The 112,518-nt window shown below is 73.4% G+C and carries 103 protein-coding genes (2 of these 103 running past the window's edge); 46 read left to right on the top strand and 57 right to left on the bottom strand.

What is annotated here, in order from left to right:
- Nucleotides 1–133: the end of a thioesterase II family protein gene (locus ACZ6WH_RS13635; RefSeq protein WP_469728244.1), read on the top strand. The gene continues 650 nt to the left of window position 1, outside the view; only the last 133 of its 783 coding nucleotides appear in the window; its start codon lies beyond the left edge, outside the window; it ends in the stop codon at nt 131–133.
- Nucleotides 134–156: 23 nt separating this feature from the next.
- Nucleotides 157–966, top strand: a complete 810-nt coding sequence (locus tag ACZ6WH_RS13630) for an AfsR/SARP family transcriptional regulator (RefSeq protein ID WP_469728243.1) — start codon at nt 157–159, stop codon at nt 964–966.
- Nucleotides 967–1,042: 76 nt separating this feature from the next.
- On the opposite strand, the gene ACZ6WH_RS13625 is transcribed toward ACZ6WH_RS13630, so the two are convergent.
- Both ACZ6WH_RS13625 and ACZ6WH_RS13620 read right to left on the bottom strand, forming a co-directional pair.
- On the bottom strand, nt 1,043–2,107 hold the full coding sequence (locus ACZ6WH_RS13625; RefSeq protein WP_469728241.1) for a fatty acid desaturase family protein: 1,065 nt from the start codon (nt 2,105–2,107) through the stop codon (nt 1,043–1,045).
- 38 nt (nt 2,108–2,145) lie between these two features.
- Nucleotides 2,146–3,144: a bifunctional lysylphosphatidylglycerol flippase/synthetase MprF gene (locus ACZ6WH_RS13620; RefSeq protein ID WP_469728239.1), complete on the bottom strand. Its 999-nt coding sequence runs from the start codon at nt 3,142–3,144 to the stop codon at nt 2,146–2,148.
- Nucleotides 3,145–3,337: 193 nt separating this feature from the next.
- Here ACZ6WH_RS13620 and ACZ6WH_RS13615 point away from each other — a divergent pair, with 193 nt between their 5' ends.
- The 9 genes from ACZ6WH_RS13615 to ACZ6WH_RS13575 all read left to right on the top strand — a co-directional run bounded on the left by ACZ6WH_RS13615 (nt 3,338) and on the right by ACZ6WH_RS13575 (nt 11,948).
- Entirely contained in the window at nt 3,338–4,384 is a 1,047-nt protein-coding gene (locus tag ACZ6WH_RS13615) for a diacylglycerol/lipid kinase family protein (RefSeq protein ID WP_469728237.1), read from the top strand.
- An 8-nt stretch (nt 4,385–4,392) separates the two neighbouring features.
- On the top strand, nt 4,393–6,063 hold the full coding sequence (locus ACZ6WH_RS13610; RefSeq protein ID WP_469728235.1) for an MmgE/PrpD family protein: 1,671 nt from the start codon (nt 4,393–4,395) through the stop codon (nt 6,061–6,063).
- On the top strand, nt 6,060–7,343 hold the full coding sequence (locus ACZ6WH_RS13605) for an aspartate aminotransferase family protein (RefSeq protein WP_469728233.1): 1,284 nt from the start codon (nt 6,060–6,062) through the stop codon (nt 7,341–7,343). The genes ACZ6WH_RS13610 and ACZ6WH_RS13605 overlap by 4 nt, the downstream gene beginning before the upstream one ends.
- Nucleotide 7,344: 1 nt before the next feature.
- Complete coding sequence (locus ACZ6WH_RS13600; RefSeq protein ID WP_469728231.1) at nt 7,345–7,845, top strand: type II toxin-antitoxin system RatA family toxin; 501 nt, start codon at nt 7,345–7,347, stop codon at nt 7,843–7,845.
- A 3-nt stretch (nt 7,846–7,848) separates the two neighbouring features.
- The gene (locus ACZ6WH_RS13595; protein WP_469728229.1) at nt 7,849–8,385 is read left to right on the top strand and encodes a hypothetical protein; all 537 of its coding nucleotides are present in this window, start codon (nt 7,849–7,851) and stop codon (nt 8,383–8,385) included.
- Nucleotides 8,378–9,376: a ferritin family protein gene (locus ACZ6WH_RS13590; RefSeq protein ID WP_469728228.1), complete on the top strand. Its 999-nt coding sequence runs from the start codon at nt 8,378–8,380 to the stop codon at nt 9,374–9,376. The genes ACZ6WH_RS13595 and ACZ6WH_RS13590 overlap by 8 nt, the downstream gene beginning before the upstream one ends.
- Nucleotides 9,366–10,403: a beta-ketoacyl-ACP synthase III gene (locus ACZ6WH_RS13585; protein WP_469728226.1), complete on the top strand. Its 1,038-nt coding sequence runs from the start codon at nt 9,366–9,368 to the stop codon at nt 10,401–10,403. Before ACZ6WH_RS13590 ends, ACZ6WH_RS13585 begins: the two co-directional genes overlap by 11 nt.
- A 94-nt stretch (nt 10,404–10,497) precedes the next feature.
- Complete coding sequence (locus ACZ6WH_RS13580) at nt 10,498–10,728, top strand: acyl carrier protein (RefSeq protein ID WP_432861894.1); 231 nt, start codon at nt 10,498–10,500, stop codon at nt 10,726–10,728.
- Nucleotides 10,728–11,948, top strand: a complete 1,221-nt coding sequence (locus ACZ6WH_RS13575; RefSeq protein ID WP_469728224.1) for a beta-ketoacyl-[acyl-carrier-protein] synthase family protein — start codon at nt 10,728–10,730, stop codon at nt 11,946–11,948. Before ACZ6WH_RS13580 ends, ACZ6WH_RS13575 begins: the two co-directional genes overlap by 1 nt.
- 39 nt (nt 11,949–11,987) lie before the next feature.
- Here ACZ6WH_RS13575 and ACZ6WH_RS13570 read toward each other — a convergent pair whose 3' ends face one another.
- Nucleotides 11,988–12,782 carry an AfsR/SARP family transcriptional regulator gene (locus tag ACZ6WH_RS13570; RefSeq protein WP_469728222.1) on the bottom strand — a complete coding sequence of 265 codons (795 nt, stop codon included), beginning with the start codon at nt 12,780–12,782 and terminating at the stop codon, nt 11,988–11,990.
- A gap of 272 nt (nt 12,783–13,054) precedes the next feature.
- Here ACZ6WH_RS13570 and ACZ6WH_RS13565 point away from each other — a divergent pair, with 272 nt between their 5' ends.
- Together ACZ6WH_RS13565 and ACZ6WH_RS13560 are read left to right on the top strand one after the other, a co-directional pair.
- A complete protein-coding gene (locus ACZ6WH_RS13565) occupies nt 13,055–13,639 on the top strand; it encodes a maleylpyruvate isomerase family mycothiol-dependent enzyme (RefSeq protein ID WP_469728220.1) in 585 nt (194 codons plus the stop codon).
- 142 nt (nt 13,640–13,781) lie between these two features.
- Nucleotides 13,782–14,204, top strand: a complete 423-nt coding sequence (locus ACZ6WH_RS13560) for a PaaI family thioesterase (protein WP_469728218.1) — start codon at nt 13,782–13,784, stop codon at nt 14,202–14,204.
- 30 nt (nt 14,205–14,234) lie between these two features.
- Here ACZ6WH_RS13560 and ACZ6WH_RS13555 read toward each other — a convergent pair whose 3' ends face one another.
- Both ACZ6WH_RS13555 and ACZ6WH_RS13550 read right to left on the bottom strand, forming a co-directional pair.
- Entirely contained in the window at nt 14,235–15,161 is a 927-nt protein-coding gene (locus tag ACZ6WH_RS13555; protein WP_469728216.1) for a fumarylacetoacetate hydrolase family protein, read from the bottom strand.
- Complete coding sequence (locus ACZ6WH_RS13550; protein ID WP_469728214.1) at nt 15,136–16,467, bottom strand: MFS transporter; 1,332 nt, start codon at nt 16,465–16,467, stop codon at nt 15,136–15,138. The genes ACZ6WH_RS13555 and ACZ6WH_RS13550 overlap by 26 nt, the downstream gene beginning before the upstream one ends.
- A gap of 184 nt (nt 16,468–16,651) precedes the next feature.
- Here ACZ6WH_RS13550 and ACZ6WH_RS13545 point away from each other — a divergent pair, with 184 nt between their 5' ends.
- Both ACZ6WH_RS13545 and ACZ6WH_RS13540 read left to right on the top strand, forming a co-directional pair.
- Nucleotides 16,652–17,971 carry an enolase C-terminal domain-like protein gene (locus ACZ6WH_RS13545; protein WP_469728213.1) on the top strand — a complete coding sequence of 440 codons (1,320 nt, stop codon included), beginning with the start codon at nt 16,652–16,654 and terminating at the stop codon, nt 17,969–17,971.
- A gap of 5 nt (nt 17,972–17,976) precedes the next feature.
- On the top strand, nt 17,977–18,738 hold the full coding sequence (locus tag ACZ6WH_RS13540; RefSeq protein ID WP_432861917.1) for a FadR/GntR family transcriptional regulator: 762 nt from the start codon (nt 17,977–17,979) through the stop codon (nt 18,736–18,738).
- Nucleotides 18,739–18,787: 49 nt separating this feature from the next.
- On the opposite strand, the gene ACZ6WH_RS13535 is transcribed toward ACZ6WH_RS13540, so the two are convergent.
- Nucleotides 18,788–19,006: a hypothetical protein gene (locus ACZ6WH_RS13535; RefSeq protein WP_361561581.1), complete on the bottom strand. Its 219-nt coding sequence runs from the start codon at nt 19,004–19,006 to the stop codon at nt 18,788–18,790.
- Between the two features lie 179 nt (nt 19,007–19,185).
- On the opposite strand from ACZ6WH_RS13535, the gene ACZ6WH_RS13530 reads away from it, so the two are divergent.
- Nucleotides 19,186–20,133, top strand: a complete 948-nt coding sequence (locus ACZ6WH_RS13530) for a DUF1444 domain-containing protein (protein WP_469728211.1) — start codon at nt 19,186–19,188, stop codon at nt 20,131–20,133.
- 232 nt (nt 20,134–20,365) lie between these two features.
- Nucleotides 20,366–20,971: a response regulator transcription factor gene (locus ACZ6WH_RS13525; protein ID WP_469728209.1), complete on the top strand. Its 606-nt coding sequence runs from the start codon at nt 20,366–20,368 to the stop codon at nt 20,969–20,971.
- Here ACZ6WH_RS13525 and ACZ6WH_RS13520 read toward each other — a convergent pair.
- The 7 genes from ACZ6WH_RS13520 to ACZ6WH_RS13490 form a co-directional block, all read right to left on the bottom strand.
- Complete coding sequence (locus ACZ6WH_RS13520; protein ID WP_469728208.1) at nt 20,901–22,691, bottom strand: ATP-binding cassette domain-containing protein; 1,791 nt, start codon at nt 22,689–22,691, stop codon at nt 20,901–20,903. The two genes, ACZ6WH_RS13525 and ACZ6WH_RS13520, sit on opposite strands and share 71 nt — an antisense overlap.
- Entirely contained in the window at nt 22,688–24,469 is a 1,782-nt protein-coding gene (locus ACZ6WH_RS13515) for an ABC transporter ATP-binding protein (protein WP_469728206.1), read from the bottom strand. Before ACZ6WH_RS13515 ends, ACZ6WH_RS13520 begins: the two co-directional genes overlap by 4 nt.
- Nucleotides 24,470–24,538: 69 nt before the next feature.
- Entirely contained in the window at nt 24,539–24,655 is a 117-nt protein-coding gene (locus tag ACZ6WH_RS13510; RefSeq protein ID WP_432861929.1) for a SapB/AmfS family lanthipeptide, read from the bottom strand.
- Nucleotides 24,652–27,297, bottom strand: a complete 2,646-nt coding sequence (gene lanKC, locus ACZ6WH_RS13505; RefSeq protein WP_469728204.1) for a class III lanthionine synthetase LanKC — start codon at nt 27,295–27,297, stop codon at nt 24,652–24,654. The genes ACZ6WH_RS13510 and lanKC overlap by 4 nt, the downstream gene beginning before the upstream one ends.
- Nucleotides 27,298–27,515: 218 nt before the next feature.
- Complete coding sequence (locus ACZ6WH_RS13500) at nt 27,516–28,526, bottom strand: DUF6114 domain-containing protein (RefSeq protein ID WP_469728202.1); 1,011 nt, start codon at nt 28,524–28,526, stop codon at nt 27,516–27,518.
- Entirely contained in the window at nt 28,517–29,026 is a 510-nt protein-coding gene (locus tag ACZ6WH_RS13495; protein WP_469728944.1) for a DUF6230 family protein, read from the bottom strand. Before ACZ6WH_RS13495 ends, ACZ6WH_RS13500 begins: the two co-directional genes overlap by 10 nt.
- A gap of 297 nt (nt 29,027–29,323) precedes the next feature.
- A complete protein-coding gene (locus ACZ6WH_RS13490) occupies nt 29,324–30,619 on the bottom strand; it encodes a glycoside hydrolase family 18 protein (RefSeq protein ID WP_469728200.1) in 1,296 nt (431 codons plus the stop codon).
- A 348-nt stretch (nt 30,620–30,967) separates the two neighbouring features.
- Here ACZ6WH_RS13490 and ACZ6WH_RS13485 point away from each other — a divergent pair, with 348 nt between their 5' ends.
- Nucleotides 30,968–32,140 carry an acyl-CoA dehydrogenase family protein gene (locus ACZ6WH_RS13485; RefSeq protein ID WP_469728199.1) on the top strand — a complete coding sequence of 391 codons (1,173 nt, stop codon included), beginning with the start codon at nt 30,968–30,970 and terminating at the stop codon, nt 32,138–32,140.
- A 106-nt stretch (nt 32,141–32,246) separates the two neighbouring features.
- On the opposite strand, the gene ACZ6WH_RS13480 is transcribed toward ACZ6WH_RS13485, so the two are convergent.
- Complete coding sequence (locus ACZ6WH_RS13480) at nt 32,247–32,663, bottom strand: hypothetical protein (protein WP_469728198.1); 417 nt, start codon at nt 32,661–32,663, stop codon at nt 32,247–32,249.
- Between the two features lie 208 nt (nt 32,664–32,871).
- Between ACZ6WH_RS13480 and ACZ6WH_RS13475 the strand changes: the two genes are divergently transcribed.
- The 5 genes from ACZ6WH_RS13475 to fxsA all read left to right on the top strand — a co-directional run bounded on the left by ACZ6WH_RS13475 (nt 32,872) and on the right by fxsA (nt 39,032).
- Nucleotides 32,872–33,312 carry an Lrp/AsnC family transcriptional regulator gene (locus ACZ6WH_RS13475; protein ID WP_030261445.1) on the top strand — a complete coding sequence of 147 codons (441 nt, stop codon included), beginning with the start codon at nt 32,872–32,874 and terminating at the stop codon, nt 33,310–33,312.
- Nucleotides 33,313–33,423: 111 nt separating this feature from the next.
- Complete coding sequence (locus ACZ6WH_RS13470) at nt 33,424–35,064, top strand: amidohydrolase (RefSeq protein ID WP_469728196.1); 1,641 nt, start codon at nt 33,424–33,426, stop codon at nt 35,062–35,064.
- A 584-nt stretch (nt 35,065–35,648) separates the two neighbouring features.
- A complete protein-coding gene (gene lnt / locus ACZ6WH_RS13465) occupies nt 35,649–37,352 on the top strand; it encodes an apolipoprotein N-acyltransferase (RefSeq protein ID WP_469728194.1) in 1,704 nt (567 codons plus the stop codon).
- Nucleotides 37,349–38,128, top strand: a complete 780-nt coding sequence (locus ACZ6WH_RS13460) for a polyprenol monophosphomannose synthase (RefSeq protein WP_361561567.1) — start codon at nt 37,349–37,351, stop codon at nt 38,126–38,128. Before lnt ends, ACZ6WH_RS13460 begins: the two co-directional genes overlap by 4 nt.
- A 337-nt stretch (nt 38,129–38,465) precedes the next feature.
- A complete protein-coding gene (gene fxsA, locus ACZ6WH_RS13455; protein WP_469728191.1) occupies nt 38,466–39,032 on the top strand; it encodes an FxsA family membrane protein in 567 nt (188 codons plus the stop codon).
- 150 nt (nt 39,033–39,182) lie between these two features.
- Here the strand turns inward: fxsA and ACZ6WH_RS13450 are convergent, their stop codons facing one another.
- The 4 genes from ACZ6WH_RS13450 to yczE form a co-directional block, all read right to left on the bottom strand.
- Nucleotides 39,183–39,560 carry an RNA polymerase-binding protein RbpA gene (locus ACZ6WH_RS13450; protein ID WP_103835566.1) on the bottom strand — a complete coding sequence of 126 codons (378 nt, stop codon included), beginning with the start codon at nt 39,558–39,560 and terminating at the stop codon, nt 39,183–39,185.
- 256 nt (nt 39,561–39,816) lie between these two features.
- Nucleotides 39,817–41,175, bottom strand: a complete 1,359-nt coding sequence (locus ACZ6WH_RS13445) for an MFS transporter (protein ID WP_469728189.1) — start codon at nt 41,173–41,175, stop codon at nt 39,817–39,819.
- Between the two features lie 68 nt (nt 41,176–41,243).
- Nucleotides 41,244–42,044: a glycerophosphodiester phosphodiesterase family protein gene (locus ACZ6WH_RS13440; RefSeq protein WP_469728187.1), complete on the bottom strand. Its 801-nt coding sequence runs from the start codon at nt 42,042–42,044 to the stop codon at nt 41,244–41,246.
- A gap of 160 nt (nt 42,045–42,204) precedes the next feature.
- Nucleotides 42,205–42,960 carry a membrane protein YczE gene (yczE, locus tag ACZ6WH_RS13435; protein ID WP_469728185.1) on the bottom strand — a complete coding sequence of 252 codons (756 nt, stop codon included), beginning with the start codon at nt 42,958–42,960 and terminating at the stop codon, nt 42,205–42,207.
- Nucleotides 42,961–43,060: 100 nt separating this feature from the next.
- Here yczE and ACZ6WH_RS13430 point away from each other — a divergent pair, with 100 nt between their 5' ends.
- Complete coding sequence (locus ACZ6WH_RS13430) at nt 43,061–44,566, top strand: SCO1417 family PLP biosynthesis transcription factor (RefSeq protein ID WP_469728183.1); 1,506 nt, start codon at nt 43,061–43,063, stop codon at nt 44,564–44,566.
- Nucleotides 44,567–44,695: 129 nt separating this feature from the next.
- On the opposite strand, the gene ACZ6WH_RS13425 is transcribed toward ACZ6WH_RS13430, so the two are convergent.
- Both ACZ6WH_RS13425 and ACZ6WH_RS13420 read right to left on the bottom strand, forming a co-directional pair.
- A complete protein-coding gene (locus ACZ6WH_RS13425; RefSeq protein WP_469728181.1) occupies nt 44,696–46,300 on the bottom strand; it encodes a hypothetical protein in 1,605 nt (534 codons plus the stop codon).
- 49 nt (nt 46,301–46,349) lie between these two features.
- A complete protein-coding gene (locus tag ACZ6WH_RS13420) occupies nt 46,350–46,544 on the bottom strand; it encodes a hypothetical protein (protein ID WP_103835563.1) in 195 nt (64 codons plus the stop codon).
- 218 nt (nt 46,545–46,762) lie between these two features.
- Here ACZ6WH_RS13420 and ACZ6WH_RS13415 point away from each other — a divergent pair, with 218 nt between their 5' ends.
- On the top strand, nt 46,763–46,936 hold the full coding sequence (locus tag ACZ6WH_RS13415) for a hypothetical protein (RefSeq protein ID WP_361561562.1): 174 nt from the start codon (nt 46,763–46,765) through the stop codon (nt 46,934–46,936).
- A gap of 18 nt (nt 46,937–46,954) precedes the next feature.
- On the opposite strand, the gene ACZ6WH_RS13410 is transcribed toward ACZ6WH_RS13415, so the two are convergent.
- Together ACZ6WH_RS13410 and ACZ6WH_RS13405 are read right to left on the bottom strand one after the other, a co-directional pair.
- Nucleotides 46,955–47,584, bottom strand: coding sequence for a histidine phosphatase family protein (locus tag ACZ6WH_RS13410; protein WP_469728178.1), 630 nt, complete (start codon nt 47,582–47,584; stop codon nt 46,955–46,957).
- A 146-nt stretch (nt 47,585–47,730) separates the two neighbouring features.
- The gene (locus tag ACZ6WH_RS13405) at nt 47,731–48,252 is read right to left on the bottom strand and encodes a DinB family protein (RefSeq protein WP_469728177.1); all 522 of its coding nucleotides are present in this window, start codon (nt 48,250–48,252) and stop codon (nt 47,731–47,733) included.
- A 212-nt stretch (nt 48,253–48,464) separates the two neighbouring features.
- Between ACZ6WH_RS13405 and ACZ6WH_RS13400 the strand changes: the two genes are divergently transcribed.
- The 4 genes from ACZ6WH_RS13400 (at nt 48,465) to ACZ6WH_RS13385 (ending at nt 52,775) form a co-directional block, all read left to right on the top strand.
- A complete protein-coding gene (locus tag ACZ6WH_RS13400; RefSeq protein ID WP_469728175.1) occupies nt 48,465–49,766 on the top strand; it encodes an MFS transporter in 1,302 nt (433 codons plus the stop codon).
- 124 nt (nt 49,767–49,890) lie between these two features.
- Complete coding sequence (locus tag ACZ6WH_RS13395) at nt 49,891–50,586, top strand: type 1 glutamine amidotransferase domain-containing protein (protein ID WP_432861975.1); 696 nt, start codon at nt 49,891–49,893, stop codon at nt 50,584–50,586.
- Nucleotides 50,587–50,734: 148 nt separating this feature from the next.
- Entirely contained in the window at nt 50,735–52,102 is a 1,368-nt protein-coding gene (locus ACZ6WH_RS13390) for an aldehyde dehydrogenase family protein (RefSeq protein WP_469728173.1), read from the top strand.
- Nucleotides 52,103–52,211: 109 nt separating this feature from the next.
- Entirely contained in the window at nt 52,212–52,775 is a 564-nt protein-coding gene (locus ACZ6WH_RS13385; protein ID WP_469728172.1) for a GNAT family N-acetyltransferase, read from the top strand.
- Between the two features lie 16 nt (nt 52,776–52,791).
- Here the strand turns inward: ACZ6WH_RS13385 and ACZ6WH_RS13380 are convergent, their stop codons facing one another.
- From ACZ6WH_RS13380 to ACZ6WH_RS13365, 4 genes are all read right to left on the bottom strand, one after another.
- A complete protein-coding gene (locus ACZ6WH_RS13380) occupies nt 52,792–53,532 on the bottom strand; it encodes a GntR family transcriptional regulator (protein ID WP_432861984.1) in 741 nt (246 codons plus the stop codon).
- Between the two features lie 138 nt (nt 53,533–53,670).
- A complete protein-coding gene (locus ACZ6WH_RS13375; protein WP_469728171.1) occupies nt 53,671–54,498 on the bottom strand; it encodes an HpcH/HpaI aldolase/citrate lyase family protein in 828 nt (275 codons plus the stop codon).
- Nucleotides 54,495–55,403: an HTD2 family dehydratase gene (locus ACZ6WH_RS13370; RefSeq protein WP_469728169.1), complete on the bottom strand. Its 909-nt coding sequence runs from the start codon at nt 55,401–55,403 to the stop codon at nt 54,495–54,497. The genes ACZ6WH_RS13375 and ACZ6WH_RS13370 overlap by 4 nt, the downstream gene beginning before the upstream one ends.
- Nucleotides 55,404–55,434: 31 nt before the next feature.
- Complete coding sequence (locus tag ACZ6WH_RS13365; RefSeq protein WP_469728168.1) at nt 55,435–56,829, bottom strand: MFS transporter; 1,395 nt, start codon at nt 56,827–56,829, stop codon at nt 55,435–55,437.
- Between the two features lie 257 nt (nt 56,830–57,086).
- Here ACZ6WH_RS13365 and ACZ6WH_RS13360 point away from each other — a divergent pair, with 257 nt between their 5' ends.
- The 3 genes from ACZ6WH_RS13360 to ACZ6WH_RS13350 are packed head-to-tail and all read left to right on the top strand — an operon-like array spanning nt 57,087 to nt 60,690.
- Nucleotides 57,087–58,304, top strand: coding sequence for an MmgE/PrpD family protein (locus tag ACZ6WH_RS13360; protein ID WP_469728166.1), 1,218 nt, complete (start codon nt 57,087–57,089; stop codon nt 58,302–58,304).
- Nucleotides 58,304–59,494, top strand: coding sequence for a CaiB/BaiF CoA transferase family protein (locus tag ACZ6WH_RS13355; protein WP_469728164.1), 1,191 nt, complete (start codon nt 58,304–58,306; stop codon nt 59,492–59,494). Before ACZ6WH_RS13360 ends, ACZ6WH_RS13355 begins: the two co-directional genes overlap by 1 nt.
- Before the next feature lie 32 nt (nt 59,495–59,526).
- On the top strand, nt 59,527–60,690 hold the full coding sequence (locus tag ACZ6WH_RS13350) for an acyl-CoA dehydrogenase family protein (protein WP_469728162.1): 1,164 nt from the start codon (nt 59,527–59,529) through the stop codon (nt 60,688–60,690).
- 44 nt (nt 60,691–60,734) lie between these two features.
- Here the strand turns inward: ACZ6WH_RS13350 and ACZ6WH_RS13345 are convergent, their stop codons facing one another.
- Both ACZ6WH_RS13345 and ACZ6WH_RS13340 read right to left on the bottom strand, forming a co-directional pair.
- The gene (locus ACZ6WH_RS13345) at nt 60,735–61,304 is read right to left on the bottom strand and encodes a PadR family transcriptional regulator (RefSeq protein WP_469728160.1); all 570 of its coding nucleotides are present in this window, start codon (nt 61,302–61,304) and stop codon (nt 60,735–60,737) included.
- An 86-nt stretch (nt 61,305–61,390) separates the two neighbouring features.
- Complete coding sequence (locus tag ACZ6WH_RS13340) at nt 61,391–63,412, bottom strand: oxidoreductase (RefSeq protein WP_469728159.1); 2,022 nt, start codon at nt 63,410–63,412, stop codon at nt 61,391–61,393.
- A 292-nt stretch (nt 63,413–63,704) separates the two neighbouring features.
- Between ACZ6WH_RS13340 and otr(A) the strand changes: the two genes are divergently transcribed.
- Nucleotides 63,705–65,654 (top strand): tetracycline resistance ribosomal protection protein Otr(A), encoded by a 1,950-nt coding sequence (gene otr(A) / locus ACZ6WH_RS13335; RefSeq protein WP_469728158.1) that lies wholly within the window; start codon nt 63,705–63,707, stop codon nt 65,652–65,654.
- A gap of 38 nt (nt 65,655–65,692) precedes the next feature.
- Here the strand turns inward: otr(A) and ACZ6WH_RS13330 are convergent, their stop codons facing one another.
- Entirely contained in the window at nt 65,693–66,691 is a 999-nt protein-coding gene (locus ACZ6WH_RS13330) for a zinc-dependent alcohol dehydrogenase family protein (protein ID WP_469728156.1), read from the bottom strand.
- 40 nt (nt 66,692–66,731) lie between these two features.
- Nucleotides 66,732–67,568: a DeoR/GlpR family DNA-binding transcription regulator gene (locus tag ACZ6WH_RS13325; protein ID WP_469728155.1), complete on the bottom strand. Its 837-nt coding sequence runs from the start codon at nt 67,566–67,568 to the stop codon at nt 66,732–66,734.
- A 145-nt stretch (nt 67,569–67,713) separates the two neighbouring features.
- On the opposite strand from ACZ6WH_RS13325, the gene ACZ6WH_RS13320 reads away from it, so the two are divergent.
- Together ACZ6WH_RS13320 and ACZ6WH_RS13315 are read left to right on the top strand one after the other, a co-directional pair.
- On the top strand, nt 67,714–68,157 hold the full coding sequence (locus ACZ6WH_RS13320; RefSeq protein WP_432862013.1) for a hypothetical protein: 444 nt from the start codon (nt 67,714–67,716) through the stop codon (nt 68,155–68,157).
- Nucleotides 68,158–68,358: 201 nt separating this feature from the next.
- A complete protein-coding gene (locus ACZ6WH_RS13315) occupies nt 68,359–68,721 on the top strand; it encodes an STAS domain-containing protein (protein WP_432862016.1) in 363 nt (120 codons plus the stop codon).
- Nucleotides 68,722–68,778: 57 nt separating this feature from the next.
- On the opposite strand, the gene ACZ6WH_RS13310 is transcribed toward ACZ6WH_RS13315, so the two are convergent.
- Nucleotides 68,779–69,276: an Lrp/AsnC family transcriptional regulator gene (locus tag ACZ6WH_RS13310; RefSeq protein WP_361561539.1), complete on the bottom strand. Its 498-nt coding sequence runs from the start codon at nt 69,274–69,276 to the stop codon at nt 68,779–68,781.
- Between the two features lie 59 nt (nt 69,277–69,335).
- Here ACZ6WH_RS13310 and ACZ6WH_RS13305 point away from each other — a divergent pair, with 59 nt between their 5' ends.
- Nucleotides 69,336–70,592, top strand: coding sequence for a trans-sulfuration enzyme family protein (locus ACZ6WH_RS13305; protein WP_469728152.1), 1,257 nt, complete (start codon nt 69,336–69,338; stop codon nt 70,590–70,592).
- On the opposite strand, the gene ACZ6WH_RS13300 is transcribed toward ACZ6WH_RS13305, so the two are convergent.
- The 3 genes from ACZ6WH_RS13300 to ACZ6WH_RS13290 form a co-directional block, all read right to left on the bottom strand.
- Nucleotides 70,519–71,760, bottom strand: coding sequence for a GNAT family N-acetyltransferase (locus ACZ6WH_RS13300; protein ID WP_469728942.1), 1,242 nt, complete (start codon nt 71,758–71,760; stop codon nt 70,519–70,521). The genes ACZ6WH_RS13305 and ACZ6WH_RS13300 overlap by 74 nt on opposite strands.
- 141 nt (nt 71,761–71,901) lie before the next feature.
- Nucleotides 71,902–73,482, bottom strand: coding sequence for an alkaline phosphatase D family protein (locus ACZ6WH_RS13295; protein WP_469728150.1), 1,581 nt, complete (start codon nt 73,480–73,482; stop codon nt 71,902–71,904).
- A gap of 341 nt (nt 73,483–73,823) precedes the next feature.
- Entirely contained in the window at nt 73,824–74,675 is an 852-nt protein-coding gene (locus tag ACZ6WH_RS13290; protein ID WP_469728148.1) for an alpha/beta fold hydrolase, read from the bottom strand.
- A gap of 178 nt (nt 74,676–74,853) precedes the next feature.
- Between ACZ6WH_RS13290 and ACZ6WH_RS13285 the strand changes: the two genes are divergently transcribed.
- Nucleotides 74,854–75,750 carry an RNA polymerase sigma-70 factor gene (locus tag ACZ6WH_RS13285; RefSeq protein ID WP_469728146.1) on the top strand — a complete coding sequence of 299 codons (897 nt, stop codon included), beginning with the start codon at nt 74,854–74,856 and terminating at the stop codon, nt 75,748–75,750.
- Nucleotides 75,751–75,763: 13 nt separating this feature from the next.
- Here the strand turns inward: ACZ6WH_RS13285 and ACZ6WH_RS13280 are convergent, their stop codons facing one another.
- Nucleotides 75,764–76,474: an arylsulfatase gene (locus tag ACZ6WH_RS13280; protein WP_432862028.1), complete on the bottom strand. Its 711-nt coding sequence runs from the start codon at nt 76,472–76,474 to the stop codon at nt 75,764–75,766.
- 249 nt (nt 76,475–76,723) lie between these two features.
- Between ACZ6WH_RS13280 and ACZ6WH_RS13275 the strand changes: the two genes are divergently transcribed.
- A complete protein-coding gene (locus tag ACZ6WH_RS13275) occupies nt 76,724–77,476 on the top strand; it encodes a GntR family transcriptional regulator (protein WP_432862031.1) in 753 nt (250 codons plus the stop codon).
- A gap of 69 nt (nt 77,477–77,545) precedes the next feature.
- Here ACZ6WH_RS13275 and ACZ6WH_RS13270 read toward each other — a convergent pair whose 3' ends face one another.
- Complete coding sequence (locus tag ACZ6WH_RS13270) at nt 77,546–78,703, bottom strand: ROK family transcriptional regulator (RefSeq protein ID WP_469728144.1); 1,158 nt, start codon at nt 78,701–78,703, stop codon at nt 77,546–77,548.
- A 126-nt stretch (nt 78,704–78,829) separates the two neighbouring features.
- Here ACZ6WH_RS13270 and ACZ6WH_RS13265 point away from each other — a divergent pair, with 126 nt between their 5' ends.
- Nucleotides 78,830–79,330 carry a hypothetical protein gene (locus tag ACZ6WH_RS13265; protein ID WP_469728142.1) on the top strand — a complete coding sequence of 167 codons (501 nt, stop codon included), beginning with the start codon at nt 78,830–78,832 and terminating at the stop codon, nt 79,328–79,330.
- Here ACZ6WH_RS13265 and mug read toward each other — a convergent pair.
- From mug to ACZ6WH_RS13215, 10 genes are all read right to left on the bottom strand, one after another.
- Complete coding sequence (gene mug / locus ACZ6WH_RS13260) at nt 79,261–79,812, bottom strand: G/U mismatch-specific DNA glycosylase (protein WP_469728140.1); 552 nt, start codon at nt 79,810–79,812, stop codon at nt 79,261–79,263. The two genes, ACZ6WH_RS13265 and mug, sit on opposite strands and share 70 nt — an antisense overlap.
- Before the next feature lie 22 nt (nt 79,813–79,834).
- Nucleotides 79,835–81,268, bottom strand: a complete 1,434-nt coding sequence (gene purB, locus ACZ6WH_RS13255; RefSeq protein ID WP_469728138.1) for an adenylosuccinate lyase — start codon at nt 81,266–81,268, stop codon at nt 79,835–79,837.
- 59 nt (nt 81,269–81,327) lie between these two features.
- Complete coding sequence (locus tag ACZ6WH_RS13250) at nt 81,328–82,125, bottom strand: DeoR/GlpR family DNA-binding transcription regulator (protein WP_469728136.1); 798 nt, start codon at nt 82,123–82,125, stop codon at nt 81,328–81,330.
- Nucleotides 82,126–82,159: 34 nt separating this feature from the next.
- On the bottom strand, nt 82,160–83,212 hold the full coding sequence (locus ACZ6WH_RS13245) for an NAD(P)-dependent alcohol dehydrogenase (RefSeq protein ID WP_469728134.1): 1,053 nt from the start codon (nt 83,210–83,212) through the stop codon (nt 82,160–82,162).
- An 89-nt stretch (nt 83,213–83,301) separates the two neighbouring features.
- The gene (locus ACZ6WH_RS13240) at nt 83,302–84,078 is read right to left on the bottom strand and encodes an SGNH/GDSL hydrolase family protein (protein ID WP_469728132.1); all 777 of its coding nucleotides are present in this window, start codon (nt 84,076–84,078) and stop codon (nt 83,302–83,304) included.
- An 87-nt stretch (nt 84,079–84,165) separates the two neighbouring features.
- Entirely contained in the window at nt 84,166–85,188 is a 1,023-nt protein-coding gene (locus ACZ6WH_RS13235; RefSeq protein WP_432862054.1) for a hemolysin family protein, read from the bottom strand.
- Complete coding sequence (locus ACZ6WH_RS13230) at nt 85,185–86,534, bottom strand: hemolysin family protein (RefSeq protein ID WP_432862057.1); 1,350 nt, start codon at nt 86,532–86,534, stop codon at nt 85,185–85,187. The genes ACZ6WH_RS13235 and ACZ6WH_RS13230 overlap by 4 nt, the downstream gene beginning before the upstream one ends.
- Nucleotides 86,535–86,714: 180 nt before the next feature.
- Nucleotides 86,715–87,656 (bottom strand): phenylalanine 4-monooxygenase, encoded by a 942-nt coding sequence (locus tag ACZ6WH_RS13225; RefSeq protein ID WP_469728129.1) that lies wholly within the window; start codon nt 87,654–87,656, stop codon nt 86,715–86,717.
- Nucleotides 87,657–87,724: 68 nt separating this feature from the next.
- Nucleotides 87,725–88,204: a GNAT family N-acetyltransferase gene (locus ACZ6WH_RS13220; protein WP_432862062.1), complete on the bottom strand. Its 480-nt coding sequence runs from the start codon at nt 88,202–88,204 to the stop codon at nt 87,725–87,727.
- 84 nt (nt 88,205–88,288) lie between these two features.
- Entirely contained in the window at nt 88,289–88,768 is a 480-nt protein-coding gene (locus tag ACZ6WH_RS13215; RefSeq protein ID WP_432862065.1) for a MarR family winged helix-turn-helix transcriptional regulator, read from the bottom strand.
- Between the two features lie 88 nt (nt 88,769–88,856).
- On the opposite strand from ACZ6WH_RS13215, the gene ACZ6WH_RS13210 reads away from it, so the two are divergent.
- Entirely contained in the window at nt 88,857–90,944 is a 2,088-nt protein-coding gene (locus tag ACZ6WH_RS13210; protein WP_469728127.1) for an MMPL family transporter, read from the top strand.
- 15 nt (nt 90,945–90,959) lie between these two features.
- Here the strand turns inward: ACZ6WH_RS13210 and ACZ6WH_RS13205 are convergent, their stop codons facing one another.
- Nucleotides 90,960–91,850 carry an LLM class F420-dependent oxidoreductase gene (locus ACZ6WH_RS13205; protein WP_469728126.1) on the bottom strand — a complete coding sequence of 297 codons (891 nt, stop codon included), beginning with the start codon at nt 91,848–91,850 and terminating at the stop codon, nt 90,960–90,962.
- Nucleotides 91,851–92,096: 246 nt separating this feature from the next.
- Here ACZ6WH_RS13205 and ACZ6WH_RS13200 point away from each other — a divergent pair, with 246 nt between their 5' ends.
- On the top strand, nt 92,097–93,575 hold the full coding sequence (locus ACZ6WH_RS13200) for an aldehyde dehydrogenase family protein (protein WP_469728124.1): 1,479 nt from the start codon (nt 92,097–92,099) through the stop codon (nt 93,573–93,575).
- A gap of 351 nt (nt 93,576–93,926) precedes the next feature.
- On the opposite strand, the gene ACZ6WH_RS13195 is transcribed toward ACZ6WH_RS13200, so the two are convergent.
- The 3 genes from ACZ6WH_RS13195 to phnA all read right to left on the bottom strand — a co-directional run bounded on the left by ACZ6WH_RS13195 (nt 93,927) and on the right by phnA (nt 97,861).
- Nucleotides 93,927–95,084 carry a TIGR03364 family FAD-dependent oxidoreductase gene (locus ACZ6WH_RS13195; RefSeq protein WP_469728122.1) on the bottom strand — a complete coding sequence of 386 codons (1,158 nt, stop codon included), beginning with the start codon at nt 95,082–95,084 and terminating at the stop codon, nt 93,927–93,929.
- A 67-nt stretch (nt 95,085–95,151) separates the two neighbouring features.
- On the bottom strand, nt 95,152–96,489 hold the full coding sequence (locus tag ACZ6WH_RS13190) for an MFS transporter (protein WP_469728120.1): 1,338 nt from the start codon (nt 96,487–96,489) through the stop codon (nt 95,152–95,154).
- Between the two features lie 115 nt (nt 96,490–96,604).
- Complete coding sequence (gene phnA, locus ACZ6WH_RS13185; protein WP_469728118.1) at nt 96,605–97,861, bottom strand: phosphonoacetate hydrolase; 1,257 nt, start codon at nt 97,859–97,861, stop codon at nt 96,605–96,607.
- Nucleotides 97,862–98,063: 202 nt separating this feature from the next.
- On the opposite strand from phnA, the gene ACZ6WH_RS13180 reads away from it, so the two are divergent.
- Nucleotides 98,064–99,287: a patatin-like phospholipase family protein gene (locus tag ACZ6WH_RS13180; RefSeq protein WP_469728116.1), complete on the top strand. Its 1,224-nt coding sequence runs from the start codon at nt 98,064–98,066 to the stop codon at nt 99,285–99,287.
- Here the strand turns inward: ACZ6WH_RS13180 and ACZ6WH_RS13175 are convergent.
- The 5 genes from ACZ6WH_RS13175 to ACZ6WH_RS13155 form a co-directional block, all read right to left on the bottom strand.
- On the bottom strand, nt 99,284–100,768 hold the full coding sequence (locus ACZ6WH_RS13175; protein ID WP_469728114.1) for an APC family permease: 1,485 nt from the start codon (nt 100,766–100,768) through the stop codon (nt 99,284–99,286). The genes ACZ6WH_RS13180 and ACZ6WH_RS13175 overlap by 4 nt on opposite strands.
- A gap of 43 nt (nt 100,769–100,811) precedes the next feature.
- Nucleotides 100,812–102,155 carry an aminotransferase family protein gene (locus ACZ6WH_RS13170; protein ID WP_469728113.1) on the bottom strand — a complete coding sequence of 448 codons (1,344 nt, stop codon included), beginning with the start codon at nt 102,153–102,155 and terminating at the stop codon, nt 100,812–100,814.
- Nucleotides 102,156–102,165: 10 nt separating this feature from the next.
- The gene (locus ACZ6WH_RS13165) at nt 102,166–103,491 is read right to left on the bottom strand and encodes an ArgE/DapE family deacylase (RefSeq protein ID WP_469728111.1); all 1,326 of its coding nucleotides are present in this window, start codon (nt 103,489–103,491) and stop codon (nt 102,166–102,168) included.
- The gene (locus ACZ6WH_RS13160; protein WP_469728109.1) at nt 103,488–104,975 is read right to left on the bottom strand and encodes an aldehyde dehydrogenase; all 1,488 of its coding nucleotides are present in this window, start codon (nt 104,973–104,975) and stop codon (nt 103,488–103,490) included. Before ACZ6WH_RS13160 ends, ACZ6WH_RS13165 begins: the two co-directional genes overlap by 4 nt.
- Nucleotides 104,976–105,044: 69 nt before the next feature.
- Complete coding sequence (locus ACZ6WH_RS13155) at nt 105,045–106,475, bottom strand: purine-cytosine permease family protein (RefSeq protein ID WP_469728107.1); 1,431 nt, start codon at nt 106,473–106,475, stop codon at nt 105,045–105,047.
- Between the two features lie 127 nt (nt 106,476–106,602).
- On the opposite strand from ACZ6WH_RS13155, the gene ACZ6WH_RS13150 reads away from it, so the two are divergent.
- Nucleotides 106,603–107,205 carry a TetR/AcrR family transcriptional regulator gene (locus ACZ6WH_RS13150; protein WP_469728105.1) on the top strand — a complete coding sequence of 201 codons (603 nt, stop codon included), beginning with the start codon at nt 106,603–106,605 and terminating at the stop codon, nt 107,203–107,205.
- A gap of 24 nt (nt 107,206–107,229) precedes the next feature.
- Here ACZ6WH_RS13150 and ACZ6WH_RS13145 read toward each other — a convergent pair whose 3' ends face one another.
- Nucleotides 107,230–108,138, bottom strand: coding sequence for a LysR family transcriptional regulator (locus tag ACZ6WH_RS13145; protein WP_432862112.1), 909 nt, complete (start codon nt 108,136–108,138; stop codon nt 107,230–107,232).
- 158 nt (nt 108,139–108,296) lie between these two features.
- Between ACZ6WH_RS13145 and ACZ6WH_RS13140 the strand changes: the two genes are divergently transcribed.
- Entirely contained in the window at nt 108,297–109,232 is a 936-nt protein-coding gene (locus ACZ6WH_RS13140) for a LysR family transcriptional regulator (RefSeq protein WP_469728102.1), read from the top strand.
- A gap of 695 nt (nt 109,233–109,927) precedes the next feature.
- The gene (locus ACZ6WH_RS13135; RefSeq protein WP_432862117.1) at nt 109,928–110,086 is read left to right on the top strand and encodes a hypothetical protein; all 159 of its coding nucleotides are present in this window, start codon (nt 109,928–109,930) and stop codon (nt 110,084–110,086) included.
- A 36-nt stretch (nt 110,087–110,122) separates the two neighbouring features.
- Here ACZ6WH_RS13135 and ACZ6WH_RS13130 read toward each other — a convergent pair whose 3' ends face one another.
- Nucleotides 110,123–110,797 carry a class I SAM-dependent methyltransferase gene (locus ACZ6WH_RS13130; protein WP_469728099.1) on the bottom strand — a complete coding sequence of 225 codons (675 nt, stop codon included), beginning with the start codon at nt 110,795–110,797 and terminating at the stop codon, nt 110,123–110,125.
- A gap of 480 nt (nt 110,798–111,277) precedes the next feature.
- Here ACZ6WH_RS13130 and ACZ6WH_RS13125 point away from each other — a divergent pair, with 480 nt between their 5' ends.
- Nucleotides 111,278–112,518, top strand: partial view of an MFS transporter gene (locus ACZ6WH_RS13125; protein WP_469728097.1) — the 5' portion only. 10 nt of this gene lie beyond the right edge of the window; 1,241 of the gene's 1,251 nt are visible here — the first part of the coding sequence; its start codon is at nt 111,278–111,280; its stop codon lies beyond the right edge, outside the window.

Below are 112,518 nucleotides of genomic sequence, written 5' to 3'. Positions count from 1 at the left end.
GGTCAGTGAATTCCCGGGAGGCCATTTCTACCTCACCGAACACGCCCTTGCGGTCGCGACGGATTTCGCCCGGCATATGCAGCGGGTTTCACGGCAGGGGAAACTCGATACCGACCGGAAAGCCGGACGATAGCGGCTCGGGATAGCGTCTGAGTCATGGTCGAGTTCAGGATTCTCGGTGGCTTGGAAATGCTCTCGGCGGACGGCTGGATAACGGTGTCCGGAGGTTTTCAGCGCATGCTGCTGCAGGCCCTTCTGGTGAGCGAGGGGAAGGCCGTTTCCAGTGGGACGCTGATGGCCGAACTGTGGGCGGAATCGGCACCGTCGGGCGCGGCCAACGCCCTGCAGGCCCACGCCAGCCGCATCCGCAAGAAGCTGAGGGCGGTCGAGCCGGGCCGGGACCGGCCACGCCTGGTCTGTCTGCCGTACGGCTATCAACTCCTGATGGACGGTGCCCGACTGGACGCCACGGCCTTCATGGAGAGCGCCGCGCGCGCCGAACGGCTGCGCGCGGACGCGCCCGAGGAGGCCGTCGCCCTGCTGCGCGGTGCGCTGCGGCTGTGGCGCGGGGCCGTCTGCGGCGGCAGCCTCGGCGGACCGTTGGGCAAGGCCGCCGCGGCACGCTACGAGGAGCACCGGCTGCGGGCCCTGGAGACGCTGTTCGACAGCGAACTGCTGCTGGGCCGGGGGACCACGGTCCTCGCGGAACTGCGCGAGGCCCACCTGGCCAACCCGTTGCGCGAGCGCTTCTGCGAACAGCTCATGGTCGCGCTCTACCGCGCGGGCCGGCAGGCCGAGGCGCTGGACACCTGCCGGCAGACCTGGCAGTGCCTTGTCGAGCAGCTCGGCGTCGACCCCTCGCCGTCCCTGCGCCGCGTCGAGCACGCCATCCTGGTCCAGGACCCGGTGCTGGACCGCGGCCCGGTGTCCGCCGTGCACACGGCGCGGGGTGCGGTCCGCGGCTGATACCGGGGACCGCCGTACACGCGCGCAGCCGGCCGCCCTCCGTCCGGACGGAGGGCGGCCGGCGTTCAGGCGGCTTTCAGGCGGCGCGCCGGTGGCGCCCTGCCCGGCCGCCGTCCGCCCGCATCGGGGCGCTGACCTCGTGGAGGAAGACCGCGACCTCGCGGTAGGAAGCGGCGAACCCCAGCTCCCGGTACGGCAGTCCGTGCGCCGCGCAGTACCTCCGTACGATCTTCCGGCACCGGCCGAGGTTGCCCTGCGGCATCGCGGGGAACAGGTGGTGTTCGATCTGGTAGTTCAGGCCGCCGTAGAGGAAGTCGGTCAGGGGCGAGGGACGGACGTTGCGGGACGTCAGCACCTGCCGCTCCAGCCAGTCCAGCGTCTCCTCCTCGCCCTCACGCACCGCCATGCCCTTGTGGTTGGGCGCGAAGACCAGGCCGAGGTACACGCCCGTCAGGGCCTGGTGCACCAGCAGGAACGCCACGGCCGTCAGCGGCGGCAGCACGAGGAACAGCGCGCCCAGGAAGATGACGGCGCGCGCCAGCAGCAGCGAGCCCTCCAGGAGAGGGCGGCGCACCACCCCGCGGACGACCGCCAGCACCGCGGTCTTCTGGATCTTGTACGACTCCAGGACCAGCAGCACGAAGAAGAGCACCGACTGATGGCGCACGATGAACCGCTGCCGCGCGTTCCGGGCCGCGTACTGCTTCTCGTGGAAGACGGCCGTGCGGCGGGCGATGTCGGGGTCGCGGTCGATGTGGTTGGGGTGGCTGTGGTGGCGGTTGTGGTGCCCCACCCACCAGCCGTAACTGATGCCGCTGACGAGGTTCAGATGGATCAGCCCCACGGCCGTGGCCGCGCGCTTGTCCCGGAACATCGCCTTGTGGCCCGCGTCGTGGCCCATGAAGGCGCACTGCACCGTGCACAGCGCCAGGTACGCGGCGACCGCCAGCTGCCACCAGGAGTCGCCGAGGAGGAGGAACGCCGCCAGCCCGGCGCCGCACAGGGCGACGTTCAGCGCCAGCCGCCAGGCGTAGTAGCCGGGCCGCAGCGCGAGCAGTCCCGCGTCCTTGACCTCGTGGAAGAGCGCGGTGAACGGTGCGCCGGAGAGCGCGTCGGAACGGTACGGGGTTGCGTGGGTCATGCCGGATGGCCTCCTGGGAAGTCGGTGGCGGCGTGCGGCTACAGCGCGTTGGCCGCCCGGAAGACATGGGTCAGCGACCTGAGGGAGGCCCGCCCGCGGAAGGCGATGTACTCCGGAATCACCGTGTCCGGCGCCCACTTCTCCTTGTAGGCGAGCTGGCTGCGCGCGGGATAGACGGCCTCGCCGCGCTCCCACAGCTTCCCGACCAGCCACCGGAACGCCGGGCTGTGACCGGGCACCTCGTACGAGGGGTCGAGCCCGGTGAACGGGGTGAAGCCGAAGTGCAGCCATCGGGAGCCCTCGCCGCGGAACACCTCGATCGCATGGCTGTTGAGGGCCTCCGCCACCCCCGGCGGCGCGTCGGGGCGGCGCCGGCTCAGGTCGTGCAGCCAGCCGGACCGGCTGCCGTAGACGGGCGAGTACGAGATGTACCCGGCCAGTTCGCCGCCGATCAGCCCGATGAACAGCCGGCGGTGCCGCTGGGCCGTGCCTCCGTGCTGTCCCACCAGGAACTCCAGCGGCTTGGCGTGCTTCCCCTTGCCCGCGAGCCAGCGCGCGTCCAGCTCCCGCAGCGCGTCGGCCCACTTCTCCGCCGGGGCCTCCTCCACGGTCAGGCCGCTGCGCAGCGACCGCGAGATCTTGTTGCGCAGGCTGACGAAGCGGGAACCGCGCAGGCCGAAATCGGCGAGGTCCACCGCGTAGGACGCGCCGATCTGGTTGACGGTGAACCCCAGTTCCGCGTAGCGCACGGCGTCGGCCGGCTGGAGCTGGATGCCGACCAGCCGCAGCCGGTGCTGCCGCGCGTGGGCGACGAAGGCGCCGAGCAGCCGCGCGTAGTCCTCGGCGGGCGCGAAAGGCCCGCCGAACTGGACCAGGCAGCGCCCCGAACGCCGGTAGACGATCACGCCTTCCGTATCCGGCGAAGTGAAGTGGCTGTTTCCCTCGTTGAGTGCGAGAAATGCGCTCGGATTGGCGGATTGCGTATAGGTACTGATGGCCTGGTGAGCGAGCGTGTCCGAGGCCGGTTCGGTGGTCATGCGTCCATTCCTCCGAGCATGCGCAGTGGACGGGCCGACGTCCGAGTAGAGCAGTGCGGACTCCACCGGGACAAGTAATTCCCGGGACGGAGAACGGAAATTGAGCTGCCGTCAGTGCGGTGTCAGGGGAATATCAGGAATCGGTCAGAGAGCGGTCAGGAATCGGTCAGTGCGCTGCGTCAGGCTCCTTTCCGTGAATCCCTCTCCCTGCCCGTCCCGCGCCCTCGTCGTGGCCAATCCGGCGGCCGGCGGCTACTCCGCAGAGCTGGCCGGGCGGGTCGCCGCCCGCTGCCGAGAACGGCTCGGCTCGGTGACGGTGCACCGCACCACCGGACGGGGCGACGCCACCGCCGCCGTCCGCCGTGAGCTGGGTGACGGGCCCGCCGCGGGCAGTCCGTACCTGGTGGTGGCGGTGGGCGGCGACGGCACCGTGCACGAGACGGCCGAGGGTCTGCGCGGTCTCGGCGGCGGAACCGAGGCCGCGCTGCTCATGATCCCCGGCGGCAGTGCCAACTCCGGCTACCGCATGTTCTGGGACGACCGCCCCTGGGAGGACGCGCTGTCCATGGTGCTCGGCGGTCGTGCGACGGTACGCCGCGTCGACCTCGCGCGGCTCGCCGAGGCCGCGGCCCACGTCCTGCTCGGCTCCTGCACGGGGCTGGGCGCCCAGATCCTGGCGGCGCTCCGCACGGCACGGCACGACGGTACGGCGAGCGACACCACGGCAGGGGGCGCAGCGGCCGGGACGACCGGCACCGCGACCGGCAGGACGGCCGGTACGACGCCCGACGCGGGCCGCGCCCGCTACGCGCGCCTGCTCACCGAGGCCGCCGCCGGCTACCGCCCCTACCCGGGCCGGGTCACCGTCGACGGCACCGTACTGGCCGAGGGCCCCACCGTCCTGGCGGCCGTCGGCGGCGGGCGCTACCGCGCCGGGCAGTACCTCCTGCTGCCCCGCTCCGAAGTGGACGACGGACTCCTGGACGTCTGCGTCGTCGGCGGCCGGACCGACCCGGCCCTGCTGCCCGTACTCGCCCGCGACGCCCGCCACCTGGACCTGCCGGACACGGCGTACGGCCGCGGGCGGCGCATCGTCCTGGAACGGCTGGACGGCGAGGACCTCGTCCTGGAACACGACGGCGAGCTGTTGGACGGGACCGGCACCACCGCCACCTTCGACGTGCTGCCGGGAGCCCTGCCGGTGTGGGCCGCGCCCCACGGACAGCGGGGGAACAGGTGAACCCGGAAATGGCCGGTAAGAGCATGCCGGCAGACGCCGCCGAAGGGTGCGCGCCCCTCTTCGAAGAGCTCGGCGGCTGGGCCGCGCGGCTGACCCCCGACGCGGTACCCGTACGGGTGCTGCGCCGCGCCGCCAGCCAGGTGCTGTCCCAGCTCGGCGCCGTCCGCGCGGGCGCGGCGGATCCGCTCGGCCGGCGGCTCACCGCCGCCTTCGGCCCACCGCGGCAGAGCGATCCGCGGCAGGCGGCGAGCGTCCTCGCCGGTCTCGGCTCGTTCCTGAACCTCGACGACACCGCCTACGCCGGGCACCTGTCCAACTCCACCGTCGCGGTGCCTCTCGCCTTCGCCCGCGCCTTGGAGCTGGACGGGCCCGCGCTGCTCACCGCGGTGGTCGCGGCCAACGAATGCGCGGCCCGGATCACCGCCGCCGCGACGCTCGGCCCGCTGCGCGGCCAGACCGCGCTGCACGCGCACCTCGCGGGCGCGGTCGCCGGACGGCTGCACTGCGAGCGCGCCCCGGCCGCACGGTGGACGGCCGCGCTCGGCCTCGCGTACGCACAGCCGCCCTGGCCGCTGCTGCGCGCCTTCCTCGCCAGCGACGCGCGCATCCTGAACGCCTTCGGGCCGGTGCGCACCGCCATGGACGCCTGCGACGCGGCCGCCGCCGGGCTCACCGGCGCCTCCGACCTGCTGGAGCACCCGGACGGGTTCCTGCGCCGGTTCGCGACCGTGCCGCTGCCCGAGGCGGTCACGGCGGGGCTGGGCACGCGCTGGCACACCGAGACGTTCTCATACAAGCTGCACCCGGGCGGGCCCGGCATCGACGCGGCCGTGGACTGCGCCCTGGACCTCCACCGTGACCTGGGCGCCCCGGACTCGGCGGACCTCGCTGCCGTCCTCGACGACGTCCTCGTCGAGGCCTCGCTCTACACGGTCCTCGCCGCCGAGCGGGCCCGCCGCTATCTCGACGGACCCGAACGCCCCCTCGGCGCCCTGGTCCTGGACATCGGCCACCCCGTGGCCACCGCGCTGCTCACCGGACGGCTCACCGTCGCCGACCTCGGCCCGCGGGCCGCCGACGACCCGGTACGCCGCGCGGTGGCCGCGAAGGTACGGCTGCGCCACGACCCCGCCCTCACACGCGAACTCCTCGCATCCGAAGCACCGTTCGGCGAAGCACTGCGTCAGGCGGGCCCGGCGGCGGCGCCCTGGCTGCGGGAGTTCGGCGGCGCCGACCTCGTCCGGCTGGCCGGCGAACAGACCCCGCCCGCCGCCGACTTCACCGAGTCCGCCAAGGCCACCGGCGCCCGGGTGACCGTCCGCCTCACCGACGGCCGCACCGCCGTCCGCGAACTGCTGATCCCGTACGGCGCCGCGGGCCCGCACACCCGCGCGCACCACGCCGAGCTGGTACGCGCCAAGTTCCGTGCGCTCGGCGGACCGGCCGGCGTCGCCGACGCACTGGACCGGCTGCCGGCGATGGACGCGGCCGAACTCCGCGCATGGACCGAGGCGGCGCTGCGCCCCGCGGCGGATCAGGCAGCCGTCAGCGATCCGTCAGGAGCCCGTGCCACTGTGACAGCGCATTCCCACCGGCAGCCGGACGGGCACCGCACGCGGGCCTGCGGGCCCGTCCGGCGCACCGGTCCGGCCGACGACATCGAGGAGCAACGCCCGTGAGCGCTCCGGCGGAACCCGGCACCGGTACGGACGCGGAGATCCTCCGCCTGTACCGGAACCACCTGAGCAAGGGCCGCGCGACCGTGGCCGAGCTGTTCGGCGGCCGGATGGAGGTCGCCTCCTCCGGCGCCTGGCTGACGACCAGCGACGGCGAACGCCATCTCAACTGCGGCGGCTACGGCGTGTTCCTGATGGGCGCCCGGCACCCCGCCGTCATGGCGGAGGTACGCCGCCAGCTGGAGGTGCACCCGGTCGCCACCCGCATCCTTCTGGAACCGGCCGTGGCCCGCGCCGCCGAGGCGCTGACCGCGGTCACCCCGCCGGGCCTGGACCGCGTGCACTTCTCGCTCTCCGGCACCGAGGCGGTCGAGACCGCGCTGAAACTGGCCCGCGCCAACGGCAGGCGGAAGGTGGTCGCCACGCACCTGGGCTACCACGGCAAGACCCTCGGCGCCCTGTCGGTCTCCGGCAAGGACGTCTACCAGCGGCCGTTCCGGCCCCTGCTGGACGGCGTCACCCACATCCCGTACGGGGACGCCGAGCTGCTGGAGAAGGAGCTGGCCGCGAGCCCCGGCGAGGTCTGCGTGATCGTCGAGCCGGTACAGGGCGAAGGCGGCGTGATCATCCCGCCGGACGACTACCTGCGGCGGGTGGCCGGACTCTGCGAGGAGCACGGCGGGTTCTTCGTCCTGGACGAGGTGCAGACCGGCATGGGCCGGCTCGGCACGTGGTGGGGCGCCGACGCCGCAGGGGTGGTGCCGGACGTGCTGGTCGCCGGCAAGGCGCTGGGCGGCGGCGTCGTCCCGGTCTCCGCGGCGATCGCCACCCGCGAGGCATTCCGGCCCTTCGACAAGGACCCCTACCTCCACACCGGCACCTTCTCCGGAGCCCCGCTCCTCATGGCCGCCGTCCAGGGCGCGATCCGCGCCGTGCGGGAGGACGACCTCGTCCCGCGCGCCGCCGAGCTGGGCGCCAGGCTGCTGCCGGGGATCGCCGAGATCGCCGCACGCACCATCCCCGACCTGGTCACCGAGGTACGTGGCCGCGGGCTGCTCATCGGCGTGGAGCTGGTGGAGGAGGGTCTCGCCGGCGAGCTGCTGATCGAACTCTTCAACCACGGGGTGGTGGCCAACCACTCGATGAACGGCGGCAACGTGGTGCGGTTCACCCCGCCCGCCGTGCTCACCGACGCGGACGTGGAGCATCTGCTGACCGCCTTCGAAGCGGCCACCCGCGACCTGGTCGAGCACGCCGCCCGGATGCCGGAAGGCGGTAGCTGACATGCGGCACGTGACGGTGGACGCGCTGATCCCCGACGTCCCTGCGGAGGCCGTCTTCGACGCGGTACTCCACTTCGAACGCTACCCGGACCTGACCCCGCACGTGCGCGCGGCCGTGGTGCACGAAGGGCCACCGCAGCCACGGGGCAGCTCCAGTTGGGAGCTGTACTTCCGCAGCGGCCTGCTGCGCTGGACGGAGTGCGAGACCTACGACCGGGAGCGGCTGCACATCGCCTTCCGGCAGACCGACGGCGACTTCGACGCGCTGTCCGGCACCTGGCTGCTGCGCCAGGAGGGCCCGGACTGCGTCCTGCGCTTCGACGCCGACTTCTGCTTCGGCATCCCCAGCATGGCGGGCATCCTCGACCCGATCGCCGCGCGTGTCATCGAGGAGACCATCGCCTGGGCCGTCACCGGCATGTTCGCCGGCGTCCGGCTCGGCACGGCGCCCCCGAAGGACGCCGCGCACGACGGCGCCCAGCGGCTCGGCGCGGGGGAGTGAGCGGTGGACGCGGCCAACCCCTTCGAGACCCGGACCACCTTCCGGCTGCACCGCGCCGAGTACCTGGCCGGGCTCGCCGTGACGATCGTCCTGATCGTGCTGCACTTCGACGAGATCCGCTGGCTCCCGGCACTCCTGCTGTTCGCCTACATCGACGTCATCGGCTATCTGCCCGGCGCCCTCGCCTACCGCCGCAGCCCCGACAAACGCATCCCCAAGGTCTACTACGTCCTCTACAACACCATGCACAGCCTGATCACGGCGGGCGCCGTCGCCGCGCTGTGGTGCTGGCTGGTGCGCCCCGAGTGGGCCCTGCTGGCGCTGCCGCTCCACCTGTGCGGCGACCGCGGCCTGTTCGGCAACTTCCTCAAGCCCTTCTCCCTGCACTTCGAACCCGAGCCCGAGCCGCTCTACCGACGGCTGGCCGACGCCCTGCGGCCCCGCGGCACGGGCGCCAGGGTGCCGACGCCCCTCGCCGTGCGGGCCCCGTCCGGCGGGCCGGTCCGCACCCACCACAGGAGGACACCCAGCGATGACTGACGCCACACCCGCAGCGGACTGGGACGCGGCGCCCGGGCTCCTCGACGGGGCCAAGACCCTCGACCTGACCGCGGAACAGTGCGACCTCGCCTACTGGCTCTCCCACGTCGCCCAGGGCACCCTGCGCGGCCGCGCGGTCACCGGGCACGCCGACGAAGCACCGGTACCCGCGTACATGAAGGAGCCCGGCCCGCTGCGCGAGGCCCTGATCCTCGAACTCGGCTTCCGCTCGGTGGCCGAGGAGATGGCCACCCGGGCGCTGGGGTACTACGTCGCGCACGCCCCCGGCATCGCGGAGCTGGAGTTCTACGCCACGCAGCTGCTGGACGAGGCCCGGCACGCCCGGGTGTTCCGCGAACACCTCGTGGAACTGGGCCTGCCCGCGCGGACGTTGGTACAGGACATCCACGAGAGGGCCGCCGACTACCGCAGCCGGGTGCTGCGGCCCATCGAGGAGTACTGCCTGGAGATCGTCCGAGACCGGGCCGACTTCGTGGGCGGCGTGGCCGTGTTCACCATCATCGTCGAAGGCGTCCTCGCGCCCGCCGCCGAGCTGAGCGAACGCAAGTGGGACCCGCTGGACCCGGCCGCCGGGGAGATCTCCCGCGGCGCGGCGATCGACGAGATCCGCCACCTGACCGTCGGCAGCTCGATCCTCCGCGACCATCTCGTGGCCCACCCCGAATACCGGCCGCGGCTGCTGGACATCCTGCGCGACGGCCGGAAGCTCTGGGACGAGCTGCCCGACAGCGAGTACGTCCTCGCCCGCGAGGAGCTGTTCCAGGAAGGCATGCGGCAACACGCCGACGTGGTGGGGGAGTACGAGATCTGGCCCGGCCGCCGGATGCTCGACACCACGCCCGAGGAGCGGTACGCCATGGCCGGGCAGTGGACGGACGAGATGGCCGGAGTGCGCCTGGTCCACATGGGACTGCCGGAGGCCGTCGCCGTGCTCGGCGGGGAGGACCGCGGGGGCCGCGATGAGGGATGACCGGCGGCGCCACCGGCCGGGCGCGGCCCCGGCGGCCGTCGTGGCCGGAGTGGGCGGCCACCTGCCGCCCGACGTGGTGACCAACGACGACCTGAGCGCCCGGCTGGACACCTCCGACGACTGGATCCGCGCCCGGACCGGCATCTCGGTACGTCATGTCGCGTCGCCCGGCACGGCGACGTCGGACCTGGCGGTGGCGGCGGGGCGCCGTGCGTTGCGCTCGGCCGGCTCGCCCAGGGTGGACGCGGTACTGGTGGCGACCATGACCCCGGACCACCCGTCGCCGGCCACCGCGCCGGAGGTCGCCACGCGCCTGGGCCTCGGGGACGTCGCGGCGTTCGACCTCGGCGCGATGTGCGCCGGCTTCGTCTACGGGCTCGGCGTCGCCTCCGGACTGATAGCGGGGCGGGCCGCCGAACGGGTCCTGCTGATCGGCGCCGAGGTGATGACCAGCGTCGTCGACCCGCAGGACCGCTCCGTGGCGGTGCTCTTCGCCGACGGCGCCGGCGCGGTCGTGCTGCGCGCGGGCACGCCGGACGAGCCGGGCGCGATCGGCCGCGTCGTCCTCGGCAGCGACGGTGCCCGCGGCGAACTGCTGAAGATCTCCGGCGGTGGCTCCAGGGAGCGGCGGAGCGGCCGGCCGCCCGTACCGGGCGGGGAGTATCTGCGGATGCGCGGCCGGGAGATCTTCCGGCAGGCGGTGGAGCGGATGACGGACTCCTCGCGCGCCGCGCTGGAGGACGCGGGCTGGAAGAGCGGCGACGTCGACGGGCTCGTGGCGCACCAGGCCAACGCCCGCATCCTGGCCGCGCTCGGCGCCGAACTCGACATCCCCGCCGAGCGGCAGCTCTCCAACATCGCCCACACCGGCAACACCGGCGCCGCGTCCATCCCGCTGCTGCTCGCCGAGGCCGCCGGGACCGGCCGGCTCGCGCCCGGCCACCGGCTGCTGCTGACCAGCTTCGGCGGCGGCCTCGCCTGGGGCGCGACGACCTTGGTGTGGCCGGACGTGACACCCGGGCACTGACGCCGCCGTACGTACCGACGGCTCCCCGCGCACCGATGCCGGGCCAGCACCGTCCCCCGCCCCGCCACCCGCCCACGACCGTCGAGGAGCGACCATGTTCGAGCAGCTCAAGGAGATCCTGGCCGGCAAGCTCCAGGTGCCGGCCGACCTCATCACCATGGAGGCCACGCCCGAAGCCATCGAGCTGGACTCCCTGGCCGCCGTCGAGCTCTCCCTCGTCCTGGACAAGGAGTTCGGCATCAAGATCAGCGACGATGCGCTGTCCGAGGCGGCCACCGTCGGCGACATCGTCCGGCTCATGGAGGAGCGGGGGGCGACGCTCTGATGCCCGGCGCCGAAGCGGCCGTCACCGGCATCGGACTCGTCTCCCCGGCGGGCATCGGCACCGAAGCGAACTGGGAGACGGTGTGCGCCCCGAAGCCCGCCGCCGCCCTGGACCCGGAGCTGGACGGCGTACCGGTACGGCTCTCCTGCCGCGTCCCCGGCTTCGACGCGGCCGCGCTCCTCGGGGCGCGCCGTGCGCACCGCCTGGACCGTTGCGTGCAGTTCGCGCTGGTGGCGGCGCGCGAAGCCCTCGCCGACGCCGGCCTGGACCCGGCGGCCTGGAGCGGTGCCCGGGTCGGCGTGGTGCTCGGTTGCGGCCTCGGCGGAGCCGGCACCGCCGAGCGCGAGCACCAGGTGCTGCGGGCGGAGGGCGCGCAGTGGGTCTCGCCCCTGCTGCTGGCCATGCAGCCGGCCGGCATGCTCGCCGGACAGGTGGCCATCGAGTGCGGCGCCCGCGGCCCCAACCTCGTGGTCAGCACCGCCTGCACCTCCGGCGCGGCGGCGATCGGCGTGGCCAGGGACCTGCTGGCGCTCGGCCGCTGCGACATCGTGGTGACCGGTGGTGCCGAGGCGCCGGTCACTCCGCTCACCGTCGCCGGGTTCGCGCAGATGGGAGCCCTCTCGCAGCGTCATGACGATCCCGCGGCGGCCTCCCGCCCCTTCGACGCCGACCGGGACGGCTTCGTGGCGGGGGAGGGCGCGGGGGTGCTGGTCCTGGAGCGCCCCGAGCACGCGCGGGCCCGCGGGGCACGCGTCCGCGCCCGCGTCGTCGGACACGGCGGTTCCGCCGACGCCCACCACATCACGGCCCCGCACCCCGAAGGGCGTGGGACCGAGGCGGCGATGCGGGCGGCGCTCGCCGATGCCGGCGCGTCCCCGGAGGACGTGGCACACGTCAACGCCCATGGCACCTCGACCCCGTTGAACGACCTGGCGGAGGCCGGCGTGATCCGCCGCGTCCTGCCCGGCGGCCCGCTGGTCACCTCGACCAAGGGGGTCACGGGGCATCTGATCGGCGCGGCCGGCGCGGTGGAGGCCGCGTACACCGTGCTGGCGGTGGAGCGCGGCCTGGTACCGCCGACCGCCAACCTCGACCGGCCGGAACCCGGCGTGGACCTCGACCTGGCCACCGCCCCCGTCCACCGCCGTATCGGCCTCGCCCTCAGCCATTCCATCGGCTTCGGCGGCCAGAACGCCGTACTGGCGGTGGCTCCCGCCTAGGCGAGGGGGCGGTCCGGGTGCCGTCCGGACCGCCGCGCCCTACAACGCGGGCACGTCCTCCTGACGCAGGATCGCCCGTTCCAGCGCGCGCAGCTCCCGGCCCGGTTCGAGGCCCAGCTCCGCGGCGAGGTGGCGACGGGCCCGCCGGTACGAGGCCAGCGCCTCCGCCTGCCGTCCGGACCGGTACAGCGCCGTCATCAGGTAGCCGCTCAGCCGCTCGTTCAGCGGATGCTCGCCCACCAGGCCGGTCAGCTCGTGCACCAGCGCCCGGTGCCGGCCCAGCCGCAGTTCCAGCTCGATCCGCTTCTCGGCGGCCGCGATCCGCTCCTCCGCCAGCTGGGTGGCCGCCCTGCCCATCGCGTCTCCCGCGAGGCCGGACAGCGCGGGCCCGCGCCACAGGCCCAGCGCGTCCCGGTACAGCCCGGCGGCCTGCTCCGGCCGGTCCTGCGCGGCGGCCAGGTCGGCGGCCGTGACCTGCTCCCGGAAGAGCGTCACGTCCAGGTCACCGGGCTCGGTGCGCAGCACGTAGCCGTACGTCCGGGTCTCGATCCCGCGGTCGTCGTCCACCGCGTCGGCGAGCCTGTGCCGCAGCTGCGAGATGCAGATGTGGACCTGGCTGCGGGCGGTGGGCGGCGGCTGCTCGCCCCACACGGCCTCGATCAGAGCCGCCACCGGTACCACCCGGTCGGCACTGAGCAGCAGCGTGGCCAGGATCAGCTTCTGCCGGGTCGCCCGCAGTGGCAGTGGGCATGGCCCCCGGCCCACCTCCAGTGGCCCGAGAAGGCGGAAGAGCGGCTGGGCGTCGGGGCGGGGACGAGGGTCGGAACGGGGCATGAACCTTCTCCGTGCAAGAGAGTGTGGGGGCGCCGTGCTTCCGGACCGTGCGCACACTAGGCGCATCGCCGATTCCTGCTCAAGCCGGGTGATTCGGTGCGGGGGAACATGAGCCAACCTCGGTACCAAGGATCGCGTGCGGCGCGCGCGGCCCCGTGCCGACGGGTGCCGGACCGTAGGGCCGGGCGCGCGTCAGGCGGCTGTCAGCGCACCGTCAGCGGCCGCCCGCACAATGGCGCGGACCACGGGACGACCAGGGAAGCGAGGCCGCGGTGCGACTGCCCGCCGAGGACGAACTCCGCCGGGAGCGTGCCGGCTTCCTCCACACGCTCCAGAGCCTGACCGACGCCGAGTTCGAAGGCGCCAGGACCCTGTGCCACGGCTGGGCGCCGCGGGACGTACTGGCCCATGTGACCGGCACGGACCGGCTCGGCGACTACCTCGCCAAGGGGATGTGGATCGACCGGGCCAACTCCGCGCAGGTGCGCAGGGGCCGGACCATGAGCCGCGCGGAGCTGATGGCGGCCGGGCGGCGCTGGGCCGACCGCCCCTCGCTCTTCGGGCGCTGTGCCGCCGCGTTCCTCATCGGCGACACGGCCGTCCACCACCAGGACGTGCTGCGCGGGCTGGGCCGTAGCCGCCGCCTGCCGCGCGCCGTCGAACGCGCCGTCTTCCAGGAAGGCGTCCTGCTCAGCTTCGAACACAGTCGCCGCCTGCTGCGGTACCGCGTGGTGCCCACCACCGCCGGCCTGCCGGCACTCGGCCGCGGAACGGAGGTGCGGGGTACGGCGGAAGCGCTCGGCATGTGGCTGGGCGGGCGGGACGAGGTGGCCGTCGAGCTTCGATTCGCGTCCTGATAAGACGCGTTCACGAAGGGGCGAGGCTGTTTCCGACCGCCGGACGTTACGATCTGACCGTCCCGTGCCCCTTCGTCGGCCGTCCGACGCGGACGGCCGCCCGGTGACGAAGCCCTGGAACCTGGAGTCTGGAGCCCGAGCCATGACCACCCGGCCCGCGTACACCACCGACCAGCTGCTGGAATCCATGCCGCTCGCCGTCACCCTGGGCGTCCGCATCGACACGGCCGAACCCGCCGCCGTCGAAGGGCACCTGGACCACTCGGCCGCGCTGACGACGCTCGGCGGCGCCCTGCACGGCGGCGCGCTGATGGCCCTGGCCGACTCCGTCGGCGCGGTCTGCGCCTTCCTCAACCTGCCGCCGGACACCATCACCACGACGCTGGAGTCCAAGACCAACTTCCTGCGCGCCGTGCGCGACGGCTCGGTCCGGGCGACGGCGCGCCCGCTGCACACCGGCCGGACCAGCATCGTCGTGGAGACCGATCTGCACGACGACCGCGGCCGGCACATCGCCCGGACCACTCAGACGCAGGCGGTGCTCCCGGCCCGGCCCACCGCCTGACCCGGCGTCACGCCCGGCACCGGGCCCGGATCACGGTCGCCGGTACGTCAGCCGTACCCACGGATCGTCGAGGGCCTCGGTCAGCCAGTCCAGCGGGTCCCGGCCGGTGCGGACCGGATTGACCAGCCGGCCCACGCCGTCGACGGCGATGTCCACCAGGTCGCCGGCGCGCAGGGTGAAGTCCAGCTCCGGCACGATGCCCGTACCGGTGGAGAGCACCGCGCCGTCGGGGAACGGCTGGCCGTGGAAGAGATGGCGTACGAGGCCCTGCGGGTCGCGGTGGAAGGCGGCGGTGGAGGTGGTGGCCTCGTAGGCGGCGCCGCCGTCCCGGGACACGGTCATCGTGATCTTCAGGGCCGACGGGTCGCCGATCTCCCAGGCCGGCACGATGCCCGCCGAGAGCGCCGTACTGCCGGCATAGACCTTGGCCTGGGGGAGGTAGAGCGGGTTCTCGCCCTCGATCGAGCGGGAGCTGACGTCGTCGGCGACCAGGTAACCCACCGTCTCGGCATACCGGTTGAGGACGAGCGCCAGCTCCGGCTCGGGAACGTTCAGCGCCGAGTCGTCCCGCACCGCGATCGGTTCGCTGTCGGTCACCACGCGCCACGGCACGGACTTGAAGAACAGCTCGGGGCGCTCGGCGTCGTAGATCCGCTCGTACACCGACTGCTCGGTGCTCTCCGCGATCCGTGCCTCCCGCGACCGCTCGTACGTCACACCGGCCGCCCACACCTCCGTCAGCCCATCGACCGGCGGCAGGAGCAGGACCTCCGTCTCGGTGGTGTCCGGCTCGCGCGCCGCCGTCTCCTCGGCCAGCGCCCTCAGTTCGGCGGTGGTACGGCGCAGCAGCCGGGCGATCTGCGGCGTACCGGGGAAGACGCGGATCGCGCCGCCGTCGTCCGCGAGTCCGGTGCGGACCACGCCAGTGGTGTCAGCGAAGCGCACGATGCGGGTCATCGGTGATCTCCTCCTTCTCGGTCTGCGGGTGTGTGGCGGGGGAGGCGCGGAGGCCGGCCCAGCGGAAGCCGGTGACGACCACCGCGCCGGCGGCGACGATCAGGGTGATGGCGTAGAGGCCGTTGGTGCCGGAGCCGGTGGCCGACTCGGTGACGCCCATGACGTACGGGCCGAGGAAGCCGCCGAGGTTGCCGAAGCCGGAGATCAGCGCGATCGTGCCGGCCATCTGTACGCCGGTGAGGATCGTCGGCGGCACGGTCCAGAACACCGGCTGGGCGCCGAGGAAGCCGAACGCGGCCACGCACAGGGCCAGCACCGCCGGGACCGGCGGCAGCAGCGCCCCGCCGACGAGGCCCACCGCGGTGAGCAGCAGGGCGAGGCGGAGCGGGCCGCGCCGGTTGCCGCTGCGGTCCGAGAGCCAGGGCAGGACCAGCACGCCCAGCAGCGCGCACACCCAGGGCAGGGCCGAGACGAAGCCGATGCCGACGTCGTCCAGGCCGTGGATCCGGCCGACCAGCGCGGGCAGCCAGAAGGTGACCCCGTAGACGCCGATCTGGATCGCGAAGTACACGAACATCAGGCGCAGTACGCGGCTGTCGCCGACGATCTCGCGGATCCGGCGGGGCGGGCGCGCGTCCTCGGCCGGGCGGTCCGCCTCGATCCGCGCGGCCAGCAGCGCCTTCTCCTCGTCGGTCAGCCAGCGCGCGTCCTCGGGGCGGTCGGTGAGCAGCCACGGCACGGCGAGCGCCAGCAGCACGGTCGGCGCGCCCTCCAGCAGGAACATCCACTGCCAGCCGTCCAGTCCCGCCAGGCCGTGCAGCCCGATGAGGTAACCGCCCACCGGATTGCCGATGATGCTGGAGACGGCCACGGCGGACTGGAACATGCCGGTCGCCTTCCCCCGGTCGGCCGCCGGGAACCAGTACGTGAGATAGAGGATCACGCCGGGGAAGAAGCCGGCCTCGGCGGCGCCGAGCAGGAAGCGCAGCACGTAGAAGCCGGTCGGGCTGCTGGTCAGTGCCATCGCGCAGGAGAGCAGTCCCCAGACGAACATCAGCGCGGCGAGCCAGCGGCGGGCGCCCCAGCGGTGCAGCACCAGGTTCGAGGGCACACCGAGGAGGGCGTAGCCGACGAAGAAGACGCCGGCGCCGAAGCCGTACGCGGCCGCGTCGATCCCGGCGTCGGTGGCCAGGTGCGTCTTGACGAGCGCGACGTTCGTGCGGTCGAGGAAGCTGAGCACGAACATCAGGAAGAGGGGTGGGAGCAGGCGCCTGGACACTTTCCGGCGCACGGTGTCCGCGTTCATCTGACCTCCTGCGGGAGACATCTGACCGCTGGACCGTACGAGTCGTGTGCTCGTCCGGCAATACTCCGTGCACGGGCAATTTTTCTCGATGGAATGTCTGGCCGACGATGCAGACATCTGACATCTTGGTCGCGCTGCGCCGCAGCGCCCCTCACCCGACGCACCCGTACAGGAGTGAGCGCCGATGACCGCCCGTATCGTCGACGTCGAGACGATCGACGTCCGTTTCCCCACCTCGCGGCAGCTCGACGGCTCGGACGCCATGAACGAGGCCCCCGACTACTCGGCTGCGTACGTCGTCCTGAAGACCGAGGGGGCCGACGCCCCCGAGGGCCACGGCTTCACCTTCACCATCGGCCGCGGCAACGACCTCGCCGTCCACGCCGCCCGCGCGATCGGCGAGCGGGCCGTCGGCCTGACGGTCCAGGAGATCACCGGCGACCTCGGCGGCTTCTCCCGCCACCTGCTCGGCGACAGCCAACTGCGCTGGCTCGGACCCGACAAGGGCGCCATCCACCTCGGCGCCGCCGCCGTCGTCAACGCCGGCTGGGACCTGGCCGCGAAGCGGGCCGGCAAGCCCGTCTGGAAACTGCTCGCCGACATGACGCCCCGGCAGATCGTCGACCTGGTGGACTGGCGGTACCTCAAGGACGCGCTCACCCCCGAGGACGCGCTGGCCATGCTGGAGGAGAAGGCCGCCGGGCGGGCCGCACGCGAGCGGTACGTCCGGGAGCACGGCTACCCCGCCTACACCACCAGCGCCGGCTGGCTCGGCTACGACGACGCCAAGCTCGCCCGGCTCTGCCAGGAGGCCGTCGACGCGGGCTGGGACTCCGTCAAGCTCAAGGTCGGCGCCGACCTCCGGGACGACATCCGGCGCTGCCGCATCGCCCGCGACATCATCGGGCCCGACCGCCGCCTGATGATCGACGCCAACCAGACCCTCGGCGTCGACGAGGCGATCGCCTGGGCCAAGGCCCTCGCCGAGTTCGACATCTGGTGGTTCGAGGAGCCCACCAGCCCCGACGACGTCCTCGGCCACGCCGCCATCGCCCGGCAGATCGGCCCCACCCACGTCGCCACCGGCGAACACGCCCACAACGCCGTGATGTTCAAGCAGTTCCTCCAGGCCGACGCCATCGGCATCTGCCAGATCGACGCCTGCCGGCTCGGCGGCGTCAACGAGGCGGTCGCAGCGCTGCTGCTGGCCGCGGCGCACGGCGTACCGGTCTGCCCGCACGCCGGCGGCGTCGGCCTGTGCGAACTGGTCCAGCACCTCTCGGTCTTCGACTACATCGCGGTCAGCGGCTCCATGGAGAACCGCGTCATCGAGTACGTCGACCACCTCCACGAGCACTTCCACGACCCGGTACGCATCCGCGGCTCGCGCTACCTCGTCCCCGAAGCGCCCGGCTACAGCGCACGGATCCGGCGCGAGACGCTGGACGCCCACCGCTACCCGGACGGCCCGGTCTGGCACGGCGGCGGCCGGGTGGCATCCTGACGTCCATGCCCACCAAGAAAGAGCGGCCGGGCCGCGCCGACGGGGCCGGCGGCGGCAGCGTCGTCGACGAGGCGATCGGCCGGCTGCGCAAGCGCATCGAGAGCGGCGAGTTCGCGCCCGGCCACCGCCTCCCCCCGGAGGCGGTGCTCGCCGCCGAGCTGGAGCTGTCCCGCCCCTCGCTCCGCGAGGCGGTCCGGGCACTGGCCATGGCGGGGGTGCTGGACGTACGGCGCGGGGACGGCACCTTCGTCACCGACCTGCACCCCGAGCGGCTGCTCAGCGCGCTCGGCAGCTTCCTGGACCTGGCCCAGGACACCGGGCTGGAAGAGATGCTGGAGTGCCGCAAGGTCCTGGAGCCCGGCGCCACCGCGCTGGCCGCCACCCGCATCGACGACGCCGCGCTGGACGGGCTGCTGGAGCGCATCGAACGGATGCGGACGCTGCAGGACCCGGAGGAACTGGTCCGCGAGGACCTCGCCTTCCACGCGGACATCGTCGCCGCGACCGGCAACCGCACGCTGACGTCGCTGGTCTCCTCCGTCACCCAGCGCACCGCCAGGGCCCGCATCTGGCGTGCCCTGGTCAAGTCGGACGTCCTCTCCTGGACCCATCAGCAGCACATGGACATCTACGCCGCGCTGCGCTCCCGCGACAGCCTGGCCGCCTTCACCGCGGCCGGCCGCCACGTGGGCGACGTGGAACGGTGGGTCCGCGCACGCCTGGACCCGCTCCGCGGACGCACGGAGCGGGCCGAGGAGGGCCGCTGACGGACGTACCGGCCTCCGGCAGGCGCACGGAGGCCGGTACGCGCGCCACTCACTCGCCCCGCGGCCAGTAGTCCAGGTCGCCGCCCCGCCACTCGATGAGCGCGGGATCGGCCAGCGGGATCTCCTCGGCATCGGACACCCCGGCCCGGCGCAGGAACTCCGCGACGTCCCCGCGGCCGTGGGCGAGCCCCACGATCTGGCCGTGAATGGTCACCCGCCGCCCACCGGCGGCGGGCGGATACACGATCACCGGTGGATGTGTGGTCATACCCCCAGGCTGTCCTCCCGCCGCCCGCCGCGCATCCCGAAGCCCCGAATCCGCTCGTGACGATGGCGGCAGGCGGATTCCGGTACGTGCTCCGGACGGCGTCACGCGCGGTCGAGGCCGGACCGGCGGGCGGCTACCATCGGCGCATTCGTGGCTGTCGCCGGGAGGAAGAGGAAGAGATGGGCCTGTTCCGCCGCGGACCGAAGAGGGATCCGCGCGACACCCCGCGCGACGCGGAGTTCGGATTCTTCTCCGAGCGGGAGGGCGGGATCTTCCGCGGCCAGGTGCGGACGGCCTTCGCCGAGCAGGGCCTGGAAGTGACCGTGTACGCCGGTATGGTCGCCGACTCGTCCGGCCGGCAGTTCGGCCTGGGCAACCTCGCCGCCGTCTGCCACCGCGACCGGCGCGGCGAGCGCGCCTGGCCCGCACTCGTCCGGGACCACGTCGGCAAGGTCCTCCGTACGATGGACGGCCCCCAGCCGCTGGAGACGCTGCCCGAGGACGAGATCCGGGCCCGGCTCTACCCGCGCGTCGTCGCCGAGGACTCCCTGCCCGCCTCCGAATCCTTCCGGTACGCCCGGCCGCTCGCCCCCGGCCTGCGCGAGGTGCTCGCGCTCGACCTCCCCGAAGCGGTGCAGATGCTCGGCGAGGACTCGCTGCTGGACATCGGGGACCTCGCCGAGCTGCGTATCCGCGCGCTGAACAACCTGCGGGCGCTGCCCGTCGAGGGGCACGAGACGGTCCGCCGGGGCGACGGCTCGAACTTCGAAGTGGTGCTCGGCGACTCCTTCTTCACCGCCAGCCGGGTGCTGGTCCTCGACGAGCTGGCGGAGCGGCTGACCGGCGCGCCGCTGACCCCGGACGGCGCGCTGGTGGCGCTGCCCTTCCGGCACCAGCTGGCCTTCCACCGGATCCACGACGCCCAGGTCATCCCGGCGCTCCAGGCGATGGCGCAGTTCGCGGCGGCCGGGCACGAGGACTCGGCGGGCGCGATCACCCCGAATGTGTTCTGGTGGCGGCGGGGCACGATGACCCGGCTGAGTGAACCGGACGGGGACGGGCTGCGGGTCATCGTCGACGAGGATTTCCAGACCATGCTGGACCGTCTGGTCCAGGACGAGGCGTAGAAGTCGCGACCGGCTTCCGGCCCGGGGCCGCGGGCATTGGTGAGGCCCCGCACACGGGGGATGATGCGGGGCCTCACTCGGTACAACGGGCGGGCCCATCAAGAGGTTCCGCCTTTCCCGAAGTTTTCGCGAATAAATCCACGGGGTGCCCGGCAGGGCGGGCGGAAGCGTGCATACCCGGAGATAATTCCTCGGGGGGATGCGGGGACAGGTCCGATCCCAGGGAGCGACAGTGATCCGTGTTCTTCTCGTCGAGGAAAACGGGCTCATGCGCGGAGCGCTCGCCGCACTCCTGACCCGCGAAGCGGACATCGAGGTCGTCGCGCAGGCCGACGGCGACGGCCAGGTCCTGGCCCGGGCCCTGACCTACCGCCCCGACGTGGTCGTCATCGACGTCGACGGCCACCAGGACGAGGTGCTCGCCGCCGCCGGCACGCTGTGCGAGCGGCTCCCCGAATGCCGGACGCTGCTGGTCGCCGGGACGCCGACGCTGGAGCGGCTGCGCAGCGTACTGGCCCTGCGGCCGCCGGGTCTCGTCTGCAAGGACGCGCCCTCGGACCGGCTCGTCGAGGGCATCCGCAAGGTGGTCGGCGGCCACCGCTACATTGACCCCGAGCTGGCGCTGCTGGTGCTCGACGCGGCGCAGGACCCGCTGACGCCGCGGGAGCGGGAGGTCCTGCGGCTCGCCGCGGCCGGCACCCCCGGGCGGGAGATCGCGGACCTGCTGTCGCTGTCCGTCGGCACGATCCGCAACCACCTCTCGGCGATCACTCGCAAGGTCGGGGCGCGGAACCGGATCGACGCGATCCGGATCGCCCGGGAGTCGGGCTGGCTCTGAGCCCCGGGCCCCCGCCCCCGTCCTCCCAGTGCCCCACCAGGTCCCGGTAGAGCGCCGACCCCGCCATCAGCTCCTCGTGCGTGCCGAGCGCGGCCCGCTTCCCGTCCAGCACCATCACCCGGTCGGCCCGCAGCGCCGAACTGATCCGGTGCGCGCACACGATCAGCGTCCCCGGGCGGCGGGCGAACGCCTCCTCCGCACGCGCCTCGGCTGCCGGGTCGAGATGGCAGGTCGCCTCGTCCAGCAGGACCAGCTCCGCAGGCGGCAGATAGGAGCGCACGAGAGCCACCAGCTGGCGTTCCCCCGCCGACAGCCGCTGCCCGTCCACGGCCGTTTCGTAGCCGCCCAGCCGGTCCACCAGCGGCCGGGCGCCGACCTCGGCCACCGCCTCGTCCACCGCCGCCACCGGGACGTCCGGCGCCAGGTAGGTGAGGTTCTCCCAGAGCGTCCCCGCGAACACGTACGCCTCCTGCGGGATCAGCACCCGGTGCCGGGCCGTCCCCCCGTCCAGGGACCCGACCGGTACGCCGCCCAACCGGACACCGCCGGACCGGGGCGTGAGCACCCCGGCCACCAGCGCGGTGAACGTCGACTTCCCCGCCCCGCTCGGCCCCACGACGGCCAGATGCTCGCCCGGCCGCAGCGCGAGATCGAGCCCGTCGATCACCGGTTCGGCGGACCGCGCGTAGCCGAACGTGACGCCGCGCAGCTCCACCCCCGCGTCCCGCGGGTGTCCGGGCACCCGGCCGGCACCGGACCCGGCCCGCTGCCCCTCGGCCACCTCCGCGACCCGGCCGAGCGTCACCAGCAGCCACAACCCACTGTCGCCGACCCCCGAGACGAGCTCCTGCAACGAGGGCTGGAGCCCCTGCGACACGTACGTCACCGCACCCAGCACCGCACCCGCCGTCACCCCCCGCTGCACCAGCCACGGCGCGCCCGCCAGCACGAGGACGAGCGGCAGCCAGCCGCCGACCGCCAGCGAAGCGGTCCGCACCGCCGTCATCCGGGCCAGCGCCCGGGTGGCCCGCGCCGAGGCGTCGATGTCCCGTCCCGCGCGCTCCCGTACGACGTCCTCGGCGCCGCACGCCACCACGTCCCGCAGCCCGCCGGTCACCTCGCTCGCGGTCCCGGCGACGCGCTCGTCCGCCAGCGCCACGTCCCGCTGGCGCGCGGCCATCGCCCGCAGCGCCCCCGCGAACAGCCCGAGCCCCACGAGGAGCGGCGGCAGCACGAACAGCAGAAGCGCGGGGTCCAGGGTGGCCAGGCCCAGCAGCGCCCCCACCGCGGAGGCGGCGAACCCCTGCACGAACATCACCACCGCCGCGTACGCCTCACGGGCGATCTCCACCTGCTCGGTCAGCCGTGCCACGCCGCCGGTGTCGGCCGGCCGGTCGGCCCGCCGCGCCGACCGGCGCAGCGTGCCGGACGCGACCATCGTGACCAGCTCGTCCCGGAGCGGCTCGACGACCGCCGCGAGCCCGAGCGTCGCGTGCCGCGTCGCCCACGCGCCGATCCCGGCCGCCACCGCCAGCACCCCCAGCCAGGCGAAGCCCGTTCCGGCCCGGCCGGCGAGGAAGCCGTCGTCCACCGCGTGGGCGACGACCCACCCCGAGAGGAACGCCGGCACGGCCTGGATCAGCGACCACCCGGCGAGCCGTACGAACTCCCGGCGCCGGCGTCGCAGCGACGACCGCAGCAGCCCGGCCGCGCCCGTCACGCCGCGCCCCCGGTCTGCCTGCCTCCGGTCCTCGTGCCCCCGGATTTCGCTGCCACCTCGGGGCCCACGGGCGGGTCAGGGCGGAACGCCGCCCGGTACTCCGGCCGCGACCACAGCTCGCGGTGGGTGCCCTGCCCGCGTACGCCGCCGCCGTCCAGCCACACCACCCGGTCGGCCCGGGCGGCGGTGGACGCGCGGTGGGTCACGACGAGCCGGGTGCGGCCCGCCAGGGCGCCGGTGAGGACCTGGCTGACGTGGTGCTCGGTCACGGTGTCCAGGCTGGCGGCCACATCGTCCAGTACCAGCACCCGACCGGCCTGCACGAATGCCCGGGCCAGCCCGACGCGCTGCACCTCGCCGCCGGAGAGCGGGGCGTCCGCCGGACAGGTCCGGTACCCCTGGGGCAGCCGGCGGATGAAGGCATCGGCCCGCGCCGCCGCGGCCTGCCGCGCCACCTCCTCGGCACAGGCCGGCCGCGGCCCCATGCCGATGGCGTCGGCGAACGTCTCGCCGAGCAGCACCGGACGCTCGAAGCCGTACGCCACGGCGCCGCGCAGCGCGGGCCTGCCGAGGTGGGGCAGCGGCACGCCGTCCAGCAGCACCTCGCCCTCGTCCGGGTCGGTGAGCCGCCCGGCCAGCGCCGCGAGCAGGGACTTCCCCGACCCGGAGCGGCCCACGACCGCGACCAGGGTCCCGCCGGGGACGGTCAGCCACACGTCCTCCAGGACGGTGCCGCCGGGGCCGCGCCCGTCGCCGCCCGGTCCCCGCACGGTGACGCCACGGAACTCCAGCGTCCCGGGCCCGTCGGGCAGACGCGTGCCGCCGTACGGCACCGGGGGCTCGGCGAGCACCTCGGCGACCCGGCCCGCGGTGGCGCGGGCCATCGCCAGCCGGCTCGCCGACGACACCAGCGCGCTGATCCCGGTGGCCAGCACCACGTACTCGCCCGCCGCGAGCACCTGACCGGGCGTGATGCGGCCGCGGGCCAGCTCCAGGCCGGCGACCGCGAGCACGGCGACCTCCAGCAGCGGGATGACCAGGGCCTCCCGCGCCGAGACCCGCGCGAGGGCCCGCCACATCCCGGCGCCGTGCCGGCGCAGCTCCGGCAGCGGCCCGAGGACCCGGCCCACCTCGCGGTCCACGGTCCCGGCCGCGGTGATCGTGCGGATCCCGGTCAGGGCATCGACGAGCCGGGCGGCCACCCGGCCCTGGGCGGCGTAGTAGCGCTCGTTGATGTCGGAGGCGTCGCGCACGAACGTCCGCACCAGGGACAGCACGACGGGCAGCCCCACGAGGAAGGTGAGGCACAGCCAGGGGTCGATGAGGGCCAGCGCGACGACCGCGCCGACCGGCGGCACCAGGTCCAGCACGGCCCACACCAGCGTCGACGCCACCTGACCGGTCCGCGCGGAGTTGCCCACCAGCCGGCTGACCAGGTCCCCGGCCGTGAAGCGGCGGGTGGCGCGGGTGCCCAGGTCCAGGACGTGCTGGAGGAGGGTGTGCCGGAGCCAGGCCGTGGCACGCGCCTCGGCCAGCTTGCCCACGAGGTCGTCCAGCAGGTCGCACACCATGAGGACGGCGATCGCCGCGATGCTGAGGGTGAGCCAGCCGGTGGCGTGGCCGCCGGCGAGCACGGCGTCGACGGTGCGGCCCATGAGGGCGGGCAGCACGGTGTACACACCGGCGAGCAGCAGGGAGGTGGCCAGCATGGCGGGCACCCAGGGCCCGCCCCGCCGCGCTGCCGCCAGCAGCAGGCGGTCCGCGGCGTGTCGGTCCATGGCCCACTCCCGGTTCCGGATACGCGAAGGGGCGGGGACGTGTTGGCACGTCCTCGCCCCGCCGGTCTTTCAGCAGAGGAGCAGACTCAGCCGGCTGGTGCCTCCGCAGTACTTGCTGGCGCCGCTCCTTCTCGGCCTGCCGCCGTGGTGAGCGGTCTCCATGCTCTGCAGGTCCAGGATCGTCATGGTGTTTCACCTCCGTACTTCTCCATGGGGACGGGGACGGAATGGCTCGGGGGCCCGGCGTGCCGGGCGGGCGGCGGCGCGAGGAACGGCAGCCGCACGGGGGAGTCGTGGAGGGCGGCACCGAGCGCCAGCAGCACTCCGGCGCTGCCGGTGGCCAGGTCCAGGGAGAGGCGCAGCAACTCCTCGCCGGGGAAGGCGAGACGGCCTTCGTGGACCACGGCGTACCGGGCCAGCCGGCGGATCTGGTCAGCGACGCCCGTATCCCGCTCGGCCGCGGTGCCGGCGGGGTGCGCGCGGCTGAGGTGCAGGATCATCCCGGCCAGGCCGTCGAAGAGGCCCGGTTCGACGTAGAAGCGCCCCTCGGCGGCGCGGCGGATCGCCTCGGCGGCCGCGATGAAGCCCTCGTTCTCCCGGTGCGCCAGGTAGTCGTCCAGGGCGAGGCCGATGCCGACGCTGCCGTCCGCGAGGTACGGCATCGTCCGCCAGCCCTCGTCGACCTCCATGACGCCGTCCTCGTCCCGTAGGAGACAGCGGCGCAGGTCCTGCCGGAGTGCCGTCGCGGCGAGGTCGAGGAATTCCGGGTCGCCGGTGTGCTCGTACCACCGGAGGAACAGCAGCGCGGGGCCGGACGAGCCGCGCAGCAGGCCCGCGTACGGGTGTCCGCCGCCGCTCACCTCCGGCACGGCGTCGGCCGGGCCCAGCCGGGCGGCCACGGCGTCCACCGCCTCGCGGGCCGCGTCCTGGAGGGCCGGCTCGCCGGTGGCCGTGGCGAAGTGGAGGAGGTTCAGGCCGATGCCGGACAGCCCGCCGTGCAGGTCGAGGCCGAGCCGCTGCCAGTGCTCGCCCGCCACCTGGTCGAGGATCTTCAGCGCCTCGTGTCGGTGTCCGAGGTGGTCCAGGACGTACGCGATGCCGTGCAGCCCGTCATAGAAGCCGAGCAGCGTGCCCGGCTGCGGGCGCAGGGCGCGCCGGATCAGCCACTCCTCGTGCCCCGGGTGGCGCCCGGCGCCCGTCACGTCCAGCGCGTACAGGACGCCGGCCGCGCCGTACGCCACGCCCAGGCCGCCGCCCGGCGAGGCGAACTGCTCGATGTCGCCGGGGAAGAGCCGGTCGTCGCGCCCGGGCGTGGCCGCCGCGAGGACGGCACCGGCCAGCGCGTCGCGGGCCTCCGCCCAGCCCGCGCGGTCCGGCCGCAGCCGCGGCTCGGCCGCCGCTCCGCCGGCGGTCCCGCCGGCGCCGGTGAGGAGGCGTACCGCGGCGTCGAAGTAGCCGTCGGGCAGGGGGAAGGTGCGGGCCGCCTCCCGGGCGAACTGCCCCGCCTTGCCGGGCGCGAGGGCGAGCAGGCCGGTCAGCGGCAGGAAGAGGAAGAGCTGCAGGCAGGCCAGGGCGTAGTCGTCGACGGCGGTGCCGCGCATGCTCCGCGGTGCCGTGAACCCCTGGGCGCCGAGGGCCTGCCGCCGCCCCTCGGCCTCGTCCGCCGCTCCTTCGAGGTCGATGAGGACCACGCCGCCGTCGGGGCGGACGATGATGTTCGACGGCTGGAGGTCGCCGAGGACCACCCCGCGTGCGTGGACCTCGCCGACGGCGCGCGCCACGCGGTCGTACACGTCGAGGGCCCAGGAGGTGTAGTCGGCGGTCGCGGCCTCGTCCGGGCGCGCGAGGGTGAGCGGGTACCGGTCGACGAACAGGTCGTTGAGCTCGGTCCCCTCGATGAACTCCTCGACCAGGAAGTGGTGGCCGCCCTGCTCGAAGTGGCCGTGCAGCGCGGGAACGCAGTCCAGTCCCCGCAGCCGCGCCAGCATCTCCCGCTCGCGCCGCTGCCGGGCGACCGCGTCCCGCCCGTCCGGCGTCAGCCCCGCGTACGGCCGGGCCTCCTTGAGCACCACCCGCTCACCGGTGCGCGTGTCGGTGCCCGCGTAGATGCCGCCGCCGTTGGAGAAGTGCAGTGCGCTGTCGAACCGGTAGGGCAGGTCGGCGAGGGCGGCGCCGTCGCCGCGCCGCGCGAGGTGCGGGGCGAGAAAGTCCGGCAGTTCCACCCAGTCGGGCACCTGGAAGGCGGGCCCGCGGACGTCCGGCACCAGCCGCCCGTCGCCGTCCGCCACCGCCGGTTCGACCTCGCCGTCCGCGGAGACGCAGTACCGCTCGGCGAAGGCTCCGTACCGGACGTAGAGCGGACCGTCGCCCCATCGCAGGTCGCTGAGGATGTACGGGCCGGCCCGGCCGTCGAGCAGCCGGCCCAGCTCGGTGAGCACGCGCTCCAGCTCCGCCTCGTCCGCCGGGTAGACCGTCACGAACTTGCCGCTCGAACCGCGGTGCGCGTACTTGGCGTTGGCGAGCAGCAGGGTGTCCCGGTCGGGCAGGAACTTGAAGGCGATCCGGCGCGGTACGCAGTACTCCCAGACCGTGGTGAGGATGTCCGCCGCGTTGTCGAGACACGCCGATACGTGGATCTTCCAGCCCTGTGCGGGGAGCGTGCCACCGCCGGGGCGCAGTGCGATCCAGTCGTCCACCGCCGCGCGGCGCCAGCCGTCCGGCACCGGCCCCAGGGCTTGCGGGAAGGCGGTTTCCCCGCCCTCGGCACGGGCCGGTGCGTCGTAGAAATGGGGGTCCATGAGGCAGTAGACCTCGTACCGTTTGTCCACTGAACCCTCCGGTCCCGGAGCGTCGGCCCCTGAAGCGTTCGCCGCGCGCGTGGCACCGGGCGAGGATCCGTCCCGCGGATGTCGCTGCGGCACCACCTATCTGCGACCATCGCAGAGTTGCCCGGCGCGCAACAGCGCCGTCCGTCACGTGCTGACCGGGAAAGACGCACGGCCCACCCGTGACAAACGCACGGTGGGCCGGGTGCGGGCGCGCCGGGTCAGCCGGCCGGTGGCACCGGCGCGTCGGCGCGCAGCCGCAGGCCGTCGGCGGTGATCACGTCCGAGGTGACCAGGGCCTGCTCCGCCGAGACGTCCGTCAGGTACACGAAGGGCGGCACGAGTGGGGGCACGGGCAGCCGGTCGGGCGTGAAGGTCAGGCAGAGCACCCCTTCCACACAGCCGCTGAACTTGGTGAGGTAGAGCGTGACGTCCCCGCTGAGCTGCAGCTCCTTCGCTCCCAGCCCCAGTTCGTCGCGGCCGTCACGGGTCAGCAGCCGGTAGTCGCTGAGCGACGCGGCTTTCATCCGCAGCACCATCGCCCGGACCGGCCCGCGTGCGGTGGGCACGTCTTCCACCCCGGCCACGGTGAAGCCCTTCGGCGCGAAACGGCTGGTGGTGACGGTGGGGACGGCGGCGGGCGCGGGGATGCCCGGGCCGGCGGCGCGCGCCTCGGTGGCGGGCGCGCCGAGCGTGACCAGCAGGGTCACCGGGAGGGCCACGGCGAGCGCGGTGCGCGGGCCCGTACGGCCCGGCGGGCGAGCGGCGTCCTCCTCCGCAACGCTCTCCTCCGCCGCGGGGTCCGGTTCCGCGGGCAGCGGCGTCCAGCCGAAGCCCATCGCCGCGCCGGCGATGCCCAGCCCCATGCCGACCAGGAAGCCGCCGAGATTGGTGGCCGCGAAGGAGATCACGGACAGGATGAGCGCGTTGACGCTGACGTAGCGCCGCGCGCCGGGGGTGCACCACAGGAACAGCCCGGCCACGATCAGCGCCAGCCCGATGCCGAGCGCGGCGAGTCCGCCGATGCCCAGGCTGACCAGTACGCCGAGCGGGGAGAGCGGTACGAGCAGCAGTTCGGCGCCGCCGAGGATCAGCAGCAGCCCGGCCCAGAACGGCCGGGTCCGCCACCACCTGCCGAACCGCGCCCGTGCTTCGGGCCAGGGAAGGCGCGCGTCCCACCGGGCCCGGAGCCCTGTCGGCCGGGCCGGCGGGCGCGGGCGCCTCAGAAGCACTTCTTGCCGCCCAGGCTGACGCCCAGCTTCAGCCCCTTGAGGCGGAAGTTCCCGCCGGTGGCCGACCAGGCGTGCGACTTCACGCCCGCGACCTCGATGTCCCCGGCCTGCAGCCCGAACTTGCCCCTGGGGCCGCGGATGCCCGGTACCTCGTCGAGCGTCGAGGCGTCCCGGCCGATCTGGGCCGTACCGAACCGTGCGTCGCCGACCAGGTCCTCGCCGTCGATGACGAGGCTGTCCGCGGTGACGGGGCCCGCGGCGCCGCCCGCGGTGAGCTTGAAGACCACCGGTCCCACCGGCGTTTCGACCTGTGCCGACTGGCAGATGTCGGAGAGCGAGGCCTTGCCGATGCCGAGCAGCGCGACGGGGTGGCCGGTGCCGTCGGCGGCGCGGTCGGTGTGTACGTACGAGGACAACCCGTCGCTGGTCAACTTTCCGGAGGCGACCTGGAAGTTGGTGCCGGAGACGGCGAAGGACGCGGCGAGTACGCCCTGTGCCATCACGGTCGCCAGCGCTCCGACGGCCAGTACGGCGGGGACGGCCACGGCCGCGCTCTTCTTCCAGGACGTGCGGCCTTCCGGTACGGCCCGCTGATCACTGCCCACTGCTTCCTCCCGGGGGAGCGCTCGGTCATGGCGTATGGCGTGCGGTCACAGCGCTGACGTGCGGTTACTTGCGGTAACGAAGGTAGCTGTCGAGAGATTAGAGCCGTTGTTGACGGCGCGTCAACAGTGCTGCAACGACGAAGGGCGGGAGGCCCACGGCCTCCCGCCCGACGTGTGGTTGGTGCGATGCGGTTACTTGATCGCCTTGATCAGCTCACCGTTCGCGGTGTCCCCGCTCAGCTCCCAGAAGAACGTGCCGCCCATTCCCTGCGCGTCCTTGTAGGCCATCTTGGTGCCGATGGTCTCCGGGGTGTCGTAGCTCCACCACTGGTCACCGCACTTGGCATACGCGGTGCCGCCGACCTTGCCGGTCGCCGGGCAGCGGCCCTTGAGGTCCTTGTAGTCCTCGATGCCCGCCTCGTACTTGCCCGGTGCCGCGCCGGTCGCGGTGCCGCCCGGCGCCGCCTGCGTGACGCCGGACCAGCCGCGCCCGTAGAAGCCGATGCCCAGCAGCAGCTTGTTCGCCGGGATGCCGAGGCCCTTGAGCTTCTTGGTGGTGTCGTCGCTGTTGAAGCCGGCCTTCGGAATGCCGCTGTACGAGGTCAGCGGGGAGTGCGGGGCCGTCGGGCCCTTCGCGTCCCAGGCGCCGAAGTAGTCGTACGTCATGGGGTTGTACCAGTCGACGTACTGTGCCGCGCCCGCGTAGTCGGCCGCGTCGATCTTGCCGCCGGAGGAGGCGTCGGCGGTGATCGCCGCGGTCACCAGGTTGGAGCCGCCGAACTTCGCCCGCAGCGCCTTCATGACGTTGGTGAAGGCGGTACGGCCGCTGGTGTCGCAGGTCAGGCCGCAGGCGTTGGGGTACTCCCAGTCGATGTCGATGCCGTCGAAGACGTCCGCCCAGCGCTTGTCCTCGACCAGGTCGTAGCAGGACTGCGCGAACGCCGCCGGGTTCTTGGCGGCCTCGGCGAACCCGCCGGACCAGGTCCAGCCGCCGAAGGACCAGATCACCTTGAGGTTCGGGTGCAGCGCCTTCAGCTTGCGCAGCTGGTTGAAGTTGCCGCGCAGCGCGCCGTTCTCCCAGGTGTCGGCCTTGCCGTCCACGCTCTGGTCGGCGGTGTAGGCCTTGTCGTAGTCGGCGTAGGAGTCGCCGATCGCGCACTTGCCGCCGGTGACGTTGCCGAAGGCGTAGTTGATGTGCGTCAGCTTGGCCGCCGAGCCGGAGGTCTCAATGTTCTTGACGTGGTAATTGCGCTGGTAGACACCCCAGTTGGTGAAGTAGCCGACCACCTTGTTGCCGGCCGCCGCGGTTCCTGCGCCCGCCGGGGCGGGCTGCGCGGCCTTCGTGGTGGTGGCGGGCTTCGCGGCGGTGTCGGCGGGCGCGGCCGCGGCGGTTCCGGCGAGCCCGCCGGCGGCCAGCGCCGCCGTACAGAGACCGGCGGCGACCGCTGCGAGTCTGTGCGTGAGGCGCTTCTTGTGCGGTCTGAGCATGGTTGCTCCTCGGAGTGGGAGTCCATCGAGGGGAGAGTGCTGTGACCTGCGTCCGCAGTGGCGCCGAACGCGTGGAGCGTCGGAGGAGAAGGTAGAAGGACTAGACCAACTCGGTCAATGGTTTGGACCAATTTGCTGAACTCCCGACGGCTCCCGGGCGACCTCCGGAAGAAGTCGATCAACCGGTGACGGACACCGCCGTACCGGGCATACTCCCTGCGCCACCGCCGCAGGTCGTCGCCTTCCGCGATCCGGAGAGGGATCATCGCCGCGGCAGTGGCAACCGGCCGCGCCGCACCACCCGGGCGGCGTGCTGCCGTATCGCCCGACAGGGAGGAGAGCGCCGCCATGACCGAGTACGGCCCCGGACCCGTGGACCGCAGGCTGCCCACCGACGAAGCCCGCCAGCTGATGACGCTCGTACGCGACCTGGCCGCGCGGGAGATCGCGCCCCGGGCGGCAGCGGAGGAGGAGGCGGGGCGCTTCCCCCGCGAACTGTTCACCCTGCTCTCCGAGTCCGGCCTCCTCGGCCTGGCGTACGCGGAGGAGTTCGGCGGGGGCGGCCAGCCCTACGAGGTCTACCTCCAGGTCCTGGAGGAACTGGCCGCCGCCCGGCTCACCGTCGGCCTCGGCGTCAGCGTGCACACCCTGGCCTGCCACGCCCTCGCCGCCTTCGGCACCAAGGAGCAGCGCGCCGAGCACCTGCCCGCGATGCTCGGCGGCGGGCTGCTCGGTGCCTACTGCCTCTCCGAGCCCGCCGCCGGATCGGACGCGGCCTCCCTCACCACCCGCGCCACGCGCGACGGAGACACCTGGGTCCTCGACGGCACCAAGGCCTGGACCACCCACGGCGGCCTCGCCGACTTCTACACCGTCCTCGCCCGCACCGGGGGAGCGGGCGCGCACGGCATCACGGCGTTCCTGGTGCCGGGCGACGCCGCAGGGCTGAGCGCCGCGCCGCCCGAGCGCAAGATGGGCATGAAGGGATCCCCCACCGCACAGATGCACTTCGACGGCGTACGGATCGGGGACGCGCGCCGCATCGGCGAGGAGGGCCAGGGTTTCGCCATCGCGCTCGCCGCACTGGACTCCGGCCGGCTCGGGATCGCCGCGTGCGCCGTCGGCGTGGCGCAGGCGGCGCTGGACGAGGCCCTGGGATATCTGGCGACACGCCGTCAGTTCGGCCGGCGGCTCGCCGACTTCCAGGGCCTGCGCTTCATGCTCGCCGACATCGCCACCCAGCTGGAGGCCGGCCGCTCGCTGTATCTGACCGCCGCCCGGCTGCGGGACGAGGGCCGCCCCTTCACCAAGGAGGCGGCCATGGCCAAGCTCTTCTGCACGGACATGGCGATGCGCGTCACCACCGACGCGGTCCAGCTCCTCGGCGGGTACGGCTACACCGCCGACTTCCCGGCCGAGCGCTACATGCGCGAGGCGAAGGTCCTGCAGATCGTGGAGGGCACCAACCAGATCCAGCGCATGGTGATCGCGCGGCAGCTGACGGGGCCGGAGAGCCGCTGACGGTACGTCACGCGCGGGCCGGATCGGGCGGCCGGGGCGTACCGGTGGCAAAGGCGTGCGAGTGAGTCCAACGGCTCACTCGCACGGTTCTGCTCGCGCCGGGGCTTCAGAGACGCCGGCGCATCATGGGCACCCGCACCGGCCGGGAGCCGGGACCGCCCACGTGGGAGAACGGCTGCGTACGCCAGTTCAGGCCCTCCGGGAGGGTCAGGAGCATGCCGAAGTCCTGCTCCTGGGGCTCCAGCGCGTCGTCCGGCGAGTCCGTCTCGGACACCGCCCGCCCGGACCCCTGGCAGACCGTCAGGCCGAAGGGGTTCCACGGCGAGGAGCAGACCGCGTGCTCGGGCAGCGCGTCCTCCTCGGCGAGCAGCGCGATCGGCTGTGCGCAGTCCGGGCAGCTGACCCGGTAGAGCTCGACGGTGTCAAAGGCGTCGTGGAAGTCATCGTCGCGGAAACTGTCGCCCTCCTGGGCGGCGGTGTGCTCCAGCGTGGATTCCTGCTTCGGGCGTCGCATGATGTCCATCCCCCTCGGGTGGGCTGCGAGATACCGCCATCTTCCGGTGTCGGGCGGCCTCGACCATCACGAGCATTTCCCTGCCTCTCCTGTGCATAATCTCGGCTGCGCTCCGGACACGGAGTGATGGGTGTGGTGTTCGTCACACAGGGGGCGTGCGATGTCCACGATCCGGCGCGAGCTGCGCCGCAGCGCCCCGGCACAGTAAGTTGATCGTGTGGAGGAGCTGGACCGACAAATCGTGGATCTGCTCGTCAAGGACGGGCGGATGAGCTACACCGACCTGGGCAAGGCCACCGGCCTGTCCACCTCGGCGGTGCATCAGCGCGTGCGCAGACTGGAGCAGCGCGGCGTGATTCGCGGCTATGCCGCCATCGTCGACCCCGAGGCGGTGGGGCTGCCGCTGACCGCCTTCATCTCGGTCAAACCCTTCGACCCCAGCGCCCCGGACGACATCGCCGAGCGGCTGGCCGAGGTACCCGAACTGGAGGCCTGTCACAGCGTCGCGGGAGACGAGAACTACATCCTCAAGGTCCGGGTCGCGGCACCGCTGGAGCTGGAACACCTGCTCACCCGCATCCGCACCCTGGCCGGCGTCTCGACCCGTACGACCGTGGTCCTGTCCACGCCGTACGAAGCCCGGCCGCCCCGCATCTGACCCGCCGGGACACCCGGGGGAGGGACGCGGACGGCCGGCCCGTACGGATCGGGCCGCGCCGTGGCGACCCCGCGCGACCGCCGCGCACGCGCAGGGGCGAAACTGTCCGGTATGAGTGAACGCACCCCCGTACCGGCCCCCGACCGCACCGTCCTGCTGCGCGGCGGCGAGGTCCACAGCCCGGCCGACCCCTTCGCCACCGCCATGGTCGTCGAAGGCGGCTCGGTCGCCTGGGTCGGCTCCGAGGGCGCCGCCGACTCCTTCGCCGACGGGGTCGACGAGGTCATCGACCTCGACGGCGCGCTCGTGACCCCCGCGTTCGCTGACGCACATGTGCACACCACCGCCACCGGCCTCGCGCTGACCGGCCTGGACCTCAGCGACACCCACTCCCTCTCCCACGCCCTGGAGCGCATCCGCTCCTTCGCCGCCGCCCGCCCCGCCGACCGCGTACTCCTCGGCCACGGCTGGGACGCCACCGCCTGGCCCGAGGGCCGCCCGCCGTCCCGGGCCGAGCTGGACGAGGCCACCGGCGGCCGCCCGCTCTACCTCAGCCGCATCGACGTGCACTCCGCCGTGGTCACCACCGCACTCCAGGACCTCGTCCCCGGCCTGCGGGAACGCGCCGGCTTCCACCCCGGGGCGCCCCTCACGGGCGACGCCCACCACGCCGTGCGCGAAGCCGCGTACGCCACCGTCACCCCCGCCCAGCGGGCCGCCGCACAGGCAGCGGCGCTCGCGCACGCCGTGTCCCTCGGCATCGGCACCGTCCACGAATGCGCCGGCCCCGAGATCTCCGGCGAGGACGACCTCGTCGCGCTGCTCGCCCGCGCCGCCGAGGGCGACGGGCCGCGCGTCGTCGGATACTGGGGCGAACTCATCACAAACGCAAAGGAAGCGGAGCGGATCAGGGAACTGGGCGCCGCCGGCGCCGCGGGCGACCTCTTCGCCGACGGATCCCTCGGCTCGCAGACCGCGCACCTCTGCACCCCGTACACCGACGCCGCACACAGCGGCAACGCCCTGCTCGACGCCGACACCGTCGCGGCCCACGTCGCCGCCTGCACCGAAGCCGGCCTCCAGGCCGGCTTCCACGCCATCGGGGACGCCGGCATCACCGCCGTGACCGACGGCGTACGGGCGGCCGCCGGACGCGTCGGCCTCGACCGCGTGCGCGCCGCCCGGCACCGCGTCGAACACTGCGAAATGCTCACCACCGACACCATCGCCGGCTTCGCCGAGCTCGCCCTCACCGCCTCCGTACAGCCCGCCTTCGACGCACTCTGGGGCGGCGCCGACGGCATGTACGCCACCCGGCTCGGCACCGAACGGGCCCGCACCCTCAACCCGTACGCCGCCCTCCTCAAGGCCGGCGTACCGCTCGCACTCGGCTCCGACAGCCCCGTCACCCCCCTCGACCCCTGGGGCACCATCCGCGCCGCCGTCTTCCACCGCACCCCCGAGCACGGCATCTCCGCGCGCGCCGCGTTCACCGCACACACCCGCGGCGGCTGGCGTGCCGTCGGCCGCGACGACGCGGGCGTGCTGGTACCGGGCGCACCCGCCGACTACGCGATCTGGCGTACCGGCGAACTCCTCGTCCAGGCCCCCGACGAGCGCGTGCAACGCTGGTCGACCGACCCCCGCTCCGGCACCCCGGGCCTTCCCGACCTCACCCCCGGCCGGGCACTGCCGCAGTGCCTGCGGACGGTCGTGGGCGGCCGGACGGTCTTCCAGCGGCCGAACGAGTGAACCTCCCGTGGCGGGTGCCGCCGGGCGCCGTGCCCGGCGAGTACTCGCCCTACCTGCGGCAGTTCGGCACTGACCTGGTTGAACGCAAAAACGACGCAGGTAGAACAGCTGTTGACAGCAGGCCGCCGTCGGCCGGTAGGTTCGGCCGAGTCCACCACAAGGACGTCCGACCGGCAGACCTCCGCGCAGCCGTCGAACGCAGCTGGGCCATGGGGTGGTGCACCGCGCAGGCGCACCACAACTGGGAGCCAGGTCCACCCCTGCGGCACGGAAGCGACGGACAGGCTTCAGTCGGCCGGCGGGTGCGACCCGGGTGGGGCCCGGACGCTCAGTAGACAACGGCTCTCGGTCGACCCGCAGCCAGCGGGTCCCAGGTCGGCCCGAAGGGCTCCGGGCCCCTATCCGCACCGCGGATCCGCCCCACCCCGCACCCCGCCGCACATACCCCCCGCCCCGTACGGCCCGCGCCGCGCCCCTCACCGAGAGCGACCGCGCGCCCCCGTACCCGCCACCGGCGTCCCGCAGGCCCGCGCCCCGTTGTACCGTCGGCTCACCACCGCACGACCTGCAGGAAGGCCGCGACCGTGCCATCGGGCTCCGAAACCACCGCCGAAGCCGTGCCAGGCCCTGCCCAGGGACCCGGCGCGCACGGCCCCGCCACCGACGGCGGCACGGCGGCCACCGGGGCGCCCGACGCCACGGGCCGCAAAACGGGACGCCTGCGCCGCCTCGGCGCCCTCGTACGCCGCGAAACGCCCCGTACCGTGCTCGCGGTCCTCGCCGGACTCGCCCTCGGACTGGCCTTCCCGCCGTACGACCTGTGGCCGCTCTCGCTCCTCGCCGTGGCGGCATTCAGCCTCCTCACCCGCGGCCGCACGGCCCGTCAGGCGGCCTGGACCGGCCTCGTGTTCGGCTGGCCGTTCTTCTTCCTGCTGCTGAAGTGGCTGCACGTGATCGGCTGGGACGCCGTGCTCGGCCTGTCCTTCGCCGAGGCCGTCTTCGTGGCGCTGCTCGGCGCCGGCCTCGCCGTCACCTCCCGCCTCAAGGCCTGGCCCCTGTGGGCCGCCTGCCTCTGGGTCGCGCAGGAATGGGCCCGCGACCGCGTGCCCTTCGGCGGCTTCCCCTGGGGACGCCTCGCCTTCGCCCACACCGGCACCCCCTTCACCCCGCTCGCCGCGCTCGGCGGCGCACCGCTGGTCACCTTCGCCGTCGCCCTCACCGGCACGCTGGCCGCCGCGATCGTCGTCACCCTGTGGGGGCAGGCCGACGGCGGCGGCACGCGACTGCGCCGGGCGCTGCCGGCCCTGGAAGCGTTCGGGCTGGCCGCGGCCCTCACCGTCGCCGGGTACGCCGTCCCCGTACCGACCAAGGCCACCGACCACCTGAACATCGCCGTCGTCCAGGGCAACGTCCAGCAGCCCGGCATGGACTTCCTCGGCCGCCCCATGCAGATCCTGGACAACCACGCCACGGCCACCGAGAAGCTGGCCGCCGACGTGAAGGCGGGCCGCGCCAAGAAGCCCGACCTGGTCATCTGGCCGGAGAACTCCTCCGACCTGGACCCCTTCCAGTACCCGGAGGCGAAGGCCCGCATCGACGAGGCGGTACGGGCGATCGGCGTGCCGGTCCTCGTCGGCGCCCTCGTGGACCACCCCAGCAAGCCCGGCTACGTCTTCAACGAGGGCATCGTCTGGGACCCGAAGACCGGGCCCGGCGCCTCGTACACCAAGCAGCACCCGGTCCCCTTCGGCGAGTACGTGCCCTTCCGGGACCAGCTGAGCAAGGTCATCACCCGCCTCCAGCGGGTGCCGCGCGACTTCTACCCGGGCGACCACACCGGCGTGCTGGACATGGCGGGCGCCAAGCTCGGTGACGTCATCTGCTTCGAGGTGGCGTACGACGAGATCGTCCACGACACCGTGAACGCCGGCGCCCGTGCCCTCATCGTGCAGACCAACAACGCCACCTACGGGCGCACCGGACAGCCCGAGCAGCAGCTCGCGATGTCCCGGCTGCGCGCCGTCGAGCACGGCCGCGCCGTGGTGACCGCGGCCACCAGCGGCATCAGCGCCGTCGTCGCCCCGGACGGCGAAGTCACCCACCGCATCCCCGAATTCACCCGGGGCGTGGTCAGCGCGAGCCTTCCGCTTCGGGAAGAAAAGACGGTCGCCGACCGCGTCGGCGCGTCTCCGGAATGGGTGATCGCTATGGTGGGCCTTCTGTCCTGCGCTGCCGCCTTCGTGCTCGGCCGGCGCGGGCGTACGAAGGACGAGAAGGGGCAGCAGTGACAGACGGCCGACAGGACGGCGGGCAGCGGCAGTACGGACCGCTGGGCGACACCTTGGTGATCATTCCGACGTACAACGAGGCGGAGAACATCAAGCCGGTCGTCGAGCGGGTGCGCGCGGGTGCGCCCGACGCGCACGTACTGGTCGCGGACGACAACAGCCCGGACGGTACGGGCAAGCTCGCCGACGAACTGGCCGCCGACGACGACCACGTGCACGTCCTGCACCGCAAGGGCAAGGAGGGGCTGGGCGCCGCCTACCTGGCCGGCTTCCAGTGGGGCATCGAGCACGGCTACGACGTCCTGGTGGAGATGGACGCGGACGGCTCCCACCAGCCCGAGGAGCTGCCCCGGCTGCTGACCGCGCTCAAGGGCGCCGACCTCGTACTGGGATCCCGCTGGCTGCCGGGCGGCCGGGTCGTCAACTGGCCCAAGTACCGAGAGGTCCTCTCCCGCGGCGGCAGCACGTACTCGCGGCTGCTGCTCGACGTGCCGATCCGGGACGTCACCGGCGGCTTCCGGGCCTTCCGCAGGCAGACCCTGGAGGGGCTGGGCCTGGACGAGGTCGCCTCGCAGGGCTACTGCTTCCAGGTCGACCTGGCCCGCCGCGCCGTCGAGGCCGGGTACCACGTCGTCGAGGTGCCCATCACGTTCGTCGAACGGGAACGGGGCGACAGCAAGATGAGCCGCGACATCGTCGTGGAGGCCCTCTGGCGGGTCACGGCCTGGGGCGTCGGCTCCCGCCTGGACAAGCTGCGGGGGAAGAAGAGCGGCTGACGACAGCCGTTGAGAGCCGCTGACGAAGGCCTGTCGAGAGCGGCCGACGCAAGCCTGTGGATATCTCGGGGGAGAGGGCCTGTGGACAACTCGGGGGCGGGCTGCGGCCGGGGCTAGGTTGGGGGTGTGCGGTGGTGGCGGGGGAGGGGGTCCCACCCACGGTCCGGGGAGAGGGAGGGGCCCTGCCCACGGCTGGCCGGGACGAGAGAGAATTCCCCGCCCAGGCCCGCCCGGGAAGCCCGGTGGACGGAGCCCCCAGCGGGAGGCCGGCAAGGGAACGTCCCGCCCACCGCCAGGCCCCCGTCGCGTACGCCGCCGGGCCAGGCACACTTGAGTCATGACGTCCGCCACCACGCCACCGCATTCCCGTCCGCCGCAGCGCTCCCGCGCCCGCCGTCTGGTGCCGATCGGCATCGCCGGATGGGCCGTCCTGGAGATCTGGCTGCTCTCCCTGGTCGGTGGGGCCGCGGGCGGACTGACGGTCTTTCTCCTGCTGGTGGCCGGGGTGGTGATCGGCGGCTACGTCATCAAGCGGGCCGGCCGGCGCGCCTGGAAGAACCTGACCGAAGCGTTCCAGCAGTCCGGCGCCGACCCGGAGAAGGCCGCGCCCGAGCGGAGCGGCGGCAACGTCCTGCCGATGCTCGGCGGCCTGCTGCTGATGTGCCCGGGGCTGATCTCGGACGTCGCGGGGCTGCTGTGCCTCTTCCCGCCCACCCGCAAGCTGCTTCAGCGACGCGTGGAGCGGCTGCTGGAGCGGCAGACCCGCCACACCCCGGGCTCGTTCGGCGACGCCTTCCAGCAGGCGCGCATGCACGCTCCGGACGGCAAGGTCGTCCAGGGCGAGGTGATCCGCGACGACGAGCCGCCGGCAGCGCCGCGTCAGGACCCGCCGCTGCCCCGCTGAGGCACGGGGCATCACCGGCTGTGAGCCGGGGCGAGCCCGCAGGGGCTCGCCCCGGCTCACAGCCGGCGGGGACGGCCCCGGGGCGGAAACGACATGAGGGCCGGGACCCCTGCCGAAGCAGGGGCCCCGGCCCTCATGCGCCGTCCGCCGTCAGGCGGACTTCTTGTTGGTGTCGCGCGGATGCACGGCGATGTTCATGGTGCCGGAGCGCAGGACGGCCAGCCGTTCGGCCAGCACCTCCTCCAGCTCCTCGCGGGTACGCCGCTCCATGAGCATGTCCCAGTGCGTACGCGCGGGCTTGCCCTTCTTCTCCTCAGGGCCATCGCCATCCACCAGGAGTGCTTGAGCGCCGCAAACCTTGCACTCCCACTCCGACGGAATCTCGGCCTCTACCGAGAAGGGCATCTCAAAACGATGGCCCTTCTCGCATGCGTACTCCACCGCCTGGCGCGGTGCCAGGTCGATGCCGCGGTCGGTCTCGTAGCTGGTCACCACGAGTCGCGTGCCGCGAAGAGCTCGCTCACTCATGAATCGTGCCTCCCGGGCTTGTCGCCCACAGGACAGGTGTCGCTGTCGTCGTCATCCGGTCAACGTCCGGTCGGCGGTGAAGATTCCCGTAACCCGCACATGCGTCGCCCGTCGTGCCGCCCCTTCTTGTACCCACCAACGCCCGGTTTGTCACATCTGGCAGCAGATGTCACCCGCCGCTGTCCGAGGTTCAGCGCGCAGTAACGGTCCGCCTGGTGAGCCAAAGGCGTACACTACCGCCCCACGCCCCGCTTGCCTAAATCAGGTCCGGTGCGCGATTCCCCGCGGCGATCACGGCCCGCCGCACCGGCACGCGGCTGAGCAGGACAAATCCGATCACAAAGAACGCCGCCAGCGAGACGATGGCGTCCCGGTAGCTGCCCGTCACTTGGTAGGCGACCCCGAAGACCAGCGGCCCCAGCCAGCTCACGCCCCGGTCGCTGATCTCGTAAGCGGCGAAGTATTCGGCCTCTTTTCCGCGCGGTATCAGGTGCGAGTACAGCGACCGCGAGAGCGCCTGGCTGCCGCCCAGCACCAGTCCGATGGCCACGGCCAGGCAGAAGAACCACACCGGCGCGTGCGCGGGCAGGAAGTACCCCGCCACGATCACGGCCGTCCATGCCACCAGCGAGCCGAGAATCGTCCGTTTGGCGCCGTACCGCCGGGCCAGTCGGCCCATCAGTACCGCGCCGGCCGCCGCCAGCGCCTGTACCAGCAGGACCGCCACGATCAGCGTCGTCTGGTCCAGGCCCAGCTCCTCCGAGCCGAAGACCGACGCCTGGGTGATCACCGTCTGCACGCCGTCGTTGTACACCAGGTACGCCAGCAGGAAACCCAGCGTCAGCGGATGCCGTCGCAGGTCGCGCAGCGTCTCCCGCAGCTGCCGCAGACCGCCGCCCGGGGCCGGGGCCGGGGCCGTCGCGGCGCGGACCGGGAACCGGTCCCGGAGCCGCCGCAGCGGCACGACCGTGAAGACCGCCCACCACAGCCCCGCCGAGGCCAGGCAGATCCGTACGGCGCTCCCCTCGGAGAGCCCGAAGGAGGCGTGGCCCGCGTACAGCACGAGGTTGGCCACGAGGACCAGCGCGCCCGCCGCGTACCCGAAGGCCCAGCCCCGGGACGACACCGCGTCCCGCTCCTCCGGCGCCGCGATCTGGGGGAGGTAGGAGTTGTAGAGCATCATCGACACCACGAACGAGACGTTCGCGATGATCAGCAGCGCCCCGCCGAGCAGGTAGCGGTCGCCGGCCAGGAAGAACATCCCCGTCGTCGCCGCGGCGCCCACGTACGCGCAGCAGCCCAGCAGCGGCTTCTTGCGCCCGCTGCGGTCCGCCGCGGCAGCGGCCAGCGGCATCGCCAGCACGGAGAGCAGCAGGGACGCGGACACCGAGTACGCGTAGAACGATCCGGCCCGTACCGGGATGCCCAGCGGGTGCACGAAGCCGTGCGCGTCCGCCGCGGCCTTGGCCACGGACGTCAGGTACGGCCCGAGGAAGACCGTCAGGACGGTCGTCGAGTAGACGCTGTTCGCCCAGTCGTACCAGTACCAGCCGCGCTGCTCGCGCCGGCGGGCCGCGCCGTCCGTCGGCCCGTCCGGTTCCACGGCGATGTCCACACCCACCCGTTCCCCCTCGCGTTCCCGCCACGGCGGGTGGAAACGGTCGCGGTGCGGCATCCCGTAGGTCAGGTCCAGGCGCCCCGCGCGGCCAGTACATCCCGCAGCGTGTCTATGTGATCGGTCATGATGCCATCCACGCCGAGGTCCAGAAGATCCGCCATCCGCCGCGCATCGTTGACCGTCCACACGTGCACCTGGAGGCCGAGCCGGCGCGCTGCCTGGAGGAACAGCCGGTCCACCACCCGGAGGCCCGCGTGCCGCTCCGGTACCTGGACACACACCGCACTGCGCCGTACCGCCGCTCCCAGCAGCCGGTCCAGTGGCAGGCTCCGCCCGTAGGAGCGCAGTCGCAGCCCCGCCACGCCGCGGGTGCCCAGCGAGGTGGCGAGCCGTCCGCCCGCCAGCCGCTGCGCCCGCTCCACCCGTCCCTCCGAGAACGAGCCGACGCACACCCGGTCCCACGCCCCCGTACGGCGCAGCAGTGCCAGCAGCGGGCGCAGCGCGGGCTCCGCCTTCACGTCCACGTTCCAGCGCGCCTCGGGGAACTCCTCCAGCAGCTCCTCGAAGAGCGGCAGTGGTTCCCGGCCCGCCACCCTGGCCCGCCGTACCGCGTGCCAGGGCAGTGCGCCGATCCGGCCGCGGGCATCGGTCACCCGGTCCAGGGTGGCGTCGTGGAACGCCACGAGGCGGCCGTCCGACGTGGTGTGCACGTCGGTCTCCAGGTAGCGGTAGCCGCCCGCCACGGCGCGGCGGAAGGCGAGTGCGGTGTTCTCCAGGCCGTCCGCGGCGCCGCCCCGGTGGGCGAAGGCGAGTGGCGCCGGGTGATCGAGGTACGGGTGGCGGGGGCGCGGGAGCAGTGCGGTCACGCGGGCAGTATGGCGGGCGGCCCGTGGGGCGGGGGAGCGGGGTCCGGCCACGAAGGCCGCTACGGGAGGCACTCCTGGAGGCGCGGCCCTTCTGGAATGCGGCGTCCGCCCCGAAGGCGCGCCCCTTCCCGAAGGCCCGGCCCCCTGCGAAGCGCCGCGCTCAGCAACCAGTCCCCGTGGCCGTCTCCGGTGCAGCCGGCTGCACCTCCGGTGCCGCCGGCCGCTCGTGCGGTGCCGCGCTTCCCGCGGCGACCACTCGGGACCGTTCCTCCTCCAGCCCCCTGATCGCGAAGATCCGCAGGAAGAGCTGCGCCATCGGGCCGATCGCCAGAGCGTACACGACGGTTCCCACGCCGACCGAACCGCCCAGCACGAAGCCCACCACGAGAACGGTGACCTCGATGCAGGTACGGACGAGGCGGATCGGGCGCCCGGTACGCAGGTGCAGGCCGGTCATCAGGCCGTCCCGGGGCCCCGGCCCGAAGCGCGCGGAGAGGTACAGGCCGGTCGCCGCGCCGTTCAGCGCGACCGCGAGCGCCAGCATCGGGACGCGGACGGCCCACGAGGAGTGCGCGGGCACCAGGGCGATCGTGGCGTCCATGACCACGCCGAGTACGACGACGTTCGAGACCGTGCCCAGCCCGACGCGCTGCCGCAGCGGGATCCAGAGCAGCAGGATCAGCGCACCGCCGATGATCGTGACGGTGCCGATGCTCACGCCCGTGCGCTCGGAGATGCCCTGGTTCAGCACGCTCCACGGCTCCAGGCCCAGCCCCGCGCGCACCATCAGGCCCATGCTGACGCCGTAGGCCGTGAGGCCGACGTACAGCTGGAGCAGCCGCCGCGGCAGATGGCGCCTGCCCGGCCCGGCTTCCGGCCCTTTCGCGGACCCCTTCGCGGACCCCTTCGCAGACAACGGGCTCCCCCTCCTGGCAGAATTGGACTGTAGGAGGTCAGCCTGTGGCGGGCCGATGAGCCGGTACCAGGGCCAATTCGGGAAAGGTGGACTGGTCGAGATGGCGCAGTGGACTTCAGCGGTGGGCGCGAGCCAACTCGCCCGCCTGGTGCGGTCGCAGGACGACCGCGCCGCCGCGGCGGCGGTCGGCGGCCGCCGCATTCCCGCCTACCGGACCCTCGCCGACGGCGTTCGCCTTCTGGTGCTGGAGGGCCGCGTCCCGGTGGCCGCCAGGCTGCCCGCCGAGCGCGAGCTGGCCGCCGCGCTGTCGGTCAGCCGGACCACCGTCGCCGCCGCCTACGAAGCGCTGCGCGCGGAGGGCTTCCTGGAGTCCCGGCGCGGCTCGGGCAGCTGGACCGCCGTCCCGGCCGGCAATCCGCTGCCCACCCGGGGCCTCGAACCGCTGCCCCCGGAGGCCGCGGGTTCGATGATCGACCTGGGCTGCGCCGCGCTGCCCGCGCCCGAGCCGTGGCTCACCCGCGCCGTGCAGGGCGCCATGGCGGAGCTGCCGCTCTACGCCCACACGCACGGCGACTACCCGGCCGGGCTGCCCGCGCTGCGCCAGGCCCTCGCCGACCGCTACACCGCCCGCGGCATCCCGACCATGCCCGAGCAGATCATGGTCACCACCGGCGCGATGGGCGCCGTGGCCGCGATCTGCCGCCTGATCACCCGCCCCGGGGAGCGGGTGGCCGTCGACTCGCCGTCGTACGCCAACATCCTCCAGCTGATGCGGGACGCCGGGGCCCGGCTGGTCCCGGTCGCGCTGGCCGAGGGGCTGGGCGGCTGGGACATTCCGGCCTGGCGCCAGGTGCTGCGGGACGCCGCGCCCCGTATGGCATACGTCGTCGCCGACTTCCACAACCCGACGGGGTCGCTCGCCACGGAGGAGCAGCGGCGCGGGCTGGTCGGCGCGGCCCGCTCGGCCGGCACGGTCCTGGTCGTCGACGAGACGATGACCGAGCTGTGCCTCGACCCCGATGTCGAAGTGCCGTCCGCGCTCTGTTCGTTCGACCCGTCCGGCAGCTCGGTGATCACGGTCGGCTCGGCGAGCAAGGCGTTCTGGGCCGGCATGCGCATCGGATGGGTGCGTGCCGCGCCCGACATCATCCGCAGCCTGGTGGCCGCCCGTGCCTACGCGGACCTCGGCTCGCCGGTCCTCGAACAGCTCGCGATCGTCTCGCTGCTGGAGGGCGGCGGCTGGGAGGAGGCGGTCGAGATCCGCCGGGAGCAGGCGCGCGAGAACCGTGGCGCGATCGTCGAGGCGGTCCGTCGCCACCTGCCCGACTGGGAGTTCAGCGTCCCCCACGGCGGCCTGACCCTCTGGGCGCGTACCGGCGGCCTGTCCGGCTCGCGCATCGCGGAGGCGGGGGAGCGGCTGGGCGTACGTGTCCCGTCGGGGCCGCGCTTCGGCGTGGACGGCGCCTTCGAGGGCTTCGTGCGGCTGCCGTTCACGGTCAGTGGCGCGGTGGCCGATCAGGCCGCCGCCCGGCTGGCCGGCGCCGCCCATCTCGTGGCCACGGGCCAGTCCCTCGATGCCGAGCCGGTGCACTCCTTCGTGGCCTGAGGCTGTCGGCCCCCGACCGGTGCACTCCTCGTGGCCCGAGGCTCGCGGCCCCCGAAAGGGTCCGGGCGGCCACCGGTGGAGCGCGTCACCGGTGGCCGCCCGGAGGCGGGGTGCCCCTGGGGGCAGTGGCTACACCGCCTCCGAGGCGGTGGTGCTCCGGTACCCGAATCCGAAGTCCGGGTCGGCGAACGGGTCGGCGGCCGCGGGGACGGAGCCGAGCTGCGCCGAGCGCTCCGGCAGCAGCGCCAGCACCGCCTGCCGGTGGTATTCACTCGTCGCGTCGTCGAACGGGTCCGGCGTGGCGGGCACTTGGAGGCGGAGCACCGGGCCCGACCCGAGGCGGGCGTAGCCGCGCCCCGGCGGTACCTGGTCGGCGGGCGTGGTCTCCGGGGCCGCGCCGAGGACGGCGCGTACGTCCTCCGGTGAGGTGGGTCCGAGCACGACCCGGGCGCGGGTGTGGGCCCGTACCGGCTCGCTCAGCAGCTCAGCGCCCTCGAACTGTTCGGCGAGGGCCACCGTGACGCTCGCCGCGCGTCCGTGGCGCAACGGGACCTGGAGGAGCCGCTGCGGGTCCTCGCGGCCCTCGGCGGCGGCGAGGTGGGTCAGCGTGGCCGGCCGGTCGACGATGATCCACAGTGGCTGGCGGATGTCGTCGGGGACGGGGAGCCCGGCCTGCCGCGCGCGGTTGGCGGCGATCAGCCGCCGCTCTGTCTCGCGGGCCGCCCACTCCAGCGTGGCGAGCGTGCCGCTGAGCCCGCACTCCACCCCGAGTACGCCGGGCCGCCCGAGCAGGAAGGCGTACTCGCCGGTGCCGCTGCCGTCGACGACCAGCACGTCGCCGTGGGCGAGCGCCTGCAGTGCGACGGAGCGCAGCAGGGTCGTGGTGCCGCTGCCGGGGCGGCCCAGGGCCAGCAGGTGGGATTCGGTGGAGCGCGGTCCGGTGCGCCAGACCACCGGCGGCACGTCCCTGGGCTCCGCCTCCTCGGCGGCGCCCGCCACGGGAACGGTGCGCTGGACGGCGTCCGCGTCGGTGAAGCCGAGGACGGTCTCGCCCGGCGCGGTCACGAACCGCTGCGCGGCGATGTCGGTCGGCAGCGCGGGAAGCACGCTCAGGACGAGCCGGTTGGCCTCCTGGTCCCACGCGAAGTGGTACTCCCGGCCCCGCCCGGACTTGGCGAGCAGGACCTGTTCGATGCGTGCCCGGGACGGGGCCTCGGCATCGGTGAAGTACACCGGGTACTTCAGGAGGAGCCGGGACAGCCGCCCGTCCTCGTCGAACTCGTACTCGGGGAAGGCGGCGGTCCAGTCGCCGTCGTGCACGTAGAGCGGGTTCGGGTCGCCCTCGAAGCTGAGGTACGGCACCAGCGCTTCGTACAGCGCGCGCAGCCGGCCGGTCTCCGCCTCGCCGGGGCCGGTGTCCGCCGGAGTCCGCTCGCGGCCCGCCCAGGCCGCCGCGGCCATCAGGGAGATGAGGGCGAGCAGCGGCCCGTACGGCGCGAGGGCGAGCGCGGCCAGGCCCATGGCGGTCATGCACAGCGCCGGGCCGCGGCGTTCCCGGGGCGTCGCCGACCACCGCTGCCGGCCGGACCCGACCAGGCGGCGCAGGCCGCGGCCGATGACGAACAGCGGGTGGAACACGTCGGAGGCGCCGTCGGCCGCGGTCCGCGCGAAGTCGCGGCCGCGGGCGAGGGGAACGCGGTTGCTCAGGATGCTGGGCAGTGGACGCCGGGGCACGGAAGGTCTCCTGGAGGGTGGTGGCGTGGCGGCTCGCGCGTCACGGCTCTCAGAGGTTCAGCCCGCTGATCAGCCCCGCGAGGCTGGCGCCGCCGGCCTTGATGCCCGGGGCGATGGCGGTTCCCGCGAGGTAGAAGCCGAAGAGCGCGCAGACGAGGGCGTGGGTGACCTTCAGCCCGTCCTTGCGGAAGAAGAGGAAGACAATGACGCCGAGCAGGACAACGCCGGAGACGGACAGGACCATGGGGATGCTCTCCTGGGGTCGTGGGGACGGTCACCGTGAGTTCTTCCAGCCTCACAGTACGTATCAAGCCCAAGAAAGCCGCAAATGGGTGATTTATCGTTGAAACCCCCCATTCGGGGTCCGTCGTAGCGCAGCATGGCCCGGAGTGTGCCTACGGGCGCCGAAGACGCCGTTCGCGCCCCTTGTGCGGTACCTCGGTACGCAGGATCCTGTGCGCCATGGCCGTATCGGTGCCACCGCACTGCTCGAAGTGCTGCCCGGTCGTTCCTGCCAGGCCGGTGCCCAAGCCGCGCCTTCCGGTCGCCGCGTGGGTCGAGTTCGTCCTCCTCATGGTGGCCCTGGCGGCCGCCTGCGCACTGGTCCTCTGGATCGGCGACAGCCTCTTCCCGTGACCGCTCCGGGCGTGGGGCTCAGCGGCCGGGCTGCGGTTCCGCGCCGGTCATCTCCAGGTCCGACCAGGTCACGGCCGTCCAGCCGGTGGCGGGCGTGCCCTCCAGGACGACGACCGCGGTGTTCGGCAGCGGGTGCGCGATGGCCCAGTCCGCGTCCAGGTTGCCGGCGCGCGCCGCGGACCAGGTACGGATCGCCGCGCCGTGGCTGACCACCGCGGCCGCCGCCACGCCGGACGCGGCGATCTCCTCGATCACCGCGTCGTAGCGCGCCAGCATCTCCGTGCCGTTCTCCCCGCCGGGCATCCGCAGCTCCGGCCTGCCCGCCGGCCACGAGAACGCCACGCGCTGGTACTGGTCGTTGGAGGCCGCGTCGCCGCGCATCTCCAGGTCGCCCGCGGTGATCTCGCGGATGCCGTCGCGGACCACCACCTCCAGGCCGCGGGCCTGCGCGAGCGGCGCCGCGGTCAGCTGCGTCCGCACGAGCGTGGAGGCGTAGAGCGCGTCGATCTTCTCGTCGGCCAGCCGCTGCGGGAGCGCCGCCGCCTGCTGCTCGCCCAGCTCGGTCAGGCCGGGCCCGGGGGCGGTCGTGTCCAGGAGATGACCGACGTTGGACGGGGTCTGACCGTGGCGTATCAGCAGCAGGCGCATGGGGGAAGCTCCGATGGGGGCGCGGGCGGGCTCCGCACGGCGCCGGCCGCACGGCGCGCCGCCCGTGCGGCACGTACGTATATGGGCTATGCAATCAATTTCAGGCTACCGGACACCGGTACGGGCCCGGCGGCCCCGGCGGGCCCTCACGCCGTGACGCCCGTCGCGCCGTCCGTCTGCTCACGGAGGATGTCCGCGTGCCCGGCGTGCCGGGCCGTCTCCTCGATCATGTGGACGTAGATCCAGCGCAGCGAGACCTCGCCGAGCTGCGGATGCGGAACGACGTGGTCCAGCGGGAGGCCGGCGGCCACCGCCCGGGACCGCGCGCAGGCCGCGTCGTACGCCGTCACCAACGCGTCGAGGGTCTCCTCGGGCGCCACCTCCCAGCCGCCCGTGTGCCCGCTCTCCGCAGGCGGTTCGCCGTCGGCGAGCAGCGCGGGGAACCACTCCCGCTCGACCAGGGTCAGGTGCTTGACCAGGCCGGCGAGGGTGGTCTCCGAGGCCACGAGCCGGCGGCGCGCCGCGGCATCGGCCAGGCCGCCGGCCTTCCCCCTGACCGTCGCACGGTGGAAGTCCAGAAATGCTTCGAGCACCTCGCGCTCGCCGCCGGTACGGACGAGCAGCGGGGCGGGCAGGGCAGGGGTGTCGGTGTGGTGGGACTCTGTCATGCCGTGATCTTCGCGCACTTCCGGCAGCGCGGTAAGGGACCGACGGGCACTGCCCTAGGCGCCCGGCGGGCGGTATAGGAAACCGGAGGGCAACAGGAGCGCCGGGGGGCGCGTGAGTGCGCGGGCGGGAACGGGGGCGTGGCGACGTGAGACCAGCCATGGGGGAGAGGCCGAGACGGCCACCCGGCCGGTGGGCGGGGAGCCGCGCCCGGATGCGGCCGCTGGCGGGGCTGCTGGCCGCGGCCGCCGTCTCGCAGGCCGGTACGCGAGTGTCGGCCATCGCGCTGCCCTGGTTCGTCCTGGTCAGCACCGGCAGCGCGGCCCGGACCGGCCTGGTCGCGTTCTGCGAGATGGCGCCGTACGTGCTGATCAAGGCGCTGACCGGGCCACTGGTCGACCGGACGGGACCGCGGGTGATCTCCTGGACGACGGACGTGGCCAGCGCCGCGGGGGTCGCCGCGGTACCGGTGCTGCACGCGCTGGGGCTGCTGGACTTCTGGCTGCTGCTCGTCATGGTCGCGGTGATCGGCGGCGCACGGGGCCCCGGTGACCTGGCCAAGGAGGTCATGATCCCGGAGGCTGCGGCGCGTTCGGAGGTCCCCATCGAAAGAGCCACCGGTCTCCTCGGCGTCGTCGAACGCCTCGCTTCGACGGTCGGCCCCGGCGCGGGCGGCGTCCTGGTCGCCGTGCTCGGACCGCTGACCGGACTCCTCGTCAACGCGGCGACGTTCGCGCTCGGGTCGGTGCTCGTCGGGCTGGCGCTGCCGCGCGGCATGGGCGGTGCCGCGGCGCAGGACCCCGCCGCCGCGGACGGCGGTCCCGGGCCCGGCTACTGGCGGCGGTTCGCCGAGGGCTTCGCCTATCTGCGCGGTCAGCCGCTGCTGCTGGTCATCATCGGCACCGTCGGCTTCACCAACTTCCTCGACGCGGCCCGCAACGCCGTGCTGCTGCCGATCTGGGCCAGGGAGACCGGCCACGGGCCGTCCGCGATCGGGCTGATGACGGCCGCGACGGGGCTCACGGCCGTGGCCGGCAGCCTGATCGCCGCGGTCGTGGCCCACCGGATGCGCCGCAGGCTGGTCTTCTTCACCGGCTTCCTGCTCTCCGGCGCGCCCCGCTTCGTGATCCTGGCGCTGGACGTACCGGTGTGGGCGGTGGTGGCCGTGTACGCGCTCTCCGGCTTCGGCTCCGGCTTCCTCAACCCGATCCTGGGCGCGGTCGTCTGGGAACGGGTCCCGCGCCGGCTGCTCGGCCGGGTCGGCGCCCTCGGCGACTCGCTGTCCTGGGCGGGCATCCCGCTCGGCGGCCTGGTGGCCGGTGCGGCGGTGGGCTGGCTCGGGCTGGTGCCGGTCCTGGCGGTGAGCGGCGCCGCGTACCTCCTCGCCACCCACCTGGCGGGACTCCGCCGCGAGTGGCGGGAGATGGACCGGGAGTGGCACGGTGCGACCGGCCGGGACGACGCGGGCGGCGCGGACCCGGAGGGGCCGGCCCCGGATCGGGGGAACCAGGCATAGCCGGCGGACGGCCGGGCACGCGGGCGCCCGAGGCCCCGGCGCGCTGGACGGCGCGGACCGGGCACAGCCGTTACGTTCGGGGCAGCGAAACGCCCCGCGGAACCGAAGGAACCGGAGGACCGACATGGCGAAGATCCTTTTCGTGCTGACCGGCGCCGACCACTGGACGCTGAAGGACGGCACCCGGCACCCCACCGGCTTCTGGGGCGAAGAGGTGGTGGCCCCGTACCGGGTCTTCACCGAGCTCGGGCACGAGGTCGTGGTCGCCACGCCCGGCGGCGTGCTGCCGACCCTGGACCCGGCGAGCCTGGCGCCGGAGTTCAACGGGGGCCAGGACGGCTCGGACGCGGTCGCCGCCGCCCTGCAGTCGATGGACCCGCTGCGCAGCCCGGTCAAGCTGGAGCAGGTCGACGTGGCGGGCTACGCGGCCGTCTTCTACCCCGGCGGCCATGGCCCGATGGAGGACCTGGCCGTGGACGAGGCCTCGGGCCGGGTGCTCACCGAGACGCTGGCCTCGGGCAAGCCGCTGGGCATCGTCTGCCACGGCCCGGCCGCGCTGCTCGCCACGCGCGGCGCCGACGGCACCTCGCCGTTCGCCGGGTACCGCCTCACCGCCTTCACCAACGCCGAGGAGGCGCAGGCCGGCTTCGCGGACAAGGCGCCGTGGCTGCTCCAGGACCGCCTGGTGGAGCTCGGTGCGGACTTCCGCGAAGCCGAGCCGTGGGCGCCGCACGTCATCGCCGACCGGAACCTCTTCACCGGCCAGAACCCGTCCTCGTCGGCGCCGCTGGCCACCGAGGTGGCCAAGGCGCTGGGCTGACCGCCGGACGGCTCCGGGTCCGGCCCCGGGTCCGCTCCGGTCTCGGTGCTGCCTGCCGGCCGGTTCCGGCCCTGGCGGAATGAATGCTTCCACTCCGACGCTGTGCATAACCGATCGCACGCAACACCTCGAACGAATCGAGCACCGCATGACCGGCTCACCCGCCACCACCGCCGAAGCGCCCGCAGCCACCGCTGACGCCGCCGCCGAGGCCCCCGCCGACCTCGTCGCCCGGCTGCGTGCCACCTTCCGCGACGGCCGCACCCGCTCCCTGGAGTGGCGTGCGCAGCAGCTCTGGAAGCTCCGGACGCTGCTCACCGAGCACCGCGCCGACCTGGCCGCCGCGCTCCACGCGGACCTGGGCAAGAGCGAGGCCGAGGCCTTCGCCGCCGAGGTGGACTTCCCGATCCGGGAGATCGACCACACCCTGGAGCACCTGGAGGAGTGGCTGCGGCCCAGCGTCAAGCCGCTCCCGGCGGAGGGCTTCCCGGCGGGCAGTACGGCGGGCACCCGGTTCGACCCGCTCGGCGTCGTCCTGGTCATCGCCCCCTGGAACTACCCGGCGCAGCTGCTGCTCGTGCCGCTCGCGGGCGCGCTGGCGGCGGGCAACACCGTCGTGGCCAAGCCCAGCGAGCTGGCGCCGGCCACCTCGGCGCTGCTGGCCCGGCTGCTGCCGGAGTACCTCGACAACGACGCGGTCGCCGTCGTCGAGGGCGGGGTGCCGGAGACCACCGCACTGCTCGCGCAGCGTTTCGACCACATCTTCTACACCGGCAACGGCACGGTCGGCCGGATCGTGATGCGGGCCGCGGCCGAGCACCTCACGCCCGTCACCCTCGAACTGGGCGGCAAGTCCCCGGCGTTCGTCGACCGGGACGCGGACGTGACACGCACGGCGCAGCGGCTGGCCCGCACCAAGTTCCAGAACGCCGGCCAGACCTGCGTCGCACCCGACTACGTGCTGACCGACCCGGAGACCTCCAAGGCCCTCCAGGCGGCGCTCGCGGAGGCCGTCGAGGGACTGTACGGCACCGACCCGGCGGCGTCCCCCGCGTACGGCCGGATCATCAACCACCGCCACTTCGACCGGCTCACCGGCCTGCTCGGCTCCGGCCGGACCGTCACCGGCGGCGGTCACGACCGGGAGCAGAAGTACATCGCGCCGACCGTGCTGGCCGACGTCGCCCCCGACTCCCCGGTCATGCAGGAGGAGATCTTCGGCCCGCTGCTGCCGATCGTCGAGGTCGAGGGCCTGGACGAGGCGATCGCGTTCATCAACGACCGTGACAAGCCGCTGGCCCTCTACGGCTTCACCGAGAACGAGACCACCCGTCGCCGGCTGGCCACGGAGACCTCCTCGGGCGGCCTGGGCTTCGGCCTGCCGATGGCCCATCTCCGCATCCCCGACCTGCCGTTCGGCGGTGTCGGCGAGAGCGGCATGGGCGCGTACCACGGCCCGCACTCGATCGCCACGTTCAGCCACCGCAAGGCCGTGCTGGACGTCCCGCTGGCCTGAGGCCCCGCGCCACCGGCCGGCCCCCCAGCGGGGACCTCACCGTCAAGTCCCTCGGCGGCCCCGTACCGCGGTAACAGGCGGTACGGGCGGCGGAGTTACTGTGACGGGCATGGGGAATGAGACGCGTGTGCTGCCGGGTGGCATCGAGATGCGCCCGGCCGACACTGGCGACGCCGACGCGCTGCTCGCGGCGTATCTGCACAACCGTGAGCATCTGCGGCCGTGGGACCCGTGGCGGGACGAGGGGTTCTACACCATCGAGGGACAACGGGACCGCCTGGCCGTGCAGTTGGCGGAGCGCGAGGCCGGCCTGACGATGCCCTGGGTGCTCACCGACGGCTCCCGGCTCGCCGGCGCGGTCACGCTGTCCGGGATCGTCCACGGCCCGCTGCGCAGCGGCAAGGTCGGCTACTGGATCGACGTCGACCACACCGGGAAGGGGCTGGCGAGCGCCGCCGTCGAGGCGGTCGTCCGGTACGCCGACGAGGACGCCGGGCTGCACCGGCTCGAAGCGGGGACGCTGCTGCACAACGTCCGTTCCCAGCGCGTCCTGGAGAAGTGCGGCTTCCGGGCCTACGGCGTCGCGCCGCAGTATCTCCACATCCACGGGGAGTGGCAGGATCACCGGCTCTTCCAGCGGATCCTGAACGACCGGCCGCCCTCCGGGGCCTGACGCCGGGAGGCGGGGCTCAGCGGCGCAGCCGGACCCGGTAGGAGTACTGCTCGGGCAGGAAATAGCTGGTGGCCAGCTCGACGCGGCGGCCCTCGGAGGTCGTGTAGAGCCGGTCGATGCGCAGCAGCGGGTGGTGCGGCTCGCACGCCAGCTCCTCCGCGACGGCCGCCGGGGCCGGCGCGACCGTGATGGACTGCTCGGCCTCCGTGATGGGCGAGTCCAGCCGGTCGTCCAGCAGGCCGATGATGGTGAAGGTGGAGCGCGCGCCGGTCTCGGTGAGCTGCGCCACGTCCGCCAGCGTCTCGCCGACGTCCGGCGGCAGCCACACCGTCGTGTGGCAGAACGGCACGTCGTCGTGGAGCCGGCGGAAGGCGAGGGTGTGCACCACGTCGCTGTCCAGCCGCAGCCGCCCGGCCGCGTCGATGTCCACCCGCCGCCGCAGCGGGCCGGTCAGCTGCATGGTCGTGTCCAGCGACAGGCCCATCAGGTCGTCGACCGAGCCGAACCTGCGGAGGTAGCGGCCGTCGCGCGGCGCAGCGAACGTGCCGCGCCCGGGCACCCGGTACACCAGGCCCTCGGCGACCAGGTCATGGAAGGCGCGGCGCACCGTCTGCCGGCTGACCCGGTACTTCTCGGCCAGCTCCGCCTCGGTCGGCAGCCGCACCCCCTTGGGGTACCGGTCGCCCGCGAGGTCCGTGCGCAGGTCGTCCGCCAGCTGCTGGTACGCGGTCCGTCCACGGGCCGGCTTGTTGGCCATCACATCCTCGTCGCCGTTCGGGTGGGAAGGGACGGCCAGCTTATCGGCCGCGGAACACCCTGGTCACCTGCGGGGACGCCGCCACGGGCGGTACGGCCCGGCCCGGCGCGCCCGCCGGGCCGTGAGCCGTTCCGGTCCTCAATCGCGCCCCGCCGCCAGAATGCGCCGGGCCCGCTCCAGCACCGGCCGGTCCACCATCTGTCCGTCGACCACCGTGACCGCGCCCTCCGCCGCCAGCACCCGCCGCGCCCACTCCGTCTCGGCCGCCGACGGAGTGAACCCTTCGTGCACGGCGTCGAGTTGACATGGATGGATGCAGAGCTTGCCCCCGAAGCCCAGCCGCCGGGCGTGCGCCACGTCCGCCGGCAGCGGCCCGTCGGCCGCCAGCCCGGCCGTCACCCCGTCGAGCGGCGGCGCCAGCCCGGCCGCCGCGGAAGCGCAGACCAGCCGCGAGCGCGCGTACGCCAGCGCCTGATGGTCGTCGGGATCCACGCCGAGCTGCGCCGCGAGGTCGATGTTGCCGAAGGCGGCGCGTACGACGTGCGGAGCGCGGCACAGCGCGGCGGCGTTCTCCACCCCGGCGGCCGTCTCCACCAGCGCCAGCACCGGCAGCCTGCCGCCGGTCCGGTCGGCGACCGCCGCGAGGGCGGCCGGATCCTCGGCCTTGGGCAGCATGACGGGCGCGCCGTGCGCGGCGGCCATCGTCAGGTCGGCCTCGTGCCACGCGGTGCCCGGCGGGTTGATCCGCACCACCGCCCGCGCACCGCCCGCCAGCCACCCGGCGACGGCGTTACGCGCGGCGTCCTTGCCGTCCGGCGCGACCGCGTCCTCCAGGTCCACGATCACCCCGTCGGCGCCGGCCCCGGCCGCCTTGGCGTAGCGGTCGGGACGGTTGCCGGGGACGAAGAGCAGGCTGCGCGCTGCGGCCAGTGCCCGGATGTACGGGGCTGCCTCGGCGGCGGTCATGCGAAGGTCACCTCCGCCGTGGCGTGCTCGGCGGCGCGCGGCCCGGCGACGGACAGCCGTACGCCCGCGCGGCCGTCCTCCTCGTACGGCGTGCCGCAGGACAGCAGCCGCTCGCCGCAGAAGGACGGCTGCCGCAGCCGGTAGGAGAGCGTGCGGACGGTGCGGCCGGGCGCGTGGCGGCGGACCAGTTCCAGCATCCGCAGGACGAGCAGCGGGCCGTGCACGACCAGCCCGGGGTAGCCCTCGACCCCGGTGACGTAGGGCTGGTCGTAGTGGATGCGGTGCGCGTTGGCGGTGAGCGCGCTGACGCGGAAGAGGACGGCCGGGTCGGTGGTCCACGGCAGCTGCCACGGCGCGTCGCTGTGCGGTGCGGCGGCCGGGTCGAGGGCGATCCGGTCCGGTACGGGCGCGCCGCCGCCGCTGCGGTAGACGATGTCCTGCTCCTCGGTCACCCGCACCGCGCCGTCCTGGCGGAACTCGGTGCGCGCGGTGACGAACAGCAGCCCGCCGGTACGCCCCTTCTTGGCCCGCACCTCGACCACGCTGCTGGTCCGCTCGGCCGGCTGCCCGACGGTGAGCGGCGCGCGGACCTCCAGCCGGCCGCCCGCGAACATCCGGCGCCGCTCGGGCAGCGGCGGCAGGAAGTGGCCGTCGCGCAGGTGCCCGTCCGGGCCCAGCTCGCTCTGCCGGGGCCAGGTCAGGAAGTGCAGCCAGTGCCACAGCGGCGGCAGCGGCTGCCCGGCCGCCGCCACCGGCTCCGGCAGGTCCAGCACGGCGGAGAGCGCGGCGACCGGTGCCGGGTCGAGGGGGTCGGTGGCGCCGGTGTCGGCGGGGTGCCAGGTGCGGGCGGTCTCTTCGAGGACGCGGAAGTCGGCGGCCGGGACGTCGGCGGGGGCGCCGGTCATGAAGGCTCCAGTCGTACGGGGCGGGTGCGGGTCAGTGGGTGGCGGCGGGGCGCGGGATGTCGTCGGGTACCCCATCGTCCTGCGCGGTGCGGCCGTGCAGTTCCTCCAGCGGCCTGCCGCGGGTGTCGATGCCGAAGAACGCGACGGTGAGGGTGGCGACCAGCCAGGTGCCGGCGACGAAGACGAACACGCCCACGTAGCCGAGGTGCGGGGCGGTGTAGACGGCCGCGATGATCAGGGGGGCGACGATGTTGGCGGCCCGTCCGGCACCGTTGCCGAGGCCGGAACCGGCCGTGCGCAGGGCGGTCGGGAAGTGCTCGGGCGTGTAGGAGTACAGGACGGCGATGTAGGCCTGGCTGAGCGCGGCGAACGCGACGCCGAAGATCATGATGGCCACCGTGCTGCTGCTCAGCCCGTAGCCGATGCCGATGGCGGCGACGATCAGGCCGAGCGCCACCGAGAGGTGCTTGCGCGAGAAGCGGTCGATGAAGGGGGTGGCCAGGAAGGCGCCGGGCACCGCGCCGATCGTGGTGATCGCCGACATGGTCATCGACTTCGCGAAGTCCTGGCCGTGATCCGCCAGCAGGGTCGGCACCCAGGACTGGAAGCCGTAGAAGCCGGTCAGCGCGAAGGCCCAGACGACCATCATGACGAGGGAGTTGCGGCGCTGCCCCGGTGCGAAGAGGTCGCGGAAGCGGGCCGTGGGCGCGGCCGCGAGAAGCGTTCCGCGCGGCTCCTCCTGTCCGCCGCCGCGGAAGTCCGGTACGAAGCGGCGCACCGTCTCCTCGGCCTCCGCGGTCCGGCCCCGGGAGAGCAGCCAGCGCGGCGACTCGGGCAGCCGGAGGACCAGCGGGAGCAGCAGGAAGCCGAGCGCGCCGGCGACGAACAGCCAGCGCCAGGAGGCCGGGTGGGACACGGTGATGGCGCGGGCGGTGAAGGCGACCAGCGGGATGCCGACGAGGCCGACGCCGAGCGCGACGGCCTGGAAGCGGCCGCGGTGGGTGGTGGGGGTGACCTCGGAGAGGTAGGAGATCGCGATGGCGGTCATCGCGCCGAGGCCGAAGCCGGTGAGCGTGCGGGCGGCGGCCATCGGGCCGGCGGTGGAGACCACCGCGTTGAGCAGCGAGGCGGCGGAGAAGACGGCGACGGCGGCGGACATGCCGAGCCGGCGGCCGAGGAGGTCGGCGGCCCGGCCGCCGAGGACCGCGCCCACCGCCATCCCGGCGAAGCTCAGCGCGGTCACCAGGGCGACGTCCTGGACGGTGAAGTGGTGCGTGGCGCGGATCGCCGGCGCCGCGAAGGCGAAGGTGTTCAGGTCCGCGAGGTCGAACAGGAACATCGCGCTGACGACCAGCAGCACCTTGCGGTGGGTGCGGCCGACCGGCGCTCCGCCGAGCGCGGCGAGGGCGGGGGACGGGGGCGTCACTGACGTACCTCCAAGGGGTCCCGGAAAGGGGCGGCCATTCTGTGCGGTCATGTACGGCATTGCTGCGTACAAAGTGGCTCCACGCATGGCGTCGGCATTCTGTGGTCCGGCTCACTGCGACGTCAAGGCCCGGTGATCGCTGGATCGGTCGGCCGGGTGAGGCGCCATTGACACCGCGATCATTTGGCCGTACAAATCCTCGGCAGAGGAGCCGCCGGCCGTGAGGCCGGTGGCCGCCGCACCACGGAGGGGACCGCATGACCGCCGCCCGAGCCCTTGCCCAGTGGGCACACGACCACCGGGCAGACCCCGACGACCACGCGCTCGCCGACCGGGCACTGGCCGACACCGTCGCCGTCGCGCTGGCCGCCCGGGACCACCCGCTGCGCCCGGTCGCCGCGCCGCTCCCGGACGCGGCCCGCTGGGCGGCCATGGCGCACGTGCTGGACTTTGACGACCTGCACACGGACACCACCACGCACATCTCCGTCGTCACCGTCCCCGCCGTCCTCGCCGCCGGCGGTGACGCGCGTGCCTACCTCGCGGGCGCCGGCGTCATGGCCCGGCTCGGCGCGATGCTCGGCTGGGGCCACTACGCGGCGGGCTGGCACGCGACCTGCACAGCGGGCGCCCCGGCCGCGGCCGTCGCGGCCGGCCTCGCCCTCGGTCTGGACGTGGACCGGCTCACCACCGCCATGGCGCTCGCGGTCCCCGCGGCCGGCGGCGTCCAGGAGGCGTTCGGCACCCACAGCAAGTCCCTTCAGGTGGGCTTCGCCGCCGACGCCGGAGTACGCGCCGCCCGGCTCGCCCGCGCCGGCGCCACCGCCGACCCGCGCGCCCTGGACGCCTGGCTGGAGCGTGTCGGCGGCACCCCGGCCGCCGACTTCCCCGCGACCCCGGCCGTCCCCGGCGGCCTCGCGATCAAGATGTACCCCTGCTGCTACGCCATGCAGCGGCCGATCGCCGCACTGCGCGAGGTCCGCGACCGGGTGCACGGCGACCTCACCGGCGTCACCGTCACCACCCCCGCCGGCACCGTCCACCCCCTCATCCACGACCGGCCCGGCACCGGCCTGGAGGGCAAGTTCTCCATGCCGTACGCGGTCGCCACCGCGCTCCTCGACGACTATCCCGGCTTCGGCAGCTTCACCGACGAGGCCGTGTCCCGCCCCGCCGCGCAGCAGCTCATGACGCAGGTCACCGTCGACCGGCTGCCCGGCGCGACCACCACCCTGCTCGACGGCGAGGTCGCCCTCCGGCTGGACTTCGCCGACGGCACGGCCGTCCACTCCGAGCTGGCCCTGCCGCCCGGCTCCCCGCAGCGCCCGCCCTCCGCCGGCGAACTGCGCGACAAGTTCGCCGCCTGCGGCCCCGGCGTACCGGACCTGCTCGCCGGCCTCACCTGGGAGCGCGCCGCGGAACTGATGCGTACGGCGTTCCCGGCCGCCACCGAACCCACCGCGCAGGAGTCCTGATGGAACACCAGCAGCGCCCCCTCGAAGGCATCACCGTCGTCAGCATCGAGCAGGCCGTGGCGGCCCCCTTCGCCACCCGCCAGCTCGCCGACCTCGGCGCCCGCGTCATCAAGATCGAACGCCCCGGCGACGGCGACTTCGCCCGCCGCTACGACACCACCGTCCACGGCCACTCCAGCTACTTCGTCTGGCTCAACCGCTCCAAGGAATCCCTCACCCTCGACCTCAAGGACGCGCGCGGCCGGGAGATCCTGCACGAACTCCTCGCCGAGGCCGACGTGTTCGTGCAGAACCTCGCGCCGGGCGCCGCCACCCGCCTGGGCCTCGGCCCCGACGCGCTCACGGCCCGCTACCCGAAGCTGATCCCCTGCACCGTCTCCGGGTACGGCACCAGCGGGCCGTGGGCCGACCGCAAGGCGTACGACCTGCTCGTCCAGTGCCAGACCGGCCTGGTCTCCCTCACCGGCAGCGCCGACGAGGCCGCCCGGGTCGGGGTCTCCGTCGCCGACATCTCCGCCGGCATGTACGCCTACAGCGGCATCCTCGCCGCCCTGTTCACCCGCGCCACCACCGGCGTCGCCCGCGCCGTGGAGGTGTCCCTCTTCGAAGCGCTCTCCGAATGGATGAGCCAGCCCGCGTACTACACCCGGCACAGCGGCAGCCAGCCGCCGCGCGTCGGCACCCGGCACGCCACCATCGCCCCGTACGGCGCCTACACCGCCGCCGACGGCAAGGACGTGCTCTTCTCCATTCAGAACGAACGCGAATGGGCCGCGCTGTGCGCGGGCTTCCTCGGGCGGCCCGAGCTGACCGAGGACCCGCGGTTCGCCACCGGCTCGGACCGCGTCACCCACCGGGACGAGCTGGAGACCGTCATCGCCGAGCGCTTCGCCCGCTCCGCCGCAGCGGACGTGATGAAGGTGCTGGACGAGCTGGGCATCGCCAACGCCGGGGTGAACTCCGTCGCCGAATTCCTGGACCACCCCGTCCTCGAAGGCCGGGACCGCTGGCGCGAGGTCGCCGTGCCCGGCGCCACCGTGCAGGCCCTCCTGCCGCCCGCCGACCTCGCCGGACTCACCGCCCGCATGGACCCCGTACCGGCCGTCGGCGAACACACCGAAGCGATCCTCACCGCACTCGGCCGCACGCCCGCCGAGCTCGCAGCGCTCCGCGCCGACGCGGTCGTCTGACGCCCCGCCCCGTACTCACCGAAGGACCCCGCATGAGCACCCTGGACAGCCTCACCGACGACGAGCGCTTCGTGGTCGAGACCGTGCACGACTTCGTGAACAAGGACGTCAAGCCGGTCGTGCAGGAGCTGGAGCACGCCAACACCTACCCCGAGGCCCAGATCGAGAAGATGAAGGAGCTGGGCATCTACGGGCTGGCCGTGCCCGAGGAGTACGGCGGCACACCGGTCTCCACGCCCTGCTACGTGCTGGTCACCGAGGAACTGGCGCGGGGCTGGATGAGCCTGGCCGGCGCGATGGGCGGCCACACCGTGGTGGCCAAGCTGCTGCTGCACTTCGGCACCGAGGAGCAGAAGCGGCGGTACCTGCCGAGGATGGCCACCGGCGAGGTCCGCGCCACCATGGCGCTCACCGAGGCGGGCGGCGGCTCCGACCTCCAGGCCATGCGCACCGTCGCCCGCAAGGACGATGAGGGCTACCTCGTCAACGGGGCCAAGACCTGGATCACCAACTCCCGCCGCTCCCAACTGATCGCCCTGCTCTGCAAGACCGACCCCGACGCGACCCCCGCCCACAAGGGCATCTCCATCCTCCTGGTCGAGCACGGCCCGGGGCTGACCGTCTCCCGCGACCTGCCCAAGCTCGGCTACAAGGGCGTGGAGAGCTGCGAGCTGTCCTTCGAGGACTACCGGGCGGCCCCGGACGCCGTGCTCGGTGGCGCGGAGGGCAAGGGGTTCGGGCAGATGATGAAGGGGCTGGAGACCGGCCGGCTCCAGGTCGCGGCCCGCGCGCTGGGCGTCGGCCGGGCCGCGCTGGAGGACTCCCTGGCCTACGCCCAGGAACGCGAGTCCTTCGGCAAGCCGATCTGGCAGCACCAGTCGGTCGGCAATTACCTGGCCGACATGGCCACCAAGCTCACCGCGGCGCGCCAGCTGACCCTGCACGCCGCCCGGGAGGCGGACGCCGGGCGGCGGGTGGACATGGAAGCCGGCATGGCCAAGCTCTTCGCCTCCGAGACCGCCATGGAGATCGCCCTCAACGCGGTCCGCATCCACGGCGGTTACGGCTACTCGACGGAGTACGACGTCGAGCGGTACTTCCGGGACGCGCCGCTGATGATCGTCGGGGAGGGCACCAACGAGATCCAGCGCAACGTCATCGCCGCCCAGCTCGTCAAGCGGGGCGGGCTGGACTGACCGAGAGGCGCCGGACCGGGACCGGCCGGCGGCCGGCCCCGCGGTCAGGCGGAACCGCCGCCCCCGGGGCCACGCGCGGCCTCGATCGCCCGCAGCTCCGTGAGCGATTCGGTCAGCCACTGCACCCAGAAGGTCTCCTGGGCGATGCCGGCCCGCAGCACGAGATGCTGGAGCCGGTCCGGCTCCGCCGTCCTCTCCGGCGGGAAGTCGCGCGCCTCGATCTCGTGGTACTCCGCCAACTGCCGCTCGTGCAGGGCCAGATGGCGCTCGAACTCCTCGGCGAGGCCGTCCGTGCCGACGACCGCGGCGGCCCGCAGCCGCAGCAGCAGCGGGTCGCGCATGGCCCGCGGTTCCTGCCGCTCGGCCACCCACGCGGTGAGCGCCTCGCGCCCTGCCGGCAGCACCTCGTACTCCCGCTTCTGGCCGCGCGAGGGCTGCGCCTGCGGCAGGGCGTGGATCAGCCCGGCCTCCTCCAGCTTCCGCAGGTCGCGGTAGATCTGCTGGTGGGTGGCGGACCAGAAGTAGCGGATGGACCGGTCGAACCGCCGCGTCAGCTCCAGCCCCGACGACGGCTTTTCGAGCAGGGCCGTGAGGATCGCGTGCGGGAGGGACATGGCGGCCTTCCAGTGTGCGGTGGTGCCTGTGCGGTGCGGGTACCGGTGGCGTGCGCCACCACCGGTACCCGCATCCTAGGGCGCGGTCAGATGTCCGCAGCCAGCCGCGTGCCCTGCAGAATGGCGCGCTTGGCGTCCAGCTCGGCGGCCACGTCGGCGCCGCCGATGACGTGCGCGGTGTGCCCGGCCGCCACCAGCGCGTCGTACAGCTCGCGGCGCGGCTCCTGGCCGGCGCAGAGCACGATCGTGTCGGCCGCGAGCACGGTCTGCTCGCCGTCGACGGTCAGGTGCAGCCCCTCGTCGTCGATGCGGTCGTACGTGGCGCCCGCCGTCATCGTGACGCCGCGGTGGCGCAGCTCCGTGCGGTGGATCCAGCCGGTGGTCTTGCCCAGGCCGGCGCCGACCTTGCTGGTCTTGCGCTGGAGCAGGTGGACGGTGCGGGCGGCGGCCGTCCGTACCGGAGCCGTGAGCCCGCCGCGCTCGCCGTACGAGGTGTCCACGCCCCACTGGCCGAAGAACACGGCCGGGTCGAGGCTCGCCTGCTCGCCGCCGTCGGTCAGGAACTCCGCCACGTCGAAGCCGATGCCGCCGGCGCCGACCACCGCCACGGTCCTCCCGGCCTCGACCCGGCCGCCGAGCACGTCGAGGTAGCTGACCACGCTGGGGTGCTCGACGCCGGGGATGTCCGGGGTGCGCGGCGTGACGCCGGCCGCGACCACGATCTCGTCGTACCCGCCCGCACCGAGGCCCTCGGCGGTCACGGCCGTGCCCAGCCGCACGTCGACCTTCAGCTCTTCGAGCCGCGTACGGAAGTACCGCAGCGTCTCGTTGAACTCCTCCTTGCCCGGGATGCGGCGGGCGACGTTCAGCTGCCCGCCGATCTCGTCGGCGGCGTCGAACAGCGTCACGCCGTGCCCGCGCTCGGCCGCCGACACCGCGAAGGCCAGGCCCGCCGGGCCCGCGCCGACCACGGCCAGCTCCTTGCGGCGGCGGGTGGGGGAGAGGCTCAGCTCGGTCTCGTGGCAGGCGCGCGGGTTGACCAGGCAGGAGGTGATCTGCCCGGAGAAGATGTGGTCCAGGCAGGCCTGGTTGCAGCCGATGCAGGTGTTGATCGCGTCCGCGCGGCCGTCCCTGGCCTTGGCCACGAAGTCCGGGTCGGCGAGGAACGGGCGGGCCATGGAGACCATGTCGGCCCGGCCCTCCGCGAGCAGCTGCTCCGCGACCTCGGGGGTGTTGATGCGGTTGGTGGTGACCAGCGGGACGGACACCGCGCCCATGACCTTCTGCGTCACCCAGGAGAAGGCACCGCGCGGGACGGATGTGGCGATGGTGGGGATGCGGGCCTCGTGCCAGCCGATGCCGGTGTTGATGAGGGTGGCGCCGGCCGCCTCGACCTCCTTGGCCAGCTGGACGACCTCGTCGTACGTGGAGCCGCCGGGCACCAGGTCGAGCATGGACAGCCGGTAGATCAGGATGAAGTCCGGGCCGACCCGCTCGCGAGTGCGCCGCACGATCTCGACGGGGAAGCGGATCCGGTTCTCGTAGGAGCCGCCCCACCGGTCGGTGCGGTGGTTGGTGGGCGCCGCGATGAACTCGTTGATGAGGTAGCCCTCCGAGCCCATGATCTCCACGCCGTCGTACCCGGCCTGCCGCGCCAGCTCGGCGGCCCGTACGTAGTCCTCGATGGTCTGCTCGACCTCGTCGTCGGTGAGGGCGCGCGGGGTGAAGGGGTTGATGGGCGCCTGGAGCGCGCTGGGCGCCACCAGGTCCTCGCTGAAGGCGTACCGACCGGTGTGCAGGATCTGCATCGCGATCTTCCCGCCCTCGCGGTGCACCGCCTCGGTCACCCGGGCGTGCTGCGCGGCCTCCGCCTCGGTGGTGAGCTTGGCACCGCCGTCCATGGTGCGGCCGGCCTCGTTGGGCGAGACGCCGCCGGTGACGATGAGGCCGACGCCGCCGCGGGCCCGCTCGGCGTAGAAGGCCGCCATCCGCGCGAACCCGCCCGGCGCCTCCTCCAGGCCGACGTGCATCGAGCCCATCAGGACTCGGTTGGGCAGGGTGGTGAAGCCCAGGTCCAGCGGGCTCAGCAGGTGGGGGTACGGGCTCATCCGAAGTCTCCTCGCGCGCACAGTGCCGACGAGCTTCGTTTGTAGACGAGCGAAGCCTGTTTTGCAACATGTTGCATAATGAGGCGTCGGTCACCCCGTCCGGCGACGGCGGCCGTCGCCCGGGACAGCGGCCGGAAAAAACCGGTTGCCGCGCCGCGCCCCGGCCCCGGCATGATGAGCCCGCCACTCGACCGAGCGGCCCCGGCCACCCACGGACAGGAAGACGCGATGCGCCGATACCTCGACACGACCCAGCGCCCCCATCGGACGGTCATCGAGGACTTCGGCACCCATGCGTACTCCGCACACCCCCGGCGCCATCCGGCGCACCCTGAACATCGGCATCCTGGCGCACGTCGACGCCGGTAAGACCAGCCTCACCGAGCGGCTGCTGCACGACACCGGCGCCATCGCCCGGCTCGGCAGCGTCGACGCCGGCACCACCCACACCGACACCGGCACCGTCGAACGGCAGCGCGGCATCACCGTCCGCTCCGCCGTCGTCTCCTTCACCCTCGGCACCACCCGGGTCAACATCATCGACACCCCCGGCCACTCCGACTTCGTGGCCGAGGTGGAACGCGCCCTCGCCGTGCTCGACGGCGCCGTCCTGGTGCTCTCCGCCGTCGAGGGCGTCCAGGCGCACACCCGCCTCCTGATGCGCACCCTGCGCGAGATGCGGCTGCCCACCCTCCTCTTCGTCAACAAGACCGACCGGGCCGGCGCCCGCCACGACGGCCTGCTCGCCGACGCCCGCCGGAAGCTCGCGCCGCACCTCGTCCCCATGACGGCGGTGCACGGCCTCGGCACGCGCACCGCCCGCACGGTGCCGTACTCCCTCGACGACCCGGACTTCCGCACCCGGGTGGCCGAAACGCTCGCCGAGACCGACGACACGCTGCTGGCCCGGGTCGTGGACGGCCCGTACCCCAGCCCCGCCGAACTGCGCACCGCGCTCGCCGACCGCACGGCACGCGGGCTCGCGCATCCCGTGTACTTCGGCTCGGCGCTGAGCGGCCAGGGCGTCGGCGCGCTCCTCGACGGCATCACCGGGCTGCTGCCACCCGCCGCCGCCCCGGACCCGTCGCCGTCACCGGACCCGCGCGGCACGGTCTTCGCCGCCGACCACACCGCCGCCGGGGTGAGGAGTGCCTACGTACGGCTGTACTCCGGCGAACTGGCGGCGCGGCAGCGGGTCACCCTCCACCGCCGCGAGCCGGACGCCACCCCGCACACGTACACCGGCCGGATCACCGCGCTGGAGGTCGTCGGCGCGGCGGACGGGGCCGGCCAGCGGCTGACGCCCGGAAACATCGCGAGGATCAGCGGCGTGGCCGGCATCCGGGTCGGCGACCGGCTCGGCGCCCCGGACGACGACGCACACCGGCCGTACTTCCCGGCCCCCACCCTCCGCACCGTCGTCCGGCCCCGCGAGCCGGGCCCCGGCGCCGCGGCCCGGCTGCACGCGGCGCTGCGGCGCCTGGCCGAGGAGGACCCGCTCATCCACGCCTGCGCCGAACCGGACGGCACCACCTCCGTCCTGCTCCACGGTGAGATGCAGAAGGAGATCCTCGCGGCGGCGCTCGCGGACGAGTACGGCATCGACGCCACCTTCACCCCGAGCCGGGTGGTGTGCCGCGAACGCCCGGCCGGCACCGGCGAGGCCGTCGAGGAACTGGGACACCGGACCCCGGCCCCCAGCGGCCACTGGGCCACCGTCGGGCTGCGCGTCGACCCGGCCGCCGACGGCACCGGTGCCGTCTTCCGCTACGAGACCGAACTCGGCGCGCTGCCACGGGCCTTCCACACCGCCGTCGAGGAGAGCGTGCACGCGGGGCTGCGCCGCGGCCCGCACGGCTGGGCCGTCACCGACTGCACCGTCACCCTCATCCGCTCCGGCTTCGTCGGCCCGCTCAGCACGGCCGCCGACTTCCGCGGTCTGACCCCGCTGGTGCTGGCCCGGGCCCTGGAACGGGCCGGCACCCGGGTGTACGAGCCGTACCACGCCTTCGAGGCCGACGTACCGGCCGACGCGCTGCCCGCCGTCACCGCCTGCCTCGCCGCGCTCGGCGCGGACATCGCGGAGACGGCCGCCGACGCGGACGCCGGCTGGCTGATCAAGGGCACCCTCCCGGCCCGGCATCTGCACACCGTCGAACGGCGTCTGCCGGGCCTCTCGCACGGCGAGGGCACCTGGTGGTCACGCGCCTGCGGGGACCGGCCGCGGAAGGGCGGCGGGTAGCGGCGGTCCGCGGTGCGCGCCCGGCCCGTCGGCGCCGCTCAGGACGCCGGGCGGAGCTGGATCTTGCGGCCGGTGCCCTGCTGGAAGGTCTCCAGGGCCCGGCCGAAGTCGCCCAGGCCGTAGGAGTGGGTGATCATCGTGTCGGCGTCCAGCGCGCCCTTGCCCATCAGCTCCACGGCCCGCCCGAAGCTGTGCACCACCGCCATCGAACCGACCACGGTGATCTCGTCGTTGTAGATGCGGAACGGCGAGATCCTCGCCATGGCGTCCGAAGGCGCGACACCGAACTGCTGGAACGTACCGCCCCGCCGGACCCGCGTGACCGCGTCCTCGATCACCGGTACCACCCCCGTGCAGTCGATGACGATCTCCCAGCCCTGCGGCCGGTCCAGCGTGTCCGCGCCGGTCGCCACCGCGTCCGCGCCCAGCTGCCCGGCGACCTTCAGGCGCTCGGTGTTGATGTCGACGACCGACACCGAAGCGGCTCCGGCCCGCCGCGCGAGCTGCAGCATCATCAGGCCCATCGTGCCCGCGCCGTAGACGAGGTAGTGCGCGCCCAGGTCGCGCGGCAGCACGTCGAAGCCGTGCACCGCGCAGGACAGCGGCTCGATCAGGGTGCCCTGCGCGAGGTCCACACTCTGCGGCAGGCGATAGCAGTTGGCCGCGGGCACCTTGACGTACTGCGCCATCGCGCCGTCCACCGTGTCGCCGATCGCGCCCCAGCGCTCGCAGAGGTTGCCCCGGCCGATGCTGCAGAAATGACAGGACCCGCAGAACAGCGAGGGATCGACCGCGACCCGGTCGCCCTCGCGCACCCCGCTCACCTCGGCCCCCAGCGCCACGACCTCCCCGGTGAACTCGTGCCCGGGAATGATCGGGTACGGCGTCGGCGCGAACTCCCCCTGCACGATGTGCAGATCGGTACCGCAGATGCCGACGGCGGCGACCTCGACGACGACCTCGCCGGGCCCCGGCACGGGATCGGCGACGGTCTCGACGGAGTAGGAACCGGGGGTCTGGATGACGACGGCACGCATGGTGAACTGCCTTTCACAAAGGGGGCGTTGCGGCTTGTGGTCAGTCGGTGTCGGAGACGGTTCCGGTGGTGTCGGGGCCGGCCGGCGGCACGGTCCGGACGCGTACGCCCAGCCGCTCGATGGCGGCGGTCTGGTCCTCCGGCGTCGCGGTGTCGGTGACCACCAGGTCGTACCCCGAAGCGTCGCCGTACCCGTGGGTGGCGGTCCGGCCGAACTTGGTGTGGTCCACCGCCAGCACGCTGCGCTCGGCCGCCTCCCGCAGCGCCGCCTTCAGGTCGGCCCACTCCCGTACCGGATGGAAGAGCCGGGCACGGTCGACCGCGGTGGGGGAGGAGAAGGCGATGGTGGCGCGGACCCGGGCGAGATGGCGCAGGGTCTCCGGGCCCGCGCAGGCCTCGAAGTCGGGGCGGTAGCGGCCGCCGAGCACGACGACCTCCGTACCGGGCGCCCCCGCGGCACCGATCAGCGAGGCGACGCGCAGGGAGTTGGTGAACACCGTCAGCCCTTCGATGCGGCCGAGCCGGCGGGCGAGCGGGAAGAGGGTGGAGCCGCAGTCCATCAGCACCGTGTCACCGGCGCCGACCTCCCGCACCAGCAGTTCGGCGAACGCCTCCTTCGCCCCGGCCTGCTGGTCCTCCCGGAAGCGGGTCGCGGTCTCCACCGTGACGGTGGGCAGCGCGACGGCCCTGCCGCGGCGCTTCTCCAACAGCCGCCGGGACTCCAGATTGGCCAGATCGCGGTGCACGGTCATCGTGCTGACCTGCAAGGTTTTGGCGAGTGCGGTGATCTGTACGGAGCCCTCGTCGATGACCTGCCGGAGCACCCGGCGGCGGCGCCGCTCGACGTCGGCCTCGGACCCACGACTCCGGCGCACCATGTGCCCTCCTCCGACGCGTACGCGACCGCCGCGCAACATCACACACTTCCTGTGATGTTTTGGCAAGAGGCCGCGGTCTTGCCCCGGCGCCCGCGTGTGCCCGAGGCTGAAACGGACGTCACCGGAGCAACGGCAGGAGGGCAACGTGCCGCAGCCGGCCCCGCAAGGACCGCCACCCGGCCCCGCCAGGGGGCGCCCCGACCAGGAAGTGGCCGAAGTGGTCTACCTGGTGGGGCTGGAGCTGGACGCCTCGGACAAGGTCGTGCTCGCCGCCTTCGAGGCCGGGCTCGTCGAATCGGGGATGGAGAACCTCGACCACGGCCACCTCGACTCGGTCGGCGTGTTCCAGCAGCGCCCCAGCATGGACTGGGGCACGGCCGAGGAGTGCATGAACGTCAACTACGCGTCGCACCGGTTCTTCGAGCGGGCCATCGAGGAGGACGCGGACGACCCGGACCTCACCCCCGGCCAGCTCGCCCAGAACGTCCAGGTGTCCGCCCACCCCGACCGTTACGACGAGCGGGAGGACGAGGCGAGGCTGCTCATCGAGGCCACTCGTGACGCGCTCGGCGAGGAGCCGCGACGGTAGCGGGCCCGGGTTCCGGCCCGCTGCGCGTCCTGCCTACGCCGCGTGACCGTGGCCGCGGCACATGCCCGTGCCACGGTCACGGTCTGTGACGGAATTCTTCGATCGGTTTCGATCGCCGGGCCGCGTGGCGCCCCGTTCCGCGTCACTATGGGCCTCGAACCGGCGAGACCGGTGAGGATCGGCTGAAGGGAGGCGGCCGGGATGCATGTGACGACCCGGACCGACAGGCGCGTACGCATCGAACGATGGCCGGTCCCCGCCGGCTCGCCCACGCTGGCCAAACTGGCCGTGGTGGGCGTGCTGGACGGCGACAGCGTCAGCGACCTGTGCGACGCCACCGCGGCGGTCATGGCGAGCGGCTCCCGGCATCTCCGGCTCGACCTCGCCGGCGTCACGTCCTGCGACAACGCCGGCCTCTACACCCTCCTCGGAGTGCAGAGCGCGCTGCGCTCCATGAGGGGCAGCCTGACCCTGGTCCGCCCGAGCCTCCCCGTCCACACCGGCCTCAGGGCCGCCGGCCTGCACCTCAGGCTGGTCATCGCGCCGCCCGGATCGGTGATGTAGCCGGCCCTATGGCCCAGGGTTTCCGATAGCTCTTCGGGGAGCCAGAATCGGAGGCTCCTAGCGCGTCTTCTCGCCGACCGCGTCCGCCGGCGGCAGCAGCGGGCCGCACGTCCAGCGCTGGAAGACCAGCCGCGTCTCGACCCGGGCCACCTCGCGCCGGGCGGTGAACTCGTCCAGGACCAGCCGCTGGAGGTCGGCCGCGTCCCGCACGGCGACATGGACGAGGTAGTCCTCGGGCCCGGTGAGATGGAAGAGGGAGAGCGCCTCGGGCAGCGAGCGGATCCGCTCCACGAACGGGCCGACCAGCTCCCGGCGGTGCGGACGCACCTGCACCGACAGCAGCGCCTGCAGCCCGCGGCCCAGTTTCGCGGGGTCCAGGCGCAGTTCGTGCCCGAGGATCACGCCGCTGCGACGCAGTCGGGTCACCCGGTCCAGGCAGGTCGACGGCGCGACGCCGACCGCCGCGGCCAGCTCGCGGTACGTGGTCCGGGCGTCATTCTGCAGCAGGCGTAAAATCTCCAGGTCCACCGGATCGAGACGCACAGAGTCGGCCATGTCCCGAACGTAACACGGAAGTTGACCATCCGGTCAGCCCGCCTGACCAGCATCGTGGCATGACCTTCTTACCCGCGCACCCGGACCGCGCCACCACCCCCGTCACCGCTCCCCGTACCGCCCTCGACGCCCCGCCACCGCACGCCCTGGCCACCGAGGCCGTGCACGCCGGGCGGGAGGACCTCGCGGCGCAGGGACTGCACGCGGTCCCGCTGGACCTGTCCACCACCTACCCCTCGGCGGACAGCCGGGCCGAGGCGGCGCGCCTCGACGCGTTCGCCGCCACGGGCGCCGAGCCGGCGGGCCCGCCCGTCTACGGCCGGCTCGGCAACCCCACCGTTGCCCGCTTCGAAGCCGCGCTCGCCCGCCTCGAACGCACCGAGTCCGCCGTCGCCTTCGCCAGCGGGATGGCGGCCCTGACCGCCTGCCTCCTCGCCCGGCACGCCGAAGGACTCCGGCACGTCGTCGCCGTACGGCCCCTGTACGGCTGCAGCGACCACCTGCTGACCGGCGGGCTGCTCGGTACGGACGTCACCTGGACCGGCCCGGCCGGGATCGGCGACGCGATCCGGGCCGACACCGGCCTGGTCATGGTCGAGAGCCCGGCCAACCCCACGCTCGCCGAGACCGACCTCGCGGCCGCCGCTCACGCCTGCGGCTCCGTACCGCTGCTCGTCGACAACACCTTCGCCACCCCCGTGCTGCAGCGCCCCGCCGGCGCGGGCGCCCGGCTGGTGCTGCACAGCGCGACCAAGTACCTGGGCGGCCACGGCGACGTGCTGGGCGGCGTGGTGGCCTGCGACGAGGAGTTCGCGCGGCGGCTGCGCCAGGTGCGCTTCGCGACCGGCGGCGTACTGCACCCGCTCGCCGGATACCTGCTGCTGCGCGGGCTGGCCACGCTCCCCGTACGGGTGCGGGCCGCGTCGGCCACCGCGGCGGAACTGGCCCGGCGGCTCGCCGCGCACCCCCGGGTCTCCCGGGTGCACTACCCGCGGCTCGGCGGCGCGATGGTCGCGTTCGAGGTGTGCGGGGACCCGCACGAGGTGACCGCCGGGGTGCGTCTGATCACCCCGGCGGTCAGTCTCGGCAGCGTCGACACACTCCTCCAGCACCCGGCCTCCATCAGCCACCGCATCGTCGACGCAGCCGACCGCGCGACCGGCGGCATCTCCGAGCGGCTGCTGCGGATGTCGGTGGGCCTGGAGGACGTCGAGGACCTGTGGCGGGACCTCGACGCCGCGCTCAGCGGCCGGCCGTCTCCCGCCCGGCGGGAACCGGCAGCGGCCGGTGCCGCAGCCCCGCAGGCCGGGCCGTGATCACCAGCGTGCCCTCCTCGACCTGGTAGTCCAGCGGCAGCCCGAGGCCGCGCATGGCCGCCACCATCCCGGTGTTGGACGCCTGCGTGATGGCGTACACGCTCTCGGAGCCCGTCTCGGCCGCCATCTGGACCAGCCGCGCCAGCAGTTCGGCGCCGATGCCGCGGCGCTGCCAGGCGTCCTCCACCAGCAGCGCCACCTCGGTCTCGTCGCCGTCCCACAGCAGGTGGCCCAGCGCCACCAGCCGCCCGGACGCGGTCTCCACGGCGAGCGTGCGGCCGTGCCGCGGGCTCAGCAGGTGGTCGAGGTAGCGGTCGGCGTCGTGCACCGGGCCGTGGTACCGCAGCGACAGCGTGCGCGAGGAGCAGCGGTCGTGCATCTCACGGGCCGCCGCCACGTCCGAGGGATCGGCGCGGCGCACCGTGATGGGGTTGCCCTCGGGGAGGGTGAGGGTGTCCCGGCGCTCCGGCACGCGCTCGCCGAGCCGGGCGTCCAGCTCCACCAGCGCCCGGACGCGGGCGAACTCTGTCGGGGTGAACGGCAGCTGCGGCCGCTCGATGGTGATCGACCCCCCGGACGGGTCGCGGAACTTCATGATGTGGTCCTCAAGAACGCCTTCGTCCGGCACCCGTTCGGCCAACGGCTCGCCCTTCAGCGTGCGCGCGGGTACCGAGTGGATGGTGCAGCGGCCGAGCAACTGCCGCAGCGCCAAAGGGAGTTCCGCGGAGTCCAGGGCCGTACGGGTGGCCAGGGACAGCATACGGGCCGGCGCGTCGACGAGATCATGCGCATCGGCGCGTTCCAGCCAGGTGTCCCGGCCGCCCGCCGCGGCCACGGCGCCGGTCAGCGCCGTCCGGTCCGGGGTGCCCGGCACGCGCAGCAGGAACTCGTCCACCGTGCCCTCGGACAGCGGGTGGGTCTGCAGGCTCAGGATGTCCACCCGGTGCACGGCCAGTGCCTGGCACAGCGCGGCCAGACTGCCCGGCTCGTCCCGTACGGTCGTGCGCATGCGCCACAGCGTCGTGTCGGGGAGCTCCGCACCCTCGGTGAGGGCGGGCGCCGACGACGCCGCGGCGCCGGTATCACCCGGCGGCGGCGCCGGTTCCTGGCGTCCTGGCCACCCGAGGGGCAGGCCGGTGGCGAGACGGTCGGCGGCCCGCCGCCACATCGAACGGCGGGCAGTGCAGTGCTCGGTTTTCTCAGTCATGCACTCCAGCATCACCGACCGGTATTGCATGATCACAAACGCCTTGTGTCCGCCAGGTAAAGGACGCAATCGCCGCTACGGACACCTTCGGGTCGGACGCCCCTACTGTCCGACTCGCCCCGGTTGCAAGGTCTGGCTGAACAACACCTCTCCGCTGTCCTGCCGCAGCCGCACCGTCAGTTCCCCGCTTCCGCCGTCGATGTCGATCTCGCCGAAGTACTGCGGTGTCTCGGCCGGCGAGGTGTTCGCCCGGTCCGGCGCCTTCAGGAACCGCTGCTCGGGCCCGAACGTACCGTCCAGCTTCAGCGCCTGGAACCCGCCCGCGTTCAGCGGCCCGGAGACGAACTCCCAGAAGGGCTCGAAGTCCTTGAACGCCGCCCGCGACGGGTCGTAGTGCTGCGCCGAGGTGTAGTGCACGTCCGTCGTCAGCCACAGCGTGCCCGTGATCCGCCGATGCTTGATGTGCCGCAGCAACTCCGCGAGCTGCAGTTCCCGACCCAGCGGCCGGCCCGGATCGCCCTGCGCCACGGCCTCGAAGCGGGTCTTGCCGTCCGGCACGACCAGGCCCAGCGGCATGTCGGAGGCGATCACCTTCCACACGGCCCGGGACCGCGACAGCTCCCGCTTCAGCCACCGCAGCTGCTCGGCGCCCAGGATGCCCTGCGCGTCCTCCGTCTGCCGCCCGTCGGAGTTGGCGTTCCGGTACGTCCGCATGTCCAGCACGAACACGTCCAGCAGCGGCCCGTGGTCGACCACCCGGTACACCCGCCCGCGCCGGTCCGGGCGCAGCGTACGGATGGGGAAGTACTCGCTGAACGCCCGCAGCGAGCGCGCCGACAGCACGTCGGCGTCCTTCACCGTGTACCGGTCGTCGTCCAGGATCTGCCCCGGATACCAGTTGTTGTGCACCTCGTGGTCGTCCCACTGCGTGATCGTGGGCACCTGCGCGTTGAACCGCCGCAGGTTCTCGTCCAGGAGGTTGTACCGGAAGGCGCCGCGGAACTCCGCCAGCGTCTCGGCGACCTTTGCCTTCTCCTCGGTGGTGACGTTGCGCCAGGTGCGCCCGTCGGGCAGCTTCACACTGGCCTCGATGGGGGAGTCGGCGTAGATGTTGTCGCCGCTGCACAGGAAGAAGTCCGGGTCGCGGCGCCGCATCTCCTCGTAGATCCGGTAACCGCCGCGGTCCGGGTTGATGCCCCAGCCCTGCCCCGCGAGGTCCCCCGACCAGTGGAACCGCACCCGCTCACCGCGCTTCTCCGGCGCGGTACGGAACGTCCCCGTGACCGGCTCGCCCGCGCGCCGCGGGTCGTCGGGATCGGTCAGCGTGACCCGGTAGTGGATCTGCTCACCGGGCGGCAGGCCGCGCAGCGACGTCACCCCGGTGAAGTCCGTGCCCGCGCCGACCACCGGGCCGCGCCAGGTGCGCGCGTGCCGGAACGACTCGGTCGCCGCGGTCTCCACGGTCATCCGCGCGGGCCGGTCCGACCGCACCCACACCAGCCCGGAGCCGGTCGTCACGTCGCCGACCTGCACGCCCCACTCGGCGCTCGGCCGCCCGCCGCGCGCCTGGGCGGAGGCCGCGCAGCCGATCGCCGGCAGGGCGAACGCCGCGGACGCGGCCGCCGCACCGTGCAGCACCGCCCGCCGCCCGAAGGCTCTGCCGTCCGCTGCTCCCTGCGCCATGTGCGTCCTCCCGTGGTCCGCTCGTCCTCGCCGCTGTCCGGTTCCTATCGCTGTCCGGTGCCCTGCACCCCAACACTCAGTGAACAACCGGATGTCACGGGCGCGGAACGCGGAACGCGGAACCGGGCCATGGTCGCAAGCGGGGGCGAGGATGGCCAGGAAATGGCCAGGAAGGGGGCGTGGCGGTTCGGGCTTGCCTGCCGTGCCGTACGGGTAACCCCCCGGTGGGGGTACGGGCGCGTTCGATTCGCCCCGTAGCCGAGCGTCCGCCGTCCCTCGCCCCGTTGCCGAGTCTCCGCCGCGCCTCGCCCCGTAGGTGAGCGATCGCCGCACCCGCCCGCTCACGCCGTTGCCGGCGCCACCGTGTCCAGGATGACGCGGGCGACCAGCGCCGGGTCGTCGTTCATGGGAACGTGGCCGCAGCCGGGGAGGCGTACGAGGCGGGCGCCCGGGATCACGCGCTTGGCCCGCACGCCCTGGCGGGGCAGCAGCAGCCGGTCGCGGCTGCCCCAGCCGATGGTCACGGGGATGTCCGGGAGATCGTGCTGGAAGAGCACACCGGGGCCGCGCCCCGCCGCGAGCGTGGCGGAGAAGCCGGGCGCGTCCCGCAGCGCCCGCGTCTCGGCCGCCACGGCGGCCGCCGAACGGCGACCGGGGCGGGCGTAGATGGAGCTGGTCAGCGCGGCGCGGCCGACCGCCGAACGGGCCAGTGCCTCGACCGCGGGCTGCGGCAGCGCCTTCGCGCCGGCCCGCATCCCCATCAGCACCCCGAAGGCGTACCGGCGTTCGGCCTCCGTCCAGAAGCCCGCGGGGGACAGCGCCGTCACCGATCGCGCGGCCCCGGTCAGGCCCAGCTCCAGCGCGAGCAGCCCGCCGAGCGAGTTGCCCACCACGTGCGGCCGTTCGATGCCCAGCGCGGCGAACGCGTCCGTGAGCAGCGGGACCACCGACGTCATGCCGTACGGCACGCCGTCGGGGAGCGCGGGCGAAGCGCCGAAGCCCGGCAGGTCGAGCGCGATCACGTCGTGCGAGGCGGCCAGGACGCTGAACACCGGCTCCCAGGCCTGGTAGTGGTGGCCGATGCCGTGCAGCAGCACGACCGGCTCGCCGGCGCCCTTGCGCTCGTACGCGACCGTGAACGGCGGACGGCCGTCGGGGGAGACGTGCAGGGCGGAGGCCGTGGCGGTCGTCATGGGGGCTCCTTCGGGGGGAGGGGAAGCCGCAGGGGGAGGGGCCGCACGTGGGGGACGGCCCGAGAGACACCATGTCAGCAATCGTTACCGGGCGGTAGCGGGCGGGCCCGAATTCCGTGGGCGCGCGTCCGTACGCCCCAGGCTGGACAACGCGCGGCCGCCCCGGTGGGATGAGGGCGTGCTCACGGATGCCGCGACCGATGTCTTCGAAGAACACCGCCCCTTCCTGCAGGGCGTCGCCTACCGCATGCTCGGCCGGGTGGCCGACGCCGAGGACGTCGTGCAGGAGGCGTGGCTGCGCTGGTCGGCCGCCGACCACGACGCGGTGCGCGCACCACGCGCGTTCCTCGTGCGCGTCACCACCCGGCTCGCCATCGACCGGCTCCGCCAGGCGCAGGCCCGGCACGAGACGTACGTGGGACCGTGGCTGCCCGAGCCCGTCGCGACCGACTACGGCGGCGTCGTACCGGACGGCGCGGACCGGGCCGTCTTCACCGAGTCCGTCACGCTCGCCGTGCTCGTCGTCATGGAGTCCCTCTCGCCGCTGGAGCGGGCCGTCTTCGTGCTGCGCGAGGCGTTCGGCTACCCGTACCCGGAGATCGCCGCGGTACTGGAGCGCGGCGAGGCCGCCGTGCGCCAACTGGCGGGGCGCGCCCGGCGCCACGTGGAGGAGCGCAAGCCGCGCTTCGAGGTGAACCCCGAGCGGCAGCGCGACCTGACCGAACGGTTCCTCGCCGCCGCGGCCGGCGATGACCTGCAGGGGCTGATCGGGCTGCTCGCCGAGGACGTACGGCTGGTCGGCGACAGCGGCGGCAAGGCCAAGGCGCCGCTGCGCGTCATCGAGACCTCCGACAAGGTCGGCCGCTTCATGGTGTCCGTCGCCAAGAAGCAGCCGGCGGAGCTGAGGTTCGACCTCGCCGCCCTGAACGGCGGATTCGCCCTCGTCGGACGGGTCGGCGACCGCGTCGACACGGTCTTCCAGCTCGACGTGGTGGACGGCCGCATCCAGACGATCTACATCGTCCGCAACCCGGACAAGCTGGCCGCGCTGGGGGAGGGCCCCGCCGCGGCCTGAGGCCCGCCGTCGCCTACCGCGGCACGACGCCCGCCGCCCGTGCCGCGGCACGCAGGCCGCTGCGCGGGCTGGTCAGCACCTCGGTACGGACGTCGGCCCGCTCCGCAGCCGGCGCCATCGACGCCTGCGCGAGCACGATGACGTGCGCGCTCCTGGGCGTCCCGGCGTCCTCCGCGCCGTCCACGGCCTCCTCCACGGTCACCGCGCTGCCGTCGGTGTCCGCCTCCCGCACGGCCTCGGCCACCGCGGTGAGATAGCCCTCGTGGTCGTCCGCCTCGAAGAGCGCGAAGGCGTCCGGCACCAGATGCGTACGGACCACCACCCGCCGCCCGGCGCGCTCCGCCTCCTCCTCGATGAGCGCGACCGTCGGTTCCAGGGTGCTCGCCACCGTCGCCAGTACGGTGATCCGCTCACCGCCCGCCACCGCGGCCTCCGCCATCGGCCGGTCGGCGCGCAGTACCGGTACGTCGAACTCCGCGCCGGCCGCCTCGGCGACGCCGCCGAGCGTGGAGCACGTGCACAACGCGGCCGTCGCGCCCTCGGCCACGGCCGCCGCGAGCGCACCGCGCACCTCGTCGGCGACCGCTTCGGGGCCGGCCTCGCGCGCCCGGTCGAGCAGCTCGGGGTGCACGAGGTGACGCAGCTTCAGTGCGGGTGCCTCGGCGTCGCGCAGCGCGTCGAACACGGGGACATGGGCCGGAGAGGTATGGAGCACGGCAAGCATGCCGGGACCGTACCCGCCGGAACCGACCCCATGCCATCGGGCGCGGCGGGCCCCGGCCACCGTCTCCAACCGTGTTGACTCGGTCACGCTACGGCATCGGAACGCCGATTGGTCTTGACCAAGGGTGGGGCCGCCCATATCGTCACAGCCATACTTCAACAACCTTTAATAAAGAAGTACTCAAAACCCCGGGGCCACCCGGGACACCCCGGAGACGGACCGGGGAAACCGGCGATTGCGGAGGACAGGGTGGGGACCACGCAGCTCGACACGGTGCAGGAACCGAAGTACTGGCACCTCAAGACCGTGCTCAGTGACGCGCTCGACTCGGAGTTCGCGGTCGGCGAGATCCTGCCGAACGAGCGGGACCTCGCCGCGCGCTTCGGGGTCGCGCGCGCCACGCTCCGGCAGGCGCTCGAACAGCTCGAACTGGAAGGCCGGCTGCAGCGCCGCCGCGGCGTGGGCACCACGGTCGCCCCGCCCCGCATGGGCGTGCCCGTGGACCGGTCCGGCCACAGCTGGCCCGGCGCGCCCGGCGACGCCTGGCAGCCGGCCGACGCCGCCGAGGTGGACGGCGGTTCGGTCCCGCCGGCCGTCGCCGAGGCGCTGGGCGCGGGCGCTGCGGACACCGTGCACGTCGTGCGGCGTACGCGGGTCGACCACGGCCAGCCGGTCGCGGCCGAACTGCTCTACGTGCCCGCCGAGTCCGTCCCCGGCATCGCGGCGGACGCCGCCACCGGGCCGGTCGCCCGCGCGCGAGCCGTCCTGCACGAGCTGCAGCGGCTCGAACTGGACGGCGAGGAGCGCGCGGTGGAGCTGGGCTCGGCCCGCGCCGAGGACGCCAAGCAGCTGGACCGGCTGCCCGGCGCGCCCGTCCTGGTCGTCACCACGCGGTACGTGACCGGCGGCCGCACCACCGCCGTCGCGGTCTCCACCTACCGCGCCGACACCTGCCGCCTCACCTTCGGCGACCACGACACCCTCGCCGTACTCGCCGGCTGACCGCCCGTCAGCCGTCCCGGCCCGGTCCGCGGCCGGTCCGCTCGGCGCCTCCGGGCGCCCGGCGGCCGGTCACCGCCGGGCCGTGACCGTGCCGTCCACCGCGAAGAGCTGCTCCTCCACGTGATCGAGGGCCAGGCGCAGCGCGCCCGTCGCCACCACGGCCTCGCCGAGAGTGGACAGGGCGACATGGGGCGGGCGGAGGCAGTAGCGGGACAGCTCCTCACGGAGCGGGCCGAGCACGCCGTCCAGGCCGGCCGCCCAGCCGCCGATGACGACCAGCTCCGGATCGAGGGCGAGGACCAGCGCCGCGACGTCGTGGACCAGCCGCTGGAGGAACCGCTGCACCGCGTCCTGAGCCCGTGCGTCGCCCTCGCGCGCGAGCGTGAAGACCTGCGCGACCTGCGCCTCGTCCAGCGGATGCAGCGGTTCGCCGGTCGTCGACAGCAGCGCCTCGGGTGTCGCCTCCCGTCCGAGCAGGTGCAGCGCGCCGATCTCGCCGGCCGCCCCGCCGAAGCCGCGGTGCAGCCGCCCGCCGATCAGCGATCCCGCGCCCGGACTCAGCCCGGCCAGCACGAACACCACGTCGTCCGAGCCCGCCGCCACGCCCTTCCAGTGCTCGGCCACCGCCGCCGCGTTGGCGTCGTTCTCCACCAGGACGGGGCAGCGGAACCACTTGCGAAGCCGTTCGCCCAGCGGCAGCCCGGTCCACCCCGGCAGTGCGGTACCCAGCCGTACCCGGCCGTCCGCCTCCACGATGCCGGGGCCCGCGACACCCACCGCGCGCAGCGAATCGCGCGCCACCCCGGCCTGCAGCAGCAGGTCGGCGACAGTGTCCCGGACGCACGCCAGCCGCCGGTCGGCCGAGGTGACCTCGTCCACGTCGTGCTGGACCGAGCCCAGTACCCGCCCGCACAGATCGGACAGCAGCGCCGAGACCCGGTGCGCGCCGATCTCGATACCCAGCAGATGCCCGGCCTCGGCGCGGAAGCGGAACCGGCGCGCGGGCCTGCCCTGCCGTCGCGCCACGCCCTCGTCGGCCGGCACCTCGACGACCAGCCCCGACTCGATCAGCCCCTCCACGACCCCCTCGACGGTCGGCCGGGACAGGCCGGTGAGCTCCACCAGCTGGGTCAGGGTCGCGGCGTCGGCGGCACGCAGCGCGTGCAGCACCACGGCGGAGTTGATCCGTCGCAGCAGAGAGGGGTCCCCGCCGGTGAGCCGCCCCAACTTCTGCCTCCCTCGCCTCAGGTGTTTGCGGGATCGTAGCCCGTCGGACGGCCCGCGGCGAGCCCTGAAGCCGCTGGTCACGGCCTGTGACGGCCGATTGTCAGAGGTGGGGTCTTTACTGTTGACATGACGAGGCAACAGATTTCCTGTCACCTGTCCGCGATCGACGCCGCGCTCGCCGCGCCGGGCGATGCCGGCCGGGTTCTCCGGCTCCGTGCGAGCGAGGAGTTCTGGGAGGCCGACCCGGCCGACGCGCCGGTCGCGGCAAGGGAGTTCGCAGCGGAGAGGGAAGCGCTCGACGGGCTGCTGTCCGCGCGCTGGGGGCCTCCCGGAGTGCTGGACCTGACGCCCCATCTGGAGCGGTCGGCGATGGGCTTACCGGTGCCGCCGCCGCTGGCGGACCTGGCCGCGCTGACCGGGACGGTCCATGTGTGGGCGGTGGGGGAGTGCCGGGTGGCGACCGGCGTGGGAAGGGCCGCCGAGTTCCTGCCGTACGAGCTGGTCGTGGCGGTGTGGCCGGACGGGGACGCGGGCCCGCCGCTGCCCCGGCAGGGCGGTCACTCCTCGGCGAACGCCGCCGCGCGGAGCCGGCCGTACTCCTCCGCGAGCGTGGTGGGGTTCCAGTGAGCGTTCAGACCGCTGGGGTTGGGCAGTACCCAGATGCGGGCGCCGCCGATGGTCCGCTCCTGCGGCCCGACCTTGGCGTGCTTGTCGCCGAAGGCCGCGCGGTAGGCGGTGACGCCGGCGACCGCCAGCCAGGCCGGCCGCAGCCGGCGCACCTTCTCCTCCAGCCGGCGGCCGCCCTCCTCGAACTCCTCCGGCGCCAGCTCGTCCGCGCGGGCCGTGGCCCGCTGTACGACGTTGGTGATGCCGACGCCGTACCGCAGCAGTTCCTGCTCCTCGTCGGGCCGCAGCCGCCGGGGGGTGAACCCGGCGGCGTGCAGCGTCGGCCAGAAGCGGTTGCCGGGCCGGGCGAAATGGTGGCCGGTGACGGCCGACATCAGGCCCGGGTTGATACCGCAGAAGAGGACCCGGAGCCCGGTCGCGGCCACGTCCGGGACGAGGCGGTCACGAGCGGCTTCCAGCTCTTCGGGGGTGTACCGCGGCACGGCGCTCCGATCGTCCGGAGGGTCAGAGGATGGAACCGGGCGTGTAGGCCGCGGCCTCGGGGTGCGCCTTGGCGATCTCCTCGATGCGCGCGATCACGGCCGCCACCTGGTCGGCCGCGGCGCCGGTGAAGGACAGCTTGTCCGCCATCGACTCGGCCAGCTGGTCGCGGTCCAGCGGGATCCGCTCGTCGGCGGCGAGCTTGTCGAGCAGCTCGTTGCGCTCGGCGCCCTGCTCGCGCATGGCGAGCGCGGCGGCCACGGCGTTCTCCTTGATCGCCTCGTGCGCGACCTCGCGGCCCACGCCGGCACGCACGGCGCCCATGAGCACCTTCGTCGTGGCGAGGAAGGGGAGGTAGCGGTCCAGCTCGCGGGCGACGACGGCGGGGAAGGCACCGAACTCGTCCAGGACGGTCAGGAAGGTCTCCAGCAGGCCGTCCAGCGCGAAGAACGCGTCCGGCAGCGCGACGCGGCGGACCACGGAGCAGGACACGTCGCCCTCGTTCCACTGGTCGCCGGAGAGCTCACCGGCCATCGAGGCGTAGCCCCGCAGGATGACCATCAGGCCGTTGACGCGCTCGCAGGAGCGGGTGTTCATCTTGTGCGGCATCGCCGAGGAGCCGACCTGGCCGGGCTTGAAGCCCTCGGTGACCAGCTCGTTGCCGGCCATCAGCCGGATGGTCTTGGCGAGCGAGGACGGCGCGGCGGCCAGCTGCACCAGGGAGGTGACCACGTCGTAGTCGAGCGAGCGGGGGTAGACCTGGCCGACGGAGGTGAAGTTCTGCGCGAAGCCGAGGTGGCCGGCGATGCGCTGCTCCAGGTCGGCGAGCTTGCCGGCGTCGCCGCCGAGGAGGTCCAGCATGTCCTGCGCGGTGCCCACGGGGCCCTTGATGCCGCGGAGCGGGTAGCGCGAGAGGAGGTCCTCCAGGCGGCCGTGGGCGACGAGCAGCTCGTCGGCTGCGGTGGCGAAGCGCTTGCCGAGGGTGGTGGCCTGGGCGGCGACGTTGTGCGAGCGGCCGGCCATGACCAGCTCGGCGTGCTCGCCGGCCAGCTTGCCGAGGCGGGCGAGGACGGCGACGCTGCGGTCCCGCATCAGTTCCAGCGAGAGGCGGACCTGGAGCTGCTCGACGTTCTCGGTCAGGTCGCGGGAGGTCATGCCCTTGTGGACCTGCTCGTGGCCGGCGAGGGCGTTGAACTCCTCGATCCGGGCCTTCACATCGTGCCGGGTGACCTTCTCGCGCTCGGCGATGGAGGCCAGGTCGACGTTGTCCAGGACTCGCTCGTAGTCGGCGAGGGCCTGCTCGGGCACCTCAACGCCGAGGTCCTTCTGCGCGCGGAGCACGGCGAGCCACAGCTTCCGCTCCAGCTTGACCTTGTACTCGGGGGACCACAGGACGGCCAGCTCCGTGGAGGCGTAGCGGCCGGCCAGGACATTGGGGATGCGGGGCTTTGCAGTCACGTGAGCCGATTCTACTGTTCGTTTGCGCAGGCCAGTGCCACGGTCCGGATTGTGGCTTGCTACAACCGCACCGGGACGGTGGTGACCGCCACGCCCAGTCCCCGCACGGCCGCGGTCTCCGCCCCTTCCGTGCCGGTGTCGGTGAGCACCGCCCCGTACAGGGTGACGTCCCCGTAGCAGTACGTCGCGGTCCTGCCGAACTTGGTGCGGTCGGCGAGCAGCAGGCTGTCCGCGGCGGCCGCCAGCATCGCCTCCTTGACCTCGACGAACTCCGGCAGCGGGTGGTAGAGCCGGCCGTCGTGCACCGCCGTCGCGGACATCAGTGCCAGGTCCGCGCGGATCCGGGACAGTCCCCGCGTCACCTCCGGCCCGGTGCAGGAGTGGAAGTCGCCCCGGTACTCCCCGCCGAGCAGCGTGACGTCCGCGGCGGCGGCCGACGACACCCGCTGCGCCAGCCCCACCGAATTGGTGACGACCCGTACGCCCTCGACCCCCGCCAGCGTCTCGGCCAGCGGGTACAGGGTGGTGGAGTCGTCGATCAGCAGCGTGCTGCCGGGCCGGATCCGCTCCGCGGCGGCGGCGCACAGTGCCTCTTTGACCTCGCGGTTCGCGCCCTCCCGGAAGCGGGTGGCGGTCTCCATGGTCAGCGCCGGGAAGGCGACCGCGCGCCCGCGCTCCTTGCGCAGCAGACCGCGCGCCGCGAGGTCGTCCAGATCGCGGTGCATGGTCATCAGGCTGAGGCCGAAGTGCGCCGCGAGGGCGTCGATGCGGATCTCGCCCCGCTCGGCGACATACCGCAGGACGTCCTGCCGGCGGTCCTCGACGGCCGCCTGTGACAGCCGTGCCTTGGCGGGCACCTGTGCTCCTTCCCTCGTGCGGACCGGCGTGCCGTCACTCCGGCTGCGGGCGTACCACGGCCTTGATCGCCGTCGGGTCGGCGGCGCCCGCGGTGAGCGCCGCCACGCTGTCCCGCAGGCCGTACCGGTGGGTGACCAGCCGGGCCAGGTCCACCTCGCCGGCGGCGGCCAGCGCGACGGCCGTCGGCCAGGTGTTGGCGTACCGGAACGTGCCGGTGACCTCGATCTCGTGATTCTGCACGTGCGAGAGCGGCAGCGGGACGGTGTCCCCGCCCATTCCGACCAGCACCGCGCGCCCGGCCCGGCCGAGCGCCCGCAGCCCCTCCTCGGCGGCGGCCGGCGCGCCCGAGCACTCCAGCAGCACGTCCGGTGCGTACCCGGTGTCGGCGAGCCGGGTGGTGCGCGCGTCGACGGTGGCCGTGGCGCCCAGCTCGCGGGCGACGGTGAGCCGCTCCGGCGCGACGTCGGTGACCACCACCTCGCTCGCCCCGAACGCCCGCGCGGTCTGGAGCGCGACCAGCCCGATGGGTCCGGCGCCCGTCACCAGCACCCGGGAGCCGGGCCCGATCCTGCCCTTGCGCGAGGCCCAGACGCCGACGGAGAGCGGTTCGAGCAGCGCCGCGCCCTCCGCGCCGAGCGACTCCGGCACCGGGTGCGCGAAGTCCTCGTCGACGGCCACGTACTGGCACAACGCCCCGTCCACCGGCGGTGTGGCGTAGAACGACACGTCCGGGCAGAGGTTGTACCGGCCGTGCCGGCACTGGGCGCAGCGGCCGCAGGGCACGCCGGGCTCGATCGAGACGGGCTGCCCGGGAGCGTGCCGCCGGGCGCCGGGCCCGAGGGCGACGACGGTGCCGCCCGGCTCGTGGCCGAGGACCATGGGGGAGCGGACGACGAAGTCACCGATCCGCCCGTGCTCGAAGTAGTGCACGTCGGAGCCGCACACGCCGACCGCCTCGACGCGGACGAGCACCTGTTCGGGGCCCGGCCGGGGCACGGGGCGCTCCTGGATCTCCAGCTGCTTCGGCGCGACGAGCACGGCGGCGCGCATGGTGTCGGGGATGTCGTACTGAGCGGTGGCGGTCATGCTCCGGTCACGGCTCCCAGGGGACGCCAACAGGGACGACAGCATTCTTAGCAGAAGTGACCGCCGTTGTTAACGCAGTTTGCGTTAAGTCAGTCGTCGTCTCCGTACGGAAGGAGCTCCGGCCGCTTCGGCGGGCGGCCGTCGCCGCTCGACCGGCCCGTGAGCCGGCGGCCTATCCACGGCAGCAGATGGGTGCGGGCGAAGCGGGCGTCCGAGGTGCGCCGGGCCACCCAGCCCGGCGGGACCGGCGGCGGCAGCGGCGCGTCCCACTCCGCCTCCGGCGGCAGCCCGAGCGCCTGCCACACCGCCTCGGCCACCCGCTCGTGGCCCTCGGCGGTCAGGTGCAGCCGGTCGTCCGCCCACATCCGCTGATCGCCCAGGACGGCCGAGCCGTAGAGGTCCACCACGAGCGCGCCGTGCCGCCGGGCGACCTCGTCGATGTGGTCGAAGAGCGTCTCCATGCGCGGCCGGAAGCGTTCCAGCACCGGACCCTGCCGGCCCGGGCTGCGCATGAGGACGAGCTGCTTGCAGCTCGGCGCCAGCAGTGCGGCGGCCTCCTCCAGGAGCGCGCACACCCGGTCCACGTCGCACTTGGGGCGCAGCACGTCGTTCAGGCCGCCCACCAGCGTGACCAGGTCGGCGCCCATCCCGGCGGCCGCGGGCGCCTGCTCCCGGGCGATCTGCCCGACGAGCTTGCCGCGCACGGCGAGGTTGGCGTACCGGAAGTCCCGCGTCCGAGCGGCGAGGCGGGCGGCGAGCAGGTCCGCCCAGCCGCGGTACGAGCCGTCCGGCAGCGCGTCCGACATGCCCTCGGTGAAGGAATCCCCGACCGCGACGAAACTGGTGTATTGAGCACTGATCTCCATGGCGCGAGCGATCCTATACGCAGTACAGGGCCACGCAGTACAGGACCGCCCGCGCCGGGAGGTGCCGTCAGGCCCCGGACGCCGCCGTCAGCCCGCCGGCCGCTGCTGGAGCACCAGCTCCCGCAGCACGTCCTCCATCGTGACCAGCCCGGCCAGCCGCCCGTCGTCGCCGCTCACGGCGGCGAGGTGGGTGCGCGAGCCGCGCATCGCGGTCAGCACGTCGTCCAGCGGCGTCGCGGCCCGCACCCGGGCGATCGGCCGCATCGAGGACACCTGGAACGGCAGGTCACGCGGCATCGCGTCCAGCGCGTCCTTCACGTGCAGATAGCCGAGGATGCGGCGCGAGTCGTCGACGACGGGGAAGCGGGAGAAGCCCGACCGCGCGGCCAGGTCCTCCAGGTTCTCGGGTGTGACGCCCAGCCGGGCGTAGACCACCTTCTCCAGCGGCAGGACCACGTCGCGGACCGGGCGGCGGCCCAGCTCCAGCGCGTCCCGCAACCGCTCGGCGCCCCGGTCGTCCAGCAGCCCGGCGTCGGAGGAGTCCTCCACCATCTTGGCCAGCTGGGCGTCGGAGAAGGTCGCGGCGACCTCGTCCTTGGCCTCCACCCGCAACAGCTTCAGCAGGCCGTTCGCGAACGAGTTGACCGTGAAGATCACCGGACGCAGCGCCCGCGCCATCGCCACCAGCGGCGGCCCCAGCAGCAGGGCGCTGCGCACCGGCTCGGCCAGCGCGACGTTCTTCGGCACCATCTCGCCGAAGAGCATGTGCAGATACGTCGCCAGGGCCAGCGCGATCACGAAGGAGACCGGGTGGACCAGGGCCTCCGGCACGCCGGTGACGTGGAACAGCGGCTCCAGCAGGTGGGCGATGGCCGGCTCCGCGACCGCGCCCAGGACCAGCGTGCACAGCGTGATGCCCAGCTGGGCCGCGGCCATCAGCGCCGAGACGTGCTGCAGGCCCCACAGGACGCTGCGCGCCCGGCGGTCGCCCTGCTCGGCGTACGGCTCGATCTGGCTGCGGCGCACCGAGATCAGCGCGAACTCGGCGCCCACGAAGAAGGCGTTGACGACCAGCGTGAGCAGGCCGATGAAGAGCTGCAGTGCGGTCATCGGGCGGCCTCCTCGTGCGCCCGGTCGGCGTCCTCGTCACCGGCGGCGGGGGCGTGCAGCAGCACGCGCGCCGCGCGGTGGCCGGAGGCGTCCACGACGTCCATCCGCCACCCGGCGACGGTCAGCCCGTCGCCCTGCCCGGGGATCCGGCCCAGCTCCGTGGCGATCAGTCCCGCCAGCGTCTCGTACGGGCCCTCAGGCATCCGCAGGCCGATCCGCTCCAGCTGGTCGGCGCGGGCCGCGCCGTCCGCGTCGTAGAGCGTGCGGCCGTCCTCGTCCACGCCGGCCGGTGCCAGGTCGGGGGTCTCCTGCGGGTCGTGCTCGTCGACGACCTCGCCGACGACCTCCTCGACGATGTCCTCCAGCGTCGCGACGCCGGCCGTGCCGCCGTACTCGTCGATCACCACGGCCATCGTGCGCTTGCCGGACAGCCGGTCCAGCAGCTCGTTGACCGGCAGCGTCTCCGGCACCAGCAGCGGCTCGCGGAGCATCTCCGCGATGGCGTGCCGGGGCCGCCGCGCGGCCGGTATCGCGAGCACGTCCTTGATGTGCGCGACGCCGACGATGCTGTCCAGGCTGGAGCGGTAGACCGGGAAGCGGGACAGGCCGGTGGCGCGGGTCGCGTTGGCCACGTCCTCGGCCGTGCACTGCACGTCCAGCGCCGTGACCTGCACCCGCGGGGTCATGACGTTCTCCGCCGTCAGGTCGGCGAGGTTCAGCGTGCGGACGAACAGCTCGGCCGTGTCCGGCTCCAGCGCGCCCTCCCTGGCGGAGTGCCGCGCGAGCGCCATCAGCTCCTGCGGCCCGCGCGCGGACGCCAGCTCCTCGGCCGGTTCCAGCCCCATCCGGCGCACCACATGGTTCGCGGTGTTGTTGAGGTGGCCGATCAGCGGCTTGAAGGCGGCGCTGAAGCCCCGCTGGAGCGTGGCCACCCGCTTGGCGATGGGCAGCGGGCTGGAGATCGCCCAGTTCTTCGGGACCAGCTCACCGACGACCATCAGCACGACCGTGGAGATGGCCGTTCCGAGCACCAGCGCGATGCTCTCGCCCGCCGAGCGCGACAGCCCCATGGCCTCCAGGGGGCCGGCGAGGAGCGCGGCGATCGAGGACTTGGCCAGCATGCCGATGATCAGGCCGGTGACGGTGATGCCCAGCTGGGCACCGGAGAGCTGGAAGGTCAGGCCGCGTACGGCCTTCAGCGCGCTGTCCGCGCCGCGCTCACCGCGCTCGGCGGCGCGTTCCAGATCGCTGCGCTCGACGGTCGTCAGCGAGAACTCGGCCGCCACGAAGACGCCGCAGGCCAGGGTCAGCAGAAGCGCCACGGCCAGCAGGAGCAGCTCGGTCATCGGGTCACCTCCATCCCATGGTCGAACAGGGTCGGGAGGCTCGCGCGGTGTCGACTGCAACTAGGAGGGTCGCCCATGGCCGGACGCTCACACCTTTCCTCGGGGGTGGGGCCGCGGATTCCGTGTATCCAGCAGCCGGGGGAGTATCCATAGTAAAGGACCGGCAAAAAACTCGATTGATCATTTGTTCGGCGGGACGGCGGGGGCAGCGGGCCGCTCCGGCGCGGGACGCCCCATGAACCCCCGCTGCTCCAAGGGTGGCAGCCCCAGGCGGTCGCGGGTGGACTCGTCGAAGTCGTCGAGGAAGCCGTGCAGCGTCTCGGCGAGACGGTCGAGCGAATCGACGGCGTACAGGACCGGCTGGTATCCGGCGACCTGGTACGGGCGGGCCGCGATGTCGGCGAGGTTCCAGGCCCGGATGTCGGCGCGGTCGAATCGCCGCAGCTCACCGTACGACGACAGCAGCGCGGCGCCGTACGCCTTCGGCCGGCCGTCCTCGTGGACGACGCCGTACTCCAGCGTGTACCAGTACACCCGGCTGATCAGGTCCAGCGCGTCGTCGGACGTGACCCGGGCCGCGGCCCGGCCCACCGTGCGGTACAGCTCGGCGAACCACGGATCGCACAGATGCGTGCCGTGGCCGAGCATGTCGTGCAGGACGTCGGGCTCGAAGGTGTACAGGGGCATCGCCGGATGCCGTACGTACTGCACGGCGTGGAAGTAGCCGTCGGCCATCGAACCGAGGAAGCGGGCGTTGGGCACGATGCCCCCGGCCAGGGTGAAGCGGAAGCCGGTCAGCTCGTGCAGCCGGTCGCCGACCTCCGCGTGCTGGGGGACGTGGTCCGCCGGCACGGGCGCCCGCTCCCGGGCCGCGGCCACCGCGCGGCACACCCGCCCCCGCTGGGCGTCGGCCAGCGCGGCGAGCACGGTGCGCCAGGTCGCGTGCTCCTCCGCGGTGTACTCCACGAGCGGGGAGGGCGCGCCGACCCGGTGCCCCGTCGCGAGGGCCGTGATGCGGTCCCGCCGCCGGACGTACGCGCGGTCGGCGTGGCCCGGGTGCTCCTCGGCCCTGCCCAGTCGGCCGTCGGGGGACACCGGCGTCTGTGCCATCACATCGATCATGCACAGCATGGTCGGCCGGACCGGCGGCCCGGACCCGCCGACGCGCCGCGCGCACCGCTCCGTCCGCCCTACGCCTCGACCTCGCTCCGCGCCCCGGCGTCCGGCGCGCCGTCGGCGGCCCCCGGGCCCTCCAGATGCCGGACCCAGCGGCTCCACTGCGGCTCCGGCGCGTACCCGGACGCCTGCCACGCCTGGTGCGCGAGGTCGTTGCGGTCGAGCACCATCGCGTCGGCACGCCGCCCGCCCAGCGCCGCGAACCGCTCCTCGGCCGCCGCCAGCAGCGCCCGGCCGATGCCCTGCCGGCGCCGCTCGGGGTGCACCGCCAGCCGGTACAGATGGCAGCGCCAGCCGTCGAAGCCCGCGATCACCGTGCCGACCAGTTCGCCGTCCCGCTCGGCGAGCAGCAGCGCCTCCGGGTCGCGGACGACCAGCCGGGCCACGCCGTTCCGGTCGTCGCTGATGCTCGTTCCCTCGGCGGCCAGCTTCCAGAAGGCCAGCACGGCGTCGATCTCTGCGGGCAGTGCGGCACGGATACGAAGATCACTCATGCTGGCATCCCACCATCGGCCGATGGCCCCGGGCCACCCGGTTTCACCAGTCAAGACGGTCGCGGGGCCCGGCGCCTCCGCGCGTCAACGCTCCTGCGCGAGCTCGTGGTTGAGGGCCTGGAGGAAGGCGGTGACGGTCGCGAGCTGCTCGCCGTCGAACTGGCTCCGGGCGGCGTCCGTGCTGCGGGCGAGAGGGTGGAAGTAGCGCCGGGCCAGTTGGCGTGCGCTGTCGTTGTAGTGCAGATGGACCACGCGGCGGTCGCCGGCGTCGCGGATGCGGCTGATGTGGCCGGCGCGTTCCAGGCGGTCCAGGCAGGCGGTGACGGCGCCCGAGGTGAGGTTGAGCCGTTCGCGCAGCCGGCCGGGTGTCATGGGCTGTCCGTCCTCGGCCTGGGCATCCATGATCGCGGACAGGGCCTGGATATCGGTGGTGTGCAGGTGGTGATCCTGCGCGAAGTCGTGGGCGATGCGGTTGAACTCGCTGTTCATCCGGCGCAGCAGGACTGCGAAGGCCTGCAGGTCGGTGGCGGGAGGGGCCGAGGGCTCCCGGCGGGGAGAGTGCATGCGTCAAGGATAGGATGACTCAATCGTTGAGATACTTTATGGTCGAGGTAGTTGTCCGCGTACCGCGCCCACTCCGTTTGGACAGTGAATGAACACCGCACGCCGACCGTCCCGTTGGGCGGTCCCGCTGGTCCTCGTACTCGTATGGCTGGCCCTGGGAGGAGTCTTCGGGTCCTACGCCGGCAAGCTGGGCGAGGTCGCCACCAATGACCAGGCGGCATTCCTCCCGCAGAGCGCGGAGTCCACCCGGGTCATCGACGCGCAGCAGGACTTCGACCGGAGCGAGACGCTGCCCGCCATCGTGGTGTGGACCCGGGACGACGACGGGCGGTTCACCGCAACCCAGCAGGCGGCGGCCACCCGCGCGCTGCAGGACCTCGCGAAGGCCGAGGGAGTGACGGAACGGCCGTCGCCCGCGCTCGTCTCCGAGGACCGGCGCGCACTCGAAGGCATCGTGCAGCTCCGCCCCGACCTGGGCGACCGGCTCTCCGGAGTCCTCCAGGACGTCACGAAGACCGCCGAGCAGGTCGGCGGCACCAAGGTGCAGGTGGCCGGGCCCGCCGCGAGCCGGACGGACCTCTCCGACGCCTTCGCTGGCATCGACGGGATCCTGCTGGGCGTCGCCCTGGCCGCCGTGCTGGTGATCCTGCTGCTGGTCTACCGGAGCGTCCTGCTGCCACTGGTCATCATCGTCAGCGCGGTGTTCGCCCTCGGCGTCGCCTGCGCCGTCGTCTACGTACTGGCCGATCACGACGTCGTCCGCGTCGACGGCCAGGTGCAGGGCATCCTCTCGATCCTGGTGATCGGCGCGGCCACCGACTACGCGCTGCTCCTGACGGCACGGTTCCGCGAGGAACTGGCCCGGCGCGGCAACCGCTTCACCGCCGCCCGGGCCGCGGTGGTCCGGTCCGCGGCCGCCATCGGCGCCAGTGCCGCCACCGTCGCGCTCGGACTGCTGGCGCTGCTCCTCAGCGACCTGACCAACAACCGTGCGCTGGGCCCCGTCGGAGCCATCGGCATCGTGTGCGCCGTGCTGTCCGCACTGACCTTCCTGCCCGCCGTCCTCGCCCTCCTGGGCCGGGCCGCCCTCTGGCCCGCCAAGCCGCACGCCGAGGGGACGGCCGGACACGGCCTGTGGCAGCGCGTCGCGACCTGGGTGGACACCCGGCCCCGCCGGCTGTGGATCACCACCTGCGCGGTGCTCGCCGCGGCGGCGGCCTTCTTCCCGGCGCTGGACTCCCGCGGCGTGCCGATGGAGGACCTGTTCATCAACGACGCGCCGTCCGTCAGCGCCCAGCGGACGCTGAGCGCACACTTCCCCGGCGGCTCCGGACAGCCCGTCGTCGTCATCGCCGCGGCGGACCGGCGCGACCAGGTCGTCAAGGCCGCCGCCGCCACCCCCGGGGTCGACGGCGCGCGCGCCGTCGGCGCCTCCGGCCGGCCCGGCGGCGCGCCCCTGGTCGTGGACGGCCGCGTACGGATCGACGCCACGCTGGCCGACACACCCGACAGCGACGCCGCCAAGCGGACCGTAAGTGCCCTGCGCGACCGGCTGCACACCGTCGACCCCGGCTCCCTGGTGGGCGGCTACACCGCCCAGCAGTACGACACCCAGCGCACCGCCGAGGAGGACCGGGCCCTGATCATCCCCGTCGTCCTCGCCGTCATCCTCGCCATCCTCGTCTTCCTGCTGCGCTCACTGCTGCTGCCGCTGCTCCTGGTCGCCACGGTCGGGCTCAACTACCTGGCCACGCTGGGCATCTCCGGCCTGGTCTTCGAGCACGTCTTCGGCTTCAGCGGCACGGACGCCTCGGTACCGCTGTACGGGTTCGTCTTCCTGGTGGCGCTGGGCGTGGACTACAACATCTTCCTGATGTCCCGGGTGCGCGAGGAGACCCTGCTGCACGGCACCCGGCAGGGCATGCTGCGCGGCCTGGTGAGCACCGGCGGCGTCATCACGTCCGCCGGGGTGGTGCTGGCGGCCACCTTCGCGGCACTCGTCGTCATCCCGCTGGCGTTCCTCGCCCAGATCGCCTTCATCGTGGCCTTCGGCGTGCTCCTCGACACCGTCGTCGTGCGCTCCCTCCTCGTCCCTGCGCTCGTACGGGACATCGGTCCCGCGGTGTGGTGGCCCGGCCGGCTGCGCCACGACGCCCCGGCCGACGCCACCCGGTGAGGCCGCCGCCGGGCCTCAGGTGCCCCGCAGCTCCTCGACGACCGGAGCGAACGTCTCCAGGGCCGCGTCCAGGACCGTGATGTAGGAGAACCCGTACCGCTCGCGGCGCTCCCGGAGCTGGTCGGCCAGCTGCCGGACCGTGCCGAACAGCAGCGTCGGCGCGTCCAGCACCTGGTCCTCGTCCAGGTTCTCGAAGTACGCGGCGAACTCCCGGGCCGTCGCCCGGCGGTCGTTGGTGATCACCACGCGCTGGATCAGCATGTTCAGCTCGGCCGGGACGGCGCGGTCCGCCGCCGCCTCCCGGTAGCCGGCGACCGTCGCGTCCAGCTCTTCGGCGGTGGCCAGCTCCAGCGTGCCCTCCGGCTTGCCCGGCGCCTGCCGGCCGCCCTGGAACGCCGCGATCTCCGCGTGCCGCGCCGTCAGCCGCATCATCCGCGGGCCGTTGCCGCCGATCAGCAGTGGCGGCCGCGGCGTCTGCACGGCGTGCGGTACGTGCTCCGGATCGGCCAGCAGCCGGTCCAGTTCCTCGATGGTGCGGGCCAGATGGCCGACCCGCTGTCCCGGACTGCCCCAGGGGAGCCCGGCCGACTCGTGCTCGGCCTTCACGTACCCGGTGCCCAGGCCGAGTTCGAGACGGCCGCCGGTGAGCGCGTCGGTGGTCGCCACCTCGCGGGCCAGCAGCGCCGGGTTCCAGAAACCGGTGTTCAGCACGAAGGTGCCCACCCGCGGCCGCTCGGTGGCCTCGGCCGCCGCCACCAGCGCGGGGAACGGCGCGGGCATGCCGAGATGGTCGGGGACGAGCAGGACGTCGTAGCCGATCGACTCGGCCTGCCGGCACTTCTTCCGCCACTCGTCGGCGGAGGCGATCGCGAGCGTGTTGACGCCGAAGCGGAACGGACGGGTCATCGGGCCTCCTGGTGTCTTCTGTTGTCGCCGGCCTGTGGTGCCGCGGGTCGCGTACGCCTGCCGGCCGGTGCCGGCTGCGCGGAGGTGCCAGGCGCGCCCGCCGTCACAGTGCCAGATAGGGCAGCGCTATCGGGGCCATTCACAATTCCCGGATGGTGCCCGCACCTTCACTGGGACAGCCTGGCGATTGGCTGTGGCCGAGCACGTCACAGCAGTCTCCGCAGATGTCCAGCGAAGGGACGGGGCATGGCACACCTTTCCGCCGAGGAGCCCGTGGCAGCGCACCACCTGCTGAATTTCATCGACGGCCGGTGGAGCCCGGCCGAGTCCGGCCAGACCAGGACCAACCTCGACCCGGCCGATCTGACCGACCGGATCGGCGAGTTCGCCGAGTCCGGCGGCGTCGACGTGGACCGCGCGGTGGACGCCGCGTCGGCGGCCCTGCCCGCCTGGCGCGAGCTGGGTCCCATCCGCCGCGCCGCGATCCTCACCGAGGCCGGCCGCGTACTCACCGACCGGGCCGCGGAATTCGCCCGTGCCATCACCCGTGAGCAGGGCAAACTGCTCCGCGAGGCACAGGGCGAGGTGGCCAGGGCCCGCGCCGTGCTGGACTTCACCGCAGGCCAGGCCCGGCTGCTCGGCGGCGTCACCGCGCCCGCCGAGGAGGACCGTACGTTCGCGTACACCTTCCGGCGCCCCATCGGCGTCGTCGGTCTGATCTCACCCTGGAACTTCCCGCTGGCCATCCCCATGTGGAAGGTCGCCCCGGCGCTGCTCTCCGGGTGCACGGCCGTCTTCAAGCCGTCGCCGCTCACCCCGCTCACCGCTGCCCTGCTGACCGAGGTCTTCCACGAGGCGGGGCTGCCCGACGGCGTCCTCAACCTCGTCCAGGGCGACGTCGCGGCGGGCGAGGCGCTGGTCGCCAACCCGGCCGTGGCCGGCATCAGCTTCACCGGCTCGCTGCCCGTCGGCACCGCCATCCACGCCGGTGGCGCCCACCGGCTGCTCCGTACGCAGCTCGAACTGGGCGGCAAGAACGCGGTGATCGTGCTGGCCGACGCGGACCTGGACGGAGCGGTCGACGCCGTGGTGCACGGCGCCTTCGGACAGGCCGGGCAGCGGTGCAGCGCCACCAGCCGGGCGGTCGTCGACGTACGGGTACGGGACGCCTTCCTCGACCGGCTGGTGGCCCGGGTCGCGGACATGAAGGTCGGCCCCGGCGACGACCCGTCCTCGCAGATCTGCCCGGTGGTCGACCCGGCCCGCATGGACGCGGCGCTGGCGGCCGTCGCGGGGGCGCAGCGCGACGGCGGCAAGGTGCTGTGCGGCGGTGGCCGCGCCACCGGCGGCGGGCTGCCGGACGGCTGCTACGTCCGGCCCACCGTCATCCGCGACGTGCCCTGGGACAGCGAACTGGCCCAGGAGGAGGTCTTCGGCCCGGTGCTGGCCGTGGTCGACGCCGACGGTTTCGACGACGCGATGCGGATCTCCAACTCCGTGAAGTACGGCATGTCCGGCACCATCTTCACCGCCTCGCAGTCCCGCGCCTTCGAGGCCATCGAACGCTTCGAGGCGGGCATGCTGCACGTCAACCGCCCGGGCGTGGGCGCGTACGCCCACCTGCCGCACGTCGGCGCGAAGGCCTCCCAGTACGGCCCGCCGGAGTGCTCCCCGCAGGTGTGGGACTTCTACACGGAGTGGCACTCGGCGTGCATCAGCTACTAGGTGTTGCGGGGCCGGGCGCGTCGGACGGCCGCGGCGACGATGGTGAAGGTGTCGTCGGGTGCATCGGGGCCATGACGGCCGACCCCTCACGAGAAGGGCCCCGACCGGTCGGGGGAGGCCGGTCGGGGCGGTCCGGTGCGGCTGCCGGTGGCGGTCGCCTCTCGGCGAAAGGCTCCGTGGGGCTTCAGCCGAACGATCTTCCCCACGGGCAATAGGTGAGGCCCGGGGACACAGTTCCACCGGCAGTCGCACCTGTGTCAGCAATCGGGGCGCCCCGGGCATTCCACCGTAAAAGGGTGAGCTGTCTCACAAGGGCGGAGGGGCGCGGCGGGCCGCGCCCCTCCGCGTCGCTCAGCGCGCCGCCACGATCTCCTCGGCCAGCCCGAAGGACAGCGTCATCCCGGCGCCGCCGACCCCGTTGACCACCGTCACTCCGGGCTCCGGGTCGGTCACCAGTTCCGTGCGGCCGTCCCGTAGGGACGGGTAGAAACCCGACCAGCGCTCGGTGACCGTGGTGTCCGGGAGCCGCGCGAAGCCCGCCAGGTAATCCATGATCGCCGCGTTGATCTCCTCGCTCTCGAACGGGTCGTGCGTCGTCGCGTACGCGTGGCTGTCGCCGATCGTCAGCCGCCCGTCCGCCGTCTGCGACAGCAGTACGTGAATGCCGTTGTCCCGGTGGAACGGCAGCTCGGCCCGCATCCGCCGGTCCAGCGCGTCCCGCGCCGCCAGCTCCTCGAACGCCGCGTAGTGCAGCAGCGTCAGCCCGCCGCACAGCATCGGCCCCAGCTGCCAGCCGCCCGGCTGCACCCCCGTCCGCAGCATCTGCAGCTTGCAGCGGACCAGCCCGCTGTCCGCGAAGACCTCCGGGTACAGCGTCGCGAAGTCGTTCCCGCTGCACACGAAGACCCGGTCCACCCGCCAGTCCCCGGCCGTCGTCGACACGGTCGGCAGGTCGATACTGCGGACCGTCGCGCCGAAGCGCACGTCCACGCCGTACTCGTCGGCCAGATGCGCGGCGACCGCCGGTATCGCGTGCCGCGGGTCGACGTTCAGCTCCGTCGGGCTCCACATGGCGCCCAGCAGCCCGCCCGGGTGCGCGGCGTGGCTGCGGGCCACCGTCTCCCGCGCGGAGAGCAGCTCCGTACCGCGCTCCCGGGCCGCGGGGGTGGTGGCCACGAACTCCTCCAGCACCGCGACCTCGTCGGGGCGGTGCGCCAGGTGCAGCGAGCCGGCCGGTACGGCCCACAGCCCGGTCCTGTCCGCGATCTCCAGCCAGATCTCCCGGCTGCGCAGGGCACGCTCGTAGATCGCGCCGCGCTGCTGGCCGATCGCCCAGATCATGCCGAAGTTCCGGATGGAGGCGCCTACGGAGTGGTCGTCGCGCTCGAAGAGGACGACGCGGTCGCCGCGCCTGGCCGCCGCGAGGGCGTGCGCGAGGCCGACGATGCCGCCGCCGACGACGGCGGTGTCGGCACGGCGCTCGGTGCGGTTCGGGGTACGGGACGCCATGGGTGATCCCCTCTCAGTGGTGGTGCACTGCGGATGGACCTCGGGATGGAGCTGCGGAAAGCGTGGCTCAGGACGCCGCGGCCGGCAGGCGGTTCCACTGCGGCAGCATCAGCAGGCCGGCGAGCAGTGCGGCCGCGGCGAATCCGTAGAACAGGGCGGTGCCGGAGAGGAAGCCGGGCAGCAGGCCGCCGAGTATCGCGCCGACCGAGCCGCAGCCGTTGACCAGCCCGGCGGCCGTGCCCGCGCCGCCGGCGCTGCCGAAGTCGACCGCCGCGACGCAGCTGATCATCGCGTCGGCCGCGTACACGGCCAGGCCGATCACCGCCAGCACCGCGATCATCACCACCGCGCTGCCGGTCGCCGTCAGCGGCATGAACAGCGCCAGGGCGACGGTCAGCAGGACCAGTGCCAGGACGCACGGCGGCACCCGGCGGGACCGGAAGACGGTGTCGGAGACCCAGCCGATGAGGATCGGTGCGAGCACGCCCGCGATCCCGAACGCCACCGGGATGAGCGTGGCGCCCACCTTGCCGACCTCCGGCAGCTGCCGGCCGACGATCACCGGGCCCCACAGCAGGATCGCGTACCGGGCCGGCTTGAGCAGGAAGTACGCCGCGCCCAGCGTCAGCACCATGCGGTCGCGCAACGCCTCCTTGTACAGGCTCGGCGCGCGCCGCCGGGGCGGTGCCGCCGCCCCGGCCGCGGCGGGCTCCGCCGCCGTACGGTTCGGGTCGGGCAGCCCCACGTCCCGCGGGGTGTTGCGCTGGAGGACCAGGAACACCGCCAGGACGGCCGCGAGCGTGACCGCGCCCGCGAAGAACGCCGCGTGCCAGCTGCCGAACACCTCGTACGCCCACCAGCCGAGGAACGGCGGCGCCGCGAGCCCGCCGAAGGCGTAGTTGCTGCTCCAGATGCCGAGCACGCGGCCGCGCTCCCGCACGGGGAAGAAGCTGCCCATGTTCTTGCACAGCGGTGCCCAGCCCGCCGACTGCGCCAGCCCCTGGACCACCATCGCGCCGCCGAACACCAGCACCGCGCTGCTCAGACCCATCGCACACGCGGCGACGACCGCACCGGCCATGCCGCCGGCCACCACCACCCGCGGCCCGAACCGGTCCGCCCACATGCCCCACAGGAACTGCCCGGCCGCGTACGCCGCGAGGTACACCGCGTCCAGCACGCCCAGCACCTGCTCGGTGAGCACTCCGTTGACCAGGGGGTCGTCCAGGATGCCCAGCTTGGCGACGGAGAACGCCTGGCGGACGAAGTAGAAGCCCGCGTACGCGATCCAGGTGACCGCGAAGATCTGCCGGCGCCAGCGGGCCGTCCGCTTCAGCGCCTCCCGCGTGGCGAGCGCGGACCCGGGTGGGGGTGTCGGTACGGACTGCGGTGCGAGGTCGGCCATGGCAGTGTCCTGTCCCTCGGCCTGGAATCGGGCATGACGGGGCCCCGGCGCGCGCCTCGGCGGCGCGCCGGGGCCGGGTGGTGCTTCCGTGTGAGGGGGGTGGCGTGCCGGTGGGTCAGCCGGTGAGCGGCACTCCCGCCGCCACCGACGTGCCCACCCAGTAGCTGTCGAAGTTGCGCAGCCGGTGGCCCTGCGGGAGCGGCCCGACCGGCGCGTTCACCAGGAACGGCACCCGCTGCTCGGTCAGCCCGCCGTGCGAGCGCAGCGGTTCGGTGAAGCCGGAGATGTCGTGCCGCGCGGGCGTGGTGCCCAGCACCGTGTTGCGGTCGGAGATGACCACCAGCTCACCGATCCGGTCGGCCGGCAGTTCGAAGCGGACGCAGGCCCGCTCCCGCCCCATCACCTCGGCCACCCCGTCCAGCGCGGCCAGCTCGGCACGGAGCGCGTCCGCTTCGGCGTCCGGCGGCAGGTGCACCGTGGCGTACGAGCCGAGCGCCCCGTGGTGCACGGTGTACGGGTCGGTGATCGGCAGCACGACGCGTGCCGCGCCCGCGCCCAGCCGCGCGTCCAGCTCGTCCTGGAGGAAGACCACCTGCGCGTCACCGGCGCCGTCGCTCTTGGCGTTCATGCCGTGGTCGGCGGTGACGACCAGGACGGCGCCGAGCGCGTCGATCCGCGCGAACCAGCCGTCCAGCATGGCGTAGAAGTCGTTGGCCACGGGCGAGCCGGGCGCGTGCTTGTGCTGGATGTAGTCCGTCAGCGACAGGTACATCAGCTCGGGGCGGTCCCGCTCCAGCACGTCCGTGCCCGCGGCCATCACCAGCCCGCTCAGCTCGGCGCTGTAGACCGAGGGCAGTTCCATGCCCACCCGCTCCAGCACCTTCTCGATGCCGTTGTCCTGCTGGGTGACCCGGTCGGCCTTCTCCGCCGAGAAGCAGATGCCGTTCTCCAGCCCCTTGCCCAGCAGCCGGCGCAGCTTGTCCTTCGCGGTGATCACCGCGACCCTGGCGCCGGCCCTGGAGAACTCCGCGAACAGCGTGGGCGCGCGGAGCAGTTCGGGGTCGTTCATCATGACCTCGGCGCCGGCCGCCGGGTCGTAGAAGTAGTTGCCGCAGATCCCGTGCACCGACGGCGGCACCCCGGTCGCGATGGACAGGTTGTTGGGGTTGGTGAAGGACGGCATCGTGCAGTCCGCGCGCAGATCGCTGCCGTCGCGCAGCATCCGCTCCAGGAACGGCATCCGGCCGTCGGCGATGGCCCGCTCGTGATAGGCGTCCTCGCTGCCGTCGATGCACACCACGACGACGGGCCGGGCGGGCCGGGCGTAGCCGCGGCCGTTGACGGTCAGCCGCTCGGCACCAGCTTCCTTCATGTGCGGTTCCACCTCTGAGGTCGACGTCGGCGGCCGGTCGTGCCGCCCTGCCCACCAGGGAACACCGCCGCGCCGCGGGGCAGAACCACCGGAATTCCTATACCGCCCATAGCCCGGAACGCATGGCCGGTTCCGCCGTTGCGCGGCGCCCCGCGCCGGTGTGCGATCGGTTCGCCGGCCGTCCGCACGAGGGGGAGTGGTGATGACCGACCGGGACCCGGGGGATGCGCCGGAGGACGCCGCGGTGGGGGCCGTCCTGGCGGGCGGCGGTGCCCGGGGCGCGTACGAGGCGGGAATGCTGGCGACGCTGCTGCCGAAGCTCGCGGAATCCGGGCGGCGGCCCGAGGTGTTCGTCGGCACCAGCGCCGGAGCGCTGAACGCGGTGCTCTTCGCCTCGCTGGCGCATCTGCCCGCGCGACAGGCCGCCGACGAAGCGCTGCGGGCCTGGCGGGGACTGACGAAGGACCAGGTGTTCGCGGCGTTCCTGCCCGCGGTGCCGGCCCTTCTGCGGCAGTACCTCACCACACTCGTCGACCCGTCCGGCCCACCGGTGTCGGGCCTGCTCGACACCCGCCCGCTGCGGGAGACCCTGCGCGCGAAGCTGGACTGGCACCGGCTGCACGCCAATATGCGCAGCGGTGCGGTGCAGGCCGTCGCGGTGGCCACCACCGCCTGCCGCAGCGGCCGCACCGAGATCTTCGTGGAGGGGCCGCGGACCGCGACGCTGCCGGAGAGCGACGCCGACCGGGCGGTGGACTACACCCGGACCGTGCTCACCGAGGAACACGTACTGGCGTCCGCCGCGATCCCGGTGGCGTTCCCGCCCGTGTACATCGAGGAGGCCGACGGCTGGTACATGGACGGCGGGGTACGGCTCAACGCGCCCATCAAACCGGCGATCTCGCTCGGCGTGCGCCGCGTGGTGATCGTCGCGACCACGCCGTTGCGGTACCTGCCCCGCACCACCGGCCGGGGCGCGCCCGCGCCGGCCGTCGCGGACGTCGTCGCGCAGGTCCTGAACGGCGTGCTGTCCGACCGGATGATCGAGGACACCCGGACGCTCGGCAAGGTCGACGAACTGCTGAGGTCCGGCGGGCGGGGCCGCAGCCCGGGCGGCCGGGCGTACGAGGTCGTGGAGTACCTCTTCGGCGGCCCGCCGCCCGGCCGGGGGGACCGGCTCGGCGAGCGCGCGGCGTACGTCCTCGACACGTACTTCCGCGGCACCCGCCGGCTCGCCGATCTCGATCTGGCCCTGCTGTCCCTGCTCCTCGGGCCGGGGCACAGCCGGGGTGAACTGCTCAGTTACCTCCTCTTCCAGCCGGAGTTCATCGACGAGGCCATCGCGCTGGGGCAGCGGGACGCCCAGCTGATCCTCGACGGCGCGGGCGACGACCCGGACGCGCTGTGGCGGAGCGATGCCTGCTAGTCCGTGCGATGCCGGCCCCGGAGGCCGAGGGCGCCGACGGCCAGCAGCAGGACGGCCGTCCCGAGGGTGAACGCCTCGAACGTCGTCCGGGAGACGCCCCAGGTGTCCCGGAAGGCGTAGCCGAGGCCGAAGAGGCGCTCCAGGGTGCCGGGGAACAGGGCCACCCAGGACCCCAGCAGGATCCAGGCGTAGACGAGCCCCGCGCAGCCGACGAAGCCACGGGTGCCGAACGGCACTCGGTAGGGGCGCGGCACCTCGGGACGCCGGAGCCGCAGCCGGACCAGCGCCGGCACGATCACCAGGTACGACAGCAGCAGCGTGGTGATCGCGACCGTCAGCACGACGCCGAAGACCGCGGCGGAGTCCCCCGCCGCCAGGTTCATCGCGGCGACCATGAAGAGCGTCGCGGTGATCCCGGAGAGCAGGTTCATCCGCACCGGGGTGCCCAGCCGCGCATGGAACGCGCCCAGCCCGCGGCTGAAGAACCCGCCGTCGGCGGCCGTCATCGCCTGCATCCGGTCGCTGACGATCATCCACGCGCTGCCCTGGGTGAGCAGTGCGAAGACGAATGCCACGGCGGCCGTGGTCAGCAGCGGCCCGCTCCAGCTCCCGTACACCGTGAAGACCAGCCGGGCCGCGTCCATGAACCCGCCGATGCCGGTCACCTGCCCGGCCGGGGCCGCTGACAGGATCGCCAGCACCGGCAGCAGGTAGCAGCACGCGGCGATCAGCCCGGAGAAGCCGATGGAGACCGGCACGTCCCGCTGCGGGTCGTGCATCTCGTCCCCCGCGGCGTTCGGCGCCTCGAACCCGACGTACGCGAAGAGCAGCACCGGCACCAGGGCCAGGAAGCCGGCCCCCGTGGGGGCGAACGAGGCGTGGTCCAGGCCGTGGAAGCCGTGTTCCACGCCGTACGCCACCGCCGTGCAGGAGAACACGGCGAGCGCCAGCACCTTCGCCGCGGCGCCCGCCGTCGTGATCCACTTGCCGCGGCTCAGCGACACCACAGCGGTGAGGATCGCCGCCCAGATGAACAGCAGCTTGAACGTGTAGTCGGCCACCGTCCCGGAGCCGAGCGGGAAGACGAAGCCGTCCCAGGCCTCGGCGGCGACGAACACCAGCGAACCGCCGAGCCACACCGGATTGGTGACCCAGTAGAACATCGTGGTCAGCGCCGCCGCCGTGCGCCCGAACGCCAGTTTCACCCAGACGTACGGACCGCCCTCCTGCGGGAAGGCGGCCCCCGTCTCGGCGAAGACCAGCGCGTACGGCAGCAGGAAGCCCACCGCGATCACGGCGATCCAGGTGACGGCCTCACCTCCGCCGGTGGCGAACTGCCCCAGCACGTCGAAGGAGATGACGGCCGCCACGCCCATCGCCAGGATGTCGAACCGGCGCAGGCTGCGGTGCAGATGGGGAACGGTCTCCGGCGGTGGTGGCGGTGGTGGTGCGGGTGCGGATCTGGTGGGTGGTACGGACACGGCAGTGCGCCCTTCCAGTCGTGGCCGGTTGCGGATGAACGGATCAGTCCCGGATCTCTCCGGTCGGCAGGGTGCGTTCGAGGACCGAGCGCATCGCGGCGACGGTCTCCTTCACCTCCGCCTCGGTCATGACCAGCGGCGGCGACAGCACGATGCTGTGCGCGGAGTCCCGTACGATCACGCCGGTCTCGCGCCGGATCACATCGTGCGGCATCCGCTCCGGCCGCACCGGCAGCGGCTCGCGGGTCGTGCGGTCCGCGACCAGCTCGACGGCGAGCATCATGCCCACCGACCGCACCTCGCCGACCACCGGCAAGTCACCCAGCTGCGCCTGGAGTTCGTTGTGCAGCGTGCCCCCGGTCTCCACCGCCCGGGCCAGCAACCCCTCGCGCTCGATGATGTCGAGGTTGGTCAGCGCCACCGCGGCGGCGACCGGGTGACCGTTGTAGGTGTAGCCCATCGGGAAGCCGTGCTCGCGCAGCAGCTGCTCGGCCACGTGGTCCCCGACCAGCAGCGCACCCAGCGGCGTGTACCCGGAGGTGATGCCCTTGGCGGTGACGATGATGTCCGGGGTGACGCCGAAGTGCTGCGCGGCGAACCACTCGCCGACCCGCCCGTACGCCGTCACGACCTCGTCGAAGATGAGCAGGATGCCGTGCCGGTCCAGCACCTCCCGCACCCGCGGCCAGTAGTCGGCCGGCGGCACCAGCATGCCGCCCACGCCCATGATCGGTTCGCCGATCATGGCCGCGATGTTGCCGGGCCCGATCTCCGCGATCCGCTCCTCCAGCTCGCGGATCAGGAAGTCGCAGGGGTCCTCGCCGCCGTACAGCTCGGTGCGGTACGGCCACGGCGGCGTGAGGTGGCTGACGTGCGGCATCATCGGCGCGAAGCCCTCGTGGTACAGCGGGAAGCCGGTCGCCGAGCCGCCGCCGTAACCGATGCCGTGGTACGCCTTGTCGCGCGCCAGGATCCAGGTGCGCGAGGACTCGCCGCGCCGGTGGTGGTAGTAGCGGGCCATCTTGATCGCGGCCTCGTTGCCCTCCGAGCCGCCGGAGGTGAAGTAGACGTGCCCCAGGCCCTCGGGCGCCAGCGAGGTCAGCCGGGTGGCCAGCTCGATCGCCCGGTCGTTGGAGAACTCCCAGAAGCTGGTGAAGTACTCCAGCTTCGCCATCTGCGCGGCGGCGGTCCGCGCCACCTCCTCGCGGCCGTGCCCGATCTGCGCGAGCCAGAGCCCGCCGGTGGCGTCCAGGTACGAGCGCCCCTCGGCGTCGGTGAGCCGGCAGCCGGAGCCCTCGGTCATCACCACCCGCTCCTCGACGGAGGACGGGAGATAGGGGTGGATGATCCGGGCGCGGTCGGCGGCGGCGAGTTCGGCGTGCTGCATGGTGTTCCTTTCAGGCGGGTTCGGTGGTGCTGGACAGTGCGGTCAGCGCGAGTGTCTGCGCGGTGGCGATCAGGTCGCTGACCTCGATGTATTCGTCGACGGTGTGGAGGGTGGGGGAGCCGTCGGGGCGGGTGGCGGTGGGGCCCAGGCAGACGGCCGGGGTGTCACCGAAGCGGGTGAGGGTGGCGGCGTCCGTCCAGGACGGTTCGCCGATGACGCGCGGGGCGCGGCCGAGACCGGTGGCGGCCTCATGGAGCGCCCCGACCAGGCGGTGGTCCGCCGGGACCTCGGCGGGTGCCAGCTCGGTGTCCCACGCGAACACCGGCGGGTGCGCCGCCAGCCAGCCGTCGGCGTCGACGGCCGTGCGCACGGCCTCCTCGATCTCCGCGCGCACCCCGCTCGCCCACCCGCCCCCGTCCGCCTGCACCGGCAGATACGTGACGTCCAGGCAGACCTCGCAGGAGGCCGGGTAGGTCACCCACCACTCGCCGCCCTTGATCATGGTGGGCACGACCGACGGCGGGGGCAGCAGCGGATGGCGGTGCGCGGGGTCGGCCGCCCAGCGCTCGCGCAGTTCGCGCAGCGCCTCCAGCACCGGCAGCGTCTTCTCGATGGCGTTCACCGCGCCGCCCGACGTCCAGTCGCCGGGCGGGTACTCGGCGTGCCCCGGCCGCCCCGCGACCGTGACCGTCCCGCCGAGGATGCCGCGCTGCGCGGTGACGACGTGCAGATCGGTGGGCTCGGGCACCACGGCCGCATCGGCCCGTACGCCGTACCCGACCGACGCCAGCGTGCCCGCGCCGTTCCACTCCTCGTCGGTCGCCGTGTTGATAATCAGGTCGCCGGGGAGCCGGATGCCGAGCGCGGCCAGCGCCTCCGCCGCGACCACCGCGGCCGCGATGCCGCCCTTCATGTCGCACGTGCCGCGCCCGTACAGCCGGCCGTCGCGGACCTCGGCCCGGAACGGGTCCGACGTCCAGTCGCCGCGCGGCTCGGCCGACACCACGTCGATGTGCCCGTTGAACAGCAGGCTGCGCCCGCCGCCGGTACCGGCGAAGCGCGCCACGAGCTGCGGCCGCCCGTCGAAGCCGAGGCCCGGCGGGGTCTGCGGCGACGCCGGCAGATCCCCGGGCTTCGGCGTCCACACGTCCACGGTGGCGCCCGCCGCGCGCAGCCGCCCGGCCAGGAACTCCTGGAGGTCCGCCTCGTCCCGCGCCGGCTCGCCGGCCGACCCCCGTACGGTCGTGTCGAAGCCGACGAGGGCGGTGGTGAGCGCCACGAGGTCGTCGGCGCGCCGCGCGACTTCCGAGCGGACCTCGTCCTGACGGAGCGTCATGCGTACTGGATCCACGTCGTCTTCAGTCCCGTGTACTTCTCGAAGGAGTGCAGCGAGAGGTCCCGCCCGAAGCCGGACTGCTTGAAGCCGCCGAACGGTGTCACCGGATCGAGCGCGTCCACGGTGTTCACCGACACCGTCCCGGCGTGCAGTGCGTCGCTCACCCGGTGCGCCCGCCCGATGTCCCGGGTCCACACGGAGGCGGCCAGCCCGTACGGCGAATCGTTGGCGAGCCGCACGGCTGCCGCCTCGTCCGCGAACGGCAGCACGGCCAGCACCGGGCCGAACAGCTCCTCGCGGGCGAGCGGTGCGTCCGGCGCCAGGCCGGTGACCACGGTGGGGTCGACGTACGCGCCGTCGCGGTCCGGGCGGGTGCCGCCGCAGGCCACCCGCGCGCCGGCGGCCCGGGCGGTCGACACGGCGCCCAGCACCCGGTTGGCCTGTGCCTCGTCCACCAGCGGGCCGAGCGCGGTGGCGGGGTCGAGCGGGTCGCCGGGGTGCCACTGCCGGACGTGCGCCACGACCCGGTCGGTGAACTCCTCGGCGACCGAACCCTCCACCAGCAAACGGGTGTTGGCGGAGCACACCTGTCCGGAGTTGTAGAGGAAGCCCCACGCGGCCCGCTCGGCGGCGGCTTCCAGGTCGGCGTCGGCGAAGACGACGTTGGGGCTCTTGCCGCCGCACTCGGGCCAGACCTGCTTGAGGTTGGACTCGGCCGCGTACGAGAGGAACAGCTTGCCGACGGCCGTCGACCCGGTGAAGGCCAGCACGTCCACGTCGGGGTGGCGGCCGAGCGCCTGGCCCGCCTCCTCGCCGTAGCCGGGCACGACGTTCAGCACGCCGTCGGGGATGCCGGCCTCCGCCGCGAGCCGGGCCAACAGCAGCGCCGAGAGCGGCGACTGCTCGGCGGGCTTGAGCACCACGCTGTTGCCCGCGGCGAGCGCCGGTGCCAGCTTCCAGGCGGCCATGTCGAGCGGGAAGTTCCAGGGCACGACCGCCCCGACGACGCCGAGCGGCACCCGGCGCACCACCGCGAGGCTGCCCGGCGCGGTCGGCGCCACCTCGTCGTAGAGCTTGTCGATCGCCTCCGCGTGCCAGGCGAAGCAGCCCGCGGCGCCCGGTACGTCGACGGTCAGCGTCTCGGTGATGGGCTTGCCCATGTCGAGGGTGTCGAGCAGCGCGAGTTCCTGACCGTGTTCGGTGATCAGCTCGGCGAGCCGCAGCAGCCGGCGCTTGCGCTCGGCGGGCGCGGCCCGGGACCAGCGGCCGTCCTCGAAGGCGGCCCGCGCGGCGCGCACGGCCGCGTCGACGTCGGCCGCCCCGCACCGGGCGACGTCGGCGACCGCCTTGCCGGTGGCCGGGTCGATGTCGGTGAAGGTACGGCCGTCAGCGGCATCGGCGTGGGCGCCGCCGAGGAACGCCCGGGTCTCGGGGCGGAGCGCGGCGGCCCGCTGCTGCCAGTCCTGGTACGTGGGTGCGGTCATGGTGGTGGAACTCCAGATCGGTGGGGTGCCGGTCGTCAGTGAGTGCTGGTCGTCGGTGGCTGCCGGCCGTCAGGGGGCGGCGGTGTACGGGGGAGTGGCCGGTGTCGCGCCCGGCGCGGTGCGCGCCGCGGCCTTGCGGAGGCGGCGCCGGGCCGCGCAGAGGTACGCCGGTGTGGTGAAGAGCAGCCCGGCGAGCCAGCCGAGGTCGGTGTCGCCGAGGGCGTGCGCGAGCGGCCCGGTGTAGAGCGTCTGGGCCATGAACGGCACCTCGACGAGGATGCCGAGGAGGTAGACGCCGAGGGCCGTGGTGTTCCAGCGGCCGTAGACGCCGCCGTCCGGGGCGAAGAAGGACGGCACGTCGTAGTCGCCGTGCCGGACGAGGTAGAAGTCGACGAGGTTGATGGCGGTCCAGGGGATCAGGACGTACTGCAGCAGGTAGATCAGGTTCAGGTAGCGCGCCATGAAGGAGCCGGCGAGCGCCGCCGCCAGCACGAAGGAGAGCGCGCAGAGGGCGAGCGAGAGGAGCGCGCGGACGGCCGGGCCGGGCAGCCGGCGATGGGCGAAGGTCTGGACGGCGGTGACCACGCACAGCGTCGCGCCGTAGAGGTTCATGGAGTTGGTGAGCATGGTGACCGCGGCGAAGGACCAGAGGGTGAGCTGCGCGAGCGGGCCGCCCAGCAGCTGCGACTGCGCGGCCACCGGGTCGTCGCCGCCCACCGCGAGGCCGACGACGACACCGACCAGCATCGGCAGGAGGCTGCCGAGCACACTGCCCCAGTACGTGCACCACAGCGTCGAGCGGACCTGCGCCCGGTCGGCGGGCATGTAGCGCGAGTAGTCCGAGACGTAGGGCGCGTAGGCGATCTGCCAGAGGACGCCCACCGAGACCATGCCGAGGAAGCCGCCGAGGGTGCAGCCGCCCCGGGTCAGCACCCCGGCCGGCAGCCCGCCGAGGACGATCCAGCCCGCCCCGGCGAGCTGCACCGTGCCGAAGAGCCAGGTGGTCAGGCGGCCGATGCCGTGCATCAGGCGGTAGCCGACGACGGTGACGACGAGGCTGACCGCCGCGCCGAGCGCGATGCCGGCGTCCACCGGGACGGCCGGCACCGCCTGGCCCAGCGACTGCGCGCCCAGCACCAGGTTGGAGGCGAAGAACCCCTGGTACATCACGATGACGACGAGGACCACGGCGAGCGCGCCGACGCTGCCGAACTGGCCGCGGCTCTGGATCATCTGCGGCACGCCCAGCCGCGGGCCCTGCGCCGAGTGCAGCGCCATCAGGAAGCCGCCGCCGAGGTGGCCGAGGAGCAGGGCCAGGACGCTCCAGGCGAAGGAGAGCCCGAAGACGGTGGGCGCCAGGGCGCCGGTGACCATCGTGAGCGGCCCGAGGTTGGAGGAGAACCAGATGGTGAAGAGGTCGCGGGTGCGGCCATGGCGTTCGCCGTCGGGGATGACGTCGATGGTGTGCCGCTCCACGGTGGCCTTCGCTGCGCGTGCCACGCCGCCTCCTTGGGAGGGGGGAGAGGGATTCTTTGAACCGAGATTCAAACTATGGAGCGCTAGGATGTCAATGGATCGAGCGGAGAACGGTGCTTTTCGTTGAACTGAGAAACGGGGAATCCACACCGTGGCAAGGACCAAGAACCAAGGCGCGCGGCGCGAGGCGCTCATCGAGGCGGCGGGCCGGGCGATCGCCGGGCGCGGCCTGGCGGGCCTGCGCATCAAGGACATCGCGGCCGAAGCGGAGGTCTCCGCCGGCTCGGTGCTCTACTACTACCCGGAACTGGACGACCTGGTCTTCGAGGTCCACCAGGCCGCCGTGGAGCGCTATCTCGCACACCGGCACGCCGGCACCGACGCCATCGCCGACCCGGTGGCACGCCTGCGCGCGGCCGCCGGGAGCGGCCTGCCGCGCGACAGTGACGACGGGGTGCACAAGCTGCTGTACGAACTGCACGGCCTCGCCGACCGCAGCCGCCCGCACGCCACCCTCATGGCGTCGCTGTACGCACGCGAGGTCGCGCTCTACACCACCGTGCTCGAACTGGGCGCGGCAGCAGGGGAGTTCACGTTCACCGCGACGGCGGCCGAGGTGGCACGCGACCTGGTCGCGCTGGAGGACGGATACGGCCTGCACATCTTCAGCCGCAACCCGGCGGTGGACCACGCCGCGGCGTGCGACGCGGTCCTCCGCTTCGCCCGCACGGTCACGGGGTGCGCGCGGCTGTAGCCGATGCGGCCGGGAAGGTGCGGTTCAGGCGCCCAGCGCCCTCCGGCAGACCGCCGCGAACGCCTGGGCGCGGGCGGTCGGCCGGACCCCCGACAGCCGTGCCAGCACCACCGGCAGGGCCGGCAGCGGATCGGTCAGCCGCAGCGCCACCGCCCGACCGCCGTCGTACGTCGCGTCGTGCACCGGCCGCTGGTTCAGCAGCGCGAACCCGTGCCCCGCCGCCACCATCGCGCGCACCGTCTCATAACTCGTACTGCGATGCCGCACCTTCGGCTCGACACCCGTCTTGAGGAACAGCGAACGGAAGTAATCCCTGCTCAGCGGCAGATCGAGCAGGATCATCGGCTCCGCCGCCAGATCCGACAGCCGCACCGCCTCCGCGCCCGCCAGCGCATGGTCCGGCGGCACCAGCGCGTACGGCGGCGCCACCGCCAGCACCTCCCGCTCGATGTCCGGATCGAGACCCAGGTCGTACAGGAGCGCCAGCTCGCATCTGCCGCCGCGCAGATCCTGCTGCACCGCCCGGATGTCGCCCTCCGTGACCTGCACCCGCACCGCCGGGTGCGCCTCCCCGAACTCCCGCAGCAGCCGCGGCAGGGAGAACGGTGCCAGGGTCTGGAAACAGCCCACCGCCAGCTCGCCCACCAGCTCCGTCCCCAGGCTGCGGGCCGTCTCCGTCAGGTCCTCGGCGTGCGTGAGAAAGCCCCGCAGCTCGTGCAGGAAACGCTCGCCGGCCCGGGTCAGCGACAGCCCCCTGGCGTGATGCCGGATCAGCAGCTGCACGCCCAGCTCCCGCTCCAGGTGCGTCACCGCGGTGGAGACCGCCGACTGCGACACACTGACACGCTGCGCGGCGGCCGTCATGCTGCCGAGCTCCGCGGCGGCCAGGAAATAGCGGAGCTGTACGAGGGTGAAGTTGGCGTCCTTGGGCATGGCGTGATCCTTGCACCCCCGCTGCATCAATTCACCGGATGACGGAGCACGGGTTTCTCCGCCGGCCGGGTCGTCGCGGCCCTGTCCGGCGGGCGGCCGGAGAGCTAGGCTGCCCGCCGCCAGGTGATCTTCGGACGTCGCAAGCCCTCGGGGGTGTCATGGAACTCAACCTCCACCGGCTCTGGATCTTCATGCAGGTCGTCGAGCACCAGGGCTTCTCCGCCGCGGCCCAGAAGCTCTACATGAGCCAGCCCTCCGTCTCCAACCAGGTGCGCAGGCTCGAACAGTCGCTGCGCGTCACCCTGGTGGACCGCTCGGGGACCCGGGCCCGGCCGACCGCCGAGGGCGAGGTCCTCGCCGAGTACGGCAAGCGGGTCTTCCTGCTGGCGGAGGAGGCGGTCGCCGCCGTGCAGCAGGTCAGCGGGCTGGCGACCGGCCGGCTGCTGGTCGGCGGCTCCACCACCGTCGGCACCTATCTGCTGCCGGCACTGCTGGCCCGGTACCGGGAGCGGCACCCCGCCATCGAGTGCGACATCTTCGTCGGCAACGGCGAGGCGGTGCAGGAGCAGCTGCTCGGCGGCGGCATCGGCATCGCGGTGGTGGCCGGCAGCCCGCACGGCGACCGGCTCGTCGTGGAGAACGTGCTGGACGAACGGCTGGTGCTGGTCGCGGCCCCCGGCCACCGGCTCGCGGGCGCGGCCGGGGTGACGCCCGAAGAGCTGGCCGGCGCCCGGTTCCTGCTCCGCGAACCCGGCTCGCAGACCCGCAGCCTCCAGGAACAGGTGCTGGCCGACTGGGCGCTGGAGGACGTGCCGCGCGCCGACATCTGGGGGCCCGAGGCGGTGAAGCAGTGCGTGGCCGCGGGCCTGGGCCTCGCCCTGATCTCCGAACACGCGGTGGGGGAGGACGTACGGGCCGGACGGCTGGCCGTGCTGCCCGTGGAACCCGCGCCGCTGCCCCGGCCGGTCAGCCTGGTCCACCGCAGGGACCGCCTGCTCTCCCCGGCGGAGCGCGCCTTCCTCACGCTGCTGCGTGAACTGCGTCACTGGCCGGGGGAGCCGCCGACCGCGGAAACCGCCGGTACGGACGGGTAACGGCTCGTCAAAGGCAGTGTCGTACGCCACGTACCGTCCCGATCCGGCCGTCACCCCGTGCCTTCCGTCCCGGCGGCCGTTTGCACCCGGACAGGCCCGTGATCAGCCCAAGTGCGGCGGCGAGGGCGGTTCGAGGCGATTCCGTCGAACCACTTCGGCGGACGAGGTCAGCGCGGCGGTGACCGGCTCGTAGCGGGGCGTGATCAGGGTGGCACGCACTGCCATCGAAGCGGCGCGCGCCCGCGCGAAAGTGCATCCATGCACCCGTCCTGATGGATGCAATATTGCACTTTTGCCTGGCAGGGCGGAGCGCATGCCCTGCTCGGACGGCATGTGGCACCCAGTGTCACCTGAACGCCGTCCATCCGGTCACCCCCACCGCGTCAGCAAACGCCCGGACGCACGCAACGCGCGTATACCCACGGGTCGGCAAGGTGACCGGATCGGAGTGTGCGCGAAAGCGAACGAGCCGCCACAGTAACCGGACCGAATCAGGCAGGACCGAAGGACGTTCCCGGGGGAGGGGGCGCACCGAACGGACTGCCGCACACGGATGGGGTGGGAAGAGAAGTGTGGGCTGTGATGGTGCGGTGAGGGCGCTGCAGGTGAGGCAGGGCGACCTGGTACTCATTCAGGGCCAGTGGCGGCAGGTCCAGTCCGTTAGAGCGGATGTGCGGGCAGGGGGAGGGCCGGCCGTGGTGCTGGTATTCCAGCGGGGCTCGGCGGCGCGGGTCCGCGCCGCCGACGCACTCGCCGTACAGCGCGGCACCGGGCCCTCACGGGCGCAGGTGGCGTGCGCGACCGTACGTACCGGCGCCGCACGACGCGTCGGCGTGGCCGGTGAGGCCCGCTGACCGTCCCGCGGACGCGGCCGGCGCCCGGAGACGGCCCTACGCCACCGTCTCCGGGCGCCGCGCCGTGCCCAGCACGGCCGGCGACGACGGCAGCGTCACACCGCCCGGCGGTACGCGCAGCCGCCGGTGCCGCTCCACGGTGAAACCGGCGTCCCGCAGCGCCGCCAGCGAGTCCCGCGACGTGTGACAGCCGCCGTTCAGCAGCGGCCACACCGTGCGGTCGGCGGCCCGCTGCACCGCGCGCAGCCCGCGCCCCTCGGCCCGTACGTGCTCCAGGAACCGCAGCTCCGCACCCGGCCGCAGCACCCGCCGCAGCTCCGCCAGCGCGCGCTCCACGTCCCGTACGGAACAGAGCACCAGCGCCACCACCGCGGCGTCGAACGCCTCGCTCTTCACCGGCAGCGCCTCGGCGACCGCCGGCACCACGTCCACCGGCACCCCGGCGCGCGCGGCCTCGGTACGCGCCGCCCGCCGCAGTGTCGCCTCCGGCTCGATCGCCACCACCTCCGAGACGGTCCCCGGATAGTGCGCGAAGTTCAGCCCGCCGCCCGCGCCGATCTCGATGACCCGCCCCGACAGCCCCGTCAGCAGCTCGCGACGGAGCGGCCGCAACCCGCCGTGCTCATCGGCGAGCGGCCCGAGCCGCGCGTAGGCGCGGGCGAAGAGCGGATGGTGCACGGCGGTCCGGGTTCCTCTGTTGCGCAGCGACATGCCTCGCCCTTCCCGTACGACACGACGGCGGCTCCCGATCCGATTGTGCCGCCGAGTCGCCCGCCCGTCGCCCGTCACTACCGCGTGTACCTGATATCAACCGCGTCCAACTGGCATCAACCGCGTGTGCCCGACATCAACGCCTGTGCCCGACATCAACCGCGTGTGCCTGGCATCAACCGCGTGTGCCTCTGGCATCAACCGCGTGTACCTGGCATCACCGCGTGTACCTGGCATCAAAGGTCCGGCCTAGAATGGCGTCTCGGCCGCGTCGGCCGGCGCGGGTGTGCTTCAGCTTCCTGGCAGGGCCCCTCCCTCTCCCCACCGAGGAGACAGTCGGCCCCGAGGACACCACCCCGTCCCCGGACCCCCGTGACGGAAGCCCCTCCCCCACCTCCGCCACACACTCCTGAAGCTACCGCCCGCCACTGACAACCGACGCACGCCCAGCCCCACCGTCAGCACGACAGAGCAGGACGCATGCCGAACCACCCCGCGCCAGCGGTCGAGGACGCCCACCCGGGCGCGCCGGAGGCCACCACCGACGCCTACGCCCGCAAAGCGGTACTCGCCTCCGCCGTCGGCTACGGCCTGGAGGGCTTCGACCTCCTCATCCTCAGCTTCGCCCTCTCCGCGATCACCGCCGGACTGCACCTGGGCCCCGCCCAGGCGGGCTCGCTCACCACGATCACCCTCATCGGCTGCGTCGCGGGCGGCCTCCTCTTCGGCGTGCTCTCCGACCGCCTCGGCCGCATCCGCGTCCTGACCTGGTCGATCATTCTCTTCGCCGTCTTCACCGGGCTCACCGCGCTCGCCCAGGACTTCACCCAGCTCTCGATCGCCCGCTTCGTCGCGGGCATGGGCATCGGCGGCGAGTTCGGCATCGGCATGGCGCTCGCCGCCGAGGCCTTCCCCAGCCGCAAGCGCGCCCGCGGCACCTCCTACGTCGGCCTCGGCTGGCAGACCGGCGTCCTCGCCGCCGCCCTGGTCTCCGCGCCCGTCATCGAAGCCTGGGGCTGGCGCGCCCTCTTCGCGCTCGGCGTGCTGCCCGCCGTCGCGGCCTTCCTCTTCCGCCGCACCATGCACGAGCCCGCCGCGTTCACCGCGGCGAAGACCGCCGAGCGCCCGGCCACCGCGCCGCTCCGTTCCCTGGTCGCCACCCCTGCCGCGGGCCGCGCCACCCTCGGCGTCCTCGTCCTGACCTCGGTACAGAACTTCGGCTACTACGGCATCATGACCTGGCTGCCGAGCTACCTCTCCCAGCAGTTCGGCTACAGCCTCACCAAGTCCGGCGCCTGGACCGCCGTCACCGTCGTCGGCATGGCCTGCGGCATCCTCGCCTTCGGGCACCTCGCCGACCGCATCGGCCGCCGCCCCACCTTCTGGATCTTCCAGGCCGGCTCGGTCGTCACGGTCCTCGCGTACGCCACGCTGTCCACGCCCACCGCGCTCCTGATCGGCGGCGCGGTCATGGGCGCGTTCGTCAACGGCATGACCGGCGGCTACGGCGCGCTCATCGCCGAGCTGTACCCGACGCACGCCCGTGCCACCGCGCAGAACGTCCTCTTCAACGTCGGCCGCGGCATCGGCGGCCTGGCCCCGCTCGTGGTCGCCCTGGTCGCCACCACCTACGGCTTCCAGAAGGCCATCGGCCTGCTCGCCGTCATCTACGTCCTGGACATGGCGGCGATGCTGCTCATTCCGGAGCGCAAGGGTGCTGA

The organism is Streptomyces sp. NPDC050806 (genome assembly GCF_055586425.1).
This window is presented reverse-complemented; position numbering and strand designations above follow the sequence as displayed.

Coding starts and splice junctions, on each gene's coding strand:
- ACZ6WH_RS13630 (WP_469728243.1), top strand. CDS start 157: ATGGTCGAGTTCAGGATTCTCGGTGGCTTGGAAATGCTCTCGGCGGAC.
- ACZ6WH_RS13625 (WP_469728241.1), bottom strand. CDS start 2,107: ATGACCCACGCAACCCCGTACCGTTCCGACGCGCTCTCCGGCGCACCG.
- ACZ6WH_RS13620 (WP_469728239.1), bottom strand. CDS start 3,144: ATGACCACCGAACCGGCCTCGGACACGCTCGCTCACCAGGCCATCAGT.
- ACZ6WH_RS13610 (WP_469728235.1), top strand. CDS start 4,393: ATGGCCGGTAAGAGCATGCCGGCAGACGCCGCCGAAGGGTGCGCGCCC.
- ACZ6WH_RS13600 (WP_469728231.1), top strand. CDS start 7,345: ATGCGGCACGTGACGGTGGACGCGCTGATCCCCGACGTCCCTGCGGAG.
- ACZ6WH_RS13590 (WP_469728228.1), top strand. CDS start 8,378: ATGACTGACGCCACACCCGCAGCGGACTGGGACGCGGCGCCCGGGCTC.
- ACZ6WH_RS13585 (WP_469728226.1), top strand. CDS start 9,366: ATGAGGGATGACCGGCGGCGCCACCGGCCGGGCGCGGCCCCGGCGGCC.
- ACZ6WH_RS13580 (WP_432861894.1), top strand. CDS start 10,498: ATGTTCGAGCAGCTCAAGGAGATCCTGGCCGGCAAGCTCCAGGTGCCG.
- ACZ6WH_RS13575 (WP_469728224.1), top strand. CDS start 10,728: ATGCCCGGCGCCGAAGCGGCCGTCACCGGCATCGGACTCGTCTCCCCG.
- ACZ6WH_RS13570 (WP_469728222.1), bottom strand. CDS start 12,782: ATGCCCCGTTCCGACCCTCGTCCCCGCCCCGACGCCCAGCCGCTCTTC.
- ACZ6WH_RS13560 (WP_469728218.1), top strand. CDS start 13,782: ATGACCACCCGGCCCGCGTACACCACCGACCAGCTGCTGGAATCCATG.
- ACZ6WH_RS13555 (WP_469728216.1), bottom strand. CDS start 15,161: ATGACCCGCATCGTGCGCTTCGCTGACACCACTGGCGTGGTCCGCACC.
- ACZ6WH_RS13550 (WP_469728214.1), bottom strand. CDS start 16,467: ATGAACGCGGACACCGTGCGCCGGAAAGTGTCCAGGCGCCTGCTCCCA.
- ACZ6WH_RS13545 (WP_469728213.1), top strand. CDS start 16,652: ATGACCGCCCGTATCGTCGACGTCGAGACGATCGACGTCCGTTTCCCC.
- ACZ6WH_RS13540 (WP_432861917.1), top strand. CDS start 17,977: ATGCCCACCAAGAAAGAGCGGCCGGGCCGCGCCGACGGGGCCGGCGGC.
- ACZ6WH_RS13535 (WP_361561581.1), bottom strand. CDS start 19,006: ATGACCACACATCCACCGGTGATCGTGTATCCGCCCGCCGCCGGTGGG.
- ACZ6WH_RS13530 (WP_469728211.1), top strand. CDS start 19,186: ATGGGCCTGTTCCGCCGCGGACCGAAGAGGGATCCGCGCGACACCCCG.
- ACZ6WH_RS13515 (WP_469728206.1), bottom strand. CDS start 24,469: ATGGACCGACACGCCGCGGACCGCCTGCTGCTGGCGGCAGCGCGGCGG.
- ACZ6WH_RS13510 (WP_432861929.1), bottom strand. CDS start 24,655: ATGACGATCCTGGACCTGCAGAGCATGGAGACCGCTCACCACGGCGGC.
- ACZ6WH_RS13495 (WP_469728944.1), bottom strand. CDS start 29,026: ATGGCACAGGGCGTACTCGCCGCGTCCTTCGCCGTCTCCGGCACCAAC.
- ACZ6WH_RS13490 (WP_469728200.1), bottom strand. CDS start 30,619: ATGCTCAGACCGCACAAGAAGCGCCTCACGCACAGACTCGCAGCGGTC.
- ACZ6WH_RS13485 (WP_469728199.1), top strand. CDS start 30,968: ATGACCGAGTACGGCCCCGGACCCGTGGACCGCAGGCTGCCCACCGAC.
- ACZ6WH_RS13480 (WP_469728198.1), bottom strand. CDS start 32,663: ATGGACATCATGCGACGCCCGAAGCAGGAATCCACGCTGGAGCACACC.
- ACZ6WH_RS13470 (WP_469728196.1), top strand. CDS start 33,424: ATGAGTGAACGCACCCCCGTACCGGCCCCCGACCGCACCGTCCTGCTG.
- fxsA (WP_469728191.1), top strand. CDS start 38,466: ATGACGTCCGCCACCACGCCACCGCATTCCCGTCCGCCGCAGCGCTCC.
- ACZ6WH_RS13450 (WP_103835566.1), bottom strand. CDS start 39,560: ATGAGTGAGCGAGCTCTTCGCGGCACGCGACTCGTGGTGACCAGCTAC.
- ACZ6WH_RS13430 (WP_469728183.1), top strand. CDS start 43,061: ATGGCGCAGTGGACTTCAGCGGTGGGCGCGAGCCAACTCGCCCGCCTG.
- ACZ6WH_RS13420 (WP_103835563.1), bottom strand. CDS start 46,544: ATGGTCCTGTCCGTCTCCGGCGTTGTCCTGCTCGGCGTCATTGTCTTC.
- ACZ6WH_RS13415 (WP_361561562.1), top strand. CDS start 46,763: ATGGCCGTATCGGTGCCACCGCACTGCTCGAAGTGCTGCCCGGTCGTT.
- ACZ6WH_RS13410 (WP_469728178.1), bottom strand. CDS start 47,584: ATGCGCCTGCTGCTGATACGCCACGGTCAGACCCCGTCCAACGTCGGT.
- ACZ6WH_RS13405 (WP_469728177.1), bottom strand. CDS start 48,252: ATGACAGAGTCCCACCACACCGACACCCCTGCCCTGCCCGCCCCGCTG.
- ACZ6WH_RS13400 (WP_469728175.1), top strand. CDS start 48,465: ATGCGGCCGCTGGCGGGGCTGCTGGCCGCGGCCGCCGTCTCGCAGGCC.
- ACZ6WH_RS13395 (WP_432861975.1), top strand. CDS start 49,891: ATGGCGAAGATCCTTTTCGTGCTGACCGGCGCCGACCACTGGACGCTG.
- ACZ6WH_RS13390 (WP_469728173.1), top strand. CDS start 50,735: ATGACCGGCTCACCCGCCACCACCGCCGAAGCGCCCGCAGCCACCGCT.
- ACZ6WH_RS13385 (WP_469728172.1), top strand. CDS start 52,212: ATGGGGAATGAGACGCGTGTGCTGCCGGGTGGCATCGAGATGCGCCCG.
- ACZ6WH_RS13380 (WP_432861984.1), bottom strand. CDS start 53,532: ATGGCCAACAAGCCGGCCCGTGGACGGACCGCGTACCAGCAGCTGGCG.
- ACZ6WH_RS13375 (WP_469728171.1), bottom strand. CDS start 54,498: ATGACCGCCGCCGAGGCAGCCCCGTACATCCGGGCACTGGCCGCAGCG.
- ACZ6WH_RS13370 (WP_469728169.1), bottom strand. CDS start 55,403: ATGACCGGCGCCCCCGCCGACGTCCCGGCCGCCGACTTCCGCGTCCTC.
- ACZ6WH_RS13360 (WP_469728166.1), top strand. CDS start 57,087: ATGACCGCCGCCCGAGCCCTTGCCCAGTGGGCACACGACCACCGGGCA.
- ACZ6WH_RS13355 (WP_469728164.1), top strand. CDS start 58,304: ATGGAACACCAGCAGCGCCCCCTCGAAGGCATCACCGTCGTCAGCATC.
- ACZ6WH_RS13350 (WP_469728162.1), top strand. CDS start 59,527: ATGAGCACCCTGGACAGCCTCACCGACGACGAGCGCTTCGTGGTCGAG.
- ACZ6WH_RS13345 (WP_469728160.1), bottom strand. CDS start 61,304: ATGTCCCTCCCGCACGCGATCCTCACGGCCCTGCTCGAAAAGCCGTCG.
- ACZ6WH_RS13340 (WP_469728159.1), bottom strand. CDS start 63,412: ATGAGCCCGTACCCCCACCTGCTGAGCCCGCTGGACCTGGGCTTCACC.
- ACZ6WH_RS13330 (WP_469728156.1), bottom strand. CDS start 66,691: ATGCGTGCCGTCGTCATCCAGACCCCCGGTTCCTACTCCGTCGAGACC.
- ACZ6WH_RS13325 (WP_469728155.1), bottom strand. CDS start 67,568: ATGGTGCGCCGGAGTCGTGGGTCCGAGGCCGACGTCGAGCGGCGCCGC.
- ACZ6WH_RS13315 (WP_432862016.1), top strand. CDS start 68,359: ATGCATGTGACGACCCGGACCGACAGGCGCGTACGCATCGAACGATGG.
- ACZ6WH_RS13310 (WP_361561539.1), bottom strand. CDS start 69,276: ATGGCCGACTCTGTGCGTCTCGATCCGGTGGACCTGGAGATTTTACGC.
- ACZ6WH_RS13305 (WP_469728152.1), top strand. CDS start 69,336: ATGACCTTCTTACCCGCGCACCCGGACCGCGCCACCACCCCCGTCACC.
- ACZ6WH_RS13300 (WP_469728942.1), bottom strand. CDS start 71,760: ATGTGGCGGCGGGCCGCCGACCGTCTCGCCACCGGCCTGCCCCTCGGG.
- ACZ6WH_RS13295 (WP_469728150.1), bottom strand. CDS start 73,482: ATGGCGCAGGGAGCAGCGGACGGCAGAGCCTTCGGGCGGCGGGCGGTG.
- ACZ6WH_RS13290 (WP_469728148.1), bottom strand. CDS start 74,675: ATGACGACCGCCACGGCCTCCGCCCTGCACGTCTCCCCCGACGGCCGT.
- ACZ6WH_RS13280 (WP_432862028.1), bottom strand. CDS start 76,474: ATGCTTGCCGTGCTCCATACCTCTCCGGCCCATGTCCCCGTGTTCGAC.
- ACZ6WH_RS13265 (WP_469728142.1), top strand. CDS start 78,830: ATGACGAGGCAACAGATTTCCTGTCACCTGTCCGCGATCGACGCCGCG.
- ACZ6WH_RS13245 (WP_469728134.1), bottom strand. CDS start 83,212: ATGACCGCCACCGCTCAGTACGACATCCCCGACACCATGCGCGCCGCC.
- ACZ6WH_RS13240 (WP_469728132.1), bottom strand. CDS start 84,078: ATGGAGATCAGTGCTCAATACACCAGTTTCGTCGCGGTCGGGGATTCC.
- ACZ6WH_RS13235 (WP_432862054.1), bottom strand. CDS start 85,188: ATGACCGCACTGCAGCTCTTCATCGGCCTGCTCACGCTGGTCGTCAAC.
- ACZ6WH_RS13230 (WP_432862057.1), bottom strand. CDS start 86,534: ATGACCGAGCTGCTCCTGCTGGCCGTGGCGCTTCTGCTGACCCTGGCC.
- ACZ6WH_RS13225 (WP_469728129.1), bottom strand. CDS start 87,656: ATGATCGATGTGATGGCACAGACGCCGGTGTCCCCCGACGGCCGACTG.
- ACZ6WH_RS13220 (WP_432862062.1), bottom strand. CDS start 88,204: ATGAGTGATCTTCGTATCCGTGCCGCACTGCCCGCAGAGATCGACGCC.
- ACZ6WH_RS13215 (WP_432862065.1), bottom strand. CDS start 88,768: ATGCACTCTCCCCGCCGGGAGCCCTCGGCCCCTCCCGCCACCGACCTG.
- ACZ6WH_RS13210 (WP_469728127.1), top strand. CDS start 88,857: ATGAACACCGCACGCCGACCGTCCCGTTGGGCGGTCCCGCTGGTCCTC.
- ACZ6WH_RS13205 (WP_469728126.1), bottom strand. CDS start 91,850: ATGACCCGTCCGTTCCGCTTCGGCGTCAACACGCTCGCGATCGCCTCC.
- ACZ6WH_RS13200 (WP_469728124.1), top strand. CDS start 92,097: ATGGCACACCTTTCCGCCGAGGAGCCCGTGGCAGCGCACCACCTGCTG.
- ACZ6WH_RS13195 (WP_469728122.1), bottom strand. CDS start 95,084: ATGGCGTCCCGTACCCCGAACCGCACCGAGCGCCGTGCCGACACCGCC.
- ACZ6WH_RS13190 (WP_469728120.1), bottom strand. CDS start 96,489: ATGGCCGACCTCGCACCGCAGTCCGTACCGACACCCCCACCCGGGTCC.
- phnA (WP_469728118.1), bottom strand. CDS start 97,861: ATGAAGGAAGCTGGTGCCGAGCGGCTGACCGTCAACGGCCGCGGCTAC.
- ACZ6WH_RS13180 (WP_469728116.1), top strand. CDS start 98,064: ATGACCGACCGGGACCCGGGGGATGCGCCGGAGGACGCCGCGGTGGGG.
- ACZ6WH_RS13170 (WP_469728113.1), bottom strand. CDS start 102,155: ATGCAGCACGCCGAACTCGCCGCCGCCGACCGCGCCCGGATCATCCAC.
- ACZ6WH_RS13165 (WP_469728111.1), bottom strand. CDS start 103,491: ATGACGCTCCGTCAGGACGAGGTCCGCTCGGAAGTCGCGCGGCGCGCC.
- ACZ6WH_RS13160 (WP_469728109.1), bottom strand. CDS start 104,975: ATGACCGCACCCACGTACCAGGACTGGCAGCAGCGGGCCGCCGCGCTC.
- ACZ6WH_RS13145 (WP_432862112.1), bottom strand. CDS start 108,138: ATGCCCAAGGACGCCAACTTCACCCTCGTACAGCTCCGCTATTTCCTG.
- ACZ6WH_RS13140 (WP_469728102.1), top strand. CDS start 108,297: ATGGAACTCAACCTCCACCGGCTCTGGATCTTCATGCAGGTCGTCGAG.
- ACZ6WH_RS13130 (WP_469728099.1), bottom strand. CDS start 110,797: ATGTCGCTGCGCAACAGAGGAACCCGGACCGCCGTGCACCATCCGCTC.